Here is a 113,625-nt window from a genome sequence, read left to right on the forward strand (position 1 = left end):
GGGCGTGGGGGGGGGGGGGGGGCGCCCGGCCCCCCCCCCCGGGCTGGGGCGGCGCGGGGGGGGCGGCCAGCGAATGAGACCACAAAAGGGAGCCCCCCCCCCCCCGGGGGGGGCCCCCCCGCTTCTCCATCGGCCTCTATGGGCGTATGGGCGCCTACGGGCGTCTCAGCCCGCCGCCACCGTCAGTGGAGCGAACCGCCGTGTCCAGTCCCCGGGCAGCTCCGAGATCCCGTACGTCATGACCGCGTTGAAGGCGATGGGAACGAGGCCGCGCTCCTTCACCCAGGACAGCAGCTCTTCGTGCCGCACGTCGATGTCGGTGCGTAGCGGACGGTCGGTGTGGGAGCCCAGCGAGGCTATGAGCGCCTTCGCCGTCTCCGTGTCATGGGCGATCAGCGGACCCACGACATGGGTGTCCATGTTGGGCCAGGCGGACGCGTATCCGATGATCCGGCCGTTCTCTTCGGCGACGCGTAGCTGGTCGGAGAAGGCGGGCAGCCGCGTGACGATAGGGGTGCGGTCGGCCCCGAAGATCTCCTCGTCGAGCCGGAGGATGCCGGTGAGGTCTTCGGCCGTGGCTGGGCGGGTGAAGACCTCGGGCTCCAGCCCGCCGGGGACGAAGTGTCCACGGACCATCTCGGCCCGACCGGTGACCTTGAAGCCCAGTTCCTCGTAGAGCGGGCGGCCGTACGGAGTCGCGTGCAGGGTCAGCGGGATGGTGCCCCTCTCCGCGACCACATGCCGCATCAGCCGGCGGCCGACACCTTTGCGGGCATGCCGTTCGGCGACGAGCACCATGCCTATTGCCCCCAAATCAGGACGCTCCCGCGGTCCGTACTCGGTCACGACGCAGGCGGTGACGAGACCGCCGTCGGGGTCATCGATGCCGTAACCGGTTCCCGCCGCGAGGAGCAGACCCCATTTGTGTTCCTCACGGGGCCACCCCCGGTCCTCGGACAAGTCGGCGCAGGCGGTGAGATCGCGAGGCGTCAGACGGCGGATGGGCAGAGCGGCGAGGGAAGGTGTCGGCACGTACGTCAGGCTGTCTGACACGTGGCCCTGACGTCCACCGGTTTGCGGGCACCCGTACGGGCTTTTGGCCATGTCGTCCACAACCGCACAGCGGGCGGACAGATGTTTCACGTGAAACGGCGTGGATCAACAGCTTCGCTCGCCGATAGAGGGTCAGCCGACACCGCTAGCCTCGGCGGACATGGCACGACTTCATCTCTTTGATCTCGACGGGACGTTGCTGCACGGGAGCACCGCACCGGTGGAGATCTCGCGGCAACTCGGGCTGGAAGCAGAGACCGTGGCGCTCGATCAGGCGATCTCCGCGGGGCGCATAGGTCCTCCGGAGTACGCGACGCGGGTGTATGCCCTGTGGGCGGAGCTCACCGAGGCGCATGTGACGGCCGCTTTCGAGGGAGCGCCCTGGATGTCCGGCATCGAGGATGTCTGGGCTGAGATCCGGGGGAACGGTGACTACTGCGCGGTCGTCTCGCTGTCACCGTCCTTCTTCGTGGAACGGCTGACGGCGTGGGGAGCACACGCGGCATACGGCTCGCGGTTTCCTGCCGTGCCGTTCACCGAGCCGGTCGATCCGGCGGGCATTCTCAGCAGCGCAGCCAAGGTGCAGATCGCGGACCGGCTCTGTGAAGAGTTGGGGGTGAGCCGGGCTGACTGCGTCGCCTATGGCGACTCATTGTCGGACAGGGACCTGTTTGGTGCCGTGCCGGTATCCGTCGCGGTCAATGCGGATCGGCATCTGGAAGGTCTCGCCACCCACTCCTACGTGGGGAGGGATCTGTGGGATGCCTATGAATTGGTCCGTCGCGCCCAGTAATTGGCGCAATTGATTGATCGACCCCCACCAATTTGTGGTGCTGGAAGAGGGGACTTGTGTGTGGGGCGGCTGCCGGTATGGTCGAGTCCGGTTCGCGTCCGCCGAGATGTACGCATGTCTCGTGCGGGCACGAACGCAGGCCAATGCAGCCTAACGGGACGGAGAGATCGAAGACCCGCATTTTCCGTTTTGCGGTCGGGCGTTGGCTCGGGGTGGGATGCTGCCGTGAGAGTACTGCGGCCAATGTCACATTCTCGCCTTACTTGTCCGTACGGAGCGGGAATCCGGGTTCAATGTGGCCGCATTGGCCGACGGGGACTGAACCGGGAAAGAAAGCAAGCCGTCTGCGGGGGAAAGCAGGCCTCTTCCGACCGCGGAAGTGCGCAGACCGACCGAAAGATGTTCGAGGCGAGGCACACCATGGACGCTCCGACCACCACGTCGGCCGACAACGGTACGTCCGGCGGCAACGGCGGGGGCGGCTGGTTCACGCCGCGCAGGGAGCCGGCGCCCTCCGGCGGGGACCAGGGGGCGGCCGACGGCCGTCGGCTGGCCGCGATGCGTCCGGTCGGCCGGCCCCCCACGGGGCAGGGGACGCCTGGGCAGGCGACGCCGGAGCAGGAACGAATATCCCCGCCCGAGCCGGAGGGGCAGCGCCCTGAGCCGGAGCCCGCCCACCACGGCCACGAAGCGGTCCGGCCGCAGCCGGGTTCCGCGCAGTCCGAGTACGGCTCTCCACAGCCAGGACACGGCTCTCCACAGCCCAATCCCGGCCCGGAGCCCCGGGTACCCGCGCAACGGCCCGCCCCGGCTCCGGAGGCGTCCCCCGACGCCGTGCTGATCCGCCGGACCATGGCCGAGGTCGGCCCCGTCGCCGACAAAGTCACCTCCTACTTCTACGCGCTCCTCTTCGTGCGCCACCCGGAACTGCGTTCGCTGTTCCCCGCCGCGATGGACACCCAGCGGGACCGGCTCCTCAAGGCGCTGCTGACCGCTGCCGAGCACATCGACAACACCGAGGTCCTCGTCGCGTATCTGCAGAACCTCGGTCGTGGACACCGCAAGTACGGGACCCAGCCCGCGCACTACCCGGCCGTCGGTGAGTGCCTCATCGGCTCGCTCAGCCGGTTCGCCTCGGCCATCTGGGATGCCGAGATGGAGGCGGCCTGGGTACGGGCATACACGACGATCTCCCAGGTCATGATCGACGCGGCGGCCGCGGACGAGCTGCGTGCCCCGGCGTGGTGGTACGCCGAGGTGGTCTCGCACGATCTCAGGACCCCGGACGTCGCGGTCATCACCGTCCGCCCGGACCAGCCGTATCCCTTCCTCGCCGGGCAGTACACGAGCCTGGAGACGCCGTGGTGGCCGCGGATCTGGCGGCATTACTCATTCGCCTCGGCGCCCCGGTCCGACGGGCTGCTGTCGTTCCATGTGAAGGCGGTTCCAGCGGGCTGGGTGTCCAACGCGCTGGTGCACCGTGCCCGGCCCGGCGACATCATCCGGCTCGGCCCGCCGGGCGGGTCGATGACGGTCGACCACACCACCGACAGCGGACTGCTCTGTCTGGGCGGCGGCACTGGCATAGCGCCCATCAAGGCCCTGGTCGAGGATGTCGCCGAGCACGGGGAGCGCCGCCCGGTCGAGGTCTTCTACGGCGCTCGCACCGATCACGATCTGTACGACATCGACACGATGCTGCGGCTTCAGCAGAGCCACCCGTGGCTCGCCGTGCGCCCGGTTGTCGACCAGCAGGCTCATCTCCAGCTGCCGGACGTCATACGCGAGTACGGGCCGTGGAATGAGTACGACGCGTATCTCTCGGGTCCGCCCGGGATGATCCGCAGCGGTGTCGACGCGCTGAGGGACATCGGCATCCCATCGGATCGCATACGCCACGACTCGGTGGAGGAACTCGTCGCCGCCGGTGACTGACCGAGGGCCCCTCCTGACGTGTCCAGTCCCGTAGGTCAGCCCAGGTCGGGTGCGTGCATCGCCCGTACGCCCTCGATGTTCCCGTCGAGGTAGTGCCGCAGGGACAGCGGTACGAGGTGGACGGAGGCGATCCCGACCCGGGTGAACGGCACGCGTACGATCTCGTACTCGCCGCAGGGCGCATCCATCTCAGGGCCGTGCCGTTGGGCCGGATCCATGGATTCCAGACGGCAGACGAAGAAGTGCTGCACTTTCACGCCGGTCGCGCCGCCGTCGTCGCCGATGTGCTCGACGGTGTCGACGAAACAGGGCACCACATCGGTGATCTTGGCGCCGAGTTCCTCGTGCACCTCACGGTGGAGCGCGTCGACGACAGTCGTGTCCTCCGGTTCGACCCCGCCACCCGGTGTGAGCCAGTAGGGATCGACGCCGGGCTTGGTGCGCTTGATCAAGATCAGGTCGTCACCATCGAGCAGGATGGCGCGGGCGGTGCGCTTGACCACGGGTCGGACGGTCATGGGAGAAATGTGGCCCGGCTGGTTCCACGTGAAACATCGCAAAGCCCCAAGAGCTTCAGAATGAGCCTCAGGCCCAGTCGATGCCTCCCCGGCCGCAGCATGAGTCGACGCCACCCCGGTCTCGGGACCAGCCGATGCCCGCCCCTGCGTCAGCTCCAGTCGACGGCCGCCCTCAGCAGCCACTCGTGCGCCCGCGCGATATGCGGCATGGCCAGTGTGCCGGTGCGGACCACCAGGAAGTACGTACGCAGGGGCGGTACCGCCGGGTCGAGGAGCGCCACGACGTCGCCGCGCTCCAGGGCATCGGTGCACAGATACCGGGGCAGTACGGCGAGACCCGCGCCCGCAGCGGTGCAGGCGAGGACCGCACGCAGATCGGGGACGACGACGGTGCCCGAGGCGGCCGGGCGGGAGTCGAAGACGGAGGCCCAGTAGCGGGCGACGAGCGGAAGCGACTCGTGCACCTCGACGACGGGGAAGTTCTCCAGGGCGTGGGCGCCCTTGCGGCGCAGCTTGCCCGGACCGACGCAGGCGGCCCAGCGCGGGGCGGCGACCAGGACGTGCTCTTCGTCGCAGAGCGGAGTCGCGGTGAGCAGCGCACCGCGCGGACGGGCCGTCGTAATGGCTAGATCATGATGTCCGGCGGCGAGTCCCTCCAGCGTCTCCTCCGCGTTGCCGAAGGAGGCGCGCAGGGTGAAGCCCTGACCGTCGCCGCCCGTCAGCTCCGTGAGCGCGGGCAGCGCACGTTCCGCGGTGAACTCCGGCGGCCCGGCGAGGTGCAGCGTGCGTAATGAGGAGTCCTCGTCGAGGCCGGTCTCGGCGATCTCCACAAGGGCGTCGAGATGCGGAGCGGCCTTGTGGGCGAGCTCGTCGCCGATGGTCGTCGGCGTCACCCCGCGGGCCTGGCGCAGAAAGAGAGGCCGCCCCAACTGCCGCTCCAATGTGCGGATCTGCGAGGTGACGGCCGGCTGCGAGAGTCCGAGCAGCGCGGCGGCGCGAGTGAAGGAACCGGCCCGGTGCACTGTCACAAAAGTGCGCAGCAAGGCCAAATCCATGGTCCCCTCCCCTCCCAGCACCCCCGCGCGAGCCCTAACTATAAATAAGTCGATAGGTCTCTGTCGCTACTGTGATTGGACACTGACACAGAGTCAACTAGCCTTGTTTGCGCGGTTCTTCGCGCGCGGAACCGGGACGGTCCGAGCCACGAGGGGGGAGGCTCGGACCGTCCGTTGTACGTAGCGGGGTACTAAACCAGCGGCGCGGACACGCGCCGCCGCGTACTCACCGGTCATTCAGGAGGCATTCGCTCCGCGTACTCACCGGTCGCTCAGAGGCACTCAGTCCGCGGACTCGTCGAGTGCCCGCAGTACGTCCGCCACCAGGTCCTCGGGATCCTCGGCACCGGCCGAGAAACGAACGAAGCCCTCCGGCACGGCGTCCCCGCCCCATCGGCCGCGCCGCTCGGCCGTGGACCGCACACCGCCGAAGCTCGTGGCGTCGTCCACCAGACGCAGCGCGTCGAGAAAACGGTCGGCACGCGCACGTGTGGGCAGGGTGAAGGACACCACGCACCCGAAGCGCCGCATCTGCTGCGAAGCGATCTTGTGTGAGGGGTCGTCGGGCAGCCCCGGATAGCGCAGCCCGGTCACCTCGGGTCGTTCGCGCAACGCCTCGGCGATCGCCAGCGCGTTGGCGGTCTGCCGGTCGGCGCGCAGCTGGAGCGTGGCGAGCGAGCGGTGCGCCAGCCAGGCTTCCATGGGGCCGGGGATCGCGCCGACGATCTTCCGCCAGCGTCGTACGGGAGCCATCAGAGCGGCGTCGCGTGCGGTGACGTATCCCAGGAGGATGTCGCCGTGCCCGGTGAGCATCTTGGTGCCGCTGGCCACGGAGAAGTCGGCGCCCAGCTCCAGCGGGCGCTGTCCGAGCGGGGTCGCCAGGGTGTTGTCGACGGCGACGAGGGTGCCCTGCGCGTGTGCCGCCGCGACGAGCCGCCGTATGTCGCACACGTCGAGACCCGGGTTCGACGGGGTCTCGATCCACAGCAGCTTCGCGCCGTCGAGCACCTCCAGCTGGGCGTCGCCGCCGGTCGGGGCGGTGCGCACCTCGATGCCGTACGCGGTCAGCTGCTCGCGTACCAGCGGCAGTACCTGGTAGCCGTCGTCGGGCAGGACCACGACGTCGCCGGCGCGCAGCTGGGAGAAGAGCACGGCCGAGATGGCGGCCATGCCCGAGGGGAAGGCGAGCGTCTCGACGCCTTCCTGGCCGGGGGCCTCCAGTTCGCCGATGGCGCGCTCCAGGAGCGTCCACGTCGGGTTTTCGTCACGACCGTAGGTGTACGGGCCGGTGGGCTCGCCCGGCAGATGGAAATGCGCGGCGAAGACCGGGCCCGGGAGCGTCGGCTCGTACTTGACGGGTTCGGGCAGTCCGGCCCGCACCGCGCGCGTGCCGTCACCACTGCCCGCGACGAAATCCCCTGACGTCATGCCGCCCGTCCCTCCACTTGCTCCTGTATCGCGGCGAGCAGTCCGGGGCTCGCCGCTTCCACCATCTCAAGACACTCCTCGAAGCCGTCCATATGTCCGTAATACGGATCGGGAACGTCCAGATCATCCCCCGCGGCGGGGTCGTACGACCGGAGCAGCCGGACCTTGTCCGCGTCCTCGGGACTGGGCGCGAGGCGGCGCAGGTCCTTGAGGTGGCCGGAGTCGAGGGCGATGACGAGGTCGAGACGGGAGAACCACGAGGCCTGGAACTGCCGGGCCGCGTGGTCGCTCTCGTACCCGCCTGCCTCCAGCACGGCGACGGTGCGGGAGTCGGCGCCGTCGCCCTCGTGCCAGCCGCCCGTGCCCGCGCTGTCGACCTCGACCAGGCCGTCGAGCCCGGCCTCCTCTATGTGGGCGCGGAACACGGACTCGGCCATCGGAGAGCGGCAGATGTTGCCGGTGCACACGAAGCAGACGCGATAGGACATCGGGCACTCAGTCCTTGCCGTCGGGTAGCACGACGTTGAGCGCCCAGGACACGATGGAGATGATCAGGCCGCCGAGGACGGCGGTCCAGAAGCCCTCGACGTGGAAACTCAGGTCGAGCTTGTCGGCCAGCCACGAGGTGAGCAGCAGCATCAGGGCGTTGACCACGAGAGTGATCAGGCCGAGCGTGAGTATGAACAGGGGGAAGGTCAGCACCTTCACGACCGGCTTGACCAGGAAGTTCACCAGGCCGAAGACCAGCGCGACGATCAGTAGCGTGCCGACCTTCTTGCCGGTGCTGTCGCCTGTCAGGGTGATCTTGTCGAGCAGCCAGACGGCGACGGCCAGGGCCCCCGCGTTGGCGATCGTCTTGACTACGAAATTCTTCATGTGTCTGATCGTGACAGAAGAGATCGAGTGGCGAGCGGGGCTGTGGATACAGCCTGCGGCGTACGAGAGCGGACGAGGGCGGAAGACGGCGATGAAGGCATTCCGGCTGGACGAACTGGAGGCGGAACGCGCCGCCAACGACGGGGCCTACCTGCAGTTTCTGCGTGAGCGGAACATGTCGGTCGGCCTGTACGCACTCGACGCGGGCGAACTCGACCCGCAAAAGCCGCACCAGCAGGACGAGGTGTACTTCGTGGTGAGCGGCCGCGCCTCGATCACGGTCGGCCTGGAGACCACCCAGGTGGCGCGCGGCAGCGTCGTCTACGTGCCCGCGGGGGTCGCCCACAAGTTCCACCACATCACCGAGGACCTGAGGGTTCTGGTGGTGTTCTCTCCGCCGGAGAGCTGACCTCCGCCTCAGGGTTCCCTAGGGGAACGGTCAGGGGAGGACAAGGGACGCGAGGCCTCCGCCCGGCCCCCTCGCGGCCTAGCATCGAATGCAGGACATCACAGAACCCGGAATCACTGCCCCGGACTTGGGGCAACGGGCGGAGAGGTAAGGACTAGGGCGATGCGAGAGATCTTCAACGGTATGCCGTGGTGGGTGAAGTGGGTCGCGGTGCCGGTCATCGCCCTGGTCGTGTTCGGCACGGTGATAGTCAGCGTGCTCAGTGTGGTCATCAGCCTGCTCTTCAAGGCCCTGGTCTTCGTCGCGCTGGTCGGCGGACTGATCTACGTCGTGCGGAAGTTCATGTCGAGCTCGTCATCGCGCAGTGACTGGTGAGGCGTGAGAGGGTGAGCGATTCGGTAACGGCGGACCGGTAAAGGGAACCTGAGGTTCCCTCGGCCGAGGGAAGTTTCCCGGCGAGGCCGTCTGCGAGCGGTGGCAGGCGGTTAGAGTCCGGAATCCGACGCGGGGTCGCCCCCGCGGGCAGCGCACAGCCCCCCCTCCCGTGTTCCCCCGCACGGGCGGTCCCCCTCGCGCTTAGGGAGTGCCCCTTGGCCACGGTTGACACCGCACCCGCACAATCACACACTCCACCCGTCCAGCGATCGGGCGTGCCCGCGGGGTCATGCGGCCCGCCCGCCCAGCCACGTACCACGCCCGGGGAGACACGCGCTCCGCGCACTTCGCCGGTGGAGACAGGCGCTGCGCGCACCCCTCCCGCCGAGGCCGCGCCCCCGGAGCCGAACTCCACGACCCTGATCGGCTCCGTGCAGCGGGCGATGCGCCTTCTGGAGGCCGTCGCCTCGCGTGAGCACGGCGCGCCCGCCAAGCAGCTGGCCCGGGAGGCCGGGCTCGCGTTGCCGACGGCGTACCACCTGCTGCGCACCCTGGTCCACGAGGGCTATCTGCGCCGCGACAAGGGGCTGTTCTTCCTTGGTGGGGCCGCCGAGCGGCTGAGCAGTAGTGGAGCACAGCAGAAACGTCGCAGCACGGTGAGCGACGCGCTCGCGCGCTGGCGCGATTCGCTCGGCGTACCCGTGTACTACGCGATCTACCGCGACGGCGAGATCGAGGTCATGTGCATCGCCGACACCCCGGGGAATCCCGCGGTCGAGGAGTGGGCCGACTTCCGGGAGACCGGGCACGCGCACGCGATCGGCCAGTGTCTGCTGTCCCAGTTGGACGAGAGGGCCCGCCGCGATCACCTCGACCGCTATCCCGTGCAGTCGATCACTCCGTACACGGTGCGTGACAACGACAGTCTGCTGCGGCGCCTGGAACGGACGGGACGGATGGAGCCCGTCATCGAGCGCCAGGAGTACGCGCTCGGCACGGTCTGCGCCGCGATCCCCATCACGGCAGGCACAACTGCCGGGACCATGGCCATCTCCCTGCCTTCTCATCAGGCCGATCGGTTGCTACCTGCCGCAGTGCAATTGCAGAGCGAAGTCGGCAGGCTACTAGGGTCACTTGCCCTCTCTATCAGTATCTGAAAACTTACTCCTTGTGATCTGGTGTGTACGTTAAGCAAGATTCCAGCAGTGTCAGGGGGACGATTCCTGGCCAGTCGACGGCAAACGGCGGGGTAGGCGATGCGTGAGTCGGTACAGGCAGAGGTCATGATGAGCTTCCTCGTGTCGGAGGAGCTGTCCTTCCGCATTCCGGTGGAGCTGCGATACGAGACCTGTGATCCGTACGCCGTGCGGCTGACCTTCCATTTGCCCGGCGACGCTCCTGTGACCTGGGCGTTCGGGCGGGAGTTGCTGATCGACGGCGTGGGCCGGCCATGCGGTGACGGCGATGTGCACATCGCGCCGGCCGACCCGGAAGCGTTCGGCGAGGTGCTGATCCGGCTTCAGGTGGGCGGTGACCACGCGCTGTTTCGGTCCGGGGCCGCGCCGCTCGTGGCGTTCCTCGACCGCACGGACAAACTGGTGCCACTGGGGCAGGAGCGTTCCCTCGCCGACTTCGAGGCGCATCTCGACGAGGCGCTGGACCGCATCCTGGCGGAGGAGCAGAGCGCGGGCTGACGCACCGTCACACCCCCCAAGTGGAGTAACGCTTCCTCACCAGGGGCGTGACTGCCGGATGGCTTCAGTGCTTGCGGCGGCGGCCCTTCCCGCTGCGTGCCGGTGTCCTGGCTCCCGTGGCCTCCACAGGGCCGGCGGCGGTTCCCGGGCGGTCCGCGGAGACCACCAGGGCGGCCAGCGCGGTGGTCACCGGCACGGAGGCGACCAGCCCGATCGAGCCGATCAGGGTGCGCACGATCTCCTCGGCGACCAGTTCGCTGTTGGCGACCGTGGCCACGCTGCTCTGCGCGATCGAGAAGAGCAGCAGCAGCGGCAGCGCGGCGCCCGCGTACGCCAGGACGAGCGTGTTGACGACGGAAGCGATGTGGTCACGGCCGATGCGGATGCCCGCGCGGTACAGGCCACGCCAGCCCATCGTGGGATTCGCCTCGTGCAGCTCCCAGACCGCGGACGTCTGCGTCACCGTCACATCGTCGAGCACACCGAGCGAACCGATGATGACCCCGGCGAGCAGCAGACCGCTCATGTCGATGGACGGGTACAGGCCGTGGATCAGGCCGGTGTTGTCGTCGGTGTTGCCGGTCAGTGCCGCCCAGCCGATGAAGACGGAGCCGAGCACACCGATCAGCACCAGCGAGAGCAGCGTGCCGATCACCGCCACCGATGTGCGGGCCGAGAGTCCGTGGCACATGTAGAGCGCGATCAGCATGATGGCGCTCGCCCCGACGATCGCCACGATCAGCGGGTTCGAGCCCTGCAGGATCGCGGGCAGGATGAAGAACGTCAGGACCAGGAAGCTGACGGCCAGAGCGATCAGCGCCATGACACCGCGCATCCGGCCCACCACTACGACGACCAGGGCGAAGATCCCGGCGAGTACTGCCAGCGGGAACTTCCGGTTCACGTCGGTGACCGAGTACTGCAGATCCTTGGGCGCGGAGGGCTCGTACGCGACCACGACCTTCTCGCCCTGGTGCAACTGCCGCGACTGATCCGGCTGGACGATCTCGGTGAAGGTACGGCCCTTGTCCTTGCCGGTGTCGATCCGGATCGTCGCCTTCTTGCAGTCGCCCGTCGCCTGCTGCTGCGCGGAGGAGCCCTCTGCGGTGGAGGTGTCGCCGGTCGGGGTCTCTCCCGAGGCGTTCACGGACTTGCAGTCCACCTTGTCGACCTTGGTGACCGTCGCCTGCTGGGTCTGCCGGTCGAAGCCGACACCGGTGCGCTCATGGGACGGGGCGCCGCCGGGCCAGAGGACCATGAGGCCGACGACGACCGCCGTGGCGAAGGGGATCAGCACCGCGGCGATGACCTTGCGCAGATGCTTGGAGACGGGGGCGGCGGGGCCGTGGCCGTGGGAGTGGCCGTGCCCGCCGCCAGGGCCGTGGTCGTGCCCGTCACCGGGCCCGGGCCCGTGGTTATCACCGCCTGGTCCATGTCCGCGGCCGTCGCCGGAGCCATGTCCATGGCCGTCACCGGAGCCGGGTCCGCGCGGCGGCTCGGACGGTGGGAATGGGGGCTGCTGCGTTGTGGTCACCGACCGATCATCGCAAGAACGGCGGGGGCCCTCTGTTCACCGCGCCAGATATGACGCTAGCGTGGAGGCACCTTTGCACACGCGGGAGCTCGGAGCACCGGGCTGAGAGGGCGCTGACCTTCGTCCCAGCGATGTTTCACATGAAACATCGACGGACGGAAGCCGCTGCGTCGACCGCCGAACCTGTTACCGGGTAATGCCGGCGTAGGGAGTCGGTCTCATGACCAACAAGGACGTACGCACGCCTGCCTCCAGCCAGACGGACGGGGCGCTCGCCCCGGACGGAAACGGTGGGGCGTCCGCCCCGACCGTGAACGGCGAGGCCGGGAAGTCCATCGGCTGGCACAAGGGGTATATCGGCGGTTCGCGCCCCGATCTACGGGTGCCGGTCCGTCAGGTGCACCTCACCAACGGGCAGTCCGTCACGCTGTACGACACCAGCGGCCCGTACACCGATCCGACCGTCGACACCGACGTACGCAGGGGCCTCCCGCCGCTACGCGAGAACTGGATCATCGCCCGCGGCGACACCGAGGAGTACGCGGGCCGCCCGGTCCGCCCCGAGGACGACGGGATCAAGCACACCTCACCGCGCGGGGGGCTGCGCAACCTCGACGCGGTCTTCCCGGGGCGGCCGCGTCAGCCGCGCCGGGGCCGCTCCGGACAGGCGGTGACGCAGCTCGCGTACGCGCGCCGCGGGGAGATCACGCCCGAGATGGAGTTCGTGGCAGTCCGCGAGAACGTCGATCCCGAGGTCGTCCGCGAGGAGATCGCCGCGGGCCGTGCGGTGCTGCCCGCGAACGTGAACCACCCGGAGATCGAGCCGATGATCATCGGCAAGCGGTTCCTGGTGAAGGTCAATGCCAACATCGGCAACTCGGCCGTGACGTCCTCCATCGAGGAGGAGGTCGAGAAGATGACCTGGGCGACCCGCTGGGGCGCCGACACGGTCATGGACCTGTCCACCGGCCGCAACATTCACACCACCCGTGAGTGGGTGCTGCGCAACTCCCCCGTCCCCATCGGCACGGTGCCGCTCTACCAGGCGCTGGAGAAGGTCGACGGCCGCGCCGAGGAACTGACCTGGGCGATCTACAAGGACACCGTCATCGAGCAGGCCGAGCAGGGCGTGGACTACATGACGGTCCACGCGGGCGTACGCCTGCCGTACGTGCCGCTCACCGCGAATCGCAAGACCGGCATCGTCTCGCGCGGCGGCTCGATCATGGCGGCCTGGTGCCTGGCGCACCACAAGGAATCGTTCCTGTACGAGAACTTCGAGGAACTCTGCGAGATTCTCGCGGCGTACGACGTCACGTATTCGCTCGGCGACGGGCTGCGGCCCGGCTCCATCGCGGACGCCAACGACGCAGCGCAGTTCGCGGAGTTGAGGACGCTCGGGGAACTCAACACGATCGCCAAGCGTTTCAACGTACAGACCATGATCGAGGGCCCGGGACATGTCCCGATGCACAAGATCAAGGAGAACATCGACCTTCAGCAGGAGATCTGTGATGAAGCTCCGTTCTATACGCTCGGCCCGCTGACCACGGACGTCGCGCCGGCGTACGACCACATCACCTCCGGCATCGGTGCCGCGATGATCGCCTGGTGGGGCACGGCGATGCTCTGCTACGTCACGCCCAAGGAGCACTTGGGCCTGCCCAACCGTGACGACGTCAAGACCGGCGTCATCACCTACAAGATCGCCGCCCACGCAGCCGACCTCGCCAAGGGGCACCCAGGTGCGCAGGAATGGGACGACGCGCTGTCCGACGCCCGATTCGAGTTCCGCTGGGAGGACCAGTTCAATCTGGCCCTCGACCCGGACACGGCACGGGAGTTCCACGACGAAACGCTGCCGGCCGAACCCGCCAAGACGGCTCACTTCTGCTCCATGTGCGGGCCGAAGTTCTGCTCGATGAAGATCTCGCAGGACATCCGGCGTGAGCACGGCGGTTCGCAGGTGGAGATCGAGGAGGGCATGGCGCAGAAGTCCAAGGAGTTCGCAGCCGCGGGCAATCGGGTCTATCTGCCGTTGGCGGACTGAGGCGCACGTCTGCTGTGTGCGGTGTGGGGAGCCGTCCGATGTTCAGGTATGTGGCATCGGACGGGTCCGGGGCCGGGTTTCTCTCGGCAGACTGGGCGCATGACAGCGACATCCATGAGCAAGGGTGCCAACCTTCCCGTGGCCGCCGATGCCGTGCAGGTCGTGCTCGGCTGGTCCGGGGGGTCCGGTGCGCCGGACGCCGACGCCTCGGCGCTGCTGCTCGGCGCGGGTGGACGAGTGAGGGACGACGGGGACTTCGTCTTCTACAACCAGCCGCAGCATGCCTCCGGTGCCGTACGACACCTCGGCAAGCGGCGGGACGGCGGAGTCACGACGGACACGGTCGGGGTGGACCTGAGCGCCCTGGAGCCGGACATCGAGCGGGTGGTGCTGTGCGCCTCGGCCGACGGCGGCACCTTCGGCGAGTTGTCCGGGCTGACGCTCACGCTGCTCGACGCCGGGTCGCGGCGGGAGCTCGCGCGCTTCGAGATGGAGGCCACGACGGAGACGGCGTTCATCGGCGGTGAGCTGTATCTGCGGGGTGGGCAGTGGAAGTTCCGCGCGGTCGGACAGGGCTACGCGTCCGGACTCGCGGGCCTGGCCACCGACTTCGGGATCAGCGTGGACGACGAGCCTGGTGACTCCACGACCGCGCGGGCAGTGCCGTCTGCGGGCGCGGCCATGAACCCGCCGGTGGGGCCGCCTCCGGGAGCGGCCGCGGGCCCGCCGGTGGTGCCGCCCGCGGTCACGCCCTTCGCGGCGCCCGCGGCGGCCCCGTCCGCCCCGCAGGTGCCGTCGGCCCCCTCAGGCCCCGCCCCGCGCCTCACCAAGGGCGAGGAGCAGCTGCCCGTGGACATGCGCAAGCGGCTCTCCCTGCGCAAGGAGCAGGTGGCGGTCAGTCTGCGCAAGCACGGGGCGGCGGGGGTCACGGCGCGAGTGATTCTGGTCCTCGACGCCTCGGGGTCGATGTCCTTCCTGTACTCGAAGGGCGTCGTGGCCGACGTGGTGGAGCGGATGGCCGCGGTGGCCGCGCAGTTGGACGATGACGGAGTGATGCAGGCGTGGACGTTCGCTTCCCATGCGGCCCGGCTGCCGGATCTCGGTCTGGGGGAACTGCCCGAGTGGCTGGAGCTCCATGTCCGGGTCGGTGAGCTGAGCCTGTTCCGGCGGAGCAAGAAGCCGCGGAAGGGCCTGCGGCCGGGTCAGGTGGACATGCGCGCGGTCGGGATCCAGAACGAGGAGCAGAAGGTGATCGCCGAGGTCCGGACATACGTACGTGAGCACCCGGCCGCCGATCCCACGTTGGTGCTGTTCTTCTCCGACGGAGGTGTCTATCGCAACAAGGAGATCGAGAGGGAATTGCGGGAAGCGGTGGAGGAACCGATCTTCTGGCAGTTCGTGGGCCTGGGACGGTCCAACTACGGCGTGCTGGAACGGCTCGACACACTGCCGGGCCGACGCGTCGACAACGTCGGGTTCTTCGCCGTCGACGACATCAGCAGCGTCCCGGATCCGGAGCTGTACGACCGGCTGCTGTCCGAGTTCCCGACCTGGATGACCGCGGCCCGGCAGTTGGGCATTGTCTGACGGAACTGTGCCGGGCTGGACATCGCCTGATGGCGCCCTGCCGGGCCGCGTACGGGCGTAGGCGGCCCACCGGTTCGGGCCCGCGCCGCATCTGCGCGGGCCCCGGTTTCCTCCGCACACCCGGCGGCACACCTGGCCGCACACCCGGCCAACACCCCGGGCGTCAGCCTGGACCTGCGCTCCCCGGTCGGCCCGGGCGTCTACTCCGGCTGGTGCTCCGGTCCTCCGAAGTCCGGGCTGGTGAAGTCCGGGCTGGAGAAGCTCGGGCGCGGGCCGGCCGCCGGTCCGCCGTCGGGGCTGCTGAACCCCGGCCGGTTGTAGCCGAGTTGCGGGATGCGGCTGGTCGGCGCTGGTTGCGGACGGCCCAGTGCCGCGGAGCCAGGGTCGGCGAGGGCCTCCCGGAGGAACGGCAGGATGCCGCGCTCCAGCAGGGCCTCGCGCCAGGCTTCCCTGGCCCGGTCCACCTGTTCGTTCAGCTCACCGCGTGCTCCGGCCTGGAGCGAGGACGAGCCGTTGCGCAGTGCGGTCAGCAGCAGTCCGACCGCGGCGACCAGGATCGCGGCGGCCGTGACCGCGCCGAAGACCCATCCGGTGGTGAGGAGGGTCTGGGCGAACGTCTGCTCGGGGTCGAGCACCTTCAGCAGGTACCCCACGAGCAGGAAGATCGCCGCCGCCGTCCCGGCGAGGACGGGGGCCAGCACCGCGACGACGGCGATGGCGCCGGCTCCGGCGGTCTCGGTGACCTCTCCCACGGTGGCGGCGAGCCCCATCGCGGTCGAGCCCGGCTCCGCGGAGCCGGCTTCCTCGCTCACGACCGGGGTGGATGGCGCCGGCTTGCGCAGTTCCTCGCGGACCTTCACATAGTGCTGGTATTCGGCCGCCGCGGCCGCCGTGATGAGAGCGGTGGCGTTGAGCGCCATGGTGCGCAGTTGTTCGGAGTTGAGCCGCTGGCCGACAGCGGCGAGTTCCGGGCGGTGTGGTGCGGAGCGCAGCGCCTCATCGAGGATCCGCTCGTATTCCTGGCGGTCCTCGCTCAGCAGGTGCTGCGGAACGCTGTTCATGTGCATCCCCCGATGCTCCGTAGGGCTGGTGGCTCGCACGCTGACGAGCCGTCGGGCAGAAACGGAGGGGAGCCTGCTACGGATAAGCCGATGGTAGAGCGGTGACGGCACGCCGTGACAGGGGGTTTCCAGAATTGCCCCCTGGCCGGCGCAGTCCTCCGTGGGGGACGCCTGCCCGGTGAACGCTCAGCTATCCAGGGGCAATTGCTGGACCAGTAGCTTTCCGGCCATGGTCACACCGCCGTCCATCGCGATGGCCAGCCCGTCGGCGTACAGATGCGGTCCCTCGACCGCCGGGCCCGCGCCGTCCTCGCCGTCCTCCGATCCGACCTCGCCCAGGAGGTACGGAATGGGGCTGTGACCATGGACGATGCGGGTTCCGCCGTACGCGCTCAGCAGTTCGCGGACGGCCTCGGCGCCCCCGTCGTCGCGGAAGGCGAAGCGCTTGGTGAACTTGCGGAAGAGGTCCCAGCACTCGTCCGCGTCGTTGCGGGTGAGTGTCTCGCGGACAGTGTCGTTGACCGCTTCAATGGAGTCGCCGTAGTCGAGGTAGGCGGTGGTGTCGGAGTGCACCAGGAGGTGTCCGTCGACCTGCTCCATGGCGTCGAGGCGGGCCATCCACTGCAAGTGGTGGTCCTGGAGTCGGTCCATGTCGGTCTTCTGGCCGCCGTTGAGCAGCCACGCGGCCTGGAAGGTGGCGGTACCGGCACCGGAGTTGACGGGGGTGTCGCCGAACCGCCTGGCGCCGAGCAGCAGCAGCTCGTGGTTGCCCATGAGGGCCTTGCAGTAGCCGCCGGCCGCGGCGGCCTCCGCGGACAGGCGCATCACGAGGTCGATCACGCCGATGCCGTCGGGGCCGCGGTCGGTGAAGTCTCCGAGGAACCACAGGCGGGCGGTCCCGGCGGACCAGTTGCCCGCGGCGTCGATGAGGCCCTGCTCCTGGAGCGCGGCGACCAGCTGGTCGAGGTAGCCGTGCACGTCGCCGACGACGTACAGCGGACCGGGCCCGTCGGCCGACTGTGGGGCGGCAACGGCGGCGGGGTCAACCGCGACCTGAAGGGTGTCACCCCTGTTGATGACGGGCAGATCGCGCTGCGTGGGTGTGTACTCCTCCGCGTAGTCCCCGGACCCGTAGTCCGCGGACGGGTGCTCCGCGGGCCCCTCGGCGGGTCTGGCGCCCTCACCGGGGGGCGTGCTCTGCGCATACGGACCGGTCTCGTGGACGTACGCGGGCACCCGGAAGTCGCGCAACGTCGCCGTCCGCACCACCTCGGGTCCCTGACCGGCCCCCTGAGTCATCGACCCCTCCACCACCATCGCGCCGCATCTGCACCGGATCGGACTGCCTGGTCGCAGCGGCCCGCGGTGTCGTCCGCCCATCATAGGAATGCGGATCGCGCCATGTGATGACCCAGGGGTGGTGAATCGGAGCAGGAGCCCAGTTCACCGCGGCTTTCGCCCGAATTGGGCGGGGCTTTCCCCGCCCTTTCGGCTCCGCCCTTGGGGCAGGGCGTCAACCCTTCTCGGGCGATCGGGGCGCACTGACCGTCGTACGGGGTGGACGGCGTTCGGAGGACGTCCGCACAATCAGCTCCGTCGGTATCACCTGCTCGACCGGTTGGTCCGATTCGACCCCTTCGATGGCGTCGATGAGGAGCTGGACCACGGCCGTGCCGATTCGGCGCGGTTTGAGGGAGAGCGTCGTGATGGGCGGCTCGGTGTTGGCGTAGACGGTGGACTCGCTGCAGCAGACCAGCAGCAGGTCGTCCGGTACGCGCAGGCCGTAGCGGCGGGCCGCGGCGAGCAGGTCGGTGCCGTTCGGGTCGAAGAGACCGTAGACGGCGTCGGGGCGGTCGGGCCGGGCGAGCAGCCGGTCGGCGGCGACGGCTCCCGCGCACGGATCGTGCGCCGGGTAGGCCTCGTACACCGGATCCTGGCCTACCCGCTCGCACCAGCGCAGGTAAGCGGTGGTGGAGAGATGGGTGTACGTGTCCGTGGTGGTGCCGGTGAGGAGGCCGATCCGGCGGGCGCCGGCATCGGCCAGGTGGTCGAGGATGCCCAGGACCGCGGCCTCGTGGTCGTTGTCCACCCAGGCGGTGACCGGGAGCGAACCGGCCGGGCGGCCGTCGGAGACGACCGGTAAGCCCTGCCGGACCAGCTCGCTGACGACCGGGTCCTGGTCGGACGGGTCGATGACCACGGTTCCGTCCAGGGCGACGTTCGACCACACGTCGTGGCGCGAGGTCGCGGGGAGGATGACCAGGGCGTAGCCCCGGGCGAGCGCGGCCGACGTGGCGGCTCTGGCCATCTCCGCGAAGTACGCGAACTCCGTGAAGGTGAAAGGTTCATCCCCGTACGTCGTCACGGTCAGGCCGATGAGGCCCGACTTGCCGGTACGAAGGGTTCGGGCCGCGGCCGACGGGCGATAGCCCAGCCGGTCGGCGACCTCGCGGACGTGGCGTCGGGTGGCGTCCGGGAGCCGGCCCTTGCCGTTGAGGGCATCTGACACAGTCGTGATGGAGACCCCTGCGGCCGCAGCCACGTCTCTGATACCCGCCCGGCCCGGTCGACCGCCTCGGCGGGAGGTCTCCGCCCGGCTCACCTGGTGCTTCCCTGCTGCTGTCATGGCGAGCCGATAGTAGGGCTCATGCGGTGGGGTAGTGCGGACGCATATGCACTCGTTGACAGGCACGTTTCTGCATGGTCAAAAGGGGTCAACTACCTTGGAAATAAAGGTAGTTGAACGCTCCAATGGCAGTACGTGACTTGTCGGCACGCATGAGCCTGCCAAGTGGGCCATGTCTCGAAGAGGTCTCAACTCACCCTCACGAGGGATGCGCGCCACGGCGTGAGCTACCGGCGCGTGCGCGTCCGGGTGGCGCGCCCCCCGTTTCGTACGCCTTCGTACGAGGATGCCCCCACGACCGTACGCGGTTGTCCACAGCCCATTCGCAGCGGCGCCGAATCCTCATAAGGTGAGGAGCATTGGTAGCCGGTGGTGGTCATGAGCCGCTGGTGGTCACGAGGAGGACTGCGGTGAGCGAGACGAGCCCCAAGCTGCGTGCCGAGCTGGAGGGTATTCCCACCTACAAGCCCGGCAAGCCCGCAGCGGCCGGCGGTCCGGTGGCGTACAAGTTGTCCTCCAACGAGAACCCGTATCCGCCGCTGCCCGGCGTGATCGAGAGCGTCACCTCCGCGACCGGGTCCTTCAACCGCTACCCGGACATGGCGTGCACCGGGCTGATGAGCGAGCTGTCGGACCGTTTCGGCGTGCCTCTCTCGCATCTGGCGACCGGCACCGGCTCGGTCGGGGTCGCGCAGCAGCTGCTGCAGGCCACGAGCGGCCCCGGTGACGAGGTCATCTACGCCTGGCGGTCCTTCGAGGCGTACCCGATCATCACGCAGATCAGCGGGGCGACCTCGGTGAAGGTGCCGCTGACGCCGGGCGAGGTGCACGACCTGGACGCGATGGCGGACGCGATCACCGACCGGACCCGGCTGATCTTCGTCTGCAACCCCAACAACCCGACCGGCACCGTGGTGCGCCGGGCCGAGCTGGAGCGATTCCTCGACCGGGTGCCCAGCGATGTGCTGGTCGTCCTGGACGAGGCGTACCGCGAGTTCATCCGCGACGCCGAGGTGCCGGACGGCGTGGCGATCTACCGCGACCGGCCCAACGTCTGCGTGCTGCGCACCTTCTCCAAGGCGTACGGGCTCGCGGGCCTGCGGGTCGGCTTCGCGATCGCCCATGAGCCGGTCGCCGCGGCGCTGCGTAAGACGGCGGTGCCCTTCGGCGTGAGCCAGCTGGCCCAGGACGCCGCGGTGGCGAGCCTGCGCGCCGAGGACGAGCTGCTCGGCCGGGTCGGCACCCTGGTGTGTGAGCGCAACCGGGTGGTCGACGCGCTGCGCGGCCAGGGCTGGACGGTGCCCGAGACCCAGGCCAACTTCGTCTGGCTGCGGCTGGGGGAGCGCACCCTCGACTTCGCCGCCCACTGCGAGCAGGCCGGGGTCGTCGTACGCCCCTTCGCCGGCGAGGGCGTCCGCGTGACGATCGGCGAAACCGAGGCGAACGACATCTTCCTGAAGGCGACGGACGGGTTCCGCAAGGAGCTCTAGTCCCCAGGAGTTCCAGGCGTAAGGAGCTCTAGTCCCCGACGAGTTCTACGCGTACGGGGTCGCCGTCCCGCACGGTGGCAAGCGGGCGCGGGTCGTCGTCGAGGCGGCCGAGGACGTTGCACGGGCTTGCGAGGCGGCACTCGTCGCCTCTCGAGATGGGTGTGGGCCCGTAGGGGAGCGCGAGGGCGTCGCCGTCGGTCCAGAAGGCCACCGTGCCGGGTGCGACGACCTGTTGGGCGCTCTCCTCGAGGGCGACGGAGAGGCCGGTGTCGAAGTAGACCTCCTCGCCCCAGGTGCGGCCGGTGGAGGCGAGCGGCAGTGCCTTGGCAAGGGCCCGGGCGGTCGGGGTGTCGTCGAGGGTCGCGGTGAGGTGTCCCGCGGGCCAGGAGATCCGTATCTGCATGCCGCGGATTCAACAATATGTTGAAGGTCTTGGGAACCCCTCTCGCGCCATGGGTTCACCGGCCCCTCCCCATGGGGGCCGGTCGGTCCGCCTTAGGGACCCCCCACCCCTCACCCCTCGAACGGCCATGCGTCATAATTGCTTGTGAATGTGAACGCGTTCACAAACGTGTCCCGGTTGCTCCCGTATGTACGCGACAAAGGGGGCAAACTGCCGCTGTACCACGGCGACGTAAGGAGACTGACGACGTGGAATTGGCTTTGGCGCCGGAGACTCTGGCGCGATGGCAGTTCGGCATCACCACCGTCTACCACTTCCTCTTCGTCCCCCTGACGATCTCGCTCGCCGCGCTCACCGCCGGCCTGCAGACGGCGTGGGTGCGCACGGAGAAGGAGAAGTACCTCAGGGCCACCAAGTTCTGGGGCAAGCTCTTTCTGATCAACATCGCGATGGGTGTGGTCACCGGCATCGTGCAGGAGTTCCAGTTCGGCATGAACTGGTCCGACTACTCGCGCTTCGTCGGTGACATCTTCGGTGCACCGCTCGCCTTCGAGGCCCTGATCGCCTTCTTCTTCGAGTCCACCTTCATCGGGCTGTGGATCTTCGGCTGGGACAAGCTGCCGAAGAAGCTCCACCTCGCCTGCATGTGGATGGTCTCGATCGGCACGATCCTGTCGGCGTACTTCATCCTCGCGGCCAACTCGTGGATGCAGCACCCCGTCGGCTACAAGATCAACAAGGCGAAGGGCCGTGCCGAACTCACCGACTTCTGGGCGGTTCTGAGCCAGAACACCACGCTCGCCCAGGTCTTCCACACCCTCTCCGCGGCCTTTCTCACGGGCGCCGCCTTCATGATCGGTATTTCCGCCTTCCACCTGGCGCGCAAGAAGCACGTTCCCGTGATGAAGACCTCGCTGCGGCTCGGTCTGGTCACCATCGTCATCGCCGGCCTGCTCACCGCGATCAGCGGCGACCGGCTCGGCAAGGTCATGTACGACCAGCAGCCGATGAAGATGGCCGCGGCCGAAGCGCTGTGGGACGGCGAGAGCCCGGCACCCTTCTCGGTCTTCGCCGTCGGTGACGTCGACAAGGGCCACAACAGGGTCGCCATAGAGATTCCGGGACTGCTGTCCTTCCTGGCCAAGGACGACTTCAGCTCGTACGTCCCCGGCATCAACGACGTCAACAAGTCCGAGCAGGCCAAGTACGGGCCCGGCGACTACCGGCCCAACATCCCCGTCGCCTACTGGGGCTTCCGCTGGATGATCGGCTTCGGCATGGCGTCTTTCGCCATCGGCCTGGTCGGGCTCTGGCTGACCCGCAAGAAGTTCATGCTGCCGCAGCACCTGCGGGTCGGCGACGACGAAGTGCCGCACCTGGTGCTCTTCAAGAAGAAGGCGCTCGGTCCGACCCTCACCAAGTGGTACTGGCGCATCGCGCTCTGGACCCTGGCCTTCCCGCTGATCGCCAACTCCTGGGGCTGGATCTTCACCGAGATGGGCCGTCAGCCGTGGGTCGTCTACGGCGTCCTGCAGACCCGTGACGCGGTCTCCCCCGGTGTCTCGCAGGGCGAGGTGCTCACGTCAATGATCGTCTTCACGACGCTCTACGCGATCCTCGCCGTCGTCGAGGTCAAGCTGCTCGTGAAGTACGTCAAGGCCGGACCCCCCGAGCTCACCGAGGCCGACCTCAACCCGCCCACCAAGATCGGCGGCGACTCCCGTGACGCCGACAAGCCGATGGCCTTCTCCTACTAGGCCCAGGGAGCTGCTGAGTCATGGAACTTCACGACGTCTGGTTCGTACTCATCGCGGTCCTCTGGATCGGCTACTTCTTCCTGGAAGGGTTCGACTTCGGAGTCGGTGTCCTCACGAAGCTGCTGGCCCGGGACCGCACCGAGAAGCGGGTGCTGATCAACACGATCGGTCCCGTCTGGGACGGCAACGAGGTGTGGCTGCTCACGGCGGGCGGCGCGACCTTCGCCGCCTTCCCCGAGTGGTACGCCACACTCTTCTCCGGTTTCTATCTGCCGCTGCTGATCATCCTGGTCTGCCTGATCGTGCGCGGTGTCGCCTTCGAGTACCGGGCGAAGCGGTCGGAGGAGCACTGGCAGCGCAACTGGGAGACGGCGATCTTCTGGACCTCGCTGATCCCGGCATTCCTGTGGGGTGTGGCCTTCGGCAACATCGTGCGCGGAGTGAAGATCGACGAGCACTTCGAGTACGTGGGCAACTTCTGGGATCTGCTCAACCCGTACGCGCTCCTCGGCGGTCTGGTCACGCTGACGCTGTTCACCTTCCACGGGACGGTGTTCGTCGGGCTCAAGACCGTCGGGGACATCCGGGAGCGGGCCCGGACGCTGGCGCTGCAAGTCGGGGTGGCGTCAGCCGTGCTGGCGCTGATCTTCCTGCTCTGGACCCAGGTCGAGAACGGTGACGGCACGTCGCTGGTCGCCTTGGCCGTGGCTGTGGTCGCACTCGTCGCGGCGCTCGTGGCGGTCAACGGTGGCCGTGAGGGCTGGGCGTTCGCGCTGTCGGGGCTCACCATCGTGGCCGCCGTCGCGATGCTCTTCCTGACGCTCTTCCCGAACGTCATGCCGTCCTCGCTCAATGACGACTGGAGCCTGACGGTCACCAACGCCTCGTCGAGCCCGTACACCCTGAAGATCATGACCTGGTGTGCGGGGATCGCCACGCCGATCGTCGTGCTCTACCAGTCTTGGACGTACTGGGTGTTCCGCAAGCGGATCGGTACGCATCACATCGCCGCGGATGTGGCGGCGCACTGAGTCCGCAGGGCCAAAGAGTGTGCCGCGCACGGAGGTCCGCTGAATCGAAGGGCATGTTTCACGTGAAACGGCCGTTTCACGTGAAACATGCTCGATGAGCCCAAGGGTGTGTTTCACGTGAAACCAATCGATCCGCGTCTGCTCCGGTACGCCCGCGCCACTCGCCTCTTTCTCGCGGCGGTCGTTGGGCTGGGGGCCGCCGGGGCGGCGCTGGTCATTGCCCAGGCGATGCTCATTGCCGAAGTGGTGGTCGGCGCCTTCCAGCACGGTCTCTCCGCCGGTGAGCTTCGCACGCCGCTGATGCTGTTGGCGGTGGTCGCGATTGGGCGGGCGGTCGTCTCCTGGCTCACCGAGCTCGCCGCGCACCGGGCGAGTGCGGCGGTCAAGTCGGAGTTGCGGGGGCGGCTGCTGGAGAGGGCCGCGCTGCTCGGACCTGGTTGGCTGAGCGGGCAGCGGACGGGCTCGCTGGTTGCCCTCGCTACGCGGGGAGTTGATGCGCTCGACGACTACTTCTCGCGCTATCTGCCGCAGTTGGGGCTCGCGGTGGTGGTTCCGGTGGCCGTGCTCGCGCGGATCGTCACCGAGGACTGGGTGTCGGCGGCGATCATCGTCGTCACACTGCCGCTGATCCCGCTCTTCATGATTCTGATCGGCTGGGCCACGCGGACACAGATGGACCGTCAGTGGCGGCTGCTGTCTCGTCTTTCGGGTCACTTCCTGGATGTCGTGGCGGGATTGCCCACGCTCAAGGTGTTCGGCCGGGCCAAGGCGCAGGCCGAGTCGATCCGAAAGATCACCGGCGAGTACCGGCAGGCGACCATGCGGACGCTGCGGATCGCCTTCCTGTCGTCTTTCGCGCTGGAGCTGCTCGCCACCATCTCGGTCGCGCTGGTCGCGGTGACCATCGGGATGCGGCTCGTTCACGGCGAGATGGATCTGTACGTGGGGCTCGTCATCCTCGTCCTCGCGCCCGAGGCGTATCTGCCGCTGCGGCAGGTGGGAGCGCAGTACCACGCCGCCGCCGAGGGGCTCGCGGCGGCCGAGGAGATCTTCGCGGTGCTGGAAACCCCGGTGCCGGCCTCCGGCTCGCTGCGCGCGACGGCCGGGGAGATCGGCTTCGAGGGCGTGACCGTGCGGTACCCGGGGCGCTCCGGCGACGCGGTCTCGGACGTCTCCTTCACGGTCGAGCCCGGCGAGACGGTGGCTCTCGTGGGACCGAGCGGCGTGGGCAAGTCGACGCTGCTGAACGTCCTGCTGGGGTTCGTGGAGCCCGCCGCGGGGCGAGTGAGGATCGGGGGAGTCGATCTCTCCGAGGCCGACCTGGTGGAGTGGCGCTCGCAGGTGGCCTGGGTGCCGCAGCGGCCCCATCTGTACGCCGGGTCGATCGCCGAGAACGTACGGCTGGCGCGGCCCGACGCCGACGACGCGGCGCTGCGACGGGCGCTGACCGACGCGGGTGCGGCCGGTTTCGTCGACGCGCTGCCCGGCGGGATCGACACGGTCCTCGGCGAGGACGGGGCCGGGCTGTCGGCGGGCCAGCGCCAACGCCTCGCCCTCGCCCGGGCGTTCCTCGCGGACCGGCCCGTGCTGCTCCTCGACGAGCCGACGGCTTCGCTGGACGGGGCGACGGAAGCGGAGGTCGTGGAGGCGGTGCGGCGGCTCGCCGTGGGGCGGACGGTGCTGCTGGTGGTGCACCGGCCGGCGTTGCTGGGGGTGGCCGACCGAGTGGTGCGGCTGGAACCCGGGGCGCCCGTCGAGGTGTCCGGCCCCGCGGAGTCCAGCCGCGCGCAGTCGCTCCGGCAGGTCGATCCGGAGGGCGTGCCCGCAGGCGGCGGCGAAGAGCCTCATCCGGCTCCGCGGCAGCGGGGTGGCGTGCTTGCCCGGGTCCGGGCCATGGGCGCTCCACGGCGTGGGCCGCTCACGTTGGCTCTGCTCCTCGGCAGCCTCGCGCTCGGCAGTGCCGTCGGACTGATGGCCACTTCCGGGTGGCTCATCTCGCGGGCGTCCCAGCAGCCGCCGGTGCTGTATCTGATGGTGGCTGTGACGGCCACGCGGGCGTTCGGGATCGGCCGGGCCGTGTTCCGGTACGCGGAGCGGCTCGTGTCGCACGACGCGGTGCTGCGGATGCTGGCCGACACCCGGGTCGCCGTGTACCGGCGCCTGGAGCGTCTCGCGCCCGCGGGGCTGCGGACGACCCGGCGCGGTGATCTGCTGTCGCGGCTCGTCGCCGACGTGGACGCGATGCAGGACTACTGGCTGCGGTGGCTGCTGCCCGCAGGAGCCGCGGTCGTGGTGTCCGCCGCATCCGTCGGCTTCACCGCCTGGCTGCTGCCCGAGGCCGGTGCCGCCCTCGCCGTCGGGCTGCTGGCGGCCGGCGTCGGCGTCCCGCTCGTCACCGGCGCAGTGGCGCGCCGCGCCGAGCGGCGGCTGGCTCCCGCGCGCGGTGTCCTGGCGACACGGGTGACCGATCTGCTGACGGGAACGGCCGAGTTGACTGTCGCGGGCGCGCTGCCCGCCCGTACCGCCGAGGCACGGCGGGCCGACACGGTGCTCACCCGTATCGCCTCCCGGGCCGCCACCGCGACCGCGCTCGGCGACGGGCTCACGGCGCTCGCGTCCGGGCTGACCGTCGCGGCCACCGCCCTCGTGGGCGCCCAGGCGGTCGCCGCGGGGCGGCTGGGCGGCGTGGCGATGGCCGTTGTCGTCCTCACCCCGCTGGCCGCGTTCGAGGCCGTCCTAGGGCTGCCGCTCGCCGTGCAGTACCGGCAGCGGGTGCGCCGGAGCGCGGAGCGTGTGTACGAGGTGCTGGACGCCCCCGATCCCGTACGCGAACCGGAGCGGCCGCAGGCGGCGCCCGCGTCGCCGTTCCCGCTGCGTGTGCAAGGGCTCCGGGCCCGCCACGCCGGACAGGACCGGGACGCGCTCGCCGGGCTCGATCTGACCCTCGAACAGGGCCACAGGATCGCCGTCGTCGGCACCTCCGGGGCCGGTAAGACCACGCTCGCGCAGGTGCTGCTGCGATTCCTGGACGCGGGGGCGGGGACGTACATGCTGGGCGGTGTGGACGCGTACGCGATGGACGGGGACGCCGTACGCCGCCTCGTCGGGCTGTGTGCGCAGGACGCGCACCTCTTCGACAGCACGGTCCGCGAGAACCTGCTGCTGGCCCGGAAGGACGCGACCGAGGCCGAACTGCGCGCCGCGCTCGGGCGGGCCCGGCTTCTCGACTGGGCGGACGGGCTGCCCGACGGGCTCGACACGCTGATCGGCGAGCACGGGGCCCGGCTGTCCGGCGGCCAGCGCCAGCGGCTCGCGCTGGCCCGGGCGCTCCTCGCCGACTTCCCCGTTCTCGTCCTGGACGAGCCCGCGGAACATCTCGACCTGCCGACGGCCGACGCGCTCACCGCGGATCTGCTGGCCGCCACCGAGGGCCGTACGACGCTGCTGATCACGCACCGGCTGGCCGGGCTCGACGCCGTGGACGAGGTGATCGTGCTCGCGGAGGGGCGTGTGGTCCAGCGTGGTGCGTACGCGGAGCTGGCGGCTGTCGAGGGTCCGCTGCGGGAGATGGTGGAGAGGGAGGCGGCGGGGGATCTACTGGTCGGGGCGGCGGGGCGCTAGGAGTGGTCGGCGGCTTGCCGCCTTGGCGATTCGCTGGCCGCAGTCCCGCCGCGTTGCCGATCCGCTGCCTCTCCGCCCTGCCGATCCGCAGTCTCGCCGTCTCGCGGACTCGCTGGCTTGGCCGCCCGTGCTGGGCGCCGCCTCTCCGGCTCGCTGTCTCGGCGCCGTGCCTGCCGCTGCCTCACCGTCTTGTTGTGCTGCCGTCTCGCTGTCTCCGTCCGGCCGTGTTCGTCGAGGACGCGGCCCCCAATCCGCGCGCGCTCACCGATCTCGCGCCCGCCTACGGGCCGACCATGATGCTGCCCCTGCAGAGCGCCTCCTGGGCGCCCTCGTCATGCCCCGCGCCCGCGGAGGCCACCCCTTCGCGGAGACGGAGCGCACCCTCGCCGCGCAGTTCCCCTCCCAGGCCGTGTTTGCGCTGATGATGGCCGAGGCGCAGCGGGACCGGGAGCGGCTCGCGGTATACGAGGACCGCGACCGGATCGCCCGTGATCTGCACGACGTCACATCCAGCGGCTGTTCGCCACCGGGATGATGCTGGAGAGCGCACAGCGGCGCTCGGTCGTGCCCGAGGTGCGGGAGGGCATCGGCAAGGCGGTCGACGAACTCGACGTCACCATCCGGGAGATCCGCACCGCCATCTTCGCGCTCCACCAGGGCTCCACCAGGGCCCCGCTGAAATACCGTCCGGGCTGCGTAGCCGGGTGCTGCGCGAGATCAACATGGCCGCCGTACCCCTCGGTTTCAAGCCGGGCCACCGCTTCATCGGTCCCGTTGACACCGTGGTCGGTGAACGCGTCGGCAAGAACCTCATCGCCGCCTTGCGTCGACGCGACCGCGCAACTGCCCGACGGGCAGCAGGTCGTACGCCTCACCGTCACCGACGACGGCCTCGGTATCCCCGACGGCGGCCGGCGCAGCGGTCTGAGGAACCTCAAACAGCGCGCCGAGTCCCTGGGCGGGGACAGCTGGTACGGGCCGGGGATCGTCGAAGACGGGGACGGTACGACGGTGGTGTGGCAGGCGCCGCACTGAGCCGCCACGACGGCAGGTGTGGCAGGCGCCGTCTGAGCCGCCACGAGTGGGGTGGCCAACACGTTGAATCCGGGCCCCTGTTCGGCCCAATACAGTGAGCCATCCGTGGCGGCAGGTCCCCCAGGCGTGCGACTGGGACAGGCCCCTTGCCGACGGCGCGGGCCACGATCGCTGTCATGCGCTCATCTCGCCGTCATCCCCTGCTCGTGCCGGCGCTGCTGTGCGCGCTCGCGGTCCTCGCGGCCCGTCCCACGGCGGGCGAGGACGACGGCGAGGATCCCGGTATCAGCGCCCAGGTGGCGCGGCTGTACGAGGACGCCTCGGTGGCGACTCAGCAGTACGAGGCGGGGCGGCGGGAGGCCGAGGCGCAGCGGACCAGGGCGGAGCGGGCCGAGCAACTCCTCGCGCGTGAGCGGCAGGACATCGCGGTGCTGCACGAGGACCTGGGACGGATCGCGCGCGCCCAGTACCGACAGGGCGGCGGGCTCCCGTACACCGCGCAGATGCTGCTCGCGGACAGCCCCGACGATTTGATGCGCGGTCAGCGCGCCATCTGGCGGGCGGATCACGCCGTCGACAACGCCGTCTCCGAGAGCCGTCACGCCGAGGAGCGGCTCGCCGCCGACGAGGCGAAGGCCCGGTCCGAGTGGCAGGCGCTGGAGAAGCGGAGCGGTGAACTCGCCGAGATGAAGCGGACCGTCCAGGCGAAGCTCGACGAGGCGCGGGCAACGCTCCAGAGCCAGGCGGACGCCTCCGTGGCGGCGGGCTCCTGCCGTGCCGCCGTACGCCTGGACCAGCCGAGGACACACGTCACGCGCGCGTGGGTCGCGCCGGTGGAGACCTACCGACTCTCCGCGGGCTTCGGCAGCGGCGGCGAGCATTGGGCGAGCCGGCACACCGGGCAGGACTTCGCGGTTCCCATCGGCACGCCGGTGCGGGCCGTCGGGGCAGGCCGGGTGGTGACGGTGTCCTGCGGCGGCGCCTTCGGCATCGAGATCGTGATCGAGCACCCCGGCGGCTACTGCACGCAGTACGCGCACCTCGCCGCCGTCACCGTCGACCAGGGCGAGCGCGTGTCCACCGGGCAGTGGATCGGGCAGTCCGGCACGAGCGGCAACTCGACCGGTCCGCATCTGCACTTCGAGGTGCGGGTCACACCGGAGTTGGGGTCGGCCGTCGATCCCGTGCCGTGGCTGGCCGAGCACGGGGTCCCGCTCTGAAAGAGCGGGTCATTGCGACAACCGCTCCGCGACCATCCGCTCGATCACGACCGCCACCCCGTCCTCGTTGTTGGCGACCGTGCGTCCGGAGGCCGCGGCGATCACGTCGGGGTGGGCGTTGCCCATGGCGTACGACTGGCCGGCCCAGGTGAGCATTTCGACGTCGTTCGGCATGTCTCCGAAGGCGACGACCTCCTCGTGGGAGATACCGCGCTCGGCGCAGCACAGCGCGAGGGTGCTGGCCTTGGAGACGCCAGGACCGCTGATCTCAAGGAGAGCGCTGGGGCTGGAGCGGGTGACATTGGCCCGGTCGCGGATGGCGTGGCGGGCGACGGTGAGAAAGTCGTCCGGGTCCATCTCGGGGTGGTACGCGAGCACTTTGAGCACAGGCTGATCGGCGTCGAGGGCGTCCTCGGTGAGGAGTTTCTCGGCGGGCGCGACGGTCTCCGGGGGCTCCATGTGCAGCGACGGGTAGCCCGGTTCGAGATGCAGGCCGTACGTCCGCTCGACGGCGCACACGGTGCCCGGCGCGGCGGCGCGCAGCAGTTGGACGACGCGGAGCGCGATGTCGGGCGCCAACTCCCGGATCTTGACGAAGCGGTGGGCGCCGGGGCCGCCGTGCAGGTCGACCACGGCGGCGCCGTTGCCGCAGATCGCCAGGCCGTGCCCGTGGACGTGGTCGCTGACGACGTCCATCCAGCGGGCCGGGCGGCCGGTGACGAAGAAGACCTCGATACCCGCCTGCTCGGCGGCGGCGAGGGCGGCGATCGTGCGCTCGGAGACGGACTTGTCGTCCCGCAGCAGGGTGCCGTCGAGATCCGTGGCGATCAGCCGGGGCGGAACGGTGGAGGCCGGGGTCTCGGGCCGTCGAGTCGCTGAGGTCACCGGGCCATTCTCCCGCATATGCGCGCACGGGCGTGCGGCAGTCCGCACACTTGAGTGGTGACCGTCCTCACCAGCGCCGTTACGCCCCGTCGCACTCAGCGCAGCTGTGTCAGGGCCTCCATGGCGATCCGCTCGAAGACCTTCTGGTCGGCCGCGAAGTCCGAGTCGGGGATCGGCCAGTGGATCACGATGTCGGTGAAGCCCAGCTCCGCGTGCCGGCCCGCGAAGTCGACGAACGCGTCGAGGGACTCCAGCGGTCGGCCGCGGTCCGGGGTGAAGCCGGTGAGCAGGATCTTGTCGAGCTCGTCCACGTCCCGGCCGATGGCGGCGCAGGCGTCGGCCAGCTTGTCGACCTGCCCGCGAATGGCCTGAACCGACTGGGCGGGGGTGCCCGTCTCGTACAGCTTCGGGTCACCGGTCGTCACCCACGCCTGCCCGTACCGGGCGGCGAGCTTCAGTCCGCGCGGACCGGTGGCGGCCACCGCGAACGGCAGCCGGGGGCGCTGGACGCAGCCGGGGATGTTGCGTGCCTCGTGGGCCGAGTAGTAGTCGCCGCCGTACGAGACGGAGTCCTCGGTGAGGAGCCGGTCGAGCAGCGGTACGAACTCGCCGAAGCGGTCGGCGCGCTCGCGCGGGGTCCAGGGGTCCTGGCCGAGCGCCGTGGCGTCGAAGCCGGTGCCACCCGCGCCGACGCCGAGGGTGATCCGGCCGTTCGAGATGTCGTCGAGGGAGATCAGTTCCTTGGCGAGGGGCACCGGGTGCCGGAAGTTCGGCGAGGTCACGAGCGTGCCGAGGCGGAGGCGGTCGGTGACGGCGGCCGCGGCGGTCAGCGTGGGGACGGCCCCGAACCACGGGCCGTCGCGGAAGGTCCGCCACGACAGATGGTCGTACGTGAACGCGGTGTGGAAGCCGAGCTGCTCCGCACGCTGCCAGGTGGAACGCCCGCCCTCGTGCCAGCGGACGTACGGCAGGATCACGGTGCTCAGACGCAGACTCATACATCGAGCGTAAGCGGAACCACCGAGTGGTCCCGGCCATCGCATGATCACCTTCCGCTGCCCGCCTGGTCGGTTTTCCGCCTGTTCTGGTCAGTGCCCCGAGGGAAACCGCAGGTACTGAGGGGGTACGGCGGCGGTCAGCCAGACCCCGTTCGCGCTGACCCGGAAGACATGGCCGTCGCGGTGCATGGCGGCGGCGTCCACGGACAGCACGATGGGACGGCCGCGGCGGGCGCCGACGCGGGTGGCGGTCTCCCGGTCCGCAGAGAGGTGCACGTCGTGCCGGCTCATGGGCTTGAGGCCCTCGGCGCGGATCGCGTCCAGGTTGCGGGCCACCGTGCCGTGGTAGAGGTACGCGGGCGGGGTCGCCGGGGGCAGTCCGAGGTCGATCTCGACGGAGTGGCCCTGGCTGGCACGGATCCGGGTCCCCTCGATCGCGAAGCGACGTTTGTCGTTCGTGGCCACCACGTGATCGAGCTCCTCGCGTGTGAACCGGAAGCCGTGCGCGGCCGCCGCGGCCATCAGCGCGTCGATCTCGACCCAGCCGCCCTCGCCGAGCGTGAGCCCGATCCGCTCGGGCTGGTGCCGCAGATGCTTCGAGAGGTACTTCGACACGTTCACGGTGCGTCTTTCATCCATCCGTTCGTTCATCTCTCCAGCGTGCCGGGCGAGAGACGGATCACGCATTTGATTTTGATTCGGAGGTTTGATCCACAACCAAGTGCGGTTATCCACAAGGGAATTGACGATTCTGTGGACAACTATCCATCCGATTCAGGTTGTTTCGTCAACTTTGTTGCGATTGACATAGTTTGAGGCTAGCTGATCCAAGGTCCGTGAATTTACCTCGCGTTCAGCCGCCGCGGTGACGAAGGCCGCCACCTGCTCCGCACCAACCAGCCTTTCGACAGCCCGCATTGTGTCGGCGGGTATCTCCACCAAACGCGTCTCGTCCGTGGCCTCCACGGGGTGCCCGCCGCCGAGGTGCCGACGTAGATGCCGGTTGGCGAACAGCCGCATCGCGCGGGCCAGTTCGGCATCCACCGTCTGCTGCGCGAGCGGTCGCAGCCGTCGTACGAGTGAGGCCGCTTCGGCCGCCTCCGCGTCGGTCGGCGGGTGCTCCCCCAGATAGCGCGCGAAGACATGCTCGGTCGTGAACTCCAGGAAACGGGAAGCGATGTGCTCGACCCGACCCCTCAACTCCCGCAAATGGCCCGAGATCGCGGACAGCGGAACGCCCGCCGCGTGCAACTCGGCGGCCACGGCCAGCTCTTGAGGGCTCGGGACCAGGAAGGAGTCCTCGTCCCCGGGAACCGGCTCCAGCACACCGAGCTCCACGGCATCGGCCACCGCGGCGTCGTCCGGGCTGCCGCCGAACCGCTCGTCGAGTTCGGCCCGCGAGATCCGTACGGGCTCCTCGTCGGTCCACGGTCCGTCCACCTCCGCGACCAGACCGAGGACCCCGCCGAGGCCCCGGCCCGCGTCCCAGGCCTCCAGAAGCTCCTTGATGGAGGCCAGTGTGTAACCGCGGTCGAGGAGATCGGCGATCTGCCGCAGCCTCGCCAGATGCGCGTCCGCGTACACATTGGCGCGGCCGCGCCGCTCGGGGCGGGGGAGCAGCCCGCGGTCCTGATAGGCGCGGATCGTCCGGACCGTGGCGCCGCTGTGGTGCGCCAGGTCCTCGATCCGGTACGAGGTTTCGACCGAGCCGTCGCTCACGCTCTGCTCCTCACTGCGCTGTCGTGCCTCCGTCACAAGGGCGCCCGGCGCCGCGGCTGTGCCCGCCCTCCCCCAATGCTCGGCTGCGCTTGAACAGCGGGGACCCCATCGCCCTGCGGAACGGCTGCCCACAGCGGTTAAGGCCCCGCGCGCGTCCCTTACGCGCTAGGAGGCGCCCCATGGCCATCGAGGCGCTCGGCATCCCGCTCACAGTGGTGGCTCCAACCGTGCGATCGCGCGCAGCGCCCTCGGCGTGAAGCGGGATATGAGGTGGGCGCCGCGCGCCTCCGGGGTGACGGGGACGACCGCCTGGTTGCGGACCACCGCGCGCAGGATCGCGTCGGCGACCTTCTCTGGCGGGTAGTTGCGCAGCCCGTACAGCCGCGCCGACCTCTTCTGGCGCCGCTTCTCCTCGAGGGCGTCGACCCCGGCGAAGTGCGCGGTCGAGGTGATGTTCGTGTTGACGAAGCCGGGGCAGATCGCCGAGACGCCGATGCCCTGCCCGGCCAGCTCCGCGCGCAGGCACTCGCTGAGCATCAGGACCGCCGCCTTGGAGGTGCTGTAGGCGGGCAGCGCCTTCGAGGGCTGGTACGCCGCCGCCGACGCCGTGTTGACGATGTGGCCGCCCTGGCCGCGCTCGGCCATCTGCTTCCCGAAGAGCCGGCAGCCGTGGATCACGCCCCACAGATTGACGTCGAGGACCTTCTTCCAGTCCTCCGGGGTCGTGTCGAAGAAGGACCCGGAGAGCCCGATCCCGGCGTTGTTCACCAGCACGTCCACCACGCCGTACTCGGTGGCGACCTTCTCGGCGAGCTTCTCCATGGCCTGCTCGTCGCAGACGTCGACCGTCTCGGCCCAGGCCTCGGGGGACCCGATCAGCCGGGACATCTCCGCCGTGCGGGCCGCGCCCTCCGCGTCCCGGTCGACGGCCACCACGCGCGCGCCGGCCTCGGCGAACGCGAAGGCGGTGGCCCGCCCGATGCCGCTGCCCGCGCCGGTGACCAGCACGAGCTGTCCGGCGAACCGGTCCGCGTACTTTCCGGTGGCCACGGTGTCCCGTACGGATACCCCGTCTTCGTTGGCGTGGACGAATTCCGTGATCCAGGAGGCCAGTTGATCGGGGCGCGTGCGCGGAATCCAGTGCTTGGCGGGGAGCGTGCGGCGCACCAGCCGCGGGGCCCACGTCTCCAGCTCGTCGTAGAGCCGCTCGGAGAGGAACGCGTCCCCGAGGGGCGTGACGAGCTGCACGGGCGCGTGCGCGTAGGCGTCCGCGCGCGGCCTGCTCAGCCGGGCCCGTACGTTGTCGCGGTACAGCCAGGCGCCATGCGCCGCGTCGGTCGGCAGTGACGCGGTCGGGTAGTCGCCCGCGGGGACCTTCTCGACCCGCTGGAGGATCTTCGGCCACTGCTTGCCGAGGGGACCGCGCCAGGCCAGCTCGGGCAGGGCGGGCGTATGCAGCAGATACACGTACCAGGACTTGGCGCCCTGGCCGAGGAGCTGGCCGACCCTGCGCGGGGTGGGCCGCTTCACGCGCTGCTTGATCCAGTGCCCGAAGTGGTCGAGGGACGGCCCGGACATCGACGTGAAGGACGCGATCCGGCCCTCGGTGCGCGGGACGGTCACGAACTCCCACGACTGCACCGAACCCCAGTCGTGCCCCACCAGGTGCACCGGCCTGTCGGGGCTGACCGCGTCCACGACCGCCAGGAAGTCGTCGGTCAGCTTCTCCAGTGTGAACCCGCCGCGCAGCGGCTGCGGCGCCGACGACCGGCCGTGTCCCCGTACGTCGTACAGCACGACATGGAAGCGCTCGGCGAGCTGTCCGGCGACCTCGGACCACACCTCCTTGGAGTCCGGATAGCCGTGCACGAGCACCACCGTGGGCTGTGTCTCGTCGCCCAACTCGGCGACACACAGCTCGACTCCGCCCGTCCGCACCCAGCGTTCGCGCGCCCCTTCGAGACTCACTTGTCCTCCGCCCAGCGCCGCACATGCGGCAGATCGTCGTCCAGCCAGAACGCGCTCTCCCGAGGGTCCTTGGAGTCGGTGACGACCAGGATCTCCTCGAACTTCGCGCCCGTGCCCCGGAATCCGAGGTGCGGTTCGACCGCCCACAGCCCCGGCCGGGGCGGATGGTCGGAGAACCTGTACGGCGACCACAGTGGTGACCAGCCGTCGCGGTGACCGTGGATCGCGTCGCTCGCCAGCCCCTTCAGGGACTGGGTGCCGAACCCGAACAACCGTGGTGACCAGGGGCGTTCCTTCACCCGGTCCACCTTGTGCGCGATCACGCCGAACGGATACGCGCGGTGCCGGTTCGCATAGCCCTGGCGGACCATGAGCCAGTCCACGTCCTCGTAGATCTCCCGCAGCGGCCTGCGCTCGCGCACCTCGCGCAGGATCAGCTCGCGGTGCGCTTCCAGGTCGGCGAGCAGCTTGTCCTGCACGGGGTTCAGCCCGAGCGAGCCCGAGTACCCGATGTCCGCCGTGAAGCCCTTGTGGACCGGGGCCATGTCGAGGATGAACGGCATCCCCGGCTCCAGGCGGCGGTTGGTGGGGAAGAACTGCAGCGGGATCCGGAAGTCCACGAACGCCGTGCGGTCCCCGAACCAGGCGAAGGGCAGGTGGAACCAGTCCCGCACCCCGCGCTCGCGCAGCCGTGCGCGCTGCATGCGCGCCGCCTCGCGCTCGGTCACGCCGGGCTTCAGCTGCGCGGCCACGGCCTCCGCGCACTCGTACGCGAGCCGCTGAACTTCTCTGAACCCCCGCAGTTCCGCGGAGAGTTCGCCTGCCACTGCCGTCGTCATGCCACCGCCCCACCCATGTCCACACTGACCGCGGTACGTGCCCGTAACTTGACACTGGCGAATGTGACAGTTGTTAGAGGCTGCGTCAATAGACCTGCGGGACGCCTGTGGACAACCGATCCGATGTGGATAGCGGGCAGCCGGTTGTTCGACCTCAGGGGGACCCCTACGGGCCCGTACGACTGGAGTCTGACGCGGATCCAGCTCCCTGGTCTGACGACCGCTGTGGCGTGCGCCACTACCTTCGAAACGTGACTGTGATCGCGACCGAAAGCCTGAGCAAGCGGTTCCCCAGGGTGACCGCTCTTGACCGGCTCTCCGTGGACGTCGGGCCCGGTGTGACCGGACTCGTCGGAGCCAACGGAGCCGGCAAGTCCACACTGATCAAGATTCTGCTGGGTCTGTCCCCCGCCACCGAGGGCCGTGCACAGGTGCTCGGCCTCGACGTCGCCACCGAAGGCGGCGCCATCCGCGAGCGGGTCGGGTACATGCCCGAGCACGACTGCCTGCCGCCCGACGTCTCGGCCACCGAGTTCGTCGTCCACATGGCGCGCATGTCCGGACTCCCGCCGGCCGCGGCCCGCGAGCGCACCGCGGACACACTGCGCCACGTCGGCCTGTACGAGGAGCGCTACCGCCCCATCGGCGGCTACTCGACGGGCATGAAGCAGCGCGTGAAGCTCGCGCAGGCCCTCGTCCACGACCCCCAGCTGGTCTTCCTCGACGAGCCGACCAACGGCCTCGACCCGGTCGGCCGCGACGAGATGCTCGGCCTCATCCGCCGCATCCACACCGACTTCGGCATCTCGGTCCTGGTCACCTCCCATCTCCTGGGCGAGCTCGAGCGCACCTGCGACCACGTCGTCGTCATCGACGGCGGCAAGCTGCTGCGCTCCAGCTCCACCACGGACTTCACCCAGACCACGACGACCCTCGCCATCGAGGTCACCGACACCGACGAGCACCCGGACGGCACCCGCGCGGTGCGCGACGTGCTCCACGCGCGCGGGATCGAGACGCACGACGGCAGCGGCCTGCCCGGCGCCGGACACATCCTGCTGCTGACCGCCGAGGGCGAGGAGACGTACGACCTCGTCCGCGACGTCGTCGCCGACCTCGGCCTCGGCCTGGTCCGGATGGAACAGCGCAGGCACCACATCGCGGAGGTCTTCAAGGACAGCGCCGGTGACAAGGAAAGCGACCAGCAGCGGAAGGAGGCGGTCGGCCATGGCGGTTGAGCAGCCCCAGATCCAGGCTGCCGCCCAGCGCGGCGAGCAGACCCGTATCCACAACATCGGCTACCGCAACTACGACGGCCCGCGCCTGGGCCGCGCCTACGCCCGCCGCTCGCTCTACTCGCAGTCCCTGCGCGGCGCCTACGGCCTGGGCCGTTCGGTGAAGTCCAAGGTGCTGCCGATGCTGCTGTTCGTGGTGATGTGCGTCCCCGCGCTGATCATGGTGGCCGTCGCGGTCGCCACCAAGGCGAAGGACCTGCCCGTCGACTACACGCGCTATGCGGTCATCATGCAGGCCGTCATCGGCCTGTACGTCGCCTCCCAGGGACCCCAGTCCGTCTCCCGCGACCTGCGCTTCAAGACTGTCCCGCTGTACTTCTCGCGCCCCATCGAGACCGTCGACTACGTACGCGCCAAGTACGCGGCCCTGGCCTCGGCGCTGTTCGTCCTCACGGCCGCGCCGCTGATCGTGCTCTACGTAGGGGCACTCTTGGCGAAGCTCGACTTCGCCGACCAGACGAAGGGATTCGGACAGGGGCTGGTCTCCGTGGCTCTGCTGTCGCTGCTGTTCGCCGGCATCGGCCTGGTCATCTCGGCGGTCACCCCGCGCCGCGGCTTCGGCATCGCGGCCGTCATCGCCGCCCTGACCATCTCCTACGGGGCCGTGTCCACCGTCCAGGCCATCGCCTACGAGCAGTCCAGCACGGGCGCCGTCCCGTGGCTCGGCCTCTTCTCGCCGATCACGCTCGTCGACGGAGTGCAGACGGCCTTCCTCGGCGCCACCTCCGCCTTCCCCGGAGGGGAAGGCCCCTCGTCCGGGCAGGGCGTCGTCTACCTCATCGTCGTCCTGGCTCTCATCGCCGGCTGCTACGGCCTCCTGATGCGCCGCTACCGAAAGGTCGGGCTGTGACCACGCTCAACATCGACCACGTCTCGCGCTGGTTCGGCAACGTGGTGGCCGTCAACGACATCACGATGACGATCGGCCCCGGAGTCACCGGCCTTCTCGGCCCGAACGGCGCCGGAAAATCCACCCTCATCAACATGATGGGCGGCTTTCTCGCCCCCTCCACGGGCACCGTCACCCTCGACGGCCAGCAGGTCTGGCGCAACGAACAGATCTACCGGCACATCGGCATCGTCCCCGAGCGCGAAGCGATGTACGACTTCCTCACCGGCCGCGAATTCGTCGTCGCCAACGCCGAGTTGCACGGCCTCGGCAACAAGGCCGCCCAGAAGGCGCTCGCCACGGTCGAGATGGAGTACGCGCAGGACCGCAAGATCGCGACGTACTCCAAGGGCATGCGGCAGCGCGTGAAGATGGCCTCCGCGCTCGTCCACGACCCGTCGCTGCTACTGCTCGACGAGCCCTTCAACGGCATGGACCCGCGCCAGCGCATGCAGCTCATGGACCTGCTGCGGCGCATGGGCGACGAGGGCCGCACGGTGCTGTTCTCGTCCCACATCCTCGAAGAGGTCGAGCAACTCGCCGCGCACATCGAGGTGATCGTCGCCGGACGGCACGCGGCGAGCGGCGACTTCCGGCGCATCCGCCGTCTGATGACCGACCGCCCGCACCGCTACCTCGTCCGCTCCAGTGACGACCGGGCACTCGCCTCCGCGCTCATCGCCGATCCGTCGACGTCCGGCATCGAAGTGGACCTCGCCGAGGGCGCGTTGCGCATCCAGGCGGTCGACTTCGGCCGGTTCACCACGCTGTTGCCGCGCGTCGCGCGCGAGCACGGCATCCGGCTGCTCACGGTCTCGCCGTCCGACGAGTCCCTCGAGTCCGTCTTCTCGTATCTCGTCGCGGCGTAGGAGGCCAAGATGTACGACCCCACAGTCGCCCGGCTCACCTATCGGGGCCTGCTCGGCCGCCGCCGGGCCCTCATCCTCGGCGCCCTGCCCGTCCTGCTCATCGTCATCTCCGCGGCTGTCCGCGGCTTCTCCGGAGCCGACGACCAGGTGGCCTCGGACGTGCTCGGCGGGTTCGCGCTCGCCACGATGGTGCCGATCATCGGCGTCATCGCCGGTACGGGCGCGATCGGCCCCGAGATCGACGACGGCTCGGTGGTGTATCTGCTGGCCAAGCCCCTCAAACGGCCCACGATCATCTTCACCAAGCTGATCGTCGCGATCGCCGTCACCATGGCGTTCTCTGCGGTGCCGACGTTCATCGCCGGCATGATCCTGAACGGCAACGGCCAGCAGATCGCCGTCGCCTACACCGTGGCCGCGCTGGTCGCCTCGATCGCGTACGCCGCCCTGTTCCTGCTCCTGGGGACCGTGACCCGGCACGCGGTCGTCTTCGGGCTCGTCTACGCGCTCGTCTGGGAGGCCCTCTTCGGGTCGCTGGTGTCCGGCGCGCGCACGCTCAGCGTTCAGCAGTGGGCGCTCGCGGTGGGCCACAAGGTCACCGGCGGGGACCTCGTCACCTCGGACGTGGGGCTGCCGACCGCGACGGTGCTGCTGGTCGCGGTCACTGTGCTCGCCACCTGGTACGCCGGGCAGCGGCTGCGGTCGCTGACGCTGGCCGGCGAGGAGTGAGAAAGGGGCTCCACGCGCGCGTGCCTGCTGTCGCCGTGCACGCGCGCGTGGAGCCCCCTTTTTCTTGACATCGGCTTCACGTGTGTCCGGGCACACTGGGCAAAGGGGATACGCCGCTAGGAGGAAACGGGGATGTCGGCTGAGGAACCGAAAGGTGACGGGGAGTCCGGAGACGTCTGGGACGACCTCGTCCTGGACGAGGACTTCATACGCTCCGCGGAGACGACCGAGCCGTCGGCCCGCGCCCGTATGCTCGCCGCCCGCTGGCGCGAGGGGGGACCCGATCCGCAGCCCTGGCGCTCCGACGAGCCGCCCGCGGGGTGGTTCTTCAGCAAGGGGCGTCGGCGCAGGTGGCGCCGCCGTTGACCACGACATTTATTCGGTGGCGCCCAACTCGGCGTACAGGCACAGTAGTTCTGTCCCCGTCGCCGCATCGAGCCGGCGCCACCTTCTGGGAGAGGAGCGCGACGATGTTCATCAGGAGCAGTGCGTCGAGCTCCCGACAGGGCAGCCCGCGGCGGATTCCGGAGTAGTTACCGCTCCGTCGAACCCGCCCGCACGGGGGGCTTGCCCGGGGCGGCCGCTTCGAGCGCGCATCTCGCGCGGGCCGCCCACCCGGAGGATTGGCCGAGAGGTAAGGCACCGGCCCGCTAAGCCGTGGTCGGGGTGTGAACCCCGCGCGCGTTCGATCCGCGCATCCTCCGCAAGACGTTCGCCTGGGAACCAGGCGACTGTGGCACCGGCTACGGCTGCGCCAGCAACCGCTCCAGCACCGCCGCGATGCCGTCCTCCTCGTTCGAGGACGTCACCTCGTCCGCGATCGCCTTGAGGTCGTCGTGGGCGTTGGACATCGCCACCCCGCGCGCCGACCAGGCGAACATCGGGATGTCGTTCGGCATGTCGCCGAAGGCGATCGTGTCGGCGGCCTTCGCGCCGAGGCGGCGGGCCGCCAGCGACAGCCCTGTCGCCTTGGAGAGGCCGAGGGGGAGGAGTTCCACTATCCCGGCGCCGGCCATGGTGACGCCGACGAGTCCGCCCGCGACCTCGGTGGCCACCGCGGCCAGCTCGTCGTCGGAGAGCGTCGGGTGCTGGACGTACACCTTGTTCAGCGGGGCCGACCAGAGGTCCGCCGCGTCCCGGATCGGGACGACCGGGAGCGGGCCGTCCTGCACCTGGTAGCCCGGACCCACCAGCACCTCGCCGTCGAGTCCGTCGCGGCTCGCCGCCAGCAGCAGCAGACCGACCTCCGCCTCGATCTTGGCGAGCGCCAGACCGGCCAGCTGCCGGTCCAGCGTCACCGAGGTGAGCAGCCGGTGCTCCCCCGCGTCGTACACCTGCGCGCCCTGACCGCACACGGCGAGGCCCTCGTAGCCGAGGTCGTCGAGGATGTGCCGGGTCCAGGGCACCGCGCGTCCGGTGACGACGATGTGCGCGGCGCCCGCGGCGGTCACCGCGGCGAGCGCCTCACGCGTACGCGCCGAGACCGTCTCGTCGGAGCGCAGCAGCGTTCCGTCGAGATCGGTCGCGACGAGTCTGTAGGGGAAGGACCCGGTCGAACCGCTCGGCTCCGTGGCGCCGGTCACTTGGAGATCGGCTCCAGGACCTCACGACCGCCCAGGTAGGGACGCAGCACCTCCGGCACCCGCACGGAGCCGTCGGCCAGCTGGTGGTTCTCCAGGATGGCGACGATGGTGCGCGGTACGGCGCACAGCGTGCCGTTCAGTGTGGCGAGCGGCTGGACCTTCTTGCCGTCGCGCATGCGCACGGCCAGGCGGCGGGCCTGGAAGCCGTCGCAGTTGGAGGCCGAGGTCAGCTCGCGGTACTTGCCCTGGGTCGGGATCCACGCCTCGCAGTCATACTTGCGGGACGCGGAGGCGCCGAGGTCGCCCGACGCCACGTCGATGACCTGGAAGGGCAGCTCGAGGCCGGTCAGCCACTGCTTCTCCCACTCCAGGAGCCGCTTGTGCTCGCTCTCCGCGTCCTCGGGGGCGACGTACGAGAACATCTCGACCTTGTCGAACTGGTGCACCCGGAAGATGCCGCGGGTGTCCTTGCCGTACGTACCGGCCTCGCGGCGGAAGCACGGCGAGAAGCCGGCGTAGCGCAGCGGCAGCTGGTCGGCGTCGAGGATCTCGTCCATGTGGTACGCGGCGAGCGGGACCTCGGAGGTGCCGACCAGGTAGTAGTCGTCCTTCTCCAGGTGGTACACGTTCTCCGCGGCCTGGCCGAGGAAGCCGGTGCCCTCCATGGCGCGCGGGCGGACCAGCGCCGGGGTCAGCATCGGGATGAAGCCGGCCTCGGTGGCCTGCGCGATCGCCGCGTTGACGAGGGCGAGCTCCAGGAGCGCGCCGACACCCGTCAGGTAGTAGAAGCGCGAGCCGGACACCTTGGCGCCGCGCTCGACGTCGATGGCGCCGAGTGCCTCGCCGAGCTCCAGGTGGTCCTTGGGCTCGAAGCCCTCGGCACCGAAGTCGCGGATCGTGCCGTGCGTCTCCAGGACGACGAAGTCCTCCTCGCCGCCGACCGGGACGTCCGGGTGGATGAGGTTGCCGAGCTGGAGGAGGAGCCGCTTGGTCTCCTCGTCCGCTTCGTGCTGCTCGGCGTCGGCCGTCTTGACGTCGGCGGCCAGCTGGCTCGCCTTCTTCAGCAGGTCGGCCTTCTCGTCACCCGAGGCCTTGGGGATCAGCTTGCCGAGCGCCTTCTGCTCGGAACGCAGCTCGTCGAAGCGGACGCCGGACGACCTGCGCCGCTCGTCGGCGGAGAGGAGGGCGTCGACTAGGGCGACGTCCTCTCCACGGGCGCGCTGGGAGGCGCGAACACGGTCGGGGTCCTCACGGAGCAGGCGAAGGTCAATCACCCCTCAAGGCTACCGGTGCGCGGTTCCGGCCAACGACTCGATATTCCGGCCCGTGACGCCTGTCACGTTATGAGTGAAATGCCGGGCTGAATCTCTTGATCACTAATGAGTGTCAATAAAAGCGCCCGTACTCCCTGAAACGGGGCAGACGGCGGTTGGCCGGTTGACCGGATTTCCTTGTGGAGAGCTCGACTTGAGGAGGGGTTGTCCACAGGAGTCCACGCCCCCGCAGAGTTATCCACAGGCTGTGTGGAAGATCTGTGGACTTCGGAAGTGATCATTCCGAAAGCCGCATGCGGGACGAAGAATTCCCGGTTCAAACCATCCCTACACCCACGTTCGAGTGGAAATGCTTCGCTCCAAAGGATTGATCAAGGGAAAAGAGTGGACGAGGGGTGACGTGCGGGGCTGTGGACGAAGTTGGGGCCTGTAGGCCGATTTGTCGACGATGTAGTGCTTCGTTGTCGACTTGTCCCCAGGTCGAGAAGCACACCTGTGGATAACGCCTGTGGATGACGAAAATCAGCAGGTAGGACTGGTAGAGACCAGCTGGGCCGGGAGCCCCTGGGCCTGCTTAGAACCGGCCGTCCTGGCAGCGCGCCAGCCAGTCCGACGCGGCCGAGAACTCGCTGTCCGACGTACCGGCCCGCAGCGGCCGTACGTCCTGCAGGGCGACCCCGGCCCGCGGATAGGACCCGAGGAAGCGCACCTGGGGGCAGATCCGCTTGAGGCCCATCAGCGCCTCGCCCACGCGGCGGTCGGTGATGTGGCCCTCGGCGTCCACGGAGAAGCAGTAGTTCCCGATGCCCTGGCCGGTCGGCCGCGATTCGATACGCATCAGGTTGACGCCGCGTACGGCGAACTCCTGGAGGAGTTCGAGCAGCGCGCCCGGGTGGTCGTCGCCGAGCCAGATGACCACGGACGTCTTGTCGGCGCCGGTCGGGGCGGCGGGCCGGGCCGGGCGGCCGACCAGCACGAAGCGGGTCTCGGCGTTCGCCGCGTCATGGATCTCGGTCACCAGCGGTTCGAGGCCGTACGTCGCCGCCGCGAACTCGCCCGCGAAGGCGGCGTCGTACCGGCCCTCCTGGACGAGGCGCGCGCCGTCCGCATTCGACGCCGCCGACTCCCACAGGGCGTCCGGCAGGTGCGTGCCCAGCCAGTTGCGTACCTGGGGCTGGGCGACCGGGTGTCCGGTGACCGTCTTGATGTCCTTCAGGGCCGTGCCCGGCCTGACCAGCAGGGCGAAGGCGATCGGCAGTACGACCTCGCGGTAGATCATCAGCGGCTCGCCCTTGGCGAGCTCGTCGAGGGTGGCGGTGACACCGCCCTCGACCGAGTTCTCGATCGGGACGAGCGCGCCCGCGGCCTCGCCGCCGCGCACCGCGTCGAGCGCGGTCGGGACGGACACCATGGGGACCAGCTCTCGCGTCGCGGCTTCCGGAAGCGTACGGAGAGCGGCCTCGGTGAACGTTCCCTCGGGGCCGAGATAGGTGTAGCGCGTCGCCGACATACCGTCACCCTAATGGGCCGTGTCCAACCCAGCTCACGCCTGTGGAAACCGGGGCCCCGAAGAGGGCCCCTCGGACGACCGTCAACCGCAGCCCCGACGGGTGACGCTCACCCCTCCAACAGCCGCTGCCCCACGTACTCCCCCTTCGCTGCCCCGCCCGGCACCGCGAACAGTCCGCTCGACTCGTGCCGGATGAACGTGGAGAGCGCGTCGCCGCGGTCGAGCTTGCGCTGGACGGGGATGAAGCCGCGCAGCGGGTCGGCCTGCCAGCAGATGAAGAGCAGACCCGCGTCGGGCACCCCGTCCGTGTCGATGCCGTCGTGGAAGGAGAACGGACGGCGCAGCATCGCGGCGCCGCCGTTCTGGTCGGGCCGGGTGATCCGGGCGTGCGCGTTGATGGGGACCACGAGGTTGCCGTCGGCGTCCGTCTTGTCGAGGTTCATCGCGGTCGTCTCGGTGCCGCCGCCGAGCGGTGCCCCGGTGGACTTCTTTCGCCCGATGACATCCTCCTGGGCCTTGACCGAGAGCTTCTCCCAGTCGTCGAGGAGCATGCGGATACGGCGTACGACGGCGTACGAGCCGTTCGCCATCCACGCCGGTTCACCGGAAGCCGGCACGAAGATGCGCCGGTCGAAGTCGGACTCGGTCGGCTTGGGGTTGCGGGTGCCGTCGATCTGGCCCATCAGGTTGCGGGCCGTCATCGGCTGCGCGGTGGCGCCGGGCGAGCGGTTGAAGCCGTTCATCTGCCAGCGCACGCGGGCCGCGCTGCCCGCGTCCTTCTGGATCGCGCGCAGGGCGTGGAAGGCGACCAGGGCGTCGTTCGCGCCGATCTGCACCCACAGGTCGCCATTGCTGCGCGCCTTGTCGAGGTGGTCGGAGGAGAAGTCGGGCAGCGGGTCCAGGGCGACCGGGCGCTGCTTCTCCAGGCCCGTACGCGCGAAGAAGCTGTGCCCGAAACCGAAGGTGATCGTCAGGGACGACGGACCGGCGTCGCGGGCGACATCCGTGTCGTCGTGCCCGGCCGCCTCGCCCGCCATCAGCCGCTGGGCCGTCGTCGACCAGCGGCGCAGCAGCGCGGCCGCCTCCTTGCGGCCCGCGCCGGCGGCCAGGTCGAAGGCCACGACGTGGCCGCGGGCCTGGAGGGCGTCGGTGATGCCGGGCTGATGTTTCCCGTGAAACATCACCGTGTCCGCGCCCAGCGAGGTCAGTGGTGTGGCCTTCTCGGCGGAGGGGGCCGCCGCGTATCCCGCGGCACCTCCGGCCGCGCCCAGGGCGAGACCGGTGGCACCGGCGGTGCCGAGCAGCCGACGGCGCGAAATGGCCCCCTTGGGGGAGGCGTTTTCGGAAACGGCCTCCCCGGGAGGGGCAGTTTCCGAAGCGTCCCCCTTAGGAGAGGCCTTTTTCGCAGCGCTTCCTTGAGAAGTGCCCCCTTGAGGAGCGCCCCCTTGAGGAGTGCCCCCCTGATGCGCGACCCCCTGAGAAGGGACCTCCTGAGAGGCGACCTCCTGAGAAGGAACCCCCTGAGGCGAGGCACCCGAGGAGGAGGGCTCCGAAGTGGACTGGTCAGCCATGGTGAGGTTCAGCCGATCTGCGCGTTCTTGTTCACGGTCGTCTGGTCGATGTCGGAGGTGCGCACGGTCACCGCGATCTTCCAGTCGCCCGCCATGGGGATCTGCACGCCGCTCGCCGACCAGTGTCCGGTGGCGATGCGGTCGGGGGTCACGGGCAGCGGGCCGATGTCCTTCGCGGCGAGCGTGAAGGCGACCTTCACCTCGGGCACGTCGAAGGCCTTGCCGTTCGGCCGCTCCACGAAGACATGCATCTCGTTGCCGCCGACGCGGGCCGGGTCGAGGGTGACCTCCACCGTGCCCTTGCCGTCCTCGCCGCCGGTGTCGAACGGGAGCTTGAGGGACAGCGGTCCGGACCGCTGCGAGGCGGACGCGGTGGCCTGCTGGGCCGCTTCCTCCGTGCGTCCCGGTTCGGTGGTCGTCAGCGCGGTCGTGACCGCCAGCAGGACGATGGCGACACCCGCCTCGGCGAGCACCGAGCGGCGCAGGCCCGCGCGGTGCGGGTCGGCGTCGCGGAGCCGCTTCTCGCGCGCGGTGGCGACGGCAGCCCGCTGCCGGGCGAGCTGGGCCGCGCGCCGGGAGTCCCCGGGAACCGTCGTCCGCGCCTTCTCGCGCTGCGCGACCACGGCCGCCGCGGCGACCTCCGGAGCGGTCGCCTCCGGCATCTGCGCGGTCCAGCGGCGCGAGATCCACGCGATGCCGACGAGGACCGCCACCAGGCCGATCTTGACGAGCAGCAGCTGCCCGTACGTCGTGTCGGCGAGCGCCGACCAGGAGCCGACCTGGCGCCACGACTGGTAGACCCCGGTCGCGACCAGCGTGAGGACGCTGCCGAACGCGAAACGCGAGAAACGGCGTACGGCCGCCGCCTCGATCTGCGCGTCCACCGGCGCCCGGAACAGGGCGACCAGCAGCGTCGAGAGCCCGCCCAGCCAGGTGGCGACGGCCAGCAGGTGCAGCACGTCGACCGGCATCGCGACGCCCGGCTGGATGCCGGTCGAGGCATGTTCGGCCATCGCCCAGGTCGCGGCCAGGCCCGCCGCGACGACGGCGCCGCCGATCGCGAGCCCGAAGGTGAGGTCCTTCTTCTCGGCAGCGGCGGCGTCGGCGGCGGCCTTGGCCGCAGCGTCATCGGCCCTGCTGGCCCCGCTGGTCCCGCCAACCCCCTTGGACCCGCCGGACCCATCAGACCCGTCAGACCGGTCAGACCCGTCAGATCCGTCGGACGCCTCGGCCTCGTCCCGCTTCACATACGCCCCGAAGAGCACCGCGATGAACAGCGCAGCCGCGGCGAGCAGCAGCAGCCGCGAGACCAGCGCCGCGCCAGCCTTGGTCTGCAGCACCTGCCCGAGCAGCGTCAGGTCGAAGATGTCGCCGACCTTGCCGGAACCGACGTACGAACCGCGCAGGAGCAGCAGCGCGAGCGTGGCCCCGGTCAGCGCGAGCCATCCGGCGACCACGAGCCGCTGCACCGGCCGGACCCCGGCTCCCCGCTGCCAGCAGGCCAGCACGAAGGCCGCGCCGCCGACGAGGAGGATGAACCCCGCGTACGAGACGTAACGCGCGGTCCCGTAGAGGGCGCCGACGACTCCGCCGCCCACCTCCTGGTCGGACAGTGCGACGGAGGTCTGCGAGGGCGCGCCGATGGAGAAGGTGAAGGCGCCCGAGACGGGGTGGCTGTCCGCCGACACCACCTGGTAGGTGACGGTGAACGTGCCGTCGGGGAGCCCCGAGTGCAGCTTCACCCCGTACGTGGTGCCGCTCAGGTTGGTCGCCCCGCCGGTGTCGACCCGCTTGCCCTTGGGGTCGAGCACACGCAGCGAGCCGTCGTTCATCGCGACCTTCTCGGAGAAGGTGAGCGATACCTGGGCGGGTGCCTTGTCGACCACCGACCCCTGCTTCGGGTCGCTCCCGGTCACCGCGGCGTGCGCGGAGGCGGGCGCCGCGCCGGCCAGGAGCGCGCCGGAGACGGCGAGGAACAGCAGCAAGAGGGTCCGAAAGCCTCTCGGGCTCCAGACGCTCCAGAAGCTCGGGAAGCGGGAGGCGGTGGTCTGCGTCAAGGTGATCCCTCCCTCAGTGCCCGGTCTTCGGGGTGTACGTCGCGGACTTCACCGGCATGGAGATCTTCACGGTGCCGGACTTGGCGAAGTGCAGCTCCACGGACACCTTCTCGCCCTGCTGGGGCTTGTGGGTGAGCTTTTCGAACATGAGGTGATTGCCGCCGCTGATGAAGTCGAGCGTGCCGTCCGCGGGCACGGCGAAGGACTTCTCCTCCTCCATCGCGCCGTCCTTGGTGGAGTGCAGCGTGACGGCGTCCGAGAGGTCGCTGGTGACCGAGGTCAGTGTGTCGGCGCCGCCGGAGTTGGTGACGGTGAAGAAGCCGGCCGCCATGGTGTCCATGCTCGGGGCGGGCATGTAGGCGCCGGTGACCTTCAGTTCGGGCTTGGCCGAGGAGGAGCCCTTGTCGTCCGAGCCGCAGCCCGCCAGCGTCACCGCCGCGGCCATGAACACCGCGCAGCCGGCGAGAGACCGTGCGGGACGGCCGGGACGCCTCACGGGTTCTCCCCCTTGATGATCTTGGGAAGGTCCTTGGTGTAGTCGTCGACGGTGGCTTCCTCGCCGTAGAGCACATAGCCCCCGTCGGTCTTCGGCGAGAACGCGATGACCTGGGTGCCGTGCACGGAGACGAGCTTGCCGTGCTTGTCCTTCGACGTCGGCTCGATGGAGATGCCCAGGGTGCGGGCGCCGGCCTGGATCGTGGCGAAGTCGCCGGTCAGGCCGACGAAGTCGGAGTCGATGCCCTTGAGCCACTTGCCGAGCGCGGAGGGCGTGTCACGGCCCGGGTCGGTGGTGACGAACACGACGCGGAGCTTGTCCTGCTCGGCCTTGGGCAGCTGCTTCTTGGCCACGGCGAGGTTGTTCATCGTCAGCGGGCAGACGTCGGGGCAGTGGGTGTAGCCGAAGTAGATCAGCGTCGGCCGGCCCTTGGTCTGCGCGCGCAGGTCGTACTTCTTGCCGTTCGTGTCGGTGAGCACGAGGTCCGGCTTCTCGAACGGCTTGTCGAGGATCGTCGCGGCCTTGCCCGAGTCGGCCTCGGCGGACACGTCGGCGATCGGCTTGTTGCTGTCGTCGCCGCTGCCGCACGCGGAGAGGGTCAGAGCGGCGGCGGCGAACAGGGCGGCCGCGGCATACGTCTTCTTGCGCATAGAAAAATGTCCCAGATGTGAGAACTCCGGTGCGCACCGGGGTCGTACGACGCCCGGACGGCGAGGTCGTACGACTTCCTGGTGCGCACCGAAAGGGGTAGGGCCTCAGGCGTTCGTACGCCGACGACTGGCCACGACGCCGAACGCCACGCCCGCCACGCCGACGACGATGCCCACGACGCCGAGCACGCGCGCGGTGGTGTCACTGCTGTCGGAGGAGGACGCGGCCTCGGTGGTGTCCGCGGCGGCTTCCTTGGAGTCGTCGGCGGTGTCCTCGGCGGTCGACGCGCCGTGGGAGTGCTCGTCCTCGGAGGCGGCGGACAGCGCCAGCACCGGAGCCGGGTTCTCGGGCTCCTCGGCGCCTTCCTCCTGCGGCTCGATCCAGCGCACGACCTCCTTGTTGGAGTACGTCTGGATCGCCTTGAAGACGAGTTCGTCGGTGTCCTCGGGCAGCGCGCCGACGGAGAGCGGGAACTTCTGGAAGTAGCCGGGCTCGATGCCCTTGCCGTCGGCGGTCCAGGTGACCTTGGTGACGGCCTCGGAGATCTTCTCGCCGTGCATCTCCAGCGGCTTGTCCAGCTTGGACTTGGTGACCTCGACCTTCCAGCCGTCGATGGGCTGCGGCATCACTGAGGCAAGCGGGTGGTCCGTCGGGAAGGTGACCTCGAGCTTGGTGGTCGAGGCGTTGTCGCGCTCGTTCGGGACCTTGAAGTCGACGACCGCGTAGCCGCCCTTGGCTGCCGTGCCCTCCGGCTGAACGCTGACATGCGCGAAGGCGGGGGCGGACAGGACGAGGACGGTCGAGGCGGCGACGGCGCCGGCGGCGGCGATACGGGAAGCCTTCATGGAAGGGCACACTCCACTTTCATCCGTTGACAGGGATGTCTGTTGACAGGGGATGCGCGTGCGACAACGGCACGCGCGCGTGCCGCACGACGGCAGCCCCTTCGTGGAGTGGCGCGTCGTGTCAGGCAGCGAGGACGAGTGCGGTGGAGGAGGGCGGTCCGCGCCGGATGACGGTGTGCTGAAGTGCGGTCGTACGCGGCTTCGGGGGCGCGAGGAGTGCGGTGCGCGGGGTGCGCGCCATGTCGGGCGCATCCGGCAGGCCCGTGCGCAGGGCGCGTACGAGTGCGAACGCGGCGCGCAGGGACCGTACGAGCGCCCCTTCCGCCACCCCGTGCGCGGAGAGTTGCATGAGACGCAGCAGCGCCATGTCCCCGCGGCGCAGTACCCATCCGGCGGCGACGGCCGCGAGGAAGTGGCCGAGCAGCATGGTCAGGGAGGGCAGTGCCGACATCGAGGCGCCCGCGGTGGACGACAGGGCGTCCGCGGGGTGATGCATGGACTGCGTCATGCCCGTGTCGAGGTGTGCCTCGGCCAGGATCCGCTGGGCCTGTGCGGGGCTGATCGCCGCCGCGGTCGTGCCGCACACGAGGCGTGCGGCCCGCTCGACGAGCGAGGCGTCGGACATCGACATGCCCGAAGCCATGGACGCCATGGACCCCATGGACGTCGTACTGCCGTGCTGGCCGAGCGCGAAGAGCGTGTGCAGCACGGTCTGGCCGACCGCGAGAACCGCCGTGATGCCCGGCAGCGAACGCTCGCGTCCCGCCAGTGCGGCGGCGACGGCGAAGACCGCCAGGAAGCCGGCGCCCATCGTCCACAGGGGGATCGTGGCGCAGGAGGCGAGCCCATGCCCGGCTGCGGCCAGCACGACGCAGACCGCGGCGAACACCGCGGCCCGCAGGATCCGAAGTTCGCATCCGGAGCGCACGATCCGGAGGACGCGTCCGGAGGACACCGTCCGGAGGTCGCGTCCGGAGCACACCGTCCGGAGGTCGCGTCCGGTGCGCGCCGCGCGCGGGTGGGGGGCAGTCATGGCGCGCTCATCATCGCACTGGCCTTACCCGCTCCCTACGGCAGGTCCGCAAGGTGCCGTACGACCCACAAGATCCCCATCTGGGGCAAGGTGCCCGCACATACACCGATGGCTGTCGCGCGCGCATCCGCCGTATGGGGGGTATCACGTCAAGTGGGCGATTGCGCACGGATGCTTGCGGCAATACGTAACGGTATGTCGAGCCGCGGCCGGGAGGCTGGAGCATGAGCATCTGGTGGTCACTCCATCTGCGGCGCGAAGCTGCGAGCGTTCCGCTCGCCAGACGCCTGCTGCTCGGCACGATGGAGAGCGCGGGCGTCGACCCGGACGTTTCCTACGACCTCTCCGTCGCCCTCAGCGAGGCCTGTGCGAACGCCGTCGAACACGGCGGGGGCGCGGTGGACGGCGCCTCGTCCGAGGCCTACCGGGTGACCGCCTACCTCGACGGCGAGAAGTGCCGCATCGAAGTCACCGATTCCGGCCCCGGTTTCCCGTCCGGCCGTGCCCGCTCCCCGCTCCGTCCGGCGCGCGCCGATGCCGAGCACGGCCGGGGCCTGTGTCTGATCCAGGAGCTCGCCGACCACGTGCACATCGGCAACGAGCCGGGCCGGGGCGGCGCGGTGGTCAGCTTCGACAAGATCCTCAAGTGGAAGAAGGACCCTTCTTTGTTGCCGGCTTAGCGCTCTGAGCGGCGGTGGGACCCTCGTCGGTACAGCCGCTCAATCTGGAAGACAACCTTATATTGACAGCGGACTCTCATTTGGGAGTAGCCTCTCATCAGGTTGCTCCCTCTTGGAGGTCCGCATGTCCGTGTCCAACCCGTCCAACCCGTCCACGCCGTCCTCGCCGTCCTCGTCCCCTCCCGTGTCGCCCCGTCGTTGGCTGGCGCTAGCCGCCCTCACGCTGAGCGTGCTGATCGTCGGGCTCGACGGCACGATCATCAACGTGGCCCTGCCGACCCTCGCCGGTGATCTGCACGCCGACAGCGCGCAGTTGCAGTGGATCGGCGGCGGCTATCTGCTGGCCCTGTCGGTGGCGATGCTTCCCGTCGGCCTGCTGGGCGACCGGTACGCCCACAAACGGCTGCTGCTCTCCGGGATCACGCTGTTCGGCCTCGCCTCGCTGGGCGGCGCGTTCGCCGGGTCGCCCGCGGCGGTCATCGCGGCCCGGGCCGTCCTCGGCCTCGGCGCCGCCACGATCATGCCGCTGTCGATGGCGATCCTGCCGCGCGTCTTCGCCAAGGAGGAGCTGCCGAAGGCCATCGCCGCCTGGACCGCCGCCACCGCCCTCGGCATGCCGGTCGGCCCGCTCGTCGGCGGCTGGCTGCTCGACCACTTCTGGTGGGGCTCGGTCTTCCTGTTCAACGTGCCGGTCACCGTCCTCGCCCTGGCCGCCGGCCTGTGGCTGCTGCCGAGCGACAAGAAGAGCATGACCGCCGACGGGAAGCGCGAGGCCGCCGCCCCCTTCGACGCCCTCGGCGCCGTTCTGAGCGCCCTCGGCATCACCGCACTCGTCTACGGCACGATCCTGATCCCGCGCGACGGCTGGACCGACCCGACCGTCCTCGCCACCCTGGTCGCCGCGGCCGCCCTGCTGACCGGGTTCGTGCTGCGCGAGCGCCGTCACCCGCACCCGCTCGTCGACCTGAAGCTGTTCGCCGACCGCCGCTTCCTGTGGGGCACGCTGATCGCGGTCTTCGTCAACTTCGCCGTGATGGGCATCCTGTTCGTCGTCCCGCAGTATCTGCAGGCCGTGCTCGGCCACGACTCCTTCGGCACCGGAATCCGCGTACTGCCCCTGATCGGCGGGCTGATGGCCGCCGCCACGGCGAGTGAAGCCCTGGTGCCCCGGCTCGGCGCCCGCACCGTCGTCCCGCTCGGCATGGCCCTCCTCGCCGCCGGGGACTTCCTCGGGGCGACCACGGACCTCTCCAGCGGTTACGGCTTCACCGCGCTGTGGCTCGCGCTCACCGGACTCGGCTTCGGCCTCGCCGTCGTGCCCGCGACCAGCCTCGTGATGGGCTCGCTGCCGGACGGCAACACGGGGCAGGGGACCAGCCTCCTGGAGACCGTCCAGCAGCTCGGCGGCGTCCTCGGCGTGGCCGGCCTCGGCAGCCTCCTCGGCTACGGCTACCTGGCCCGGCTGGCCACCGACGGCCTCCCGGCGCAGGCGGCCGACGCGGCCCGCGACTCCGTGTCCGGCGCGGACGCGGTCGCCGGTCAGCTGCACGACACGGGTCTCGCCGCCAGTGCCCACGAGGCCTTCGTCCACGGCATGAACCTGGTCCTGACGGCCTGCGGGATCATCTCCCTGCTGGCCGCCGTACTCGCCGCGATCTATCTGCCGAGCCGGTCCACGACCTCCCGGAAGGTGGCCGGGGCCGCGCCCGAGCACGCAGAATCGATGGCATGACTACGGAGGAGACCGTCGTATGACCGCGCAGGAGAACTCGGCCGCGCCCCTCGGTCTGCGGGAGCGCAAGAAGCAGAAGACCCGCGACCGCGTCCGGCGCGAGGCGTACCGCCTGTTCGCCGAACACGGGTACGAGGCGACGACGGTCGACCAGATCGCGGAGGCGGCCGAGATCTCCCCGAGCACGTTCTTCCGGTACTTCCCCACCAAGGAGGACGTGGTCATCCAGGACGAGTACGACCCCGCGCTCACCGAGGCACTGCGCGCCCGCCCGGCCGACGAACCGATCGTCGACGCGATCCTGCAGGCACTGAAGGGCCCCCTGGGCCAGATGCTGGAGCAGGACCGCGAGGAGCTGCTGCTGCGCACCCGGATCACCTTCACCGACCCCGCGATCCGGGCCCGCTCGGTCGGCGAACAGGAGCGCAGCGAGAAGGAGATCGCCGCGATCATCGCGGAACGCAGCGGCCGGGACGCCTCGGACCTCGAGGTGAAGTGCGCGGCCGCGGCCATCATCGCCGTCTTCACGACCCTCGTACGGCACTGGGTCGAGGGCGGCGGCACGGAAGACCTGGCGGAGCTGTACGAACGTCATCTGCCGCTGCTGTCCCACGGCTTGGCGTTCTAGAACAGACCGTGGGACGGTCGCGCGCCTGCTTCAGCTTTCTCAGAGTCCACAGGGCAATCACAGTGCACGCCCATGTCCTTGAGGGCTGACGTTCCTACTTTTCCCAGCATGACGGGAAGCCACAAAGACAAGTCGATCACCCGGCGCCGCGCGATCGCGGTGACCGGAGGCACGGTCGCCGCCGGAGGCCTCGCGGTCGCCGGGTACCAGGCGGCGTTCGCCGACGAGACCACGACCACCGAGACAGAGGCGGCCGCGTCGGCGAGCGCCGGCAGCGGCACCTGCGTGCTGATGTCCAGCGTCACCGAGGGGCCGTACTACCTGGACGGCGCCCTGGTGCGGAAGGACATCACCGAGGGCAAGAGCGGCGTTCCACTGACGCTGCGCATCACCGTTCAGGACACCACCGAATCCTGCAACCCGGTCTCCGGCGCCGCCGTGGAGATCTGGCACTGCGACGCCTGGGGCTACTACTCCGGCTACACCACCGCCAATCCGGGCGGCTTGGCGCCCGCCGAGAGCGAGGACGGCTCCACCGCCAACGACCGGACCTACCTGCGCGGCTACCAGGTCGCCAACGCCAACGGGGTCGTCAAGTTCGAGACGATCTTCCCCGGCTGGTACACGCCGCGCACCTGCCACATCCACGTCAAGGTCCACACCGGCGGCGAGAAGGAGGACGGCACCTACGAGGGCGGCACGGTCAACTACACCGGCCAGTTCTTCTTCGACGACGACATCGCCGAGGAGATCTTCGCGCTGGAGCCCTACTCCCAGCACACCGGCAGCTACACCAAGCTCGACGACGACATGGTCTACGACGGCGGCGGTGCCTCCAGCGGCCTGCTGACCCTCGAGGCGGTCCACAAGAAGGACCCGTCCAAGGGCTACAAGGGGTTCATCACCCTCGGCATCGACCCGGACGCGGAGAACACCGGCGCTGGCAGCGGCGGTGGCGGCACGCCTCCGAGCGGCGCGCCGAGCGACGCTCCGACGGGTACGCCGCCGAGCGACGCCCCGAGCGACAGCGCCTCCCCGTCCGCCTCGGCGTCCTCGTAAGGTACGCCGATGAGCAGCCGCGAGGACGAGACGCTGGCGCAGGCCGCCGTGGCCGCGCTGACGTGGCAGCTGGAGCTGGCCCCCAAGCCCGGACTGCCCGACCCGCGCGATCTCGGCGCCCGGACCACCCGCCAGGACCACTGTTCCCTGCGCTGGTCGGCCAAGGTGCTGGCGCCCGGCCTCGCGGCCATGGCGGCCGCCGCCCGCCGCACCGGTCACCCCACGCCTGAACTCCGTGCGGAGCTGGGGGCGATCGGGCGGTCCACCGAGCACTCGGTGGCCCTGGCGGGCGGCGGCCACCGCGGCGCCCTGTGGGCCCTCGGGCTCCTGGTCGCGGCCGCGGCCCTGAACCCCCGAGCCAGGGGGAACGACGTCGCCGCGACCGCCAAGCGGATCGCGGCGCACGCCGACCGGCGGGCGCCGCGGCGGCCCTCCCGGGGGTCGTCCGTCTCGGCGCAGTACGGTGCCGCCGGGGCGCGGGGTGAGGCGCGCGCCGGATTCCCGCATGTACGGCGGGCGTTGGGCGCGCTCGCCGCCGCCCGCTCGGCCGGCGCGCCCGAACCGTACGCCCGGCTCGACGCCCTCCTCACCGTCATGTCCACCCTCCAGGACACGGAGTTGCTGTACACCGCCGGTCCCCTCGGTCTCCGCCATGTCCAGGCGGGCGCCCGTGGGGTGCTGGAAGCGGGCGGCACCTTCACGGAGGCGGGGGGCGAGGCTCTGTCCGCCCTCGACGACGACCTCCACGCGCGCGCGTGGAGCCCGCGGGGCAGCGGGGCGCTCCTGGCGGGGGCGCTGTTCGTGGACTCGCTGCCGGTGGCCAACTCTTCGGTGCGCGCTGCCTGAGAGGGGCACCCGGCGCCGGTGCTGGGCTCTGGGTGGGTGTGCTTACCGGCGCTGACAGGGTGCCGCTGCGCCCACCCGTGCCGCCCCAGCGGCACGATTGCCCGCAGCTGGGACGGGTGGGTTGCCGCCCCTGCGGCACGATTGCCCGCAGCTAAGACGGGTGGGTTGCCGCCCCTGCGGCACGACTGCTCGCAGCTGGGACGGGTGGGTTGCCGCCCCTGCGGCACGACTGCCCGCAGCTAAGACGGGATTGCTGCTGCTGGGCGGGTTCCGCCCGAGTGGTGCGATCGCCCGCAGCCACGGGCGGCGGCTGCCCACCTCGCCGCCGGCCCCATCCCGTACGACGCCCCCGCTATCAGTCCCCCGAGGAGCAGCCAGCCCGGTGTCCCCCAGCCGACGAGCAGGGCCGTGAGGACGAGTGGGCCCATGGTGCGGGCCACCGTAACGCCGGTGCCGAAGAAGCCCTGGTACTCGCCCATGCGGTCGGCCGGGGCGAGGTCGAAGGCCAGCTGCCAGGAGCCCGCGGACTGCTGCATCTCGGCGGCGACTTGGAGCACCGCGCCCGCCACGAGGACCCCGGCCGCGACCCACGGTGAGGCACCGGACGACAGGGCGAAGACCGCGCAGGACGCCAGCATGACGAGGCCGGAGCGGCGTATCGCGCGCGTGGCCGTGACGAGACCCGTGACGCCGCGGGCCATCCGTACCTGGAAGACCATCACCGCACCCGTGTTGAGCACGAACAGCGCGGAGACCAGCCAGGCGGGCGCCTCCGTGCGCTCGGTGATCCACAGCGGGATGCCGAGGCTGAGCATCGGCATCCGCAGCAGCAGCACGGTGTTGAGGAACGTGACCAGCACGTACGGGCGGTCGCGCAGGACGCCGAGTCCATGCCCGCGCCGTACGGCGACCGGCGGCACCGGCGGCAGCCGCAGCAGCAGCGCCGCGCACAGCAGGAAGCTCACCGCGTCCAGCGCGAACACCCCGAGATACGCGGCCCGCGTCCCGGCGTGCAGCGCGAGCCCGCCGAGGCCCGCGCCCACCGCCAGACCGGCGTTGAGCGTCGACTGGAGATGGGCGAGCAGCCCGGTCCGCTCCCCAGCCGGTATCAGCCCCGCGAGCAGCGCCTGCCGGGCCGCCGCGAGCCCCGACTGAGCGGACGCGTACGCGCACGCCGCGAGGACGAAGGGGACGAAACCGCGGACGAGCAGGAAGGACGCCACCGCGGCGGCGGTCGCCAGGGCCAGCAGCACCGCCGTGCCGCGCGGCCCACGCCGGTCGGCGAGCCCGCCCAGCGGCACGCCCACCAGCGAGCCGATCGCCCAAGCCACGGTCAGCCCGAGCCCGACGCGCTCGGGCGCCAGGCCTATGACGTGCGTGAAGTACAGCGCGGAGGTCACGTAATAGGCGCCGTCCCCCACGGAGTTGCTCAACTGGGCGAGGGTCAGCACGCGCTGCGGACCGGCGGGCGGAACAAGGCGGCTCGCCCTCGCGAGGCCGTGCGGAGCGTGGTCCTTCGCGAGGCCGTGCGATGCGAGGCCCTTCGTGAAGTCGTGCGGCGCGTGGTCCTTCGCGAGGCCGTGCGACCCCTTCGCGAGGTCTGCGGATCGTGCGGCGCGGTTCGTCATGTCTTCGACGCTACGGGCCCGGTGGACTGCTCAACAGGCCCATTCCTCACGCCTTTTCATGACCCAATTCACGATCACCGGTGACGTTTGTCATCTCCGGTCCGGCGCTCCGGCCCGACACTCGTCCAGCACTCGCCCCAGCACCTCCAACGCCGCGGGATACAGCCGCTCCCGAGGCGTCCCGTACCCCACGACCAGCCCCTGCGGTCGCCCCTCGCCGGGCGTGTGCCAGTGGTCCCCGAGATGCCCGACCGCGAGCCCCTCCTCCTCCGCCCGCGCCAGTACCTCCGCCTCGTCCGCCACCTCCACCAACGCGTGCAGCCCCGCGGCGATCCCCCGTACGCTCCTGCGCGCCCCCAGCAGGTCGAGGAGCTGGTCCCTGCGTCGCCGGTACCGCAGACGGCACGCGCGCACGTGGCGGTCGTAGGCGTGGCTGCCGATCATCTCGGCGAGCGCCAACTGGCCTATGGACTCGGTGTGATGGTCGCTGTGCAGTTTGATGTCGGCCACCGCGTCGACCAGTTGCGGCGGCAGCACCATCCAGCCGAGGCGCAGTGCGGGCCCGAGCGTCTTGGAGGCCGTGCCCAGGTACACGACATGGCCCGGGGCCATCCCCTGGAGGGCGCCGACCGGCTGCCGGTCGTAGCGGAACTCCCCGTCGTAGTCGTCCTCGACGATCAGCCCGTCACGCGCGCGTGCCCAGTCGGTGAGCGCCCGGCGCCGCTCGGGGTGCAGGGTCACGCCGGTCGGGTACTGGTGCGCCGGCGTGACGACCGCCGCGTTCGCCCCGAGGGAATCCAACTTGCCCGCACAGGCGCCGCGTTCGTCGACCGGCAGCGGCACCACGGTTCCGCCGCTCTTGCGCACCACATCCCGGTGGAACGGCAGACCCGGGTCCTCCATGGCGACCGTCCCGCCGTCCAGCACCCGCGTGAGGAGCGCGAGCCCCTGCACATATCCCGACGTGATGACGATCCGCTCCGGCGGCGCGATCACCCCACGCGCCCGCCCCAGGTAACCCGACAGGGCCGTCCGCAGTTCGATCCGGCCGCGCGGATCCCCGTAGTCGTACGCCAAGGAGGGTGCCGTCGCGATCGCGCGGCGCAGGGCCCGCAGCCAGGCGGCCGCCGGGAACGTACCGACGTCCGGGCTGCCGGGGCGCAGATCGAAACGGGGTGCACGCGCGCGTGCCGCTGAGCCCAGGGCCTCCAAAGAAGCGGTCGGCAGCGACGCCACCTCGGTGCCCGATCCCTGCCGCGCCGTCAGATAGCCCTCGGCGACCAGCTGGTCGTACGCCGCCTTCGCGGTGCCCCGGGAGACGCCCAGTTCGGCCGCGAGCCGCCGGGTCGCGGGCAGCCGGGTGCCCGGGGCGAGCCGCCCGTCCCGCACGGCGTCCCGCAGAGCGCGCTCGAGCCCGGCTCTGCGCCCCGCCGTGGCGTCCGGTTCCAGATGCAGGTCCACTCCGACGCCGGACCAGAAGTCGTCCACGAAAAGCCGCCCCCCTAGGCACACCAAAAACCCGGGGGGCCACCGGAAGCCCCCTGGGCACACTGATGGCCGGGTACCCAGGAGGGCACCCGGCCATCAGTCTCGTTTCAGCCCTCGCGGGGCACTATCTCAGCCCTTCAGGGATGCCATCCAGGCCTCGACCTCGTCCGAGCGGCGCGGCAGCCCGGCCGACAGGTTCCGGTTGCCGTCCTCGGTGACCAGGATGTCGTCCTCGATGCGGACGCCGATGCCGCGGTACTCCTCCGGCACCGTCAGGTCGTCCGCCTGGAAGTACAGGCCCGGCTCGACGGTCAGGCACATGCCCGGCTCCAGCGTGCCCTCGACGTACGTCTCGGTGCGCGCGGCCGCGCAGTCGTGGACGTCCATGCCGAGCATGTGGCCGGTGCCGTGCAGGGTCCAGCGGCGCTGCAGCCCCAGCTCCAGGACACGCTCGACCGGGCCCTCGACCAGACCCCACTCGACGAGCTTCTCGGCGAGCACGCGCTGCGCGGCGTCGTGGAAGTCGCGGTACTTGGCGCCCGGCTGCACGGCCGCGATACCGGCCTCCTGGGCCTCGTACACGGCGTCGTAGATCTTCTTCTGGATCTCGGTGTACGTGCCGTTGATCGGCAGCGTGCGCGTGACGTCGGCGGTGTACAACGTGTGGGTCTCCACGCCCGCGTCCAGCAGGAGCAGGTCGCCGGAGCGGACCGGGCCGTCGTTGCGGACCCAGTGCAGGGTGCACGCGTGCGGACCCGCGGCGCAGATGGAGCCGTAGCCGATGTCGTTGCCCTCGACCCGCGCGCGGAGGAAGAAGGTGCCCTCGATGTAGCGCTCGCTGGTCGCCTCGGCCTTGTCCAGGACGCGTACGACGTCCTCGAAGCCGCGCACGGTCGAGTCGACGGCCTTCTGCAGCTCGCCGGCCTCGAAGTCGTCCTTGACCAGTCGCGCCTCGGAGAGGAAGACCCGCAGCTCCTCGTCGCGCTCGGCGGTGACCTTGTCGGTGAGCGCCGCCTCGATGCCGGCGTCGTAGCCGCGCACGACCCGCACCGGACCGGTGGCTTCCTTGAGCTTGCCGGCCAGTTCGCGCACGTCCGAGGCCGGGATGCCGTACAGCTGCTCGGCCTCGGCGAGGGAGTGGCGGCGGCCGACCCACAGCTCGCCCTGCCCGGACAGCCAGAACTCGCCGTTCTCGCGGTCGGAGCGCGGCAGCAGGTAGATCGTCGCCTTGTGGCTGCCATTCCCGTTCGGGCCGTCGGTCGGCTCCAGGACCAGGACGCCGTCCTCGGTCAGGTTGCCGGTGAGGTACGCGTACTCGACCGAGGCGCGGAAGGGGTACTCCGTGTCGTTCGAGCGGGTCTTCAGGTTGCCCGCGGGGATCACCAGGCGCTCGCCCGGGAAGCGGGCGGAGAGCGCGGCACGGCGGGTGGCGGTGTACTCGGCCTGTGCGATCGGGGCGAGGCCGTGGAGCTCCGTGTCGGCCCAGCCGGACTTCATGTTCTCGGCCAGCTCGTCGGACACGCCCGGGTACAGGCCGTTCTTGCGCTGCTTGATCGGTTCCTCTTCGCCCGCTTCGTCAGCGGTGTCGTCGAGTACGGCTTCCGGGGTCTCCGGGTTGAGCGCCTCCGACACGGTCTGCCTCCTAGATACGACTCTGGACCTCCACCATCGTACGGTCGTACTGAAGGGGGCCCAGGGCCGGAAGACCTGTTACGGACGGCTAGTGGCGGTTCACTCGAAGCGCGCTGCCAGGAGGACGACGTCCTCCTCGCTGTCCGCCTCGTCCAGCCCGTCCGGCAGCACGCTCCGCAGAACGTGATCGGCGATCGCGCCGGGATTGTCGCGCAGCGCCCTCGGGACGCTTGCAGCGGCCGCGTGCAGCCGGGCGAAGGCGCGGTCCATGGGGTCGCCGGTGCGGTGCAGCAGGCCATCGGTGTACAGCAGTACGGTCTCGCCCGGTTCGGCGGTTAGTTCGATGCTCGGTGCCTCCCAGCAGGCGAGCATCCCCAGGGGGGCCGAGAGGGAGGTCTCCACGAACTCGGTGCGCCGCGCGCCGATCACCAGGGGCGGGCTGTGTCCGGCACCGGCGAGGGTGAGCTTGCGCAGCGCGGGTTCGCAGTAGGCGAAGAGGGCGGTCGCGGAGCGGGCGGGTTCGGTCAGCCGCAGCAGCAGTTCGAGGTCGGACAGGACGGCGACGGGGTCCTCGCCCTCCATGACGGCGTACGCCCTCAGGGACGCCCTCAGACGGCCCATGGCGGCCACCGCGCTGGGCCCGGACCCGGTGACGGAGCCGACCGCGAGACCGAGCGCGGCGTCGGGCAGCGGCAGCGCGTCGTACCAGTCGCCGCCGCCGCGCGGGCCGGTGCGGTGCCGGGCGGCGAGCTGGACGCCGGAGACCCGGGGCAGCCGTGGGGGGAGCAGCTCCTCGGAGATCGTCGTCATGCACGCGCGCGTGCGCTCCAGTTCCACCAGCCGTGCCAGGTGCTCGGTCGCGTACCGGGCGTAGAGGCCGATGAGATGGCGATGGCGCTCTACCGGTTCGGCGGGCTCGTCGTAGAGCCATACGGCGGCACCCAGGCGGCCGGCCTCCTCGGTGGCCAGGGGCAGTGCGTAGCTAGCGGCGTAGCCGAGCCGGGCGGCCACCTCGCGGTGGCGGGGGTCGAGCCCGTCCTCGGAGAAGAGATCCGGCTGTGCGATCTCGCCCTCGCCGCCCGGCAGTCCGTCCAGGATCTTCCCGTACGACATGGAGCTGCGCGGCACGGTCTCGATATGGCCGAGATCCGCTCGGGCGAGGCCCAGGCCGATCGTGGTGTCGGGGCCGAGTCCGTCGCCCGGTTCCAGGACGACGAGGCCGCGCCGGGCGCCGACGAGGGCGGCTCCGGCGCGCAGGAGTTCCTGCAGTGCGTCGCTCAGTGTCGCGGTGCGCGCCAGGCGCTCGGTGAGTTCGTGGAGCGTGGTGAGATCCGAGACCCAGCCGGCGAGGCGATCTTGGAGAACGGCTCCGGCGCCGGTGGAAGAGGTGGCCGAAGAGGCACCCGTGGCTGCAGGCGTCGGCGCGACAGTGTGTGCGGGCGAAGGAACCGTTGAATCGATTCCAGCCACTTTCGGAAGGTGAGGGGCGTTCATGGCGTCCGGCTTTCCGACCGGTGCGTATTGCTCAATAGCATCGCAAACCCCCATGTCGTTCTGCGCCGCTAGCAGTGTCTCCACATGTACACGCACTCGTGAGGGGATGTCCAGCATTGTCCTGCTGGGATTCCTGGTGTCCGTGAGACTCTCGGTAACCCTTGCGGGAAAGCAAAGTTGGCTTAAAACTGACTCGGGCAACGGCTTATTGAGGTCGACTGGCCTCGTTCGACGGAGCGTCACAGCGGTCGTGATGGGTACGTACTCGGTGAAGGCCAGGGGCGGTTGAGATCAGCCCGGAACCTGGCAACGGACCCGGGCGTCTTAACCACCGACGACCGTGCCCCATCCTCCCGTGGCGGAGGCGGCAAGAAATACGCGGGACAGCAAAACGCCAGGCGCCGCCACCCCACGCCATGCCCATGCTTTTGATACACGCAGTATGGACGCGGACGCAGCCAAATGCTCGACCCAGAGGGGTTCCCCTTGTCTCCAGCAGGGGTGTGATGCGCCAGCAGGTACGCACAGTGAAGTGATCGACACATGGTGTGATGTGGTCCTCGGTGTTGCCAGGCGTGCAACGGAAAGGAACGAGCGCTCATGCGCGAGATCCTCGGAAGGCGACGCAGGCTCCTGTCCAGGCGAAACAACGGGAGGCCTGAGGTGCTCGGCGCGGCCCTGACCTTCGCGACCGAATGGCGCTGGCCCGTCCTCCCGGGTGTGGCGGCGGACCCGCAGGGGCGCGCCCGCTGCGGATGCCCCGACCCGGAGTGCACGGTGCCCGGCGCCCATCCCTTCGACCCCGGTCTCCTCGCGGCCACCACCGACGAGCGCATGGTGCGCTGGTGGTGGACCAACCGGCCGTCGGCGCCCATCGTGCTGGCCACCGGAGGCAAGGCCCCCTGCGCGGTGAGCCTGCCCGCCCTCGCGGCGGCCCGCGCCCTCGACGCCCTCGACCGCAAGGGCATGCGCCTCGGTCCCGTCATCGCGTCCCCCACGCGCTGGTCGATCCTCGTCGCGCCGTACTCCATGGAGCAGCTCGGCGAGCTGCTCTACGCCAAGGACTTCGTGCCCGGTTCCCTCCGCTTCCACGGCGAGGGCGGCTACATCGCGCTGCCGCCCTCCGAGACCGGCCAGGGCCAGATCCGCTGGGAGCGGGCCCCGCTGCCCGGCTCGGCCGCCCCCTGGGTTCCCGATGTCGAGGCCGTCGTGGACGCCGTGGTGGAGGCCCTCACTCGTACGGGTGTGAGCGCGCCCGAGTTGTAGGGGTGTCGGGCGCGCGGCGAACCGGGCGCCCGCCCATGGTCGTTATCTTCCCTTTTATGCAGCGTCATTCTGGGGGACACAGAGCCTCATTGCCGCTAAGCGGCGGGCCAGACTCCCGAAGAGTTCGCCTGCTCGCACTCGCGGGCGTAGTGGCGGTCACGGTGGCCCTCCCGCTGGCCGTGGCATCCGCAGGGCCGGTCGGCGACGTCGACGGCCCTGCGGGCGTACGCGCATCCGAACGCGACGACGACAAGCGACCGTCGGCCACCGAATCCACGCGATCTCCCCTGCTGCTCGGTCTCGGCCTCGCCACCGCCGCCCGGTGCGGCCCCGAGCTCTCCTCGCCCGACGGCATCGAGGCGCAGACCTGTGTCCTCGCGCAGGGTGAGGAAACCTGGGCGCGCACCTACTACCGCAATGTGAGCGGCGACGAGCTGAGCTCGGTGCTGAGCCTCATGGGCCCTGGCGGACGCACGGTGCAGATGAACTGCGCGGTGGGCGCGAAGGACGACCCGAGGGTGTGCGAGACGCCCAGGGAGCGCACCGCGGGGGACGTGGGGGCGTACACGGCGGTCGCGGAGTTCGCGAAAGGCACCGGGTCCGGCGGGCCGCTGTTGCTGCGCTCGGGGAGCAACTCGGTCCAGTAGCAAGGCGGTTGACGTCGTACGGGACTCCGCCCATGGAAAGACCCGGTTGCTGGCGACGGGGGATGCACCAGCAACCGGGCTACTCGAACGGTAACAAGAGATCGGCGGTTCGCAAATTCGATCTCGGCTATTCGGACACGGATTTACCTGTCACAACGGGGAGTTGTGACAGGAGTCACCCGTTCCGTGCCACGCTGACCAGCTGACCAGTCGGTCAGTTTCTTGTCTGTGAGTCAGCTGAGCGTGACCTGTCGGTTGGTGAGGCCGCCGCGCGCCCGGCGCTCGTCCGCCGTGAGCGGTGCGTCCGTGGCCAGAGCGGCGGCGAGGCGCTCGGCGAACTCGGCGGCCGGCTTCTCGATGTCGTCCGCCGTGACCCCCGTCGGCAGGTCCCAGACCGGCACCGTGAGGCCGTGCGCACGGAAGGAACCGACCAGCCGGGTGCCCTCCCCGAGGCTGGACCGACCGGCCGCGTGCAGCCGCGCCAGCGCGTCCAGAAGCTGCTCCTCCGGGTGGGGCATGACCCACCGCAGGTGGTTCTTGTCGGGGGTCTCGCACCAGTAGGCGGCATCGACCCCGGTGAGCTTCACGGTCGGGATGGCGGCGGCGTTGGCCCGCTCCAGGGATGCGGTCACCTCCGGCGTCGCGTTCTCCGCGTCCGGGACCCAGAACTCGAAGCCGCTGTGCACAACTGGCTCGAACGCGCCTTCGGGGTCGAGGAGATCCTGCAGTCGCGGACCGTCGGCCGGGGCGCGCCGGCCCTCGACCGGAGTACCGGGCTCCGCGGTGAGCGCGCGCTGGAGGGTGTCGGCCAGGTCGCGGCTGATGTCACCCGAGGCCGTGTCGTTCTGCAGGCCGATGAGGACCGAGCCGTCGTCGCGGCGCAGCGCCGGCCACGCCATCGGCAGGACGGTGGCGAGGGTGACCGAGGGGACGCCCTCGGGGAGGCTCTCCTTGAGCTTCAGCTCGACCGTCGCGGCGGGCACCAGCTCGCGCAGCGCGACCCAGTCGCACTCGCCCGGCAGTCCCTCGAAGGGGCGCTGCACCAGCTCGGTCACGGCGTGCGCGGCCGCTCGGCCGTGACAGGCCTTGTAGCGGCGGCCACTGCCGCAGGGGCAGGGCTCGCGAGCGCCGACTACCGGGATCTCCCCGTCCTTCAGCTGCGGCTGCTTGGCCTTCGTCTGGGGTCGCTTCTTGGCCATCGTGGGTGTCTCCCGATCACGGCTCGTCTCGTACGGGCGCGAGCCTAGCCGTTCGTACGAGAGCCGACGGGACCCTGTGGACAACGCACCGTGTCGTCCCGGAAGCGGCGGTTCAGTCCGCGTGCGCCCGCCTCGGGCGGCGTGCCTCGCGCGGCGTGCGTCTTGCGCGGCGTGTTCCTTGGTCCGCGGCTCTCGGGCGGTGTGTGTGTTCGTCCTCGTGTCTCGGTCGGCGTGTTGCCTCAGTCCAGGTCGTCGAAGGCGTCGGCGAAGTCGAGGTCGGGTATCCCCGACACGCTCGGTGACGCGACGCGCGTAGCGAAATCGTCGCGGCGGTGCGCGGTTGCCGTGTCGTCCATGTCGTCCTGGATCACCACCCACACCGTGACCTCGCCGCGGGCGTCGTCCCTCACGCCCCAGTCCTTGGCCAGCGCCGTGATGATGTTCAGCCCGCGGCCGCCGTGCGCGGTGACCGAGGGCGTGGCCGGAACCGGACGGGTCGGACCACCGCCGTCCGTCACCTCGACGGTGAGCCTTCCGGACGGATCGACGCGCCACGCGGCCCGGACGTCGCCGTCCCCGGCCAGGGCGTCACCCAGTGGTCTGCCATGTCGGCAGGCGTTGCTGAGCAGTTCGGAAAGGATCAGTACGGCATCGTCGATGACCGATTCCGCCATGCCACCGGAGCGCAGCTGATCGCGCATCCGATGTCTTGCTTCCCCCACGCCCGCAGGGCCATGGGGCACGGCCATGCTCGACGACGTGGGCACCTCCTGTGCCACCACCAACGCCACCCCCGAGACCTCCTTTGCCCCACGCCACGGTGTGGATGCCCCTTTGCACTGGACCGGAAACCGGCCAATCCACGTCTGCTGACGCACTTGTAACGATCGAACACGGACCGAACGCGCCGGTGCACTCCCTGTAATCGCGTGGCCTGAATTCGACGGTGGATTCCGGGGTTGATTGCGGAGTTTCGGAGGCGGCTTCGTGGAGGAGGCTGTGCAGTCAGCAGCCCAACTGGCGTAGTACCGCGCGCGGGCGGTTGGTGATGATCGCGTCGATGCCCAGCTCAACGCAGAGATCGACGTCCTCGGGCTCGTTCACGGTCCAGACGTGCACCTGGTGTCCGGCCCGTTTCAGCCGTTCGATGTATCCGGGGTGACTGCGTACGATCCGCATCGAGGGGCCCGCGATCCGGACACCCGCCGGCAGTCGTCCGTCGCGCAGCCGGGGTGAGACGAACTGCAGCAGATAGACCGTGGGCAAAGTCGGGGACGCGGCCCGGACGCGGTGCAGTGAGCGCGCCGAGAAGCTCATGACGCGTACGGGCGACTCGGCGGCGGACTCCGGGGCGTCCAGGCCGAAACGCTTCAGCAGAAGCAGCAGCCGCTCCTCGACCTGGCCCGCCCAGCGGGTCGGGTGCTTGGTCTCGATGGCCAGCTCGACGCGGCGGCCCGCGTCCGCGACGAGTTCGAGCAGTCGCTCCAGGGTGAGGACGGAGGTGTCCTCCCGGTCCTCGGGGCCGTACTCCCAGTCGGGGGCCTCGTCGCGGTTCCTCCAGGAGCCGAAGTCCAGCGCGGCGAGCTCGGAGAGCTCCAGGGCCGAGACCGCTCCGCGACCGTTGGACGTACGGTTGATGCGGCGGTCGTGGACACAGACGAGGTGGCCGTCCGCGGTCAGTCGTACGTCGCACTCGAGGGCGTCCGCACCGTCCTCGATCGCTTTCTTGTACGCGGCCAGGGTGTGCTCAGGGGCGTCTTCGGAGGCTCCACGGTGGGCGACGACCTGAATCGGGTGCTGTCGTGCGAGGGTCACCGCGTCATGGTGCCACCGTCGCGGGGCGGCGTGAGGTCGAAGACGTAAGGAATTTGACTGTTTCGCGGTAAAGGTCCGTTATAAAGGATGGTCCCGGACCCACAGCCACCGCTTATGGTGCTCTGACGTCCGGTGGGAAAAGCTGACGGCGTACAAAAGCACATGCACAGCTGAATCGCGCCGGACCGTCGACAAGCGTGAGTGAGCGTGACCGAGTGCGACCGAGAACAACAGCCGTGGATCGAGGAGAAGAGCTGTGAGCACCGAGAACGAGGGCACCGCAGTACCGCCGGCCCCGTCCGCACCTCCCGTGCCGGTGGAAACTCCCGCTGCTTCCGCGCAGACCGCAGCGCCCGAGGGGGGCGCACCGACCGCTCCGATCCCGGCGGTGCCTCCGAGCGCCCCCGGCGCGCCGGAGCAGGCACTGGCGCCCGCGGGGCACCCGGCGTACGCGTCGGCCGGAGCCGGACAGGGCGCCGCTCCGCATGGACAGGGCACCGGAGCCCCCGGCTCCGCCGCCGAGGCGGGCTGGCCGCCTCCGCCGCCCGCCGTTCCCTCGTACGCGGACGGCGGCGGCTCGGGGGCCGGCGGCTGGGGTTCCTCCTACCAGCAGCCCACGCCGAAGCCGAAGAAGGGGCGCGGCGGCTTGGTCGCCGCGATCCTGGTGGCCGCGCTGGTCGCGGGCGGCGTCGGCGGCGGCATCGGCTACTCGCTGGCCAAGAACAACGACGCCTCCACCGACTCCACGACGGTCTCCGCCCCGAGCAGCAGCGGCGACGTGAAGCGCGCCTCGGGCACGGTCGCGAACGTGGCCGCCAAGGCGCTGCCGAGCACCGTCACCATCGAGGCCGAGAGCACCAGCGGTGAGGGCGGCACCGGCACGGGCTTCGTCTTCGACACTCAGGGCCACATCCTCACCAACAACCACGTCGTCGCGGACGCGGTCGACGGCGGCAAGCTCACCGCGACCTTCCCCAACGGCAAGAAGTACAACGCCGAAGTGGTCGGCCACGCGCAGGGTTACGACGTCGCGGTCATCAAGCTCAAGAACGCGCCGTCGGACCTGAAGCCGCTCGCCCTCGGCGACTCCGACAAGGTGGCCGTCGGCGACTCCACGATCGCGATCGGCGCGCCCTTCGGCCTCTCCAACACGGTGACCACGGGCATCATCAGCGCCAAGAACCGCCCGGTGGCCTCCAGCGACGGCAGCGCCAGCAGCAAGGCCTCGTACATGAGCGCCCTGCAGACGGACGCCTCCATCAACCCGGGCAACTCCGGTGGCCCTCTTCTTGACGCGCAGGGCGCGGTCATCGGCATTAACTCGGCGATTCAGTCGTCGAGCAGCGGCGGCCTCGGCGGTGCGGGCCAGTCCGGCTCGATCGGTCTGGGCTTCGCGATCCCGGTCAACCAGGCGAAGCACGTCGCCCAGCAGCTGATCAAGACCGGCAAGCCGGTCTACCCGGTGATCGGCGCGTCGGTCTCCCTCGAAGAGGGCACCGGCGGCGCGAAGATCACCGAGCAGGGCGCGAGCGGCTCGGACGCAGTCACTCCGAACGGTCCCGCCGACAAGGCCGGCCTCAAGCCCGGCGACGTCATCACCAAGCTCGACGACCAGGTGATCGACAGCGGCCCGACCCTCATCGGCGAGATCTGGACCCACCAGCCCGGCGACACCGTCAAGCTCACGTACACGCGCGACGGCAAGACTCACACCGTGGACGTCACCCTGGGCTCCCGAGAGGGCGACAGCTGAGCCACGCGGGCGGCTGCCGACCGGTTAGTCTTGTCCCCGCGCCGTTCACCACTGTTGACGGCGCGGGGTGGGTTGCCCGAGCGGCCTAAGGGAACGGTCTTGAAAACCGTCGTGGCGCGAGTCACCGTGGGTTCAAATCCCACACCCACCGCAGTGGGCGAGAGCCTCTGACCAGCAGGACCGGTCGGGGGCTCTCGCCGTCTCCGGGGGCAGATCCCTTCTGTCACTGCTGCCCCGTATCCTCCAGGAGCACACGATCTTCACGCGGTCCTGGGGGCCGCCTGTGAACCCGGGGGGGTCTCATGCGTGAGAAAGCGTTGATCACGGCTGCCGTCTGTGCGGCGACCATTCTTGGTGTCACCGGACTGGCTCCGGCGGCGGTCGCCGCTCCGCAGGCCGCGGCGGGCAGGACCGCGGACTTCAATGGCGACGGGTACGCCGACCTCGCCATCGGGGCGCACACCGCGACCGTGGGCGACGTCAAGCGGGCCGGCGTCGTCACCATCGCCTACGGCTCCGCCTCGGGGCTGAAGTACGACACCGCGTCCGTCATCAGCAAGGCCACGGACGGCGTTCCCGGCGACCCCGTAGAGGACGACAGGTGGCGGGAGGTCAGCGGCTTCGGCGACCTGGACGGCGACGGGTACGACGACCTGGTGCTCCACTGGATCGAGAGGAACACCATCCTCTGGGGCAGCGCGAACGGCATCACGGGCGCGGGCACCACCCTGCCGACGGGCAACTACACCGCCACCGACCCGAAGCTGCTCGGCGGCGGCTCCGGTGTGGGCGACGTCAACGGCGACGGGATCGACGACTTCGTCAGCCGCGGCAACAACGGCCGCTCGTACGGGGTTTCCGTCCTGCTCGGCCCACTCGACCGCACCACGGGCAAGCCGGCCGGCGTGTGGCACCGCGACACCCCGAGCCTGGACGACGTCTCGACCTCCACCCTCTACGTGGGCGACATGACCGGGGACGGGACCGCCGACGTCGTGGTGAGCGGCTACCGCGTGCTGGGCAACGGCGCCACGGGGGGCGTGGTCCTCAAGGGCTCGGCCGCCGGCCTGGTCAAGGGCAGCGCGTACGTGGGTCCGTACGAGGCCGCCACCAACAACCCGCCCGCCGCCTTCGGCGACCTGAACAAGGACGGTTACCAGGACCTGGTCACCGGCCAGCCGAAGGCGAACAAGTTCTACGTGGCGTACGGCGGCCCGGACGGCGTCAGTGGCACGGTGAGCTCCCGTGCGTACTCCCAGGCCAGCGCCGGAGTTCCCGGTGTGGACGAGGCCGGCGACGCCTTCGGTTCGGCGCTGGCGATCGGTGACACCGACCAGGACGGTTGCCCCGACGTGGTCATCGGTGCCGCGTACGAGACGGGTTCCGACGCCGCCACCACCGCCCAGTCGGGGGCGATCACCGTCCTGCGGGGCAGCGCCTCCGGGATCACCACGAGCGGCGCCACGTCGTTCACCCAGAACGCCCAGGGCATACCCAGCACCTCCGAGAACGAGGACCACTTCGGCGCCGCTACGGCCGTGATCGACACCGACGGGAACGGCGTGCCCGAGGTCTACGTGGGCGGCAACGGTGAGGACGGCTACAAGGGCCGCGTCTGGAAGCTGGCGACCGGCGCATCGGGTGTCACCGGCACCGGTGCCACCAGCTTCCACCTGGGCACGCTCGGCGGCCCGGTCGGCGGCGGCAACTTCGGCTACCGCTTCGCCGGCTGAGCTGTCGGCTGACCCATGGCTCCGGCGGAGGCCGGCGCGGCACCGAGCCGCGCCGGCCACCGCCGTTGTGTCGGCCTCGGCCGTTGTGCCGTCATGCGTGGCGGCGGGACGACGGGGCAGTCATGCGCGCCGCCGAGGCGATGGTCGAGCGGGCCTCGCGTTCGGTGAGGCCCGTGCGGACGGCGGCTTCGACGAGAGGGTCGGTCAGTTGGGGGCCGATGCCGTTCTCGTAGGCGCGGCAGGCGGCCCAGAAGAGGCGCGTGTTGCGCTGGCCCGCGTGGGCGGCGAGCACGAACTGGACCAGCCCCTGGCCGTGTTGGCCGGTCGCGGGGGGCGTGGGGTGGTGCGTACGGGGCGGGGGCGTGAGCAGGCGCAGGAGTTCGCGCGGGCAGGGTGCCGGTGCCAGATGGGCGGTGCCCGGAGCCGTGCCGTACACGCCGTGTTCGGTGCGTGAGCCGGGGCCGACGAGGTAGCCGCCGGCGCCGCGGATGTCGATGCCGGGGGCCAGGCGTCCCGCCGAGTTGGGGACCACCACATCCGGCGGTCCGCTCAGCCAGAGGTGGCGGCCGCCGCTGGGGGTGAGGACGACCACTGTCTCCGGGATCGTGAAGAGGTGGCGCAGGGCCAGTTCGCGGAGGGCCGCCGAGGAGTCCGTACCGGATTTGGTGTCGAGGTCGACGCCGATGAGGTGGTGCGGGGCGAGGCCGCAGGCGATGCCGTAACCGGTGGCCCAGGGGGCGGCGGCGAAGAGTTCGCGGATGCGCCGGGGGTCGGTCGAGGCGTCGTACACACCGTGTCCGAAGCGGCCGCATTCGCCGTGGCAGGGGGAGGGATCGGGGTCGTCGCGGTGGGGGGAGCGCAGGGCCGGGAGCTTCGTTCGGGACAGCGGGATCACCGCCAGTCCGCGCTCGGCTGCGGACAGGGCGTGGGCCAGGGCCAGAGTCGTGGCCTGCCGGTCGATGGTGGCCATGCATCCATGTTCGTACGAGTGTTCGAAAAAGGGAAGGGTTCGCCGGACACGCGAGGCCGCGGGGTGGGCGAGGGGTGAGATTGGCTGAAAATGCGCCGGAACGCTTCAGCCCTTGCGGCGCCTGGGATTGAGTCGCCCGCTGCGGTCTGAGCAGGTGATTTGTGCGCGTGAAGGTGGTTTATCGACATGTCCTCACGCTTGAGGGCGAATCGCGGCTTCCGGGGTGGTTCGCCGGGGATTCGGTGGGCAACTCTGGATTCGCGACGTCGTGCAAAAGCGCCGAGGCGGTCGGCCAACTGCCTTGGAACAAGCCGTATTTCACGTACATCCCGGTTCACGCCGGTGCGTACAACCGGTTCTGGAGGAATTCACATGGCAAGCATCCGTACCGCCCGCGTTCTCGCCGCCGTCGCCGCCCTGCCCCTTGCGGCCGCACTCTTCACGGGTGTCGCGGCGGCGGACAACGGCGCCTTCGCGGACGACGGATCGAACGCGGGAGTGGCGACCATCAGCGGCAGCGGGGTCGGAAACGACAACTACGGCAACTCCTCCACCACTCAGCAGCAGGCGGTCGGCTCCCGTGCCTCGAACCAGAGCAACGCGGCCCAGGTGAACGGCTCCGAGTTCACGGCCATCGACCAGTTCAACGCCGTCGTCAACTTCACCAAGCTCTGGTGAGCCGGGGGCCGATGCGCTCAGATCGGCCCGGAAACTCCCGTGTGGGGTAGTGCTCTGTGGGGTGCTAACGCGTCTGCGCGGCGGTGCTTCGGTGCCGTCGCGCAGACGTTTTTCGTGTGCCTGACCTGACCTGACCTGGCCTGGCCTGCGTGCGGGGCGCTCGGTGACCTTGACAGTCGGCAGTATCTGACGGACAGTCAGAAACCCTTGTCCGTACGAAGTCCGGGAGGGCCGCCGCCGTGCACCTCGCCCCTACCGAGCGCCAGCAGCGGCTGCGTGCCGAGCTCCGTACGTACTTCCGCGACCTGATGCCCGACGGGCCGCCGCCCGCCGACGACCCGGGCCGACAGCGTGCCCTGCTGCGCCGCATCGGCGCCGACGGCCTGCTCGGGCTCGGCTGGCCGGTCGCGTACGGAGGCCAGGGGCGCGGCGCGGACGAACAGTTCGTGTTCTTCGACGAGGCCTACCGGGCCGGCGCGCCGGTGTCCATGGTCACGCTGAACACCGTCGGGCCGACGCTCATGAAGTACGGGAGCGAGGAGCAGAAGGCCTTCTTCCTGCCGCGCATCCTGAGCGGGGACCTCGTCTTCGCCATCGGGTACTCGGAGCCCTCGGCGGGGACGGACCTCGCCGCGCTGCGGACGCGCGCTGTGCGGGAGGGGGAGGGCGTAGAGAATTTGGGCGGCGCGGGCGCGGGCGGCGCCGGTGGCGAGGGTGGTGCGGGCGAAGGCGTCGAGGGCGAGGGTGGTGCGGGTGGCGACGGCTCGGGCGCGGGCGCGTACTGGCGGATCGACGGGCAGAAGATCTTCACTTCCAACGCCCAGAACGCCGACTGGATCTGGCTCGCCTGCCGCACCGACCCGGACGCGCCCAAGCACCAGGGCATCTCGATCATCCTCGTGCCCACGGACGCGCCCGGCTTCTCGTGGACACCGATTCGGACGGTGGGCGGGCTGACGACCACGGCCACCTACTACGACGGGGTCCGCGTCCCTCTCTCGAACCTCGTCGGCGAGGAGAACGGCGGCTGGGGACTCATCACCAACCAGCTCAACCACGAGCGGGTCGCGCTCGCCGCGATCGGGATGCAGGCCGAGGACTTCTACGCGGCCGCGCTGCAGGCGGCGCGTACACCCGATCCGGTGACGGGTCGGCGTCGGATTGACGAGCCGTGGGTGCGTTTTCGGCTGGCCGAAGTGCATGCCCGGCTGGCGGCATCACGCCTGCTCAACTGGCGTTTGGTGGGGGATGTGGCGGCCGGTGGGCCGGCGCCCGGCGACGCGAGCGGCGTGAAAGTCGTGGGAACCGAATCGGCGGTCGCGGTGTACCGAATGTGTCAGGAAATTGTGGGAGCGGACGCGCTGGTGCGCTCCGGTTCGCCGGGGGTGTTCGGGGACGGCGAGCTGGAGCGGATGAACAGGGCGGCGCAGATCAACACGTTCGGGGGCGGGGTGAGCGAGGTGCAGCGGGAGATCGTGGCGACGATGCGGCTCGGGATGAGGAGGGGGCGGCGGTGAGCGACGGAGGGGACAAGCTGGCGGAGCAGCTGAAGGCGTGCGAGGCGGATGAACTGGCGGAGCGGCTGGAGGAATACGAGGGGGACGAGCTGGCGGTCCGGTTGAAGGCGTACGAGGGGCGGCCCGCCGCTGTCGCGGGTGTGGGCAAGGACCCGGTCAACGAGCCGATGATCCGGCACTGGTGCGAGGCGATGGGCGACACGAATCCGGCGTACGGGGGGCCGGACGCCATGGCGCCGCCCACCATGCTCCAGGTCTGGACGATGGGTGGCCTCTCCGGGCACGCGGGCCGCTCCGACGCCTACGACGAGCTGCTCGGACTGCTCGACGACGCCGGATACACCTCGGTGGTCGCCACCGACTGCGAGCAGGAGTACGTACGCCCCCTGCGCCCCGGGGACGAGATCACCTTCGACGCGGTGATCGAGTCAGTCTCCGAGCGCAAGAGGACCAAGCTGGGGACGGGGCACTTCGTCACCACGCGTATGGATGTGAGGGCGGGCGGCGAACTGGCCGGGACGCACCGGTTCCGGATCCTCAAGTACGCGCCGGCGCGGAGCAGGCCCAAGGGCAGACGGCCACGCCCGGTGATCAACCGGGACAATGCCGGATTCTGGGAGGGAGTGGGCCGGCACCAGCTGCTCATCCAGCGGTGCGACGGCTGCGGGGCGCTGCGCTTTCCCTGGCTGCCAGGGTGCAACGGGTGCGGCTCCTTGGACTGGGACACGGTCGAGGCGAGCGGTGAAGGGACCGTCTACTCGTACGTCGTCATGCACCATCCGCGCTTCCCGGCCTTTGACCCTCCTTACGCGGTCGGTCTGATCGAACTGGCCGAGGGCGTGCGGATTGTGAGCAATGTGATCGGGGTGCCCTACGACAAGGTGCGGATCGGAATGCCCGTGCGCCTCGCTTTCCAGCGGTACGACGAGGAGTTGGAGCTGCCGGTCTTTCGGGCCGGTGAGGTCGAGGGCGGGGGGAGCTGAGATGGACTTCACGCCCACGGAGGAGCAGGCGGCCGCCCGTGATCTGGCCGCGCGGATCTTCGGCGACCTCTCCACGCACGAGCGCCTCGCTGCGGCCGGGACCGGCAGCGACGCCGAGCTGTGGAAGGAGCTGTGCGCGGCCGGGCTCGTGGCGGCCGTGGAGGACGTAGGGCTCCTCGGCCTGGTGCTTCTCCTGGAGGAGCAGGGGCGCACCACGGCCCAGGTGCCGTTCGCGGCGAGCTGTGTGTACGGGCTGCTGGCGGTGGCGGCGCACGGTTCACGGGAGCAGCGGAAGCGGCTGCTGCCGGGGATCGGGGATGGCACGGTGGTGGTGAGCGGGGCGATCTCCGGGCCGGGGGCCGTGCGGGAGGAAGCGCCCAGGCGGCTGAGCGGTGTCGTCCCCGTGGTGCCCTGGCTGCGGGACGCCACCCATGTGCTTGTCGCCGACGACCGGCGCCGGCTCTGGCTGGTGCGGACCTCCGAGGCGGCGTGCGAGCCGGTGGAGCTGACGGCGCCCTGGTCGGCGGGGCGGCTGACGCTCGACGGGACACCGGGCGAGCGGCTGGGCGGCACACCGTTCGGGGGTCCATCGGTCAGGGTTCCATCGGCCGGGGTTCCATCGACCGGCGTTCCATCGGCCGGGGGCACCTCGGCCGGTGTTCCATCGGCCAGCGGTATATCCGCTGAGGGTTCATCGGCCGGGGACGACGAGGACGCGGCTTCCCGTGAGGCATACGACGACGTACTCGCCACCGCGCGTGCCGCCTTCGCGGGGCTGCAGGCCGGGGTGTGCGCGGGGTCGCTGGCGCGGGCCGTGGAGCACACCAATGCACGGGAGCAGTTCGGACGTCCGCTCGCCGCCAAGCAGGGGGTCCAACTCCGAGCAGCCGACGCGTACATGGACACCGAGGCGATACGGGTGACCGCGTACGAGGCGGCGTGGCGCCGCGATGAGGGGCTGGAGTACGCGACACACGCGCTGACCGCCGCCTGGTGGGCGTCCGAGGCGGGGCAGCGGGTGGTGCACACGGGTCAGCATCTGCACGGCGGGACGGGGGCCGATCTGGAGCACCCGGTGCACCGGCACTTTCTGTGGGGGCGGCAGTTGGATGCGTATCTGGGATGCGGGAGTGAAGTGCTGCAGGAATTGGGGGAGTTGATCGTGAGTGGAGAGTCCGTCGTGAGCGGTGAGGTGGAGGCATGAGGGTCGGCGACGCACTGCCGCCGCTGGAGATCGAGGTCACGCGCACGCTGATCGTGGCCGGGGCGATCGCGTCACGGGACTACCAGGACGTGCACCACGACGCGGAGTTGGCGCGGCAGAAGGGTTCGCCCGACATCTTCATGAACATCCTGACCACCAATGGCCTGGTCGGGAGGTACATCACGGACTGCTTCGGGCCGGGCGCGGTGCTCCGCAAGGTGGCCATACGGCTCGGAGCTCCCAACTACCCGGGCGACACCATGGTGTTGACCGGCTCGGTCGAGGAGGTCGCGGGCGACACCGCGACGGTGCGGGTCGTCGGGGCGAACGGCATCGGCAGACATGTGACCGGGACGGTGACGGTCACCCTTCCGCCCGGGGCGCCCGGGGGTGCCTCATGAGCGTACGGGCGCGGGACACGCTCGGCGGAAGGGCGGCGGTCGTCGGGATCGGGGCCACCGCGTTCTCCAAGGACTCGGGGCGCAGCGAGCTGCGGCTGGCGGTGGAGGCGGTGCGGGCCGCGCTCGACGACGCCGGGCTGACGCCGGGGGACGTGGACGGGCTGGTCACGTTCACGATGGACACCAGCCCGGAGATCACCGTTGCCCAGACGGCCGGAATGGGGGAGCTGTCCTTCTTCTCGCGGATCCACTACGGGGGCGGGGCGGCCTGCGCGACCGTGCAGCAGGCGGCGCTCGCGGTGGCGACCGGGGTGGCCGAGGTGGTGGTCTGCTACCGGGCGTTCAACGAGCGGTCGGGCAGACGATTCGGTTCGGGGGTGCAGCAGCGGGAGCCGTCGGCGGAGGGGACGGCGCTGGGCTGGTCGTTGCCGTTCGGGCTGCTCACGCCCGCCTCCTGGGTGGCGATGGCGGCCCAGCGGTATCTGCACACGTACGGACTGACGCCCGAGGCGTTCGGCCATGTCGCCGTGGTGGACCGGAAGTACGCGGCGACGAACCCCGCGGCGTACTTCCACGGCAGACCGATCACCCTCGCCGAGCACGCGGCCTCGCGGTGGATCGTGGAGCCGCTGCGGTTGCTGGACTGCTGCCAGGAGACGGACGGCGGCCAGGCACTGGTGGTTACGTCGGTGGAGCGGGCCCGCGATCTGCCGCATCCCCCGGCGGTGATCACGGCCGCCGCGCAGGGCGCGGGCCGGGCGCAGGAGCAGATGACCAGCTTCTACCGGGACGATCTGACGGGGCTGCCGGAGATGGGCGTGGTGGCACGGCAGCTGTGGCGGACGTCCGGGCTGAGTCCGGCGGACATCGACGTGGGGATCCTGTACGACCACTTCACGCCGTTCGTGCTGATGCAGTTGGAGGAGTTCGGGTTCTGCAAGCCGGGGGAGGCCGCGGACTTCGTCGCCGAGGAGCTGCTGCCGCTCAACACACACGGAGGACAGCTCGGGGAGGCTTATCTGCACGGGATGAACGGAGTGGCGGAGGCGGTACGACAGCTGCGGGGCACGTCCGTGAACCAGATACCGGGGGCCGACCGCGTCCTCGTCACCGCGGGCACCGGGGTTCCCACCTCGGGGCTGATTCTCGGGACGGAGGGGTGAGGAGGCCGGAGCGTGCCGGGTCCCGTCCACTGGCGGGGGCCACTCCCGGGGTGACCGTCTACTGCAGCCGGGGTCCCATCCACCCCGTTCCCAGGGTCCCTTCCGCCGCCTCCGGGTTCCCGTCCACTGGCTCTCGGGGTCGCGTCTACTGCGCCCGGCTACTGCCACGGTAGTCGTCTCTCAGGGATGAACCCTCAGGGTGCAGGCGCCGCTCGTCCACCCTCAGGAGGTGGGGGCAACCCCCCTCCTACAACCTGAGGGGGACACCGCTTCGGGACCTGCGGCCGATCCGCGAGAGTAGGGGGCGAACCTAGCGTGGAGCCATGACCACACCCGTCTGCACCAGCGCTTCGGACGCCGCGACGCGGACTCGTCCGTACGCGGCCTACCCGTCGTTCTCTTCGTATGTGAAGGCCCGCCAGCCGGTGTTGCTGCGTACCGCCCGGTCGCTCACCGCGAACCCGAGCGACGCCGAGGACCTGCTGCAGACCGCGCTGACGAAGACGTATGTCGCCTGGGACCGGATCGAGGACCACCGGGCGCTGGATGGCTATGTGCGTCGGGCGTTGCTGAACACGCGGACGTCGCAGTGGCGCAAGCGCAAGGTCGACGAGTTCGCGTGCGACGAGCTGCCGGAGCCGGAGGGGCTGCCCGCCTCGGACCCCGCCGAGCAGCAGGCGCTGCACGACGCGATGTGGCGGGCGATCAGGAAGTTGCCGGCGCGACAGCGGGCGATGGTCGTCCTGCGGTACTACGAGGACTTGAGTGAGGCGCAGACGGCGGAGGTGCTCGGGGTCTCCGTCGGCACGGTCAAGTCGGCGGTGTCGCGTGCGCTGGGCAAGTTGCGCGAAGACCCTGAGCTGAGCCCTGTGAGGTAGGCCGCACCGACTCGCCCGGCCCCTGCCAGGTTCCCACCGGGCACCCGGCGCCTGCCGGGCTCCCGCCCAGCACCCGGCCCCGCTCCTGCTCGGCGCCCGGCTCCGCTCCTGCTCGGCGCCTGCCCCGCTCGCGCTTGGCGCCCGGCCCCGCTCCTGCCAGGCTCCCGCCCGGCACCCCGCCCCGCTTCTGCTCGGCCCCGCCCACTCCTGCTCGGCGCCTGCCCGCTCCCGCCGGGCGCCTGCGTGGCTCCCGCTCGGCGCCCCGGGCCTTAACCCGGCCGCCCCCGGGCCCCCGCCTGGCACTCGCTCGGTCCCGCGCTGTTCCGTCCCGGCCCCCGCCAAGCTGCTGCCCCACTCCCGCCCGACCCCCGCCAAGCTCGCGCCCCGCTGTCACCCCGCCCGCAGCCGAGTGCGCGCCCTGCCCTGATCGTCGGCCGTAGCCGTAGCCGTAGCCGTAGCCGTAGCCGATTCCGTGTCCCGGCCTGATCGTCGGCCGCAGCCCGAATGGGCGTCCCGGCCTGATCGTTGCCCACAGTCGAATGGGCGTCGGACTGATCGATCATCCGGCCGCCTAGTGACATACCGCTCGGTATGTGCGCAGAATCAGCGCAACCCATTACTGCCGCGTAGGCAATGTCGCCGCCCCGGGAGGACGCCGTGCTGAGCACGATGCAGGACGTACCGCTGACTGTGACCCGCATTCTCGTGCACGGGGCGCTCGTGCACGGTTCGTCGCAGATCACGACCTGGACCGGGGAGGGCGAGCCGCAGCGGCGCAGTTTCCGGGAGGCCGGGACGCGCGCAGTGCAGCTCGCCCACGCCCTGCGCGACGACCTCGGGGTGACGGGCGACGAGCGGGTCGCGACGCTGATGTGGAACAACGCCGAGCACGTGGAGGTGTACTTCGCGATCCCCTCCATGGGTGCGGTCCTGCACACGCTCAACCTCCGCCTCCCCGCGGAGCAGCTCGTCTTCATCGTCAACCACGCCGCCGACCGCGTGGTCATCGTCAACGGTTCGCTGCTTCCGCTGCTCGCGCCGCTCCTCCCCCATCTGCCGACCGTCGAGCACGTGGTGGTGTCGGGCCCCGGTGACCGTTCGCTGCTCGACGGCGCGAGCGTGCGGGTGCACGAGTACGAGGAGCTGATCGCAGGCAAGCCGACGACGTACGACTGGCCGGAGATCGACGAGCGGCAGGCCGCGGCCATGTGTTACACGTCCGGCACCACCGGCGATCCCAAGGGCGTGGTCTACTCCCACCGTTCGATCTACCTGCACTCCATGCAGGTCAACATGGCCCAGTCGATGGGGCTCACCGACCGCGACACCTCCCTCGTCGTGGTCCCGCAGTTCCACGTCAACGCCTGGGGCCTGCCGCACGCGACCTTCATGACCGGCATCAACATGCTTATGCCGGACCGTTTCCTGCAGCCCGCACCGCTCGCCGAGATGATCGAGAGCGAGCGGCCGACGCACGCCGCCGCCGTCCCCACCATCTGGCAGGGCCTGCTCGCCGAGTTGCACGCCAAGCCCCGCGACGTCTCCTCCCTCACCCAGGTCACCATCGGCGGCTCCGCCTGCCCGCCCTCGCTCATGGCGGCCTTCGACGAGTTGGGCATGCGGGTCTGTCACGCCTGGGGCATGACCGAGACCTCGCCGCTCGGCACGATCGCCCGGCCGCCGGCCCATGCCGTGGGCACGGACGAGGAGTTCGGGTACCGGCTGACGCAGGGCCGCTTCCCGGCCGCCGTCGAAGCCCGCCTCACCGGCCCCGGTGGCGAACGGCTCCCCTGGGACGGTGAGTCCGCGGGCGAGCTGGAGGTGCGCGGCCCCTGGATCGCGGGCGCCTACTACGGCGGCCAGGGCGCCGAACCGCTGCGCCCCGCCGACAAGTTCAGCGAGGACGGCTGGCTCAAGACCGGTGACGTCGGCACGATCAGCGCCGACGGCTTCCTGACCCTCACCGACCGTGCCAAGGACGTCATCAAGTCGGGCGGCGAGTGGATCTCGTCCGTGGACCTGGAGAACGCCCTCATGTCCCACCCGGACATCGCCGAGGCCGCCGTGGTCGCCGTCCCCGACGAGAAGTGGGGCGAGCGGCCGCTGGCCACCGTCGTCCTGAAGGAGGGCTCCACCGCCGACTTCGAGACGCTGCGCGCCTTCCTCGCCGACGAGGGCAAGATCGCCAAGTGGCAGCTCCCCGAGCGCTGGACGATCATCGAGTCGGTCCCGAAGACGAGCGTCGGCAAGTTCGACAAGAAGGTGCTGCGCAGGCAGTACGCGGAGGGCGAGCTGGACGTGACGAAGCTCTGACACACGTGCGTCGGGTGGGGAGCCGTGCAGCTCCCCACCCGACGCACGCGCACGTCATCGACGTAGCACCCGACGTAGCACCGTCGCGCCCACGCATTCCCGGCCTGCCGCAGGCATGCGGGAGCGGGTAAGGGCGTCGACCAAGGCGGCGGCGCGGAAACTCACCGTCGGCCAGGCGAAAACTCACTGCCCCTTGAAGTCGGTCAGGCGAAACTCACTGCCTCCTGAAGTCGGTCAGGCGGAAACTGACCGCCCCCTGACGTCGGTCAGGCGGAAGCCCACCGCCCCCTGACATCGGTCAGTTGGTGCCGATGCGCGCCAGCAGGTCGACGATCCGGTCCTGCACCTCGGCACTCGTCGAGCGTTCGGCGAGGAACAGCACCGTCTCCCCCGCGGCCAGGCGCGGCAGTTCGGCCTGGTCGACGGCGGCGGTGTAGACGACGAGCGGCGTGCGGTTCAACTGGCCGTTCGCGCGCAGCCAGTCCACGATTCCGGCCTGCCGACGCCGTACCTGCATCAGGTCCATCACGACCAGGTTCGGCCGCATCTGCGAGGCCAGCGTGACGGCGTCCGCGTCGGTCGACGCCCGCGCGACCTGCATCCCGCGCCGCTCCAGCGTCGCGGTCAGCGCCAGCGCGATCTCCCCGTGCTCCTCGATGAGCAGCACGCGCGGCGGGTGCTGCTCGGAGTCCCGGGGCGCCAGGGCCTTCAGGAGTACGGCGGGATCGGCGCCGTACGCCGCCTCGCGCGTCGCCTGGCCGAGGCCCGCCGTCACGAGGACGGGCACCTCGGCGGCGACGGCGGCCTGGCGCAGCGACTGGAGCGCCGTGCGCGTGATCGGCCCGGTCAACGGGTCGACGAACAGCGCGGCCGGGAAGGCGGCGATCTGCGCGTCGACCTCCTCGCGCGAGTGCACGATGACGGGCCGGTAGCCGCGGTCGCTCAGCGCCTGCTGGGTCGTCACGTCCGGCGCGGGCCACACGAGTAGCCGCCGCGGGTTGTCCAGCGGCTCCGGGGGCAGTTCGTCGTCCAGGGGCTGCGGCTGCGGCTGGTCGGCGACCTCGACGGCACCGCCGGGACCGTCGAGCGGCTCGGGGCCCTCGGCGGCGTTCTCGTCCGGTGCTCCTATGGCGTACGAGCGTCCGGCGCCCTCGGTGGCTCCGGGCAGCCGGGGCCCGGGCGCGGCGGGTGCCGTGGGCGCCGGTCCGGCCTGCGGGTGCGGGCGGGCCGCGGTCTCCGGGCGCTCGGCGGCGGGCTCGGGGGGCGTACCGAGTTTGCGGCGGCGGCCCGAGCCGTTCGTCTGGTGCGGGGGAGGCGTGGGGGCCTGGGGCTGAGCCTGCGGGGCCGGCTGCCGGGTGAACGGGACGCCCTGGCCGAGCGTCCGCACGCTGATCGCGCGCCCCTGCGTCGAGTTGGGGTCGATCGGGGCCGCGGCCTCGGCGGGCAACGGCTGAGCGACCCGCGGCTGTGCCGGGAGCTCGGGGGGAAGGGGGGTGCCCGGAGCGGGGGTTGGCTGACCGGCGGCGGGGGACACGGGGGGTACGGGCGTCGGAGTGCCTGCGCCTGAAGTGTCGTTGGCGTTGACGCCCGTGCCGGTGCTGGTGTTCGCGTTCGGCCACGGCTGAGGAGCCGGAGTCGCAGCCGGGACCGGCGCCGGGGCAGCGGTGGGCTGGGGCTGCTGGGCCGGGATCCCGGCGGCAGGGGTGGCCTGGGCGGCGGCAGCGGTCTGTGGTGTCTGCGGTGCCTGTACGGGAGCCGGCTGCCCGGCGGCGGCCGCACCCGGAACGCCCTGCGCGGGGACACCCTGCGCGGGAACGGTCTGGCCCGGAACCCCCGATGCCGGAACCCCCGATGCCGGAACCGCCTGTGCCGGAACGCCCTGAGCCGGAACCGTCTGGGCCGGAACCCCCTGCGCGGGCGTCCCCGCCCCGTCCGGCTGACCGGGAGCACGGCGAGCCCGCCGCCGTCCCGTCGGGGCGGAAACAGGGTGCGGCTGCGGCGGAGTGTGATCCTCGGCCGGGTCGTGCAGCATCACGTCATGACGGCCGTCGTCGGCCTGCCCGTGACCGGCGCCGCCGCTGTCGGCCGACTGGATCTGAGCCTGAGCTTGGATCTGAGCCTGGGCCTGGATCTGAGCCTGGGCCTGGATCTGAGCCTGGGCCTGGGCCTGAACTTGGGCCTGAGTCTGGGCCTGGGCCTCGACGTACTCGGGTGAGCGGTCCGCCTCGGCGGGCGGCAGCGCGAACACCGTACGGGCGCCCGCCTCCTGCGCGGCGGCGCGCTCGGCCGCTGCGGCCAGCGCACGCCGACGCCGTCCGGTCGGCTGCCCCGCGTCCGCGGCGGCACCGGCGTCCGGCGAGCCCTGCGCACCCGGGGCGACGGGTGCACTGGGCGCCGCGGGCAACGCCGGCGGCAGCGCGTGCTGTTCGCCGTCCCGCCGTGCGCGCCGCCCGGAGGGCACCGGCACGCCCTGCGGAGGCACCGTCCCGCCAAGACCCGTACCCATGGCAGCGGTTCCCGCCGCGTGCTCGGCCGCGGTGACGACCGCGCCCTCGGAGACACCGTCGGTCACGCCATCGGCCGTACCGGTACCGGTACCAGCACCGTCCGCGCCTTCGGCCGGACTCGGCCGCCCGCGCCGCCGCCCCGTACCACCGGAACCGGAAGCACCACCGTCACCGCCGGGACCCTCGACGCCCGAGCCCTGCGCGGGAACCGACACCTCGCCGGTCCCCTGCTCTTCGGCCGCACGCCGCCGACGCCGCCCCGTGGGAGCGGCCCCGTCGACCGCGGTCTCTGACTCCCCCGCCACCTCGCTCTCCAGGAAGGCGTCCACGGAGGACCGGCGGGCCCGCCGCCTGCCACCGCCCTGGTGCGAGGCCTGCTCGGGAAGGGCCACCTCGGCCCCGGGGGTGTTCTCGGGAGCGGGAACCGTCCCGGCCCCGCCTCCGATGGGCACCTCGAGGACGTACGCGCTGCCGCTCATCCCCGGTACCTCGTGCGTCTGCAGCACGCCGCCGTGCGCGCGCACGATCCCGCGCACGATCGGCTCGTGCACCGGGTCTCCCCCGGCGTACGGCCCGCGCACTTCGATACGGACGCCCTCACCGCGCTGCGCCGCCGCCACGACGACGGTGTTGTCCATGTAACCGCCCGCCGACACCGGCGCGTTGCCGGTCGCGTCGACTCCCGCGACGTCCGCGATGAGATGCGCGAGGGCGTTCGCGAGCCGCGTCGGGTCGACCTCGGCCTCGATGGGCGGCGCGTGCACGGCGAACTGGACGCGCCCGGGCCCGATCAGCTCCACGGCACCGTCGACACCGGCCGCGACGACCGCGTCGAGCATCACCTTCGTACGGGAGATCTCCTCGGCCCCGGAGTCGAGCCGCTGGTAACCGAGGACGTTGTCGACGAGCGTGGTGATCCGCGAGTAGCCGGCCGCGAGATGGTGGAGCACCTGGTTGGCCTCGGGCCACAGCTGTCCGGCGTCGTCGGCCGCGAGCTTGGAGAGTTCGCCGCGCAGCTGGTCGAGGGGCCCGCGCAGGGACTGGTCGAGCACGGCGAGCAGCTGCTCGTGCCGGGCGGTCAGCGCCTCGTACCGGTCCTTCTCCCGCTCGCCGAGCGCCGCGTACCGCTCGTCGCCGGCGGCGAGTTCCTCCTCGTGCCGCTCGCGCAGCTCGGCCAGCTCGGCCGTGTGCTGCTCGCGCAGCGTCCTGAGCTCATCGGCGTGCTCGTCGGCGAGGCGTTCGAGCTCCTCGGCGTGCCGGGTGGCCTCGGCCTCCTTCTCCTCGGCGAGGGTGTCGTACGGCCGCCGGTCGGTGAAGGTCATGACGGCGCCGACGAGCTGGTCCCCGTCGCGCACCGGCGCGGTCGTCAGATCGACCGGCACCTTGTCCCCGGCCTTCGACCACAGCACCTGCCCGCGCACCCGGTGCTTGCGCCCGGAGCGCAGGGTGTCGGCGAGCGGAGACTCCTCGTACGCGAACGGCTCGCCGTCCGCGCGCGAGTGAAGGATGAGGGAGTGCAGGTCCTGGCCGCCGAGGTCGCTGGCCCGGTAACCGAGTATCTGAGCGGCCGCCGGATTGACGAGGACGACCCGCCCTTCCGTGTCCGTGCCGACGACACCCTCGGCCGCCGCGCGCAGGATCATCTCGGTCTGTCGTTGCGAACGCGCGAGTTCGGCCTCGGTGTCGACGGTGCCCGACAGATCGCGTACGACGAGCATGAGCAGCTCGTCAGGGGTGGGGCCGTAGCTGTCGTAGGCCTGCTGGCCGTTCTCGAGGTTCGCACTGGTGACTTCGACCGGGAACTCGGTGCCGTCGGTCCGCCGCGCGATCATCCTGGTCGGCTTGGTTCGCCCGCGCTCGTCGATGGTGTCGGGCCGCCGCATGGATCCGGGGATCAGCCGGGAGTCGAACTGCGGCAGCAGATCGAGCAGCCCCCGGCCCACCAGAGCCGTGCCCGGGGCCTCGAAGGCCTCCAGGGCGATGGTGTTGGCGTTGACGACGGTCCCATTGGCGTTGACCAGCACCAACGCGTCGGGCAGCGCGTCCAGTATGGCTGCGAGGCGAGCAGCGCCTCGGGATGGCCTGCTGCTCACGAGACGCTTCCTCCCTGTTACCGCACCTTGCCGACCGCGGATGCCATCTTGCCAACCGGCCCGCAGCGTGTCACGCGAGGGAGTCTACGGGCAGTGGTTGCGCTCGCGACGCCGGATGAGAGGGAGGTCGCATGCGGAAGAGACGCAGAAGAGACGTAGAACCTGTGACCGTGCATTTCGCCCCCTCGGAACTCGCACGCAACTCCCTCGGAACCATCCCCGGACGATCTCCGGACCATCTCGGAGTCACGAAGTCGCCGTGACTCCGCGCCGCCTCCACCCTGCCTCCGCTAGCGTGAAGACCCGGCAACTATGCGTGGAGACCCGGCAGCACCGGCACCAGCGCGTCCCACCGCGCGATCTCGCACCCGTCCGTGCGGTCGAACCGCGCGTCAACGGGGCGCCCCGCCCAGGTCCCCGTGACATACGCGGTGGCCGGACCGCCGTGCTGCATCGTGCACAGGGCGTCCGGCGGCACCGGAGCGAAGGGGTCCTTGCCCCAGGTGGTGCTCCCGTCCAGCTTCCGGCAGGCGTCGCCCGCGTCGGGGTGGCTGCCGCCGGCGGGATGACACCGCAGCTCGTACGTTTCGTCCGCATCGCCTCCCACGCCGTGGACGGTGACGGTCAGCCGGTCCCCGGAGTCCTCGCCGCGGGCCGGCGGGGGCCTCAGGGCCAGGTGCGCCGGAACCGCTTCGCCGGACGCGGTGGTGGCCAGCCCTGTGGTGGCGAGTCCGGTGGGCAGGGCGGACGGGGGTACGGCCGGCACGGGGGCGGCGGACACGGGGGCGGCGGACGCTGCGGGTACGGCCGAGAGCGCGGCGGTGGCGGACGCGGCGGCGGTGAGAACGAGTCGGCGCAACATGACCTGTCTAACGCCATGCACCCCGCCCGGTTGCGCGGCGGCGATGGGCTTTGCTCTGCGGCCCGCCTGCCTAGTACCGTAGGGGGCGATTGGTGACACGACGCTCGACTGTGTCATCATCTGCACGCACCACTCGCGCTCGCGCGGGCGGCTGTGCGGGAGGCGTCGCCTAGTCCGGTCTATGGCGCCGCACTGCTAATGCGGTTTGGGACTTCAATCCCATCGAGGGTTCAAATCCCTCCGCCTCCGCGCCAAGATCCGAAGCCCCGGTCCACTTGGACCGGGGCTTCGGCGTTACCGGGCGCCGCAGCGCGTTTTCCCAGCTCACAAGGGGTGCGGCAAACGGATTTCACATGGCGGCGGCAGTCATGTAATGTTCTTCCTGTCGCCGCGAGCGGGCCGAAAGCCCGGGAGCGGGACAAGAACAAAACAAGCACTCGTAGCTTAACGGATAGAGCATCTGACTACGGATCAGAAGGTTGCAGGTTCGAATCCTGCCGAGTGCACACAGGTGAGAGGCCCCGGAGAGATCCGGGGCCTCTTGCGTTTCAGAGCCGTACAGCAGTGAAGTACAGCAACCGTGTCAGCCGGTGCCGCCCATCGCGTCGGACAGCTTGCCGATCGCCGCGCGTACCTCTTCCTCGCTCGCCTCGGCGTAGACCTCCATCGTCATGGCGATCTGCGAGTGGCGGAGGATGCGCTGTGCCATCTCGGCGTCGTAGTGGACTCGCAGCGGCTGAGCCGGCGGTTGGGCGGTCATCTGGACGGCGCCCGCGTCCTGCGCACGTACACACGGCTTTGTCTCGCATCCGTCCCTGGTGCCCTGGCGGGTGCCGCAGACGGCTACGCGATCACCGGTGCGCTCGGACACGGCGCCCTCGGATCTGTTGCGGCGCTCATCGCCGGATCGATCGTCCTACTCAGTGTCTTCTACGTCGTTGCTCGGCGCATGCGTATTGAGGAGACCAATTCACTGGTCGGCATGGTCCGCGGGCGCCTCGGGCGCATGAGGCAGGTTGTCTGTACGACGAGATTCCCCGTAGGCGCAGCAGGGGTGCTCCCATCAGCCGGAGCACCCCTTAGCCCACCCACGAAATGCAGTCCGCAATCGGCAGGTACACGTGGTTCCCTGCTAAGTCCTTAAACCGATCGCGTTCGGAAAGCGGAAGGCTTCTCACGGCGCCCCCGAGCCCGCACCTGCCACGTCGCAGCGCTAAGCCCCGCCGAGCCGATGCTGCGCAGGGCTAATTAGCGCTGACCCGAATAAAACAACAGCATCCAGGTAGTGGGAGGGGCCGCATTGGCAGCTGCGGATCACGCGGTGCCGTGGAAGGTCTTCAGGTGCTGGCGGCTCCCGGTCGATCCGTTCTGGTCCCAGACCCTCATCGTGACCGAGGTTCCCTCGGGGATGTCCTTGTCGGTCCAGGTCGCGCAGGAACCGTCACCACCCGTGGCGTAGGCGCCGTAGATGTGATAGGCACCTCCGCTGTACCACTCCAGTTCGGCTCCGGCGCGGTGGCCATCGGTATAGATGTCGCAGACCTTCAGGGTCTCACCTTCGGCCGTGAACCAGCCTTCAGCCGTTTCGATGGTGATGCAGCTGAGGATGCCGCACGATTCGTACGAGGCGTAGCCATGGGCGTTGGTCTGAGCCGAGGCGGGCGCGGCTGCGAGAGCAAGTCCTGCCGTAGTGAGCGCAGCCGTCGTAAGCGCCTTCTTGCCTATGTTCACTTTGATCCATTTCTCGAGAATGCATGGCATAAGGGAAGGGTTGCAATTCGGGCGATTCCGGACTTTCGTTCTCCTTACCCACGGACAGCTCCCCGTATTGCGGGAGCGGAATAGGAAAAGAGAAGCGCGAGTTTCGCCTGAGTTATGCGCGTTGACGCGCATAACTGCCCTCCCTTAAACGGGCCGCCGAATCATTCGGAAGGCCTGCATGATCATGACATTCACATACACGAGCTCTTCACGCAACCCTCACGACACCTCCTGAGCTTCTCTTGAGGAGTCACATTCATCACATCATTGGAAAACAGAATATCTTTCCTGATTTCGTGATGATCACCACATAGACGGGTCCAAAGGGACATCCTTTCACCGTCAAGCGGTGGGGAGCAGGCTTGCCAACTCCCCTTTCTTGACTGTGAGTTGGCGTGCCCAGTACCCAACGCACCGCCGCCGCGGCCCCCAACTCGGTTGCCGGCGACTTCTCGGTCGGGGTGGATTACGCGCTGACGGTCGAGGCCGCTTCATCCCAGGGGCGGTAGGTCGCCGGGCGTCGCACGCATCTCCTCCAAGTAGTCGCTCATCAGCCTGCCCGAACGGGTGAACCAGTCGTGCAGGACGGCGACTTCGGCGGGGGTGTAGCCGGAGCAGAGCTCCGTCAGGCGGGCGTAGTACGGCTCGTAGAGGGCCAGGACGCGGGTGACCGCGGCCGGTTGCGCGGCGATGCGGACGCGGCGGCGGTCGGCGGGGTCGGGGCGGCGGGTGACGTAGCCGGCGCGTTCGAGGCGGTTGAGGATGCCGGTGACGGCGCCGGTCGTGACGCGCGCGTGTTCCGCGAGGTCCCCGGCGGTGAGCAGATTGTCGCCCGCCTTCAGGACGCAGGTGAAGCACATGAGGTCGGTGAGGTTCAGGTTCAGCCGCTGAGCCATCTCCTGCTGGGCGCGCATGCTCGTGGCGATCAAGTGGTCCATGGCCGGGAGCACCTCGGCCGAGGTCGCGGACGGGTGCGGGCGTGAGTGTGGCGGGCCGCCCTGCTGCATCGGTACTTCCTTATTCCCTTAGTGCGTGAGAGGTTTCGTTGCCAAATTTCTTAGGTAGTGAGGGGTTGCGAGGAGTCTAGTCGTCTCCACAGGAGGAGGCCGTAGATGAGCCAGTACGACGAAGGGCACACCGTCGCGGGGTGGACCGGGTTCGGGATCGCCACCGTAGGAGTGGCGGTGATGGGGGCCGGCGTCTGCGCGGGGAACGCTTTATGGGTGTGGGGCGGGCTGAGCGTCGTGGTGATCAGCGTCCTGATCACCTGGGTGCTGCACCTCGCCGGCTGGGGCAAGCCACCCGGGCGACGCCCCGCAGCGGAGTGGGGGATGTGGGTCAAGGACCTCACCGCGCGCGAGGGGCATCCCGGGTGCGTCGGGTGCCGGCTGGCCGGGCGGGGGCGGCTCGCGGAACTTCCCGTACGGGTGACTGCCGAGTCGGGTACGGGGGAGCCGGTGACCGAGTCCGCCGTTTGAGCTCTTCCTCGCAGTTCTCCCTCGTCAGCGGCAGAATCGATACCTCCGTCACCTGTCGGGTGAACATCCTTGCTATCGCACAGAGTTGGACCTTTGTGTGCCTAATTTCCGGAGCGGAGGTGATGCTCGATGTACGAGCAGAACACGCCGCCGGATGAGTCGGCGGGACAGCAGCGGCAGGACGCGATCGACATCAATGACTTCGTGTTCGCGGCTACGGGGGCGCGGGTGCGGAGGCTTACTTTGCCGGATGGGACGCACTGGTTCCCGGCGATGGATGTGGCCAAGAACCTCGGCTACGCCAACACCCGAGACGCGGTGCAGAGCGCGGTCTCGCAACGGCATGCAACAACGTTCGGAGATATTGCGCGAAGCGTCGGTCAGAGCGACGCAGCGCGCAATATTGCAGGTCAGGGGCTTCGCTCAACCATGAAGATGGTGAATCTGCAGGGTCTCATCCAGCTCGTCAACGGGTGCACCAAGCCGGACGCGGAACCGTTCAGGAACTGGGTCTCCGAGGTCATCGTCACCGTCCAGCGCGATGGCTCGTACTCCCTCGAACCGGCCCCCATCCAGCCCGCCCCCAGCGGCGGCACCGCATACGTCATGCCCCAGCAGGTCGCCGACGCCATCGTGCGGCTCGAAGAGCGGAACGTCCGGGCCGACGAGATGCTGCTCGCCTTCCAGGAGGAGCATGGCGAGCTGTTGCGGGAGATCAGTATCAGCCAGCAGGAGATCAGCCGCAGTCAGCAGGAGATCAGCCTCAGCCAAGTCGTGATCGCGGAGGCGCTGCAGCAGATCGCCAACGCTCTGGCTCACCCCGCCGCGCGCCTCAAGCCCGCCGGCGTACCGAAGCTGACGCCCCAGGAGCTCCTCGCCGCCTGGAGGGAGAAGAACCTCGTCGTCACGGAGGACATCCACGCGGTGGCGGCCTACCTGGCCCCGGCGCTGCTGCGGGGCGGTGCCCGTTACCGTCTGGAGGAGATCGCCAGCCGAACGGGGCTCGCGCAGTCGCGCGTCTATGACTGCGTACGGATGCTGCTCAAGCGGGGCTGCATGCGGCAGCAGGGCTGCACTCCGGAGGGGGCGCCGGTCTACGTGCTGCCGTAGTGCCGTAGGAGCGCAATGAGAGAGGCCCGAAGTCGCAAAACCAAGTTGCGACTTCGGGCCTCGCCGCACGGTACCGGACCGCTTGGCTTGGTGTGCTGATGTTGCGCGAAGCGTCGGTGAGAGCGACGCTTCGCGCAATAAGGCTGGTCAGCCCCGTTGTCAGTGCCACCCCCTAATGTCGTTGGTGTGCGGCGGGTGTGGAGATGTTCGGGGTTGCGGTGGTCGGGGGGCGGCCCCGTGCTGGTGTGGGGTGGTGGGCGGGGCAGCGCGCTGGCCTGGGGGAAGAGGGTGGCGTTCGGGGTGGTGGATGGGGGTGTGCGGACGTGTGTGGGGGCTCGGGGGCATGAGTGTCCGGTGCGGGCGGTTGTGTCGGGGCGCAGTACCGGCGCGCGGTGCGAGGAGTGCGCTCGACTGGACCGGGCGCACTCCGTGGCCGCCGACACGATGGCCGATGACCCGAGGCCGTACCACGTGTATCTGGCGTGGTTCGGGCCTGGGATGGTGAAGGTCGGGATCACCGGAGTCGAGCGGGGGTCCGCGCGCCTCTTGGAGCAGGGCGCCGTCACCTTCAGCTGGCTGGGGCGGGGGCCGCTGATGGCCGCTCGGCGGGCCGAGGAGTTGCTGCGGGCCGCGCTCAAGGTGCCCGACCGGATTCCGTACGCCGACAAGCGGGCGGTACGGGCGGCGCTGCCGGGGCCCGGCGAGCGGGTGGCCGAGATCCGGGAGCTGCACGCGCGCGTCGGGCGGCTCGACGCCTGGCCCGAGTCGCTCCAACGGGCTCCGTTCGAACCCGTCGACCACACCGAGGTGTTCGGGCTCACGGGTCTGCCACCCGTCGCAGGCGTCGTGGGCGAGCTCGTGGCGGGCGGCACGGTGAGTGGTGAGCTGTGCGCCGCCGCCGGGCCCGATCTGCATCTGGCGACCGAGAGAGGGGTTGTCGTTCTGGATACGCGGCTGATGACCGGGTGGGAGTTGACCCCCGCGATCGGCCCGGGACTGACCATGCCGGTAAGGGAGTTGAGGGAGGCCAGGGACAGCAGTGTGCAGGACGGACTCTTCTGAGCAGGGTCTCTTCGGAGCCGGATCTCTCCCGAGCAGGTCTCTTCTGACCGGGGCGCTCTCCTGTGCCCAGAGGTCTCCTGTACGGAGGGCTCGCCTGTACGGGGGGCTCGCCCGTACCGGGGGCTCCCCTGAACCGTGGGAATGGTCAAGACTTCGATCCCTTTTGGATCCCGTTCGGAAAGGTGCTGGACGGACCGGGGCGCCCCGGCCGAGAGTGGCGGACATGAGCGATCACTTCATTGCGCCTGTCGCAGCCCATGAACCTCCTTACTACGCCGCCGTGTTCACCTCCGTACGGACGGAAGGGGACAACGGATACGGGGAGACCGCCGAGCGTATGGAGGAGCTGGTGAAGGACATCCCGGGCTACCTGGGCATGGATCACGCGCGCACGCCGGACGGGCTGTCCATCACCGTCGGGTACTTCAGGGACGAGGGCGCGATCAGGGAGTGGAGCGCGCATGCCGAGCACCGCGCGGCGCAGAAGCGCGGTCGTGCCGAGTGGTACGAGCGCTACACCCTGCACATCGCCAAGGTCGAGCACAGCCACGGGTTCGAGCGTGCACAGCAGTAGCGAGGACGTCAGGCGGTTCTGGGAGCGGCTCGGGCTTCCCGGGCTCGTCGACGTGCACACGCACTTCATGCCCGAGCGTGTGCTGCGCAAGGTGTGGGGCTACTTCGACGGGCTCGGGCCGCTGACCGGCGGCGTCGAGTGGCCGATCACCTACCGGGGCGACGAGGACGAACGGCTCGCGGTGATCCGGCAGTTCGGGGTGCGGGCCTTCACCGCCATGCTCTATCCGCACAAGCCCGGCATGGCCGAGTGGCTCAACTCCTGGGCCGTCGGCTTCGCCCGTCGTACCCCCGACTGCCTGCACACCGCGACCCTCTTCCCCGAGCCGGGCGTCGAGACGTACGTACGGGAGGCGGTGGACTCGGGAGCGCGGGTCTTCAAGGCGCATGTGCAGGTGGGGGCGTACGACCCGGGGGACCAACTCCTGGATCCGGTGTGGGGGTTGCTCGCCGAGGCCGGTGTCCCCGTCGTGATGCACTGCGGGTCCGGGCCTTCGCCCGGCAAGCACACCGGGCCCGGGCCGGTCGCGCGCGTACTCGCCCGGCATCCCCGGCTGCGGCTCGTCGTCGCGCACATGGGGATGCCCGAGTACGCGGACTTCCTCGACCTCGCCGAGCGGTACGGGGAGGTGCGGCTGGACACGACGATGGCGTTCACGGACTTCAGCGAACGCCTCGCGCCGTTCCCGCGCGAAGCCCTCCCCCGGCTCGCGGACCTGGGCGAGCGGGTCCTCCTTGGCACCGACTTCCCGAACATCCCGTACCCGTACGCCCACCAGCTGCACGCCCTGGAACGGCTCGGGCTGGGGGACGACTGGCTGCGGGCTGTCTGCTACGAGAATGGCGCGCGCCTCTTCAAGATCGCCCCGGAACCCTTCAAGATCACCCCAGAGCCCTTCAAGATCGGCCCAGAACGGGGTTGTTGAGCGGGGTCCTTCCCGGGAACTTCGTGATCTTCCCAGGATTTCCCTGAGAGACACCTGTGTGTTTCTCAGGAAAAACACAGGTTCCCGAAAGGATGCTCTCAGCGGCGCCGACCAAGGTGTCCGCTATGACCACGACCTCGCCCCAGGGGCGCGCCGAACTGCTGAGGCCGGACGGGAGCCCCGTCCGAGTGCTTGTGGTGGACGACGAGTTGTCGATCACCGAGCTGCTGTCCATGGCCCTTCGCTATGAAGGCTGGCAGATCCGCAGCGCGGGTGACGGGACCGGTGCGGTGCAGACCGCGCGCGAGTTCCGGCCCGACGCCGTCGTCCTCGACATGATGCTGCCCGACATGGACGGGCTGACCGTCCTCGGCCGGCTGCGCCGGGAGCTGCCTGACGTTCCCGTGCTGTTCCTGACCGCGAAGGACGCGGTCGAGGACCGGATCGCCGGACTCACCGCCGGTGGCGACGACTACGTCACCAAGCCGTTCAGCCTCGAAGAGGTCGTGGCCCGGCTGCGCGGGCTGATCCGCCGTTCCGGTGCCGCCGACCGGCGCTCCGACTCCGTGCTGGTCGTCGGGGACCTCACCCTGGACGAGGACAGTCACGAGGTGTCGCGGGCCGGTGAGAACATCCACCTCACCGCGACCGAGTTCGAACTGCTGCGCTTCCTGATGCGCAATCCGCGCCGGGTGCTCAGCAAGGCGCAGATCCTCGACCGCGTGTGGTCGTACGACTTCGGTGGCCAGGCCAATGTCGTCGAGCTGTACATCTCCTACCTGCGGCGCAAGATCGACGCCGGGCGCGAGCCGATGATCCACACCCGCCGGGGGGCCGGTTACCTGATCAAGCCCGCCGCGTCATGAGCGGGCGACGACGGCCGCGTAAGCAGGGGCGAGGACGACAACAGCCGCGCACGCTGCGGACGCGGCTCGTCGTCGCGTCCGTGACGCTGATCGCCGTCGTGTGCGCGGTGATCGGCACCGTGACCACGATCGCGTTGCGCTCCCACCTGTACGACCAACTGGACAAGAACCTGGGCGAGGCGTCGATGCGCGCGGCGGGCGGCCCGGTGGGCGGCGACGGGCCCGTGCGCCCCCCGAACGCCGACGGCATCGTCAAGGACCCCCTCGAATTCGTCACCCGTGGCCCGCAGGGCATGGGCGCCATCGGCGCGATCGTCAAGAACGGCGAGGTCACCAAGGGCATCGTCAGCGTGGGGAAGAAGGACTCCAGCGGGGTCAAGCAACCCACCGCGGTCCAGCTCAGCGACAGCCAGCTGGCCGTCCTCGCCTCCGTCGCGAAGGACAAGCGCCCGCACACCGTGGAGATCCCCGGCCGGGGCGAGTACCGCGTGCAGTACCAGGAAGGCAGGAACGGCAGCTTCTACGTGGCCCTCCCGACCAGCGACGTCACCAACACCCTCACCACGCTGATCTACGTCGAGATCAGTGTCACCGGCGCGGGTCTCGTGGCCGCCTCCCTCGCGGGCGCCGCCATCGTGACCCTCGCCCTGCGCCCCCTGCGCAAGGTCGCCGCCACCGCCACCCGCGTCTCCGAACTCCCCCTGCACACCGGCGAGGTCACCCTCTACGAGCGTGTCCCCGAGTCCGAATCCGACCCCCACACCGAGGTGGGCCAGGTCGGCGCGGCGCTCAACCGCATGCTCGACCACATCCACGGCGCCCTGCACGCGCGGCAGCAGAGCGAGATGCGCGTACGGCAGTTCGTCGCGGACGCGAGTCATGAGCTCCGTACGCCGCTGGCGTCCATCCGGGGGTACGCCGAGCTGACCAGACGCGGCAGGGAAGAGACCGGGCCCGACACCCGGCACGCTCTCGGGCGGATCGAGTCCGAGGCCGGGCGGATGACCGGGCTCGTCGAGGATCTGCTGCTGCTCGCGCGGCTCGACGCCGGGCGGCCACTCCAGTACGAGCAGACCGACCTCGTCCCCCTCGTCATCGACGCCGTGAGCGACGCACGGGCGGCCGGGCGCGACCACAACTGGCGGCTCGAACTGCCCGACGAGCCCGCGCTCGTGTCGGCGGATGCCGCACGGCTTCAGCAGGTGCTGGTCAACCTGTTCGCGAACGCACGCACGCACACACCGCCCGGTACGACCGTGACGGCACGGGTGCACCGACACGGGCCATGGCTGTGCGTGGACGTCCAGGACGACGGGCCCGGCATTCCGCAGGACCTGCTTCCACGCGTCTTCGAACGGTTCGCGCGCGGTGATTCCTCGCGCTCGCGTGCCTCCGGTTCGACCGGGCTCGGGCTCGCCATCGTGCAGGCCGTCGCGGCCGCGCACGAGGGCGCCGTGACCGTCGACAGTGTGCCCGGCCGGACCGTTTTCACGCTGCATCTGCCTGCGCTCGCCCTGGAAACAAACTGGCAATCGCACTCACAGGTACAGCACAGCGCCACCACATGGGTGCAACAGGGCGCCTGACGAGAGTCGTTGGCATGCGAACCGACTCTTCTCCCGGCAACCTGCCGGCGCGGGAGCACCTCCCGGCCGGAAACGCCGGTACGCCTGTCCTGGACGTAGTGATCCCCGTCTACAACGAGGAGAAGGACCTCCAGCCATGTGTGCTCAGACTCCACGAGCACCTCAAGCGCACGTTCCCGTACGCGTTCCGCATCACGGTGGCGGACAACGCGTCCACGGACACCACCCCTCAGGTGGCCGCGCGGCTGGAGGCGGAGATCCCGGAGGTCAGGTCCTTCCGCCTTGAGCAGAAGGGTCGCGGCCGGGCGCTGCGGACCGTGTGGTCGGCCTCCGACGCGCCGGTCCTCGCGTACATGGACGTGGATCTGTCCACCGACCTCAACGCGCTGCTGCCGCTGGTGGCGCCGCTGATCTCCGGCCATTCCGACCTGGCGATCGGTTCGCGGCTGTCCCGCTCCTCGCGTGTGGTGCGCGGCGCCAAGCGGGAGTTCATCAGCCGCACCTACAACCTGATCCTGCGCGGTTCGCTGCAGGCCCGCTTCTCGGACGCGCAGTGCGGGTTCAAGGCGATCCGCCGTGATGTTGCCCAGGTGCTGCTGCCGCTGGTGGAGGACACCGGCTGGTTCTTCGACACCGAGATGCTGGTGCTGGCCGAGCGCGCCGGGCTGCGCATCCACGAGGTGCCGGTCGACTGGGTCGACGACCCGAACTCGACGGTGCACATCGTGAAGACCGCGACCGACGACCTGAAGGGGGTGTGGCGGGTGGGACGCGCTCTCGCCACCGGTTCGCTGCCGCTCGACCGGCTCGCCCGGCCCTTCGGGGACGACCCGCGCGACCGCGACCTGACCGACGTACCCAAGGGCCTGGCCCGCCAGCTCGTCGGCTTCTGCGTGGTCGGCGGTCTGTCCACGCTCTTCTACCTGCTGCTCTACAGCGCCTTCCGCTCGCTTTCGGGGTCGCAGATCGCCAACGCGCTCGCCCTGCTCGTGTCGGCGGTCGCCAACACGGCGGCCAACCGACGACTGACCTTCGGCGTACGCGGCCGGGGCGGCGCCATGCGGCACCAGGCGCAGGGCCTGGTGGTCTTCGGCATCGGCCTCGCCCTCACCAGCGGCTCGCTCGCCGCCCTGAACGCGGCGACGACCGACCCCTCGCACTCCACCGAGCTGGCGGTCCTCATCGCCGCCAACCTCGCGGCGACGGTGCTGCGGTTCCTGCTCTTCAGGGCCTGGGTCTTCCCGGACCGGCAGCAGGGCGAGACCCCGTCGCAGGTTGTGGCCTCGCACCAGCCGGCCTCGCACCACCCGGCCTCGCACCGTCCGGGCTCGCACCACCCGGCCTCGCCCACCTACGCGACGACGCCCGCGGCGGCGCACCAGTACCAGGGCCAGTACCAGGGTCAGTACCAGGACCAGTACCCGCCGCTGCCCCAGCGCCGGACGGCGCCCCGATCTTCGTACGACACGACCGAGTTCCGCGCCGGTGAAGCCGCGGACGACCGCTCCTGGGGGGACGCGACCATGCAACTGCAAGCGGTGCGCCCGCACGATCACGATCCGAGGAACGCACGATGACGACTCAGTCCGATACGAGCTATCAGGGGGGCGCGAGTCCCTCCGGGAACGCGAGCCTCTCGTGGGGGCCACCGACATCGACCGCTCTTCAGGAGCCGGTCGTGCCCGCCGCGGCCCCCGAGTCCGGTGAGCCCAAGCAGCCCTTCTTCCACCGCGTCTGGCGTGGCCGGCCCGAGGACCCGCGCTGGGTGCGCCCCGCGTTTCTCGGTCTGCTGCTCGCCACCGCGGTGCTGTACCTGTACAACCTGAGCGCCTCCGGGTACGCCAACTCGTTCTACTCGGCGGCCGTGCAGGCCGGCAGCCAGAGCTGGAAGGCCTTCTTCTTCGGCTCGCTCGACTCGGCCAACGCCATCACCGTCGACAAGCCCCCGGCCTCGCTGTGGCCGATGGCCCTGTCGGTGCGGATCTTCGGCCTCAGCTCGTGGGCGATCCTCGTCCCCGAGGTGCTCATGGGCGTCGCCACGGTCGGCGTCCTGTACGCGGCGCTGCGCCGGCGCTTCAGCCCCGCGGCCGGTCTGATCGCGGGCGCGGTGCTCGCGCTCACTCCCGTCGCCGCGCTGATGTTCCGCTTCAACAACCCGGACGCGATGCTCGCGCTGCTGATGACCGCCACGGTCTACTGCGTGATCCGCGGCCTGGCGGACGGCCGCACGAAGTGGCTGGTCTGGGCGGGTGTCGCGGTCGGCTTCGCCTTCCTCGCGAAGACCCTGCAGGCCTTCCTGATCCTGCCGCCGCTCGCCGTCCTGTACGCGGTCTGCGCGCCGGTGACGCTGAGGAAGCGGTTCGCGCAGCTGGCCCTGTCGACCGTCGCGCTCGTCGTCTCCGGCGGCTGGTGGGTCGCGATCGTGGAGCTGTGGCCCGCGTCCTCGCGCCCGTATATCGGCGGTTCGCAGAACAACTCCTTCCTTGAGCTGACCTTCGGCTACAACGGCCTCGGCCGCATCAACGGCGACGAGACCGGCAGTGTCGGCGGCGGTGGTGGCGGTGGCGGCACCGGCCAGTGGGGCGAGACCGGCTGGGACCGGATGTTCAACTCCGAGATCGGCAGCCAGATTTCATGGCTGCTGCCCGCCGCGCTCATCCTGCTGGTCGCGGGGCTCGTGCTCACGCGCAAGGCCCAGCGGACCGACCTGACCCGCGCCTCGTTCCTCGCCTGGGGCGGCGCGCTGCTGCTGACCGCGGTCATCTTCAGCTACATGGCCGGCATCTTCCACCAGTACTACACGGTGGCGCTGGCCCCCTACATCGCGGCCGTGGTCGGCATGGGCGCGACGGTGCTGTGGGAGGAGCGGTCCAGGATCTGGGCCTCGCTGACCCTCGCCGCCTCGGTCACCGCGACCGCGGCCTGGGGGTATGTGCTGCTGAACCGCACCCCCGACTACCTGCCCTGGCTGAAGTGGCTGGTCCTCATCGGCGGTCTGGTCGGCGCGCTCGGCCTGATCTTCGCGGCCAAGCTGGGACGTCAACTGGCGCTCGCGGCAGTCGGGTTGAGCTTCGTGGCCTCGATCGCGGGCCCGACCGCGTACACACTGTCGACGGTGAACACGGGGCACACCGGTTCCATCGTCACGGCCGGTCCGGCGGGCGCGAGCATGATGGGCGGCCGGGGCGGCGGTCCTGGCGGCGGTGGCGGCCGTGGCGGGTTCGGCGGCGGCATGCCCGGCCAGAACGGCCAGAACGGTAACGGCAACACCCAGCAGGGCGGCGGCATGGGCCAGCCCCCGACCGGCGGCACCGGCGGCGGGCTCCCGGGCCAGAACCAGCAGAACGGCAACGGCAACACCCAGGGCCAGAACCAGCAGGGCGGCATGCCCGGCGGTGGGACGGGCGACGGCGGCATGGCCGGTGGCGGTGGCGTCGGCGGCCTGCTCAACGGCGCGAACGTCAGCTCGGAGGCCAAGAAGCTGTTGTCGAAGAATGCGGATGACTACACCTGGGCCGCCGCGGCCATCGGTTCCCAGAACTCCGCGAGCTACCAGCTCGCCACCGGCAAGCCGGTAATGGCGATCGGCGGCTTCAACGGCACCGACCCGTCCCCGACACTGGCCCAGTTCAAGAAGTACGTGGCGGACGGCAAGATCCACTACTTCATCTCGGGCGGCGGCATGGGCGGCGGCGGCAACTCCGGCACCTCCTCGCAGATCAGCTCGTGGGTCACGGCCAACTTCAAGAAGGTGACGGTGGGTTCGGCGACCTTCTACGACCTGACGCAGCCGACGAGCAGTTCCAGCAGCTGACGGTTCCTTCCGGAAGGGCGGTGGCCCGGGGCGTAGGCGCTCCGGGCCACCGCCCTTTGTCGTACGACGTCGTACGGCGCGGAAACCGCGTTGTACGCCGTATGGGAACTGTTCTACGGTGTACAGCATGCCAAGCAAGCCGACCCCCCACGATCCCCACCCTCCCCGAGGGCCCCAAGATCCTGAGGATTCCCTGGCTCCCCAAGGACACCCCCAACGCTGGCTCATCCTCGGCGTCATCTGTCTCGCGCAGCTCACCGTGCTGCTCGACAACACCGTCCTGAACGTCGCGATCCCCTCCCTCACCCGGGAGCTGGGCGCGGCGACCTCCGACATCCAGTGGATGATCAACGCGTACTCGCTGGTGCAGTCCGGGCTGCTGCTCACCGCCGGCAGCGCGGCCGACCGCTACGGCCGCAAGAAGATGCTGATCACGGGACTGGCGTTGTTCGGGGCCGGGTCGCTGGTGGCCGGACTCGCCGACTCCACCGGCCAGTTGATCGCGGCACGGGCGGGGATGGGCGTGGGCGGCGCACTGCTGCTCACCACCACCCTCGCCGTCGCGATGCAGATCTTCACGCCCGACGAGCACCCGAAGGCGATCGGCATCTGGAGCGCCGTGAACGCGCTCGGTTTCGCGGCCGGTCCGCTCCTCGGCGGCTTCATGCTGAACCACTTCTGGTGGGGCGCGATCTTCCTGCTCAACCTGCCGGTGGCGGCGCTCGGACTGGCCGCGGTCGTGGCCCTCGTACCGGAGTCGAAAAATCCTCGTGGGGACCGTCCGGATGCGCTGGGCGCGCTGCTGTCGACCATCGGCATGACCGCGCTCGTGTACGCGATCATCTCGGGCCCGGAGCACGGGTGGACGTCGGGGCGGGTGCTGGTCACGGCGGGGGTCGCGCTGGTGGTGCTCGCCGCCTTCGCGTACTGGGAGAGCCGGATTCCGTACCCGATGCTGGACCTGCACTTCTTCCGGGACCGGCGTTTCACGGGAGCCGTCGCGGGGGCGGTGCTCATCACCTTCGGCATGGGCGGCGCGCTCTTCCTCCTGACCCAACACCTCCAATTCGTCCTCGGATACGGCCCGTTGGAGGCTGGCCTGCGTACGGCGCCGCTCGCGCTGTCGGTCGTGGCGCTGAACTTCTCCGGCCTGTCGGCGAAGTGGACGGCGAGGCTCGGGACACCGGTGTCGATCGCGCTGGGGATGGTGTTGATGTCTGCGGGCCTTGTGTCGATCGCGAGGCTCGCCGCGCACGGGTACGGCGGCACGCTGCTCGGGCTGTTGCTGATCGGCGCGGGATGCGCGGTGGCCAACCCCGCCATGGCGCACGCCATCATGAGCGCGATCCCCCGGGAGAAGGCGGGGGTCGGCGCGGGCATCAACGGCACGCTGGCCGAGTTCGGCAGCGGGCTGGGGGTGGCGGTGCTCGGCGCGGTTCTCAACTCCCGGTTCGTGGCACTGATTCCGGTGGCGGCGAACTCGCTGCCGGCGGCACTCGCCTCGGCGGGCTCGGACGAGGAGCGGGGCCGGATCACGGACGCGTTCTCGTCGGGCCTGGAGACCAGCCAGCTGGTGGGTGCGGTGGCGGTGCTTCTCGGCGGACTCCTGGCGGCGGCGTTGCTGCGGCGGGCGGAGAGGGCAGACTCCGCGGTGGCGGTATCCGCGTAGCGCCCGCTTAGCATCATCAGGGAGGCGGACCGGGGAATTCCGGACCGCCCCGCAGTTCGAGTTCCGAGGAAGGTGCGCCATGGTGAGGGCAGCCGACCGGGCCAAGCGTCCGGCGCGGACCAGTGTCTGGCTGGAGGGCAAGGCCCCCCGGGGCGGGGCAGCCCGTGGTGGCGGCCAGCCGTCGGGGCTCGACCGGGAGCGGATCACCGAGGTCACGGTGCGGCTGCTGGACGCGGAGGGGCTGGCGAAGTTCTCCATGCGCCGGCTGGCCGCCGAGCTGAACGTCACCGCGATGTCCGTGTACTGGTACGTCGACACCAAGGACGACCTGCTCGAACTCGCCCTCGACGCGGTCTTCGGCGAACTCGAGCTGCCGGATCCTGACTCGGGCGAGGACTGGCGCGACCAGCTGCGCTCCGTCGCCGTCGGCTACCGCGCGCTGCTGGTGCGCCACCCCTGGGTGTCCCCGCTCATCGGCAACTTCCTCAACATCGGCCCGCACTCCATGGCCTTCTCGCTCTGCGTGCAGCGGGTGATCCGCACTACGGGCCTTCCTCCGCACGGCCAGATGGGTGCGCTCTCGGCCGTCTTCCAGTTCGTGTACGGCTTCGGCACCATCGAGGGGCACTTCGTGCAGCGGTGCGCCTCCGCGGGGATGTCCCAGGACGAGTACTTCCGCCAGGCCATGAGCACCATCAGCGAACAGCCGCAGTTCGCGGCGAACCTCGAGAGCGCCGCGGACCTGATGGAGGCGCGGGGTGGCGACACCGTCGAGGAGATGCGCGAACGCGACTTCGGCTTCGCCCTGGAGATGCTGATCGCGGGGATCGAAACGATGGTGGGGCGCGGCTGAGGGGGGCGTGCGGCGGCGCTAAAAAGACTGCGCAGTTCCCCGCGCCCTAAAGGGGCGCGGGGAACTGCGCGACAAGCCCCCACCCACCCGCAGCCGACAGGCTGGTACGGGACGGGTAGGGGCGGAGGGGGCGAAAAACCACTCCTACTCCTGCGGAGCGAGCCGCGCCGGGAAGCCCCCGGTCGCCACCGGGCCCCAGCGCTCCGGGGTCACCCGGATGATCGACTTGCCCTGCTTGAGCATCGCCGCGCGGTACTCGTCCCAGTCCGGGTGCTCCCCCGCGATGTTCCGGTAGTACTCGACGAGCGGCTCGACGGAGTCGGGCGCGTCGATGACCTCGGCGGTGCCGTCGACCTGGACCCACGGCCCGTTCCACTCGTCGCTCAGCACGATCACGCTGACGCGCTCGTCCCGCTTGGCGTTCCGCGTCTTGGCGCGCTCGGGATAGGTCGAGACCACGATGCGCCCCGAGTCGTCGACACCGCAGGTCAGGGGCGACCCCTGGGGGCTGCCATCGGCCCGGCGGGTGAGGAGGATGGCGCGGTGCCGGGGGCGTACGAAGTCCAGCAGCTCGTCGCGGGAGACAGAGGTGTTCGTCGCGATATTGGGTGCCATGGGTGCAGCCTAGGGCCACGGCGGCCCGCTCAGGCTGACCCTGCCGTGCCTACGCCCAAGGCCATCCTTACGCCTGCGGCAGCGCCTCCCCCTGCACCGCCTGAATGTCCAGCTCCACCTTCAACGTCGTACCGATCGCCGCGATACCCGCCTGGACGACCTGGTTGTAGTTCATGGCGAAGTCCTCGCGGTGGAGTTCGGCGGTCGCGCGGAACGCGGCGCGGGTGCCGCCCCAGGGGTCGGCGCCGGTGCCGAGGTACGCCAGGTCCAGGTCGACCGCTCGCACCACCCCGTGCATGGTCAGCTCGCCGTGGACCGTCCAGCGGTCGGAGCCGGCGGGGGTCAGGCCCGTCGAGCGGTAGGTGATCTCCGGGTACTTCTCGACGTCCAGGAAATCCGGCGACTTCAGGTGCCCGTCGCGCATCCCGTTGCCGGTGTCGATGGAGGCGGCCCGAATCACCGCCTCCACACGCGACTTGGCCACCTCGTCCGGGGCGATCTCGATCCGGCCCGTGAAGTCCGTGAAGCGGCCGTGCACGCTGGAGATGCCCAGGTGCTGTGCGACCGCGCCGACGGAGGAGTGCGCCGGGTCGATGGTCCAGGGGCCGGGCGGCGGCAGCTCGGTGCCGCCCTGCCGGGCGAGGACGATGGTGCCGATCTCGGCGCGGCCGCTCGCCGTGACGATCGCGCTGGACGCGGCGGGCGCGTACCCGACGGCGGTGACGATCACGGTGTAGGCGCCGGGGGCGAGCGCCGTCGCGTCCCGGACGACGCCCTCCGCGTCGGCCTCGGCGCGCAGCACCTGCGTACCGGTCATGTCGGTCACCGTGACGACCGCGTGCGACACGGCCCACCCGTCCCGCGTACGAATTCGTGCGGTCAGTCCCATCCCGTTTTCTCCCTGCAATGCACGAAAAATTGGTCACAAAGAAGCCGGCCCGTGGGGGGGGTGCACCCTCCTGGCTCAGAGCGCGCGCGTCCCCACGGGCCGGGGTATCGACTACTCGCCGGGGTGGGCGAGTTCGATGTCGTGGTCGTCGACGCCGGGGCCCGAGACCGTCAGCGCCGTCGCCACCGGCGGGTAGCCCGTCGCGATGACGGTGTACTCGCCGCTGTTCAGGTCGGTGAAGGCGTACGCCCCGTCCGTGCCGGTCCTGGCCGTGCCGACCACGTTGCCCGCCGCGTCCACCAGCGTCACGCGGGCATCCGCGAGGGGGCCGTGCGGCGCGCGTACGACACCCTGGAGCTGGGCGCCCGAGTCGAGGTCGACCTCGATACGGGTGACTCCGGCGCCGCCGACCTCGACGGGCAGGGCGCGCGGCCGGTGACCGGCGGCGTTCACCGCGACCGTCACGACACCGGGCACCAGCTCCGCGAAGGTGAACTCGCCCTGCTCACCGGTGGTTCCGGTGGCCAGCACATCCCCGCGTACATCGGTCACGATGACCATGGCGTCCTTGACCGGGGTGCCGGTCTCGGCGGCCCGGACGACACCGCTCAGCCCGCTCGTGCCGCTCAGCAGGATGTCGTACGCGACCGGCTCGTCGTTCACGACGATCGTCGAGGCCTGCGGCTGGAAGCCGTCGGCGGAGGCGATCAGCACGTACGAGCCCACGCTGGGCGCGTCGACGGCGTAGGAGCCGTCGGCCTGGGCGACCGAGCGGCCCAGCTGCCGTCCCGCGAGCGAGATCAGCGTGACCGCGGCCTGCGGCACGGGCGCGCTGTCGGCGCCGCGGACGTAACCGCGTACCGGGACTCCACCGGAGGCGGGCACCGGGGCGGACTCCTTCGTCGCGGTGGCGACGGCGGCGAGCCGCTGCGTGCCCTCGGGGCCCGCCTCGGTCTCCGCGACGGCCCAGCTCGGGACCTTCTCCGCGGCGGCGACCGGTGCCTCGGGGGCGGCCGGTGCCTCCGTCTTGGCCTCCTCGGCCTGGGCCAGCGCACCGGACGTCCGCAGCGGGACCTCCTTGATGAACAGCACGATGAAGAAGGCGATCAGCGCCATGCCCGAGGCGATCAGGAACACGTCCGCGATGCCGTGACCGTACGCGCTCTCCATCACGGTGCGCAGCGGCTTGGGCAGCTTGTCCATGTCCGGGATGCTGGAGCTGGAACCGGACGCCAGCTTGGCGTACTTGGGGCCGAGGTCGGTCAGGCCGTCCTTGACGTAGTCGGTGATCCGGTTGGCCATGATGGCGCCGAGCGCGGAGACACCGATCGCACCGCCGAGGGAGCGGAAGAACGTCACCGTGGAGCTGGCCGCGCCGAGGTCGGACGGGGCCACCTGGTTCTGTGTGGACAGCACCAGGTTCTGCATCATCATGCCGATGCCGAGGCCCAGCAGCGCCATGAAGATCGCGATGTGCCAGTAGGCCGTGTCGTAGCGGATCGTGCCGAGCAGGCCCAGGCCCGCGGTGACCAGGAGGCCACCGGCGACCAGCCAGTACTTCCACCGGCCGGTCTTGGTGATGATCTGGCCGGAGACCGTGGAGGAGACGAACAGGCCGGCGATCATCGGGATGGTCATGACGCCCGACATCGTCGGGGACTCGTCGCGGGCCAGCTGGAAGTACTGGCTGAAGAAGACCGTGCCGGTGAACATCGCGACACCCACGAAGAGCGACGCGAGGGAGGAGAGGGTGATGGTGCGATTGCGGAACAGCCGCAGCGGGATGATCGGCTCGCTCGCCTTGGCCTCGATGAGGACGAACAGCAGGCCGAGCACGATCGCGCCGCCCACCATCGCGTACGTCTGCCACGAGATCCAGTCGTACTTGTCACCGGCGAAGGTGACCCAGACCAGCAGCAGCGAGACCGCGGCGGAGATGAAGAACGCGCCGCCCCAGTCGACCTTCACGTCCCGCTTCACGACGGGCAGGTGCAGGGTCTTCTGCAGCACGATCAGCGCGATGATCGCGAACGGCACACCGACATAGAAGCACCAGCGCCAGCCGAGCCAGCTCGTGTCGGTGATGACACCGCCGAGCAGCGGACCGCCGACGGTTGCGACGGCGAACGTCGCGCCGAGGTAGCCGGAGTAACGCCCGCGCTCACGCGGGGAGATCATCGCGGCCATCACGATCTGCGCGAGGGCGGACAGACCGCCGACGCCGATGCCCTGGACGACACGGCAGGCGATGAGCATGCCGGCGTTCTGCGAGAGCCCGGCCGCGGCCGACCCCAGGACGTAGATGATCAGCGCTATCTGTACGAGCGCCTTCTTGCTGTACAGGTCGGAGAGCTTGCCCCACAGGGGCGTGGCCGCGGTCATGGAGAGCAGCGCGGCGGTGACGACCCAGGTGTAGGCGGACTGGCCGCCGCCCAGGTCGCCGATGATCTCGGGGAGTGCGTTGGAGACGATCGTCGACGACAGGATCGCGACGAACATGCCGAGCAGCAGCCCGGAGAGCGCCTCCATGATCTGCCGGTGCGTCATCGGAGCGCCGTCGGCGGCGCCTCCGTGCTTGGCATGAGAGCCCCGCACACCGGCTGGTGTGGTCGTTGCCATGGGCTTCCTTTTCTTACGTACTTATGCGGGTGTACGGGTGGTCAGTTCTGTTACGTCTGTCGCATACGGGTGCGCATGGGCGAGCCGCTGCGTGGAGCGGCAGTCGCCGAAGCTCTCGCGCAGCCGGCCCATGAGCTGGATGAGCAGCCCGACCTCGTACTCGGACCAGTCGCTCAGGCGGTCGGCGAGGAGCTGCGAGGTGCGTCGGTAGAGCTCGTCGAGCTGCTCCTGTCCGGCGGCGGTGAGGTGCAGAATGCGCGAGCGCTTGTCCGCGGGGTCGGGGGACCGCTCGAGCCAGCCGCGCTCCGCGACGTGCGCGACATGGCGGCTGGTCACCGACATGTCCACGGAGAGCAGCTCGGCGAGCCTGCTCATCCGCATGTCGCCGTGCCGGCCCAGCAGTGTCAGTACGGCGGCGGATCCGCCGGGGCAGTCGGGCGGCAGGATCCGCCCCATGTCCCTCTTCACGGCACCGATGGCACTGAGCTGACGTGCCAACTCCTCGTACTGCGCCTGCTCGGCCATCGCACCTCCCGTATTCGTTGCTTAGAGCAACCATAAATACAGTTGGTTGCCGCAGGCAAACTAAAAGGGGCATGCGGGGGCTAAAAACTTGGCAAAGGCAAGCATTGGCGAACGTAAACCTGCAGGTGGGAGGTGCGGCGCGGTGGGGAGTCCGCTGCGAGGGCATGGCACTGACCACGGAGTACCGGCAGGCGACATGGCCGTGACCGCGGAGTCCTGGCGGGACGCATGGCCGTGATCGCGGAGTCCCGGCGGCCTCGCATGGCCGCGACCGCTGAACACCAGTGGCCCCCGCACTTGGGCAGCCCCGGCGGATTCGCTAGTGTCCTGCCCCATGGCAAACACCCAGGGCCCCGAGGGCAACTACGACCCCGCGGGTAGCACCCAGATGTTCCGAGCGTTCGTCGACGAGGCCCCCCAGGGTCGGCAGCAGCAGGCGGCCGCCCCGGCCGGGCCCCGCGTCGGTCTGATCGTCGGTGTCGTCCTCGCCGTCGCGGTCGTGGCCGCTGTGGCCTGGCTCGCGCTGAAGTAGTCGAGCGGCGGCGGTCAGGCGGCCGAGCCGTCGGCCGTCACTTTCACCTCCACTGGACGGACACGTCCCGCGTCTCGATGTGCATGCCCAGCGGCACGCGCCACGCGTCGACGCACACCGTCCAGGTCTTGTCCTTCTTCGCGCCGGCGGCGATCGGCGCGGGAAGGTCCTCGGTGGACTCGATCGTCGCCCAGTCGATCCCGAGCGCCCCGATGACGTGCGTCCCGAACGTCAGCGTGCCCGAACGCACCGCCGTACCACCGGTGTTGCGGAAGGAGACGGTCACCTTCTCGCACCACCGCTGATCGGTGGCCTCGCGCGAGGGGGAGCCCACGCTGAGCACGGCGGGGCCGGGGCTCGCCGTGGATCCGGGCGCGGTCGGAGTGGGCGACGCGGACGCACGGCCCGAACCCTCGCTCGTACGCCCTGAGTCACCGCCTCCGGACGACGGCGTCGACGTACCGCCGGCGTCGGCCGGATCGCCGGGGCCCGAAGCCGTCTGACGGGGTGCATCGCCCTTGGGGCCGTCGGCGTTCGAGGCCGTCTCCCCGGAGCCCGAACTTCCCGAGGTCCCCGATCCCTTGGAGCCGGCAGCCGCGTCGCCCTCCAGCGGCATCAGCGACACGTCTCCCGAAGGGGCCACCACCGCTCCCGGCGCCCCGGGCGAACCCCCGGCAGCCCCGACGGCGACGTACCCGTCCCCACCGCCGTCACTCCCGCACGCGGCCAGCACGCCACCCAGGCACACCACGGCCGCCGAGGCACCCACAAGGGCACCTCGGCGACCACGTATCAACTGTCGACGCATCGCGCCAGTGTGGCTGACGATCCGTCAATAATGAACCCTCAGGCCTCGGCCGGCCGGGATCCTCAGTCGGAGATGAGCCCCTCCCGCAGCTGCGCGAGCGTGCGGGTGAGGAGCCGGGAGACGTGCATCTGCGAGATGCCGACCTCCTCGCCGATCTGCGACTGGGTCATGTTCGCGAAGAAGCGGAGCATGATGATACGGCGCTCGCGGGGCGGCAGCTTGGCGAGCAGCGGCTTGAGGGACTCGCGGTACTCGACGCCCTCCAGGGCGGTGTCCTCGTAGCCGAGGCGGTCCGCGAGGGAGCCTTCGCCGCCGTCGTCCTCGGGGGCGGGGGAGTCGAGCGACGACGCCGTGTACGCGTTGCCGACGGCGAGGCCGTCGACCACGTCCTCCTCGGAGACGCCGAGGACGGCGGCGAGCTCGGTGACCGTCGGGGAGCGGTCGAGCTTCTGCGAGAGCTCGTCGCTGGCCTTGGTGAGGGCGAGGCGCAGCTCCTGGAGGCGGCGCGGCACCCGCACCGACCACGAGGTGTCGCGGAAGAACCGCTTGATCTCGCCGACGACGGTCGGCATCGCGAAGGTGGGGAATTCGACCCCGCGTTCGCAGTCGAAGCGGTCGATCGCCTTGATCAGGCCGATCGTGCCGACCTGGACGATGTCCTCCATCGGCTCGTTGCGCGAACGGAAGCGGGCGGCCGCGTACCGGACGAGCGGGAGGTTGAGCTCGATGAGGGTGTCCCGGACGTAGGCGCGCTCCGGGCTGTTCTCGCCGAGTGCGGCGAGCCGCAGGAAGAGGGAGCGGGACAGGGTGCGGGTGTCGATGGCGCCCGAGGACTCGGGGGCCGGGAGGGCCGGGAGGGCCGGGAGGGCCGGGAGGACGGCTTCGGGGGCCTCAGCGGCCGGGACATCGTGAAGCGCGTCGGGCGCGGACTCGCTCTTCGTGAGCGTGAGCACCTTCGAGCTGCCCTGGTCTGCGGACATGCCACCCCCTTTGGGTCGCGGACGGTAGCGGCAGTCGCTCCCGTCGGAGGAACGCAGCCTCCACCTGAATACCGGAGGCGAGGCCGCGGCAAACGCGCTTCCGGCAGAATGTCACATGTCGGCAACACGCTGTAGTGACATGTCGACATGGAGGGGGTGAATCGGCCCTGGAAAGAGGGGGTCTGACGGTTTTTCAGCGTTGAACTGTCGGAAAATGCGGCGTTGAGCGATTCGCTCTTGTCGGTTATGCCTCGATCCTGTTTGCGGATCGAAGACGCGCGAAACTACGGGCGAGGAGTCTTGACACATGCATCTGGGAGACTCCCAGTTCGGCGCTGATCTGTGACTGGGTGAGGTTGCTGTAGTAGCGCAGCAGGAGGATCCGCTGCTCGCGCTCGGGCAGCTGTACGAGCAGATGCCGGACGAGGTCGCGGTGTTCGACCCCGTCGAGCGCGGGGTCCTCGTATCCGAGCCGGTCGAGCAGTCCCGGCAGCCCGTCGCCCTCCTGGGCCGCTTCGAGGGAGGTCGCGTGGTACGAGCGGCCCGCCTCGATGCAGGACAGCACCTCCTCCTCGGTGATGCGCAGCCGCTCGGCGATCTCGGCGGTCGTGGGCATGCGCCCGAAGGCGGTCGTGAGGTCCTCGGTCGCGCTGTTCACCTGCACCCACAGCTCGTGCAGCCGGCGGGGTACGTGGACGGTGCGGACGTTGTCGCGGAAGTACCGCTTGATCTCGCCGACGACGGTCGGCATGGCGAAGGTCGGGAACTGCACGCCCCGGTCGGGGTCGAAGCGGTCGATCGCGTTGATCAGGCCGATCGTGCCGACCTGGACGACGTCTTCCATGGGCTCGTTGCGGCTGCGGAAGCGGGCGGCCGCGTACCGGACGAGCGGGAGGTTCGCCTCGATGAGCGCCCCGCGTACGCGGTTGTGCTCCGGAGTGCCCGGCTCCAGCGTCTTGAGCTGGCCGAAGAGCACCTGCGTGAGGGCCCGGGTGTCGGCGCCACGACGGCGTTCGGGCGCGGCTTGCTCCGGCGCGTCTTCGTGCACGACTTCCTGCACGACCTCCTTGGCGGTGTCCTGTGCGGCGGCGTCCTGTACGGCGTCCTGTGTGACGGCCTGTGCGACTTCCTGTGGCGGTGCTTGAGGCGCAGTACTGGCCGGCACGGTCAACTCCACCTCTGTGATCCGTCAACTCATCCGTGATCAACTCATCCGTCAAAAGCGGTCATAGCATCACAAGACATGTGCACTGTGTGCAAGCACCGCATAACGCCGTGTTGAGGGAGAGTTGGGGTGAAGGACACGAAGAAAGCCCCCGGCCGGTTGCGGCCAGGAGCTTCGAAGGGGTGCGGCTCGGAGGGCTCAGAAGGGATAGTCGGCGATCACCCAGGTCGCGAACTCCCGCCACAGCGCGACGCCCGCCTGGTGCGCCGGGTGCTCCAAGTACCGCTTCAGGGCGTCGGTGTCCTCGACGGCGGAGTTGATCGCGAAGTCGTACGCGATGGGCCGGTCGGTGATGTTCCAGTCGCATTCCCAGAACCGCAGCTCGGGGATCTGGTCGCCGAGCGCACGGAAGGCGGCGACGCCCTCGACGACGCGCGGGTCGTCGCGCTCGACACCCTCGTTGAGCTTGAAGAGGACCAGATGGCGGATCACGGGCACTCCCTGGTGGTGCGGTTCTTGTCTCTGCCCCGCCGACTCGGTGCGGGCCCGGTGCCGGTTCAGAGGCGGCCCGGTGCCGGCTCGGCGTCGGCTCAGTTCTTGGCCCCGCCGGCGATCCATGTCATGAAGTCGCCGATGGCCTGAGCGGCACTCGATATGCCCTCGAACCCTATCTGGACGTAATCGGCGGCCTTGGCCGGATCCGTGATGATCACGTACAGCACGAAGACCACGAGCACATAGATGGCGATCTTCTTCGAATTCACCGCCATCGCGGCCTCCCCTGTGACTGTTGCGCCCGGTGGGCCCCCTGTTGCCGGCGGCGAGTGTAACCTTCACGCCGCTTTTATGGTCCAACGGCCCGCTGGTCGAGGCCTTTTGCCGGGCCGATCCGGCGCCGCGTGGCGCGTGTGGGTCCTTGTCCAGCAGGGGAAGCGGCTTGTCCTGACCGTGTACGCACGAAGGGCCCCGTCTCTCGACGGGGCCCTTCTCAAGCGGTAGCGGAGGGATTTGAACCCTCGGTGACTTGCGCCACACTCGCTTTCGAGGCGAGCTCCTTCGGCCGCTCGGACACGCTACCGAGGGAGACCTTACCCCAAGGTGGGCCGTGGTCTGAAATCCGTTCGGTGATCCCGATGATCAACGATCAGCGGTCGACGACCGGCGACCGGCGACTGAGGTCAGCGGTCAACGGTCGCGGAAGAAGTCGGTGAGCACGCGCGCGCACTCGTCGGCGAGGACGCCCTCGATCACCTCGGGCCGGTGGTTGAGCCGCCGGTCGCGTACGAGGTCCCAGAGGGAGCCGGCCGCGCCCGCCTTCTCGTCGCGGGCGCCGTACACGACCCGGTCCACCCGGGACTGCACCAGCGCGCCCGCGCACATCGTGCAGGGCTCCAGGGTGACGACGAGCGTGCAGCCGGACAGCCGCCACTCTCCGAGTTCGGCGGCGGCCCTGCGCAGCGCGAGGACCTCGGCGTGCGCCGTCGGATCGCCGGTGGCCTCGCGCTCGTTGTGCCCGGTCGCGAGCACCGTCGCACCGTCCGCGGACAGCACGACGGCGCCGACGGGAACATCCCCGCCCCGGACGGCCCGGTGGGCCTCGTCCAGGGCGAGCCGCATCGCGGCCCGCCAGCGGTCGCGTACCGGATCGGGCTGTGGAGTTTCCTCGGTGGTGCTCACCCGGGGAACCTAGCGGACGGTCTCCAGGACCTCCGCCGCTCCCAGGGCGTCGGCGATCGTGCTGAGCGCGTCGCCTTCGTCCAGGGCGAGCAGTTCCTTCTCGCTCACTCCGAGGTCCGCGAGGATGTCGCGGTCCCCCACGGGGCTGTGCGACACGGCCTCGGCGGACGCGCTCTCGTCCTCCTCGTCGTCGGAGTCCTCGGGCTCACCGTCCTCCGTACCGTCCAGGTCGAGGGAGTCCAGGTCGGCGTCGTCGTCGCCGGGCTCCCGTCCTAGTAGTTCGTCCGTGAGCAGGATCTCGCCGTACGAGCTGCGGGCAGCAGCGGCGGCGTCCGAGACGTAGATACGAGGGTCCTCCTCGCCGTCCACGCGGACGACGCCGAACCACGCGTCCTCCTGCTCGATGAGTACGAGCACCGTGTCCTCGTCCGAGGCTTCACGGGCCAGGTCGGTCAGATCCGACAGGGTCTCCACATCGTCGAGCTCTGTGTCGCTCGCTTCCCACCCGTCTTCGGTGCGCGCGAGCAGTGCGGCGAAGTACACCGTGACTCTCCCACTGGTCATAGGCGTGCCGGTTGGGGGTCCCCCCGGCGGAGGCTGTGGGCGGGGCGTGCTGCTCCGAGCCCCACCCACTCGGAATCGTGGCAGAAACAGAGCGTTCAGGGGATGTCTTCGGCCTGCTGTGTCTGCCTCTTTTGATCGCTAACAGCGGATCGTACGCGGCCGTCGGCGCCGTGTACGCACCTCCCCGCCCGGACACGGCCTGTCGCGTCGCGGACGGGCCCCTGCCGCACGGCGGTGGGCTACCAGCGGAAGGTGCGCATGCGCATGGCGTGGCGCAGTCGTGCGGCCTTGGCGCGGCGGGGCTGGACCCGGTCGCGCAGTGCGCGCGCCTCGGTCAGCTCCCGCAGGAACTGGGCGCGCCGCCTCCTGCGCTCGGCGTCGGTCTCCGGCTGCTCGGGGGACTCCTCTTCCCGGTTCCGCATCAGACACACCACCCCAGGTCCGTCCCTCCCACTTTCCCTCTGATGGGCGGTTTGATGCCAGCGGACGGGTGACAGGGCGGGGCGGGACTTGCCGGGCGGGGCAGTCGACGGCGCCGGGAGCCCGGCTACTGTTGTGGACATGCGTCTCCACGTCGTCGACCACCCCCTGGTCGCCCATAAGCTCACCACCCTGCGCGACCGGCGCACCGACTCCGCGACCTTCCGGCGGCTCGCCGACGAACTGGTCACCCTGCTCGCCTACGAGGCCACGCGGGACGTGCGCACGGAGCAGGTCGACATCGTGACCCCGGTCGCCGGGACCACGGGCGTCAAGCTGTCCCACCCGCGCCCCCTCGTCGTACCGATCCTGCGCGCCGGCCTCGGCATGCTCGACGGCATGGTGCGGCTGCTGCCGACCGCCGAGGTGGGCTTCCTGGGCATGGTGCGCAACGAGGAGACGCTGCAGGCCTCCACGTACGCCACCCGCATGCCGGACGACCTCTCCGGGCGCCAGGTGTACGTCCTCGACCCGATGCTGGCCACCGGCGGCACGCTCGTCGCGGCGATCCAGGAGCTGATCAAGCGCGGCGCCGATGACGTCACCGCCGTGGTCCTCCTCGCCGCCCCCGAGGGTGTCGAGGTCATGGAGCGCGAGCTGGCGGGCACGCCGGTCACCGTCGTCACGGCATCGGTCGACGAGCGCCTCAACGAGCACGGCTACATCGTGCCGGGCCTCGGGGACGCGGGGGACCGGATGTACGGGGCGGCTGAGTAAGGCCGCGTTGTCTTACGGCGCCCTACAGCGAGTGAGCCGAAGGGGCGCGCCCCGGAGGCGAACCGAGCTCTAACAAGGAGCAGGGGTGGATGTCGGCTGGGGCTTGGCCAGGACGGCCAGGGCCTTGTCGGCGTCCTCCTTCTTCGTGAGCGACTTGAAGGCGGTGCCGATGATGAGGTCGACCTCGGTGGCCTGCTTGCGGCCGTCGGTCTTCAGCTCGGCGCCGGAGAGCTGGGTGTTGAGGACGGGCAGCGCGGCCGCGTAGGCCGTCTTCGAGCCGAGCAGTATCCCGGTGCCGTCGACCTTCTTGTCGTACGCGTCCGTCGCGTTGCCCACGTCGCCGATCTTGAAGCCGCGCTTCTCCAGCTCGTCCGCGGTCTCCCTGGCGAGCCCGCTGCGGGGCGTGGCGTTGAGGACGTTCACGG

The 113,625-nt window shown here is 70.1% G+C and carries 100 protein-coding genes, 5 tRNA genes, 2 pseudogenes and 1 riboswitch (1 of these 108 cut by a window edge); of the genes and pseudogenes, 54 read left to right on the forward strand and 53 right to left on the reverse strand.

The annotated features are described in order from the left end of the window. Positions 1-165: 165 nt before the first annotated feature. On the reverse strand, positions 166-1,032 hold the full coding sequence (locus tag ACFY0T_RS25180) for a GNAT family N-acetyltransferase (protein ID WP_388874630.1): 867 nt from the start codon (positions 1,030-1,032) through the stop codon (positions 166-168). A gap of 181 nt (positions 1,033-1,213) precedes the next feature. Here ACFY0T_RS25180 and ACFY0T_RS25185 point away from each other — a divergent pair, with 181 nt between their 5' ends. Together ACFY0T_RS25185 and ACFY0T_RS25190 are read left to right on the forward strand one after the other, a co-directional pair. Beyond that, the gene (locus ACFY0T_RS25185) at positions 1,214-1,846 is read left to right on the forward strand and encodes an HAD family hydrolase (RefSeq protein ID WP_388874633.1); all 633 of its coding nucleotides are present in this window, start codon (positions 1,214-1,216) and stop codon (positions 1,844-1,846) included. Between the two features lie 399 nt (positions 1,847-2,245). Next, positions 2,246-3,781, forward strand: a complete 1,536-nt coding sequence (locus ACFY0T_RS25190; RefSeq protein ID WP_388874636.1) for a globin domain-containing protein — start codon at positions 2,246-2,248, stop codon at positions 3,779-3,781. A 35-nt stretch (positions 3,782-3,816) separates the two neighbouring features. Here the strand turns inward: ACFY0T_RS25190 and ACFY0T_RS25195 are convergent, their stop codons facing one another. The 5 genes from ACFY0T_RS25195 to ACFY0T_RS25215 all read right to left on the reverse strand — a co-directional run bounded on the left by ACFY0T_RS25195 (position 3,817) and on the right by ACFY0T_RS25215 (position 7,658). Further along, a complete protein-coding gene (locus tag ACFY0T_RS25195) occupies positions 3,817-4,299 on the reverse strand; it encodes an NUDIX domain-containing protein (RefSeq protein ID WP_388874639.1) in 483 nt (160 codons plus the stop codon). A gap of 149 nt (positions 4,300-4,448) precedes the next feature. Further along, positions 4,449-5,354, reverse strand: a complete 906-nt coding sequence (locus ACFY0T_RS25200) for a LysR family transcriptional regulator (RefSeq protein WP_388874642.1) — start codon at positions 5,352-5,354, stop codon at positions 4,449-4,451. A 282-nt stretch (positions 5,355-5,636) separates the two neighbouring features. Next, the gene (locus ACFY0T_RS25205; protein WP_388874645.1) at positions 5,637-6,782 is read right to left on the reverse strand and encodes a cystathionine gamma-lyase; all 1,146 of its coding nucleotides are present in this window, start codon (positions 6,780-6,782) and stop codon (positions 5,637-5,639) included. Then, on the reverse strand, positions 6,779-7,270 hold the full coding sequence (locus ACFY0T_RS25210; RefSeq protein ID WP_388874649.1) for a low molecular weight protein-tyrosine-phosphatase: 492 nt from the start codon (positions 7,268-7,270) through the stop codon (positions 6,779-6,781). The genes ACFY0T_RS25205 and ACFY0T_RS25210 overlap by 4 nt, the downstream gene beginning before the upstream one ends. A gap of 7 nt (positions 7,271-7,277) precedes the next feature. Further along, positions 7,278-7,658 (reverse strand): phage holin family protein, encoded by a 381-nt coding sequence (locus ACFY0T_RS25215; RefSeq protein WP_369247751.1) that lies wholly within the window; start codon positions 7,656-7,658, stop codon positions 7,278-7,280. 91 nt (positions 7,659-7,749) lie between these two features. On the opposite strand from ACFY0T_RS25215, the gene ACFY0T_RS25220 reads away from it, so the two are divergent. The 4 genes from ACFY0T_RS25220 to ACFY0T_RS25235 all read left to right on the forward strand — a co-directional run bounded on the left by ACFY0T_RS25220 (position 7,750) and on the right by ACFY0T_RS25235 (position 10,136). Then, complete coding sequence (locus ACFY0T_RS25220; protein ID WP_388875144.1) at positions 7,750-8,067, forward strand: cupin domain-containing protein; 318 nt, start codon at positions 7,750-7,752, stop codon at positions 8,065-8,067. Positions 8,068-8,229: 162 nt separating this feature from the next. Then, a complete protein-coding gene (locus tag ACFY0T_RS25225) occupies positions 8,230-8,442 on the forward strand; it encodes a DUF5326 family protein (RefSeq protein ID WP_388874653.1) in 213 nt (70 codons plus the stop codon). 353 nt (positions 8,443-8,795) lie between these two features. Continuing rightward, positions 8,796-9,599, forward strand: coding sequence for an IclR family transcriptional regulator (locus tag ACFY0T_RS25230; protein WP_388874656.1), 804 nt, complete (start codon positions 8,796-8,798; stop codon positions 9,597-9,599). Between the two features lie 99 nt (positions 9,600-9,698). Next, positions 9,699-10,136, forward strand: a complete 438-nt coding sequence (locus ACFY0T_RS25235; protein WP_388874659.1) for an SsgA family sporulation/cell division regulator — start codon at positions 9,699-9,701, stop codon at positions 10,134-10,136. 64 nt (positions 10,137-10,200) lie between these two features. Here the strand turns inward: ACFY0T_RS25235 and ACFY0T_RS25240 are convergent, their stop codons facing one another. Continuing rightward, entirely contained in the window at positions 10,201-11,670 is a 1,470-nt protein-coding gene (locus ACFY0T_RS25240; RefSeq protein ID WP_388874662.1) for a YibE/F family protein, read from the reverse strand. A 71-nt stretch (positions 11,671-11,741) separates the two neighbouring features. After that, positions 11,742-11,898, forward strand: a riboswitch (TPP riboswitch). Between ACFY0T_RS25240 and thiC the strand changes: the two genes are divergently transcribed. Next, positions 11,891-13,720, forward strand: coding sequence for a phosphomethylpyrimidine synthase ThiC (thiC, locus tag ACFY0T_RS25245; RefSeq protein ID WP_388874664.1), 1,830 nt, complete (start codon positions 11,891-11,893; stop codon positions 13,718-13,720). It overlaps the preceding riboswitch by 8 nt. A 99-nt stretch (positions 13,721-13,819) precedes the next feature. After that, positions 13,820-15,307: a VWA domain-containing protein gene (locus ACFY0T_RS25250; RefSeq protein ID WP_388874666.1), complete on the forward strand. Its 1,488-nt coding sequence runs from the start codon at positions 13,820-13,822 to the stop codon at positions 15,305-15,307. 200 nt (positions 15,308-15,507) lie between these two features. Here ACFY0T_RS25250 and ACFY0T_RS25255 read toward each other — a convergent pair whose 3' ends face one another. The 3 genes from ACFY0T_RS25255 to ACFY0T_RS25265 all read right to left on the reverse strand — a co-directional run bounded on the left by ACFY0T_RS25255 (position 15,508) and on the right by ACFY0T_RS25265 (position 18,994). Beyond that, positions 15,508-16,374: a hypothetical protein gene (locus tag ACFY0T_RS25255; RefSeq protein ID WP_388874668.1), complete on the reverse strand. Its 867-nt coding sequence runs from the start codon at positions 16,372-16,374 to the stop codon at positions 15,508-15,510. Between the two features lie 180 nt (positions 16,375-16,554). Further along, positions 16,555-17,667: a metallophosphoesterase gene (locus ACFY0T_RS25260; protein WP_388874671.1), complete on the reverse strand. Its 1,113-nt coding sequence runs from the start codon at positions 17,665-17,667 to the stop codon at positions 16,555-16,557. Positions 17,668-17,881: 214 nt separating this feature from the next. Continuing rightward, positions 17,882-18,994 (reverse strand): LacI family DNA-binding transcriptional regulator, encoded by a 1,113-nt coding sequence (locus tag ACFY0T_RS25265; RefSeq protein WP_330305769.1) that lies wholly within the window; start codon positions 18,992-18,994, stop codon positions 17,882-17,884. 410 nt (positions 18,995-19,404) lie between these two features. Between ACFY0T_RS25265 and hisC the strand changes: the two genes are divergently transcribed. Next, on the forward strand, positions 19,405-20,484 hold the full coding sequence (gene hisC, locus ACFY0T_RS25270) for a histidinol-phosphate transaminase (RefSeq protein WP_388874675.1): 1,080 nt from the start codon (positions 19,405-19,407) through the stop codon (positions 20,482-20,484). Between the two features lie 28 nt (positions 20,485-20,512). Here the strand turns inward: hisC and ACFY0T_RS25275 are convergent, their stop codons facing one another. Continuing rightward, on the reverse strand, positions 20,513-20,887 hold the full coding sequence (locus ACFY0T_RS25275) for a cyclophilin-like fold protein (RefSeq protein ID WP_388874678.1): 375 nt from the start codon (positions 20,885-20,887) through the stop codon (positions 20,513-20,515). A gap of 248 nt (positions 20,888-21,135) precedes the next feature. On the opposite strand from ACFY0T_RS25275, the gene ACFY0T_RS25280 reads away from it, so the two are divergent. The 5 genes and pseudogenes from ACFY0T_RS25280 to ACFY0T_RS25300 all read left to right on the forward strand — a co-directional run bounded on the left by ACFY0T_RS25280 (position 21,136) and on the right by ACFY0T_RS25300 (position 29,551). Next, the gene (locus tag ACFY0T_RS25280; RefSeq protein ID WP_388874681.1) at positions 21,136-22,644 is read left to right on the forward strand and encodes a cytochrome ubiquinol oxidase subunit I; all 1,509 of its coding nucleotides are present in this window, start codon (positions 21,136-21,138) and stop codon (positions 22,642-22,644) included. Positions 22,645-22,664: 20 nt separating this feature from the next. Then, positions 22,665-23,675: a cytochrome d ubiquinol oxidase subunit II gene (gene cydB / locus ACFY0T_RS25285; protein ID WP_388874684.1), complete on the forward strand. Its 1,011-nt coding sequence runs from the start codon at positions 22,665-22,667 to the stop codon at positions 23,673-23,675. Positions 23,676-23,792: 117 nt separating this feature from the next. Further along, positions 23,793-27,296: a thiol reductant ABC exporter subunit CydD gene (cydD, locus tag ACFY0T_RS25290; RefSeq protein ID WP_388874687.1), complete on the forward strand. Its 3,504-nt coding sequence runs from the start codon at positions 23,793-23,795 to the stop codon at positions 27,294-27,296. Between the two features lie 176 nt (positions 27,297-27,472). Then, a pseudogene (locus tag ACFY0T_RS25295) lies at positions 27,473-28,331 on the forward strand (sensor histidine kinase); the annotation flags it as partial. Positions 28,332-28,507: 176 nt separating this feature from the next. After that, positions 28,508-29,551 (forward strand): peptidoglycan DD-metalloendopeptidase family protein, encoded by a 1,044-nt coding sequence (locus ACFY0T_RS25300; RefSeq protein WP_388874690.1) that lies wholly within the window; start codon positions 28,508-28,510, stop codon positions 29,549-29,551. Between the two features lie 9 nt (positions 29,552-29,560). On the opposite strand, the gene ACFY0T_RS25305 is transcribed toward ACFY0T_RS25300, so the two are convergent. The 6 genes from ACFY0T_RS25305 to ACFY0T_RS25330 all read right to left on the reverse strand — a co-directional run bounded on the left by ACFY0T_RS25305 (position 29,561) and on the right by ACFY0T_RS25330 (position 35,960). After that, entirely contained in the window at positions 29,561-30,454 is an 894-nt protein-coding gene (locus ACFY0T_RS25305; RefSeq protein ID WP_388874693.1) for a Cof-type HAD-IIB family hydrolase, read from the reverse strand. Positions 30,455-30,531: 77 nt separating this feature from the next. Next, a complete protein-coding gene (locus ACFY0T_RS25310; protein WP_388874696.1) occupies positions 30,532-31,434 on the reverse strand; it encodes an LLM class flavin-dependent oxidoreductase in 903 nt (300 codons plus the stop codon). 90 nt (positions 31,435-31,524) lie between these two features. Beyond that, positions 31,525-32,073, reverse strand: a complete 549-nt coding sequence (locus ACFY0T_RS25315; protein ID WP_388874700.1) for an RNA 2'-phosphotransferase — start codon at positions 32,071-32,073, stop codon at positions 31,525-31,527. 135 nt (positions 32,074-32,208) lie between these two features. Next, a complete protein-coding gene (locus ACFY0T_RS25320; RefSeq protein ID WP_388874703.1) occupies positions 32,209-33,153 on the reverse strand; it encodes a MerR family transcriptional regulator in 945 nt (314 codons plus the stop codon). A gap of 207 nt (positions 33,154-33,360) precedes the next feature. Then, the gene (locus ACFY0T_RS25325) at positions 33,361-35,121 is read right to left on the reverse strand and encodes an SDR family oxidoreductase (RefSeq protein ID WP_388874706.1); all 1,761 of its coding nucleotides are present in this window, start codon (positions 35,119-35,121) and stop codon (positions 33,361-33,363) included. Continuing rightward, positions 35,118-35,960 carry a M24 family metallopeptidase gene (locus ACFY0T_RS25330; RefSeq protein WP_388874709.1) on the reverse strand — a complete coding sequence of 281 codons (843 nt, stop codon included), beginning with the start codon at positions 35,958-35,960 and terminating at the stop codon, positions 35,118-35,120. Before ACFY0T_RS25330 ends, ACFY0T_RS25325 begins: the two co-directional genes overlap by 4 nt. Before the next feature lie 257 nt (positions 35,961-36,217). Between ACFY0T_RS25330 and ACFY0T_RS25335 the strand changes: the two genes are divergently transcribed. The 6 genes from ACFY0T_RS25335 to ACFY0T_RS25360 all read left to right on the forward strand — a co-directional run bounded on the left by ACFY0T_RS25335 (position 36,218) and on the right by ACFY0T_RS25360 (position 40,446). Beyond that, positions 36,218-37,198 (forward strand): ABC transporter ATP-binding protein, encoded by a 981-nt coding sequence (locus ACFY0T_RS25335; protein ID WP_388875148.1) that lies wholly within the window; start codon positions 36,218-36,220, stop codon positions 37,196-37,198. Further along, complete coding sequence (locus ACFY0T_RS25340) at positions 37,188-38,105, forward strand: ABC transporter permease subunit (protein ID WP_388874712.1); 918 nt, start codon at positions 37,188-37,190, stop codon at positions 38,103-38,105. Before ACFY0T_RS25335 ends, ACFY0T_RS25340 begins: the two co-directional genes overlap by 11 nt. Continuing rightward, positions 38,102-39,013, forward strand: a complete 912-nt coding sequence (locus ACFY0T_RS25345; RefSeq protein ID WP_388874715.1) for an ABC transporter ATP-binding protein — start codon at positions 38,102-38,104, stop codon at positions 39,011-39,013. Before ACFY0T_RS25340 ends, ACFY0T_RS25345 begins: the two co-directional genes overlap by 4 nt. Before the next feature lie 9 nt (positions 39,014-39,022). Beyond that, positions 39,023-39,742: an ABC transporter permease gene (locus ACFY0T_RS25350; RefSeq protein WP_388874718.1), complete on the forward strand. Its 720-nt coding sequence runs from the start codon at positions 39,023-39,025 to the stop codon at positions 39,740-39,742. Between the two features lie 132 nt (positions 39,743-39,874). Next, the gene (locus tag ACFY0T_RS25355) at positions 39,875-40,108 is read left to right on the forward strand and encodes a hypothetical protein (protein ID WP_388874721.1); all 234 of its coding nucleotides are present in this window, start codon (positions 39,875-39,877) and stop codon (positions 40,106-40,108) included. 251 nt (positions 40,109-40,359) lie between these two features. Next, positions 40,360-40,446: transfer RNA gene (locus ACFY0T_RS25360), tRNA-Ser, on the forward strand. 39 nt (positions 40,447-40,485) lie between these two features. Here the strand turns inward: ACFY0T_RS25360 and ACFY0T_RS25365 are convergent. The 9 genes from ACFY0T_RS25365 to ACFY0T_RS25405 all read right to left on the reverse strand — a co-directional run bounded on the left by ACFY0T_RS25365 (position 40,486) and on the right by ACFY0T_RS25405 (position 50,762). After that, the gene (locus tag ACFY0T_RS25365) at positions 40,486-41,325 is read right to left on the reverse strand and encodes an HAD family hydrolase (RefSeq protein WP_388874724.1); all 840 of its coding nucleotides are present in this window, start codon (positions 41,323-41,325) and stop codon (positions 40,486-40,488) included. Then, positions 41,322-42,599, reverse strand: a complete 1,278-nt coding sequence (serS, locus tag ACFY0T_RS25370; RefSeq protein ID WP_388874727.1) for a serine--tRNA ligase — start codon at positions 42,597-42,599, stop codon at positions 41,322-41,324. The genes ACFY0T_RS25365 and serS overlap by 4 nt, the downstream gene beginning before the upstream one ends. A 574-nt stretch (positions 42,600-43,173) precedes the next feature. Continuing rightward, entirely contained in the window at positions 43,174-44,109 is a 936-nt protein-coding gene (gene pheA / locus ACFY0T_RS25375; RefSeq protein WP_388874730.1) for a prephenate dehydratase, read from the reverse strand. A gap of 107 nt (positions 44,110-44,216) precedes the next feature. Further along, positions 44,217-45,764 carry an iron uptake transporter deferrochelatase/peroxidase subunit gene (gene efeB / locus ACFY0T_RS25380; protein WP_388875151.1) on the reverse strand — a complete coding sequence of 516 codons (1,548 nt, stop codon included), beginning with the start codon at positions 45,762-45,764 and terminating at the stop codon, positions 44,217-44,219. Then, on the reverse strand, positions 45,689-47,737 hold the full coding sequence (locus tag ACFY0T_RS25385; RefSeq protein ID WP_388874732.1) for a copper resistance CopC/CopD family protein: 2,049 nt from the start codon (positions 47,735-47,737) through the stop codon (positions 45,689-45,691). Before ACFY0T_RS25385 ends, efeB begins: the two co-directional genes overlap by 76 nt. Positions 47,738-47,750: 13 nt before the next feature. Then, a complete protein-coding gene (locus ACFY0T_RS25390; RefSeq protein WP_388875154.1) occupies positions 47,751-48,182 on the reverse strand; it encodes a copper chaperone PCu(A)C in 432 nt (143 codons plus the stop codon). A 47-nt stretch (positions 48,183-48,229) separates the two neighbouring features. Continuing rightward, a complete protein-coding gene (locus ACFY0T_RS25395; RefSeq protein ID WP_388874735.1) occupies positions 48,230-48,883 on the reverse strand; it encodes an SCO family protein in 654 nt (217 codons plus the stop codon). 105 nt (positions 48,884-48,988) lie between these two features. Further along, the gene (locus tag ACFY0T_RS25400) at positions 48,989-49,729 is read right to left on the reverse strand and encodes a YcnI family protein (protein WP_388874738.1); all 741 of its coding nucleotides are present in this window, start codon (positions 49,727-49,729) and stop codon (positions 48,989-48,991) included. A gap of 121 nt (positions 49,730-49,850) precedes the next feature. Beyond that, positions 49,851-50,762 (reverse strand): hypothetical protein, encoded by a 912-nt coding sequence (locus ACFY0T_RS25405; RefSeq protein ID WP_388874740.1) that lies wholly within the window; start codon positions 50,760-50,762, stop codon positions 49,851-49,853. A gap of 224 nt (positions 50,763-50,986) precedes the next feature. On the opposite strand from ACFY0T_RS25405, the gene ACFY0T_RS25410 reads away from it, so the two are divergent. The 5 genes from ACFY0T_RS25410 (at position 50,987) to ACFY0T_RS25430 (ending at position 55,707) form a co-directional block, all read left to right on the forward strand. After that, complete coding sequence (locus tag ACFY0T_RS25410; protein ID WP_388874743.1) at positions 50,987-51,442, forward strand: ATP-binding protein; 456 nt, start codon at positions 50,987-50,989, stop codon at positions 51,440-51,442. Positions 51,443-51,566: 124 nt separating this feature from the next. Then, entirely contained in the window at positions 51,567-53,174 is a 1,608-nt protein-coding gene (locus ACFY0T_RS25415) for an MFS transporter (protein WP_388874746.1), read from the forward strand. Positions 53,175-53,193: 19 nt separating this feature from the next. Beyond that, a complete protein-coding gene (locus ACFY0T_RS25420; protein WP_388874748.1) occupies positions 53,194-53,802 on the forward strand; it encodes a TetR family transcriptional regulator in 609 nt (202 codons plus the stop codon). 108 nt (positions 53,803-53,910) lie between these two features. Further along, positions 53,911-54,861 (forward strand): intradiol ring-cleavage dioxygenase, encoded by a 951-nt coding sequence (locus tag ACFY0T_RS25425; RefSeq protein ID WP_388874751.1) that lies wholly within the window; start codon positions 53,911-53,913, stop codon positions 54,859-54,861. 9 nt (positions 54,862-54,870) lie between these two features. Beyond that, a complete protein-coding gene (locus ACFY0T_RS25430; RefSeq protein WP_388874754.1) occupies positions 54,871-55,707 on the forward strand; it encodes a triphosphoribosyl-dephospho-CoA synthase in 837 nt (278 codons plus the stop codon). 239 nt (positions 55,708-55,946) lie between these two features. On the opposite strand, the gene ACFY0T_RS25435 is transcribed toward ACFY0T_RS25430, so the two are convergent. The 4 genes from ACFY0T_RS25435 to ACFY0T_RS25450 all read right to left on the reverse strand — a co-directional run bounded on the left by ACFY0T_RS25435 (position 55,947) and on the right by ACFY0T_RS25450 (position 62,066). Beyond that, the gene (locus tag ACFY0T_RS25435; RefSeq protein WP_388874757.1) at positions 55,947-57,335 is read right to left on the reverse strand and encodes an MFS transporter; all 1,389 of its coding nucleotides are present in this window, start codon (positions 57,333-57,335) and stop codon (positions 55,947-55,949) included. A 90-nt stretch (positions 57,336-57,425) separates the two neighbouring features. Then, complete coding sequence (locus ACFY0T_RS25440; RefSeq protein WP_388874759.1) at positions 57,426-58,823, reverse strand: PLP-dependent aminotransferase family protein; 1,398 nt, start codon at positions 58,821-58,823, stop codon at positions 57,426-57,428. A 129-nt stretch (positions 58,824-58,952) separates the two neighbouring features. Next, positions 58,953-60,455 (reverse strand): aminopeptidase P family protein, encoded by a 1,503-nt coding sequence (locus ACFY0T_RS25445; protein ID WP_388874762.1) that lies wholly within the window; start codon positions 60,453-60,455, stop codon positions 58,953-58,955. Between the two features lie 99 nt (positions 60,456-60,554). Next, on the reverse strand, positions 60,555-62,066 hold the full coding sequence (locus ACFY0T_RS25450; protein ID WP_388874765.1) for a PP2C family protein-serine/threonine phosphatase: 1,512 nt from the start codon (positions 62,064-62,066) through the stop codon (positions 60,555-60,557). A gap of 483 nt (positions 62,067-62,549) precedes the next feature. On the opposite strand from ACFY0T_RS25450, the gene ACFY0T_RS25455 reads away from it, so the two are divergent. Continuing rightward, positions 62,550-63,215, forward strand: coding sequence for a bifunctional DNA primase/polymerase (locus tag ACFY0T_RS25455; protein ID WP_388874768.1), 666 nt, complete (start codon positions 62,550-62,552; stop codon positions 63,213-63,215). A gap of 56 nt (positions 63,216-63,271) precedes the next feature. Next, positions 63,272-63,862 (forward strand): hypothetical protein, encoded by a 591-nt coding sequence (locus ACFY0T_RS25460; RefSeq protein ID WP_388874771.1) that lies wholly within the window; start codon positions 63,272-63,274, stop codon positions 63,860-63,862. 233 nt (positions 63,863-64,095) lie between these two features. On the opposite strand, the gene ACFY0T_RS25465 is transcribed toward ACFY0T_RS25460, so the two are convergent. The 3 genes from ACFY0T_RS25465 to ACFY0T_RS25475 all read right to left on the reverse strand — a co-directional run bounded on the left by ACFY0T_RS25465 (position 64,096) and on the right by ACFY0T_RS25475 (position 66,876). Further along, a complete protein-coding gene (locus tag ACFY0T_RS25465) occupies positions 64,096-65,061 on the reverse strand; it encodes a DUF5926 family protein (RefSeq protein WP_388874774.1) in 966 nt (321 codons plus the stop codon). A 239-nt stretch (positions 65,062-65,300) separates the two neighbouring features. Continuing rightward, positions 65,301-65,939, reverse strand: a complete 639-nt coding sequence (locus ACFY0T_RS25470) for an ATP-binding protein (protein WP_388874777.1) — start codon at positions 65,937-65,939, stop codon at positions 65,301-65,303. A gap of 127 nt (positions 65,940-66,066) precedes the next feature. Then, positions 66,067-66,876, reverse strand: a complete 810-nt coding sequence (locus ACFY0T_RS25475) for a glycerophosphodiester phosphodiesterase (RefSeq protein WP_388874779.1) — start codon at positions 66,874-66,876, stop codon at positions 66,067-66,069. Between the two features lie 256 nt (positions 66,877-67,132). Between ACFY0T_RS25475 and ACFY0T_RS25480 the strand changes: the two genes are divergently transcribed. The 3 genes from ACFY0T_RS25480 (at position 67,133) to ACFY0T_RS25490 (ending at position 70,362) form a co-directional block, all read left to right on the forward strand. Then, positions 67,133-68,629 (forward strand): S1C family serine protease, encoded by a 1,497-nt coding sequence (locus ACFY0T_RS25480; protein ID WP_388874782.1) that lies wholly within the window; start codon positions 67,133-67,135, stop codon positions 68,627-68,629. A gap of 66 nt (positions 68,630-68,695) precedes the next feature. After that, a tRNA-Ser gene (locus tag ACFY0T_RS25485) sits at positions 68,696-68,780 on the forward strand. 151 nt (positions 68,781-68,931) lie between these two features. Continuing rightward, on the forward strand, positions 68,932-70,362 hold the full coding sequence (locus ACFY0T_RS25490; RefSeq protein WP_388874783.1) for an FG-GAP and VCBS repeat-containing protein: 1,431 nt from the start codon (positions 68,932-68,934) through the stop codon (positions 70,360-70,362). Positions 70,363-70,453: 91 nt separating this feature from the next. On the opposite strand, the gene ACFY0T_RS25495 is transcribed toward ACFY0T_RS25490, so the two are convergent. Then, the gene (locus ACFY0T_RS25495) at positions 70,454-71,332 is read right to left on the reverse strand and encodes a bifunctional DNA primase/polymerase (protein ID WP_388874786.1); all 879 of its coding nucleotides are present in this window, start codon (positions 71,330-71,332) and stop codon (positions 70,454-70,456) included. Between the two features lie 372 nt (positions 71,333-71,704). Between ACFY0T_RS25495 and ACFY0T_RS25500 the strand changes: the two genes are divergently transcribed. From ACFY0T_RS25500 to ACFY0T_RS25535, 8 genes are all read left to right on the forward strand, one after another. After that, the gene (locus ACFY0T_RS25500) at positions 71,705-72,010 is read left to right on the forward strand and encodes a hypothetical protein (RefSeq protein WP_388874788.1); all 306 of its coding nucleotides are present in this window, start codon (positions 71,705-71,707) and stop codon (positions 72,008-72,010) included. A gap of 239 nt (positions 72,011-72,249) precedes the next feature. Next, positions 72,250-73,527, forward strand: a complete 1,278-nt coding sequence (locus tag ACFY0T_RS25505; RefSeq protein ID WP_388874791.1) for an acyl-CoA dehydrogenase family protein — start codon at positions 72,250-72,252, stop codon at positions 73,525-73,527. Positions 73,528-73,592: 65 nt separating this feature from the next. Beyond that, positions 73,593-74,510 (forward strand): bifunctional MaoC family dehydratase N-terminal/OB-fold nucleic acid binding domain-containing protein, encoded by a 918-nt coding sequence (locus tag ACFY0T_RS25510; RefSeq protein WP_388875157.1) that lies wholly within the window; start codon positions 73,593-73,595, stop codon positions 74,508-74,510. Between the two features lies 1 nt (position 74,511). After that, a complete protein-coding gene (locus tag ACFY0T_RS25515; protein ID WP_388874794.1) occupies positions 74,512-75,714 on the forward strand; it encodes an acyl-CoA dehydrogenase family protein in 1,203 nt (400 codons plus the stop codon). Next, positions 75,711-76,115 (forward strand): MaoC family dehydratase, encoded by a 405-nt coding sequence (locus ACFY0T_RS25520; RefSeq protein WP_388874797.1) that lies wholly within the window; start codon positions 75,711-75,713, stop codon positions 76,113-76,115. The genes ACFY0T_RS25515 and ACFY0T_RS25520 overlap by 4 nt, the downstream gene beginning before the upstream one ends. Next, positions 76,112-77,278: a lipid-transfer protein gene (locus ACFY0T_RS25525; protein WP_388874800.1), complete on the forward strand. Its 1,167-nt coding sequence runs from the start codon at positions 76,112-76,114 to the stop codon at positions 77,276-77,278. Before ACFY0T_RS25520 ends, ACFY0T_RS25525 begins: the two co-directional genes overlap by 4 nt. A gap of 323 nt (positions 77,279-77,601) precedes the next feature. Continuing rightward, positions 77,602-78,156, forward strand: a complete 555-nt coding sequence (locus ACFY0T_RS25530; protein ID WP_388874803.1) for a SigE family RNA polymerase sigma factor — start codon at positions 77,602-77,604, stop codon at positions 78,154-78,156. A gap of 633 nt (positions 78,157-78,789) precedes the next feature. Further along, positions 78,790-80,469: a long-chain fatty acid--CoA ligase gene (locus tag ACFY0T_RS25535; RefSeq protein WP_388874806.1), complete on the forward strand. Its 1,680-nt coding sequence runs from the start codon at positions 78,790-78,792 to the stop codon at positions 80,467-80,469. A 298-nt stretch (positions 80,470-80,767) separates the two neighbouring features. Here the strand turns inward: ACFY0T_RS25535 and ACFY0T_RS25540 are convergent, their stop codons facing one another. Both ACFY0T_RS25540 and ACFY0T_RS25545 read right to left on the reverse strand, forming a co-directional pair. Next, positions 80,768-85,069, reverse strand: coding sequence for a PAS domain-containing protein (locus ACFY0T_RS25540; RefSeq protein ID WP_388874808.1), 4,302 nt, complete (start codon positions 85,067-85,069; stop codon positions 80,768-80,770). Between the two features lie 310 nt (positions 85,070-85,379). Further along, positions 85,380-85,931 carry an SSI family serine proteinase inhibitor gene (locus ACFY0T_RS25545; protein WP_388874810.1) on the reverse strand — a complete coding sequence of 184 codons (552 nt, stop codon included), beginning with the start codon at positions 85,929-85,931 and terminating at the stop codon, positions 85,380-85,382. Between the two features lie 158 nt (positions 85,932-86,089). On the opposite strand from ACFY0T_RS25545, the gene ACFY0T_RS25550 reads away from it, so the two are divergent. Further along, positions 86,090-86,180: transfer RNA gene (locus ACFY0T_RS25550), tRNA-Ser, on the forward strand. 184 nt (positions 86,181-86,364) lie between these two features. Next, a tRNA-Arg gene (locus tag ACFY0T_RS25555) sits at positions 86,365-86,437 on the forward strand. A 77-nt stretch (positions 86,438-86,514) separates the two neighbouring features. Here the strand turns inward: ACFY0T_RS25555 and ACFY0T_RS25560 are convergent. Continuing rightward, positions 86,515-86,691: a hypothetical protein gene (locus ACFY0T_RS25560; protein WP_388875181.1), complete on the reverse strand. Its 177-nt coding sequence runs from the start codon at positions 86,689-86,691 to the stop codon at positions 86,515-86,517. On the opposite strand from ACFY0T_RS25560, the pseudogene ACFY0T_RS25565 reads away from it, so the two are divergent. Beyond that, positions 86,641-86,937 (forward strand): annotated as a pseudogene (locus ACFY0T_RS25565) (murein biosynthesis integral membrane protein MurJ); the annotation flags it as partial. The gene ACFY0T_RS25560 and the pseudogene ACFY0T_RS25565 overlap by 51 nt on opposite strands. A 308-nt stretch (positions 86,938-87,245) precedes the next feature. Here the strand turns inward: ACFY0T_RS25565 and ACFY0T_RS25570 are convergent. Then, positions 87,246-87,692 (reverse strand): hypothetical protein, encoded by a 447-nt coding sequence (locus ACFY0T_RS25570; protein WP_388874813.1) that lies wholly within the window; start codon positions 87,690-87,692, stop codon positions 87,246-87,248. Between the two features lie 491 nt (positions 87,693-88,183). Next, a complete protein-coding gene (locus tag ACFY0T_RS25575) occupies positions 88,184-88,630 on the reverse strand; it encodes a MarR family winged helix-turn-helix transcriptional regulator (RefSeq protein ID WP_388874816.1) in 447 nt (148 codons plus the stop codon). A 174-nt stretch (positions 88,631-88,804) separates the two neighbouring features. On the opposite strand from ACFY0T_RS25575, the gene ACFY0T_RS25580 reads away from it, so the two are divergent. From ACFY0T_RS25580 to ACFY0T_RS25630, 11 genes are all read left to right on the forward strand, one after another. Then, positions 88,805-89,170, forward strand: coding sequence for an HGxxPAAW family protein (locus ACFY0T_RS25580; protein WP_388874819.1), 366 nt, complete (start codon positions 88,805-88,807; stop codon positions 89,168-89,170). A 129-nt stretch (positions 89,171-89,299) separates the two neighbouring features. Continuing rightward, positions 89,300-90,280 (forward strand): Bro-N domain-containing protein, encoded by a 981-nt coding sequence (locus tag ACFY0T_RS25585; RefSeq protein WP_388874822.1) that lies wholly within the window; start codon positions 89,300-89,302, stop codon positions 90,278-90,280. A 186-nt stretch (positions 90,281-90,466) separates the two neighbouring features. Then, on the forward strand, positions 90,467-91,342 hold the full coding sequence (locus ACFY0T_RS25590) for a DUF2797 domain-containing protein (RefSeq protein WP_388874825.1): 876 nt from the start codon (positions 90,467-90,469) through the stop codon (positions 91,340-91,342). 223 nt (positions 91,343-91,565) lie between these two features. Continuing rightward, the gene (locus tag ACFY0T_RS25595; RefSeq protein WP_388874828.1) at positions 91,566-91,916 is read left to right on the forward strand and encodes an antibiotic biosynthesis monooxygenase family protein; all 351 of its coding nucleotides are present in this window, start codon (positions 91,566-91,568) and stop codon (positions 91,914-91,916) included. Continuing rightward, complete coding sequence (locus tag ACFY0T_RS25600; RefSeq protein ID WP_388874830.1) at positions 91,804-92,841, forward strand: amidohydrolase family protein; 1,038 nt, start codon at positions 91,804-91,806, stop codon at positions 92,839-92,841. Before ACFY0T_RS25595 ends, ACFY0T_RS25600 begins: the two co-directional genes overlap by 113 nt. A gap of 125 nt (positions 92,842-92,966) precedes the next feature. Further along, positions 92,967-93,707: a response regulator transcription factor gene (locus tag ACFY0T_RS25605; RefSeq protein WP_388874832.1), complete on the forward strand. Its 741-nt coding sequence runs from the start codon at positions 92,967-92,969 to the stop codon at positions 93,705-93,707. Continuing rightward, positions 93,704-95,293, forward strand: coding sequence for a sensor histidine kinase (locus ACFY0T_RS25610; RefSeq protein WP_388874835.1), 1,590 nt, complete (start codon positions 93,704-93,706; stop codon positions 95,291-95,293). Before ACFY0T_RS25605 ends, ACFY0T_RS25610 begins: the two co-directional genes overlap by 4 nt. 14 nt (positions 95,294-95,307) lie before the next feature. After that, on the forward strand, positions 95,308-96,870 hold the full coding sequence (locus tag ACFY0T_RS25615; RefSeq protein ID WP_388874837.1) for a glycosyltransferase: 1,563 nt from the start codon (positions 95,308-95,310) through the stop codon (positions 96,868-96,870). Then, entirely contained in the window at positions 96,867-99,107 is a 2,241-nt protein-coding gene (locus ACFY0T_RS25620) for an ArnT family glycosyltransferase (protein ID WP_388874840.1), read from the forward strand. Before ACFY0T_RS25615 ends, ACFY0T_RS25620 begins: the two co-directional genes overlap by 4 nt. A 127-nt stretch (positions 99,108-99,234) precedes the next feature. Then, the gene (locus tag ACFY0T_RS25625) at positions 99,235-100,776 is read left to right on the forward strand and encodes an MFS transporter (protein WP_388874843.1); all 1,542 of its coding nucleotides are present in this window, start codon (positions 99,235-99,237) and stop codon (positions 100,774-100,776) included. Between the two features lie 79 nt (positions 100,777-100,855). After that, entirely contained in the window at positions 100,856-101,629 is a 774-nt protein-coding gene (locus ACFY0T_RS25630; protein ID WP_388874846.1) for a TetR/AcrR family transcriptional regulator, read from the forward strand. Positions 101,630-101,773: 144 nt separating this feature from the next. Here the strand turns inward: ACFY0T_RS25630 and ACFY0T_RS25635 are convergent, their stop codons facing one another. The 4 genes from ACFY0T_RS25635 to ACFY0T_RS25650 all read right to left on the reverse strand — a co-directional run bounded on the left by ACFY0T_RS25635 (position 101,774) and on the right by ACFY0T_RS25650 (position 106,277). Further along, the gene (locus ACFY0T_RS25635) at positions 101,774-102,244 is read right to left on the reverse strand and encodes a PPOX class F420-dependent oxidoreductase (protein WP_388874848.1); all 471 of its coding nucleotides are present in this window, start codon (positions 102,242-102,244) and stop codon (positions 101,774-101,776) included. A 67-nt stretch (positions 102,245-102,311) separates the two neighbouring features. Then, on the reverse strand, positions 102,312-103,133 hold the full coding sequence (locus tag ACFY0T_RS25640) for a YceI family protein (RefSeq protein ID WP_388874851.1): 822 nt from the start codon (positions 103,131-103,133) through the stop codon (positions 102,312-102,314). A 111-nt stretch (positions 103,134-103,244) separates the two neighbouring features. Then, complete coding sequence (locus ACFY0T_RS25645) at positions 103,245-105,752, reverse strand: MFS transporter (protein ID WP_388874854.1); 2,508 nt, start codon at positions 105,750-105,752, stop codon at positions 103,245-103,247. Between the two features lie 21 nt (positions 105,753-105,773). Next, a complete protein-coding gene (locus tag ACFY0T_RS25650; RefSeq protein ID WP_388874856.1) occupies positions 105,774-106,277 on the reverse strand; it encodes a MarR family winged helix-turn-helix transcriptional regulator in 504 nt (167 codons plus the stop codon). A 334-nt stretch (positions 106,278-106,611) separates the two neighbouring features. Here ACFY0T_RS25650 and ACFY0T_RS25655 point away from each other — a divergent pair, with 334 nt between their 5' ends. Then, complete coding sequence (locus ACFY0T_RS25655) at positions 106,612-106,809, forward strand: hypothetical protein (RefSeq protein ID WP_388874859.1); 198 nt, start codon at positions 106,612-106,614, stop codon at positions 106,807-106,809. 43 nt (positions 106,810-106,852) lie between these two features. Here ACFY0T_RS25655 and ACFY0T_RS25660 read toward each other — a convergent pair whose 3' ends face one another. The 9 genes from ACFY0T_RS25660 to ACFY0T_RS25700 all read right to left on the reverse strand — a co-directional run bounded on the left by ACFY0T_RS25660 (position 106,853) and on the right by ACFY0T_RS25700 (position 112,425). After that, positions 106,853-107,617 carry a hypothetical protein gene (locus ACFY0T_RS25660; RefSeq protein ID WP_388874861.1) on the reverse strand — a complete coding sequence of 255 codons (765 nt, stop codon included), beginning with the start codon at positions 107,615-107,617 and terminating at the stop codon, positions 106,853-106,855. A 62-nt stretch (positions 107,618-107,679) separates the two neighbouring features. Beyond that, a complete protein-coding gene (locus ACFY0T_RS25665; RefSeq protein WP_388874864.1) occupies positions 107,680-108,597 on the reverse strand; it encodes an RNA polymerase sigma factor SigF in 918 nt (305 codons plus the stop codon). Positions 108,598-108,841: 244 nt separating this feature from the next. Beyond that, positions 108,842-109,762, reverse strand: coding sequence for an RNA polymerase sigma factor SigF (locus ACFY0T_RS25670; RefSeq protein ID WP_388874867.1), 921 nt, complete (start codon positions 109,760-109,762; stop codon positions 108,842-108,844). A gap of 198 nt (positions 109,763-109,960) precedes the next feature. After that, entirely contained in the window at positions 109,961-110,254 is a 294-nt protein-coding gene (locus ACFY0T_RS25675) for a Dabb family protein (RefSeq protein ID WP_388874869.1), read from the reverse strand. Between the two features lie 98 nt (positions 110,255-110,352). Continuing rightward, on the reverse strand, positions 110,353-110,532 hold the full coding sequence (locus tag ACFY0T_RS25680) for a hypothetical protein (RefSeq protein ID WP_388874872.1): 180 nt from the start codon (positions 110,530-110,532) through the stop codon (positions 110,353-110,355). A gap of 223 nt (positions 110,533-110,755) precedes the next feature. Then, positions 110,756-110,840 (reverse strand) — tRNA-Ser (locus ACFY0T_RS25685). 107 nt (positions 110,841-110,947) lie between these two features. Continuing rightward, positions 110,948-111,379 carry a tRNA adenosine(34) deaminase TadA gene (gene tadA, locus ACFY0T_RS25690; protein ID WP_388875160.1) on the reverse strand — a complete coding sequence of 144 codons (432 nt, stop codon included), beginning with the start codon at positions 111,377-111,379 and terminating at the stop codon, positions 110,948-110,950. A gap of 69 nt (positions 111,380-111,448) precedes the next feature. Then, positions 111,449-111,982, reverse strand: a complete 534-nt coding sequence (locus ACFY0T_RS25695; RefSeq protein WP_388875163.1) for a hypothetical protein — start codon at positions 111,980-111,982, stop codon at positions 111,449-111,451. 260 nt (positions 111,983-112,242) lie between these two features. After that, complete coding sequence (locus ACFY0T_RS25700; protein ID WP_388874874.1) at positions 112,243-112,425, reverse strand: hypothetical protein; 183 nt, start codon at positions 112,423-112,425, stop codon at positions 112,243-112,245. A gap of 139 nt (positions 112,426-112,564) precedes the next feature. Here ACFY0T_RS25700 and upp point away from each other — a divergent pair, with 139 nt between their 5' ends. Then, complete coding sequence (gene upp, locus ACFY0T_RS25705; RefSeq protein WP_388874877.1) at positions 112,565-113,200, forward strand: uracil phosphoribosyltransferase; 636 nt, start codon at positions 112,565-112,567, stop codon at positions 113,198-113,200. 69 nt (positions 113,201-113,269) lie between these two features. Here the strand turns inward: upp and ACFY0T_RS25710 are convergent, their stop codons facing one another. Next, positions 113,270-113,625: the 3' portion of a LytR C-terminal domain-containing protein gene (locus ACFY0T_RS25710; protein ID WP_388874880.1), read on the reverse strand. 310 nt of this gene lie beyond the right edge of the window; only the last 356 of its 666 coding nucleotides appear in the window; the start codon falls outside the window, past its right edge; it ends in the stop codon at positions 113,270-113,272.

It is taken from the genome of Streptomyces sp. NPDC001530, assembly GCF_042894545.1.
In the GTDB taxonomy this organism is placed as follows: Bacteria; Actinomycetota; Actinomycetes; order Streptomycetales; family Streptomycetaceae; genus Streptomyces.

Bases quoted from the DNA above. Each gene is read 5' to 3' on its own strand.
- ACFY0T_RS25185 (WP_388874633.1), top strand. From the start codon at position 1,214: ATGGCACGACTTCATCTCTTTGATCTCGACGGGACGTTGCTGCACGGG.
- ACFY0T_RS25190 (WP_388874636.1), top strand. From the start codon at position 2,246: ATGTTCGAGGCGAGGCACACCATGGACGCTCCGACCACCACGTCGGCC.
- ACFY0T_RS25195 (WP_388874639.1), bottom strand. From the start codon at position 4,299: ATGACCGTCCGACCCGTGGTCAAGCGCACCGCCCGCGCCATCCTGCTC.
- ACFY0T_RS25200 (WP_388874642.1), bottom strand. From the start codon at position 5,354: ATGGATTTGGCCTTGCTGCGCACTTTTGTGACAGTGCACCGGGCCGGT.
- ACFY0T_RS25205 (WP_388874645.1), bottom strand. From the start codon at position 6,782: ATGACGTCAGGGGATTTCGTCGCGGGCAGTGGTGACGGCACGCGCGCG.
- ACFY0T_RS25210 (WP_388874649.1), bottom strand. From the start codon at position 7,270: ATGTCCTATCGCGTCTGCTTCGTGTGCACCGGCAACATCTGCCGCTCT.
- ACFY0T_RS25215 (WP_369247751.1), bottom strand. From the start codon at position 7,658: ATGAAGAATTTCGTAGTCAAGACGATCGCCAACGCGGGGGCCCTGGCC.
- ACFY0T_RS25220 (WP_388875144.1), top strand. From the start codon at position 7,750: ATGAAGGCATTCCGGCTGGACGAACTGGAGGCGGAACGCGCCGCCAAC.
- ACFY0T_RS25225 (WP_388874653.1), top strand. From the start codon at position 8,230: ATGCGAGAGATCTTCAACGGTATGCCGTGGTGGGTGAAGTGGGTCGCG.
- ACFY0T_RS25235 (WP_388874659.1), top strand. From the start codon at position 9,699: ATGCGTGAGTCGGTACAGGCAGAGGTCATGATGAGCTTCCTCGTGTCG.
- thiC (WP_388874664.1), top strand. From the start codon at position 11,891: ATGACCAACAAGGACGTACGCACGCCTGCCTCCAGCCAGACGGACGGG.
- ACFY0T_RS25250 (WP_388874666.1), top strand. From the start codon at position 13,820: ATGACAGCGACATCCATGAGCAAGGGTGCCAACCTTCCCGTGGCCGCC.
- ACFY0T_RS25255 (WP_388874668.1), bottom strand. From the start codon at position 16,374: ATGCACATGAACAGCGTTCCGCAGCACCTGCTGAGCGAGGACCGCCAG.
- ACFY0T_RS25260 (WP_388874671.1), bottom strand. From the start codon at position 17,667: ATGACTCAGGGGGCCGGTCAGGGACCCGAGGTGGTGCGGACGGCGACG.
- ACFY0T_RS25265 (WP_330305769.1), bottom strand. From the start codon at position 18,994: ATGACAGCAGCAGGGAAGCACCAGGTGAGCCGGGCGGAGACCTCCCGC.
- ACFY0T_RS25275 (WP_388874678.1), bottom strand. From the start codon at position 20,887: ATGCAGATACGGATCTCCTGGCCCGCGGGACACCTCACCGCGACCCTC.
- cydB (WP_388874684.1), top strand. From the start codon at position 22,665: ATGGAACTTCACGACGTCTGGTTCGTACTCATCGCGGTCCTCTGGATC.
- ACFY0T_RS25300 (WP_388874690.1), top strand. From the start codon at position 28,508: ATGCGCTCATCTCGCCGTCATCCCCTGCTCGTGCCGGCGCTGCTGTGC.
- ACFY0T_RS25305 (WP_388874693.1), bottom strand. From the start codon at position 30,454: ATGCGGGAGAATGGCCCGGTGACCTCAGCGACTCGACGGCCCGAGACC.
- ACFY0T_RS25310 (WP_388874696.1), bottom strand. From the start codon at position 31,434: ATGAGTCTGCGTCTGAGCACCGTGATCCTGCCGTACGTCCGCTGGCAC.
- ACFY0T_RS25315 (WP_388874700.1), bottom strand. From the start codon at position 32,073: ATGGATGAAAGACGCACCGTGAACGTGTCGAAGTACCTCTCGAAGCAT.
- ACFY0T_RS25330 (WP_388874709.1), bottom strand. From the start codon at position 35,960: ATGACGACGGCAGTGGCAGGCGAACTCTCCGCGGAACTGCGGGGGTTC.
- ACFY0T_RS25340 (WP_388874712.1), top strand. From the start codon at position 37,188: ATGGCGGTTGAGCAGCCCCAGATCCAGGCTGCCGCCCAGCGCGGCGAG.
- ACFY0T_RS25350 (WP_388874718.1), top strand. From the start codon at position 39,023: ATGTACGACCCCACAGTCGCCCGGCTCACCTATCGGGGCCTGCTCGGC.
- ACFY0T_RS25355 (WP_388874721.1), top strand. From the start codon at position 39,875: ATGTCGGCTGAGGAACCGAAAGGTGACGGGGAGTCCGGAGACGTCTGG.
- pheA (WP_388874730.1), bottom strand. From the start codon at position 44,109: ATGTCGGCGACGCGCTACACCTATCTCGGCCCCGAGGGAACGTTCACC.
- ACFY0T_RS25390 (WP_388875154.1), bottom strand. From the start codon at position 48,182: ATGGCCGCGGCGGTGACGCTGGCGGGCTGCGGCTCGGACGACAAGGGC.
- ACFY0T_RS25395 (WP_388874735.1), bottom strand. From the start codon at position 48,883: ATGCGCAAGAAGACGTATGCCGCGGCCGCCCTGTTCGCCGCCGCCGCT.
- ACFY0T_RS25400 (WP_388874738.1), bottom strand. From the start codon at position 49,729: ATGAAGGCTTCCCGTATCGCCGCCGCCGGCGCCGTCGCCGCCTCGACC.
- ACFY0T_RS25405 (WP_388874740.1), bottom strand. From the start codon at position 50,762: ATGACTGCCCCCCACCCGCGCGCGGCGCGCACCGGACGCGACCTCCGG.
- ACFY0T_RS25410 (WP_388874743.1), top strand. From the start codon at position 50,987: ATGAGCATCTGGTGGTCACTCCATCTGCGGCGCGAAGCTGCGAGCGTT.
- ACFY0T_RS25415 (WP_388874746.1), top strand. From the start codon at position 51,567: ATGTCCGTGTCCAACCCGTCCAACCCGTCCACGCCGTCCTCGCCGTCC.
- ACFY0T_RS25420 (WP_388874748.1), top strand. From the start codon at position 53,194: ATGACCGCGCAGGAGAACTCGGCCGCGCCCCTCGGTCTGCGGGAGCGC.
- ACFY0T_RS25425 (WP_388874751.1), top strand. From the start codon at position 53,911: ATGACGGGAAGCCACAAAGACAAGTCGATCACCCGGCGCCGCGCGATC.
- ACFY0T_RS25430 (WP_388874754.1), top strand. From the start codon at position 54,871: ATGAGCAGCCGCGAGGACGAGACGCTGGCGCAGGCCGCCGTGGCCGCG.
- ACFY0T_RS25435 (WP_388874757.1), bottom strand. From the start codon at position 57,335: ATGACGAACCGCGCCGCACGATCCGCAGACCTCGCGAAGGGGTCGCAC.
- ACFY0T_RS25450 (WP_388874765.1), bottom strand. From the start codon at position 62,066: ATGCTGGACATCCCCTCACGAGTGCGTGTACATGTGGAGACACTGCTA.
- ACFY0T_RS25455 (WP_388874768.1), top strand. From the start codon at position 62,550: ATGCGCGAGATCCTCGGAAGGCGACGCAGGCTCCTGTCCAGGCGAAAC.
- ACFY0T_RS25460 (WP_388874771.1), top strand. From the start codon at position 63,272: ATGCAGCGTCATTCTGGGGGACACAGAGCCTCATTGCCGCTAAGCGGC.
- ACFY0T_RS25465 (WP_388874774.1), bottom strand. From the start codon at position 65,061: ATGGCCAAGAAGCGACCCCAGACGAAGGCCAAGCAGCCGCAGCTGAAG.
- ACFY0T_RS25490 (WP_388874783.1), top strand. From the start codon at position 68,932: ATGCGTGAGAAAGCGTTGATCACGGCTGCCGTCTGTGCGGCGACCATT.
- ACFY0T_RS25495 (WP_388874786.1), bottom strand. From the start codon at position 71,332: ATGGCCACCATCGACCGGCAGGCCACGACTCTGGCCCTGGCCCACGCC.
- ACFY0T_RS25500 (WP_388874788.1), top strand. From the start codon at position 71,705: ATGGCAAGCATCCGTACCGCCCGCGTTCTCGCCGCCGTCGCCGCCCTG.
- ACFY0T_RS25515 (WP_388874794.1), top strand. From the start codon at position 74,512: ATGGACTTCACGCCCACGGAGGAGCAGGCGGCCGCCCGTGATCTGGCC.
- ACFY0T_RS25520 (WP_388874797.1), top strand. From the start codon at position 75,711: ATGAGGGTCGGCGACGCACTGCCGCCGCTGGAGATCGAGGTCACGCGC.
- ACFY0T_RS25525 (WP_388874800.1), top strand. From the start codon at position 76,112: ATGAGCGTACGGGCGCGGGACACGCTCGGCGGAAGGGCGGCGGTCGTC.
- ACFY0T_RS25530 (WP_388874803.1), top strand. From the start codon at position 77,602: ATGACCACACCCGTCTGCACCAGCGCTTCGGACGCCGCGACGCGGACT.
- ACFY0T_RS25535 (WP_388874806.1), top strand. From the start codon at position 78,790: ATGTCGCCGCCCCGGGAGGACGCCGTGCTGAGCACGATGCAGGACGTA.
- ACFY0T_RS25545 (WP_388874810.1), bottom strand. From the start codon at position 85,931: ATGTTGCGCCGACTCGTTCTCACCGCCGCCGCGTCCGCCACCGCCGCG.
- ACFY0T_RS25560 (WP_388875181.1), bottom strand. From the start codon at position 86,691: ATGACCGCCCAACCGCCGGCTCAGCCGCTGCGAGTCCACTACGACGCC.
- ACFY0T_RS25570 (WP_388874813.1), bottom strand. From the start codon at position 87,692: ATGCCATGCATTCTCGAGAAATGGATCAAAGTGAACATAGGCAAGAAG.
- ACFY0T_RS25575 (WP_388874816.1), bottom strand. From the start codon at position 88,630: ATGGACCACTTGATCGCCACGAGCATGCGCGCCCAGCAGGAGATGGCT.
- ACFY0T_RS25580 (WP_388874819.1), top strand. From the start codon at position 88,805: ATGAGCCAGTACGACGAAGGGCACACCGTCGCGGGGTGGACCGGGTTC.
- ACFY0T_RS25585 (WP_388874822.1), top strand. From the start codon at position 89,300: ATGTACGAGCAGAACACGCCGCCGGATGAGTCGGCGGGACAGCAGCGG.
- ACFY0T_RS25595 (WP_388874828.1), top strand. From the start codon at position 91,566: ATGAGCGATCACTTCATTGCGCCTGTCGCAGCCCATGAACCTCCTTAC.
- ACFY0T_RS25600 (WP_388874830.1), top strand. From the start codon at position 91,804: ATGCCGAGCACCGCGCGGCGCAGAAGCGCGGTCGTGCCGAGTGGTACG.
- ACFY0T_RS25605 (WP_388874832.1), top strand. From the start codon at position 92,967: ATGACCACGACCTCGCCCCAGGGGCGCGCCGAACTGCTGAGGCCGGAC.
- ACFY0T_RS25610 (WP_388874835.1), top strand. From the start codon at position 93,704: ATGAGCGGGCGACGACGGCCGCGTAAGCAGGGGCGAGGACGACAACAG.
- ACFY0T_RS25615 (WP_388874837.1), top strand. From the start codon at position 95,308: ATGCGAACCGACTCTTCTCCCGGCAACCTGCCGGCGCGGGAGCACCTC.
- ACFY0T_RS25620 (WP_388874840.1), top strand. From the start codon at position 96,867: ATGACGACTCAGTCCGATACGAGCTATCAGGGGGGCGCGAGTCCCTCC.
- ACFY0T_RS25625 (WP_388874843.1), top strand. From the start codon at position 99,235: ATGCCAAGCAAGCCGACCCCCCACGATCCCCACCCTCCCCGAGGGCCC.
- ACFY0T_RS25630 (WP_388874846.1), top strand. From the start codon at position 100,856: ATGGTGAGGGCAGCCGACCGGGCCAAGCGTCCGGCGCGGACCAGTGTC.
- ACFY0T_RS25635 (WP_388874848.1), bottom strand. From the start codon at position 102,244: ATGGCACCCAATATCGCGACGAACACCTCTGTCTCCCGCGACGAGCTG.
- ACFY0T_RS25640 (WP_388874851.1), bottom strand. From the start codon at position 103,133: ATGGGACTGACCGCACGAATTCGTACGCGGGACGGGTGGGCCGTGTCG.
- ACFY0T_RS25645 (WP_388874854.1), bottom strand. From the start codon at position 105,752: ATGGCAACGACCACACCAGCCGGTGTGCGGGGCTCTCATGCCAAGCAC.
- ACFY0T_RS25650 (WP_388874856.1), bottom strand. From the start codon at position 106,277: ATGGCCGAGCAGGCGCAGTACGAGGAGTTGGCACGTCAGCTCAGTGCC.
- ACFY0T_RS25655 (WP_388874859.1), top strand. From the start codon at position 106,612: ATGGCAAACACCCAGGGCCCCGAGGGCAACTACGACCCCGCGGGTAGC.
- ACFY0T_RS25660 (WP_388874861.1), bottom strand. From the start codon at position 107,617: ATGCGTCGACAGTTGATACGTGGTCGCCGAGGTGCCCTTGTGGGTGCC.
- ACFY0T_RS25665 (WP_388874864.1), bottom strand. From the start codon at position 108,597: ATGTCCGCAGACCAGGGCAGCTCGAAGGTGCTCACGCTCACGAAGAGC.
- ACFY0T_RS25680 (WP_388874872.1), bottom strand. From the start codon at position 110,532: ATGGCGGTGAATTCGAAGAAGATCGCCATCTATGTGCTCGTGGTCTTC.
- tadA (WP_388875160.1), bottom strand. From the start codon at position 111,379: ATGCGGCTCGCCCTGGACGAGGCCCACCGGGCCGTCCGGGGCGGGGAT.
- ACFY0T_RS25700 (WP_388874874.1), bottom strand. From the start codon at position 112,425: ATGCGGAACCGGGAAGAGGAGTCCCCCGAGCAGCCGGAGACCGACGCC.
- upp (WP_388874877.1), top strand. From the start codon at position 112,565: ATGCGTCTCCACGTCGTCGACCACCCCCTGGTCGCCCATAAGCTCACC.